The 115,343-nt window shown below is 61.4% G+C and carries 92 protein-coding genes (1 of these 92 running past the window's edge); 36 read left to right on the top strand and 56 right to left on the bottom strand.

The window, feature by feature from the left end; genetic code table 11:
- Together VJ464_28550 and VJ464_28545 are read right to left on the bottom strand one after the other, a co-directional pair.
- Window positions 1-791 carry the 5' portion of a PBP1A family penicillin-binding protein gene (locus tag VJ464_28550; protein HKQ09107.1) on the bottom strand. The gene continues 1,963 nt to the left of window position 1, outside the view, so 791 of the gene's 2,754 nt are visible here — the first part of the coding sequence; the start codon lies at window positions 789-791; its stop codon lies beyond the left edge, outside the window.
- Window positions 792-887: 96 nt separating this feature from the next.
- Entirely contained in the window at window positions 888-1,223 is a 336-nt protein-coding gene (locus tag VJ464_28545; protein HKQ09106.1) for a hypothetical protein, read from the bottom strand.
- Between the two features lie 300 nt (window positions 1,224-1,523).
- Here VJ464_28545 and glgX point away from each other — a divergent pair, with 300 nt between their 5' ends.
- Complete coding sequence (glgX, locus tag VJ464_28540; protein HKQ09105.1) at window positions 1,524-3,665, top strand: glycogen debranching protein GlgX; 2,142 nt, start codon at window positions 1,524-1,526, stop codon at window positions 3,663-3,665.
- Here the strand turns inward: glgX and VJ464_28535 are convergent.
- Window positions 3,655-4,263: a hypothetical protein gene (locus VJ464_28535; GenBank protein ID HKQ09104.1), complete on the bottom strand. Its 609-nt coding sequence runs from the start codon at window positions 4,261-4,263 to the stop codon at window positions 3,655-3,657. The genes glgX and VJ464_28535 overlap by 11 nt on opposite strands.
- A gap of 1,108 nt (window positions 4,264-5,371) precedes the next feature.
- On the opposite strand from VJ464_28535, the gene VJ464_28530 reads away from it, so the two are divergent.
- From VJ464_28530 to VJ464_28505, 6 genes are read left to right on the top strand one after another with little or no spacing between them, the layout of a single operon-like run.
- On the top strand, window positions 5,372-8,245 hold the full coding sequence (locus VJ464_28530) for an FtsK/SpoIIIE domain-containing protein (protein HKQ09103.1): 2,874 nt from the start codon (window positions 5,372-5,374) through the stop codon (window positions 8,243-8,245).
- The gene (locus tag VJ464_28525) at window positions 8,242-8,514 is read left to right on the top strand and encodes a hypothetical protein (GenBank protein HKQ09102.1); all 273 of its coding nucleotides are present in this window, start codon (window positions 8,242-8,244) and stop codon (window positions 8,512-8,514) included. The genes VJ464_28530 and VJ464_28525 overlap by 4 nt, the downstream gene beginning before the upstream one ends.
- Window positions 8,507-8,794, top strand: a complete 288-nt coding sequence (locus VJ464_28520) for a hypothetical protein (GenBank protein ID HKQ09101.1) — start codon at window positions 8,507-8,509, stop codon at window positions 8,792-8,794. The genes VJ464_28525 and VJ464_28520 overlap by 8 nt, the downstream gene beginning before the upstream one ends.
- Window positions 8,791-10,434, top strand: a complete 1,644-nt coding sequence (locus VJ464_28515) for a hypothetical protein (protein HKQ09100.1) — start codon at window positions 8,791-8,793, stop codon at window positions 10,432-10,434. Before VJ464_28520 ends, VJ464_28515 begins: the two co-directional genes overlap by 4 nt.
- Before the next feature lie 12 nt (window positions 10,435-10,446).
- On the top strand, window positions 10,447-10,842 hold the full coding sequence (locus VJ464_28510; GenBank protein ID HKQ09099.1) for a hypothetical protein: 396 nt from the start codon (window positions 10,447-10,449) through the stop codon (window positions 10,840-10,842).
- An 18-nt stretch (window positions 10,843-10,860) separates the two neighbouring features.
- The gene (locus VJ464_28505) at window positions 10,861-11,235 is read left to right on the top strand and encodes a hypothetical protein (GenBank protein ID HKQ09098.1); all 375 of its coding nucleotides are present in this window, start codon (window positions 10,861-10,863) and stop codon (window positions 11,233-11,235) included.
- 280 nt (window positions 11,236-11,515) lie between these two features.
- On the opposite strand, the gene VJ464_28500 is transcribed toward VJ464_28505, so the two are convergent.
- Complete coding sequence (locus VJ464_28500) at window positions 11,516-12,241, bottom strand: hypothetical protein (protein ID HKQ09097.1); 726 nt, start codon at window positions 12,239-12,241, stop codon at window positions 11,516-11,518.
- A gap of 313 nt (window positions 12,242-12,554) precedes the next feature.
- On the opposite strand from VJ464_28500, the gene VJ464_28495 reads away from it, so the two are divergent.
- Window positions 12,555-15,137, top strand: a complete 2,583-nt coding sequence (locus VJ464_28495) for a hypothetical protein (GenBank protein ID HKQ09096.1) — start codon at window positions 12,555-12,557, stop codon at window positions 15,135-15,137.
- 136 nt (window positions 15,138-15,273) lie between these two features.
- Here VJ464_28495 and VJ464_28490 read toward each other — a convergent pair whose 3' ends face one another.
- From VJ464_28490 to VJ464_28480, 3 genes are read right to left on the bottom strand one after another with little or no spacing between them, the layout of a single operon-like run.
- Window positions 15,274-16,044 (bottom strand): hypothetical protein, encoded by a 771-nt coding sequence (locus VJ464_28490; GenBank protein HKQ09095.1) that lies wholly within the window; start codon window positions 16,042-16,044, stop codon window positions 15,274-15,276.
- A gap of 44 nt (window positions 16,045-16,088) precedes the next feature.
- Window positions 16,089-17,039, bottom strand: coding sequence for a hypothetical protein (locus VJ464_28485; protein HKQ09094.1), 951 nt, complete (start codon window positions 17,037-17,039; stop codon window positions 16,089-16,091).
- 45 nt (window positions 17,040-17,084) lie between these two features.
- The gene (locus VJ464_28480) at window positions 17,085-17,804 is read right to left on the bottom strand and encodes a hypothetical protein (GenBank protein ID HKQ09093.1); all 720 of its coding nucleotides are present in this window, start codon (window positions 17,802-17,804) and stop codon (window positions 17,085-17,087) included.
- A 277-nt stretch (window positions 17,805-18,081) separates the two neighbouring features.
- Here VJ464_28480 and VJ464_28475 point away from each other — a divergent pair, with 277 nt between their 5' ends.
- Window positions 18,082-19,035: a UDP-glucuronic acid decarboxylase family protein gene (locus VJ464_28475; GenBank protein ID HKQ09092.1), complete on the top strand. Its 954-nt coding sequence runs from the start codon at window positions 18,082-18,084 to the stop codon at window positions 19,033-19,035.
- 168 nt (window positions 19,036-19,203) lie between these two features.
- A complete protein-coding gene (locus tag VJ464_28470; protein ID HKQ09091.1) occupies window positions 19,204-21,270 on the top strand; it encodes a S8 family serine peptidase in 2,067 nt (688 codons plus the stop codon).
- A gap of 127 nt (window positions 21,271-21,397) precedes the next feature.
- On the opposite strand, the gene VJ464_28465 is transcribed toward VJ464_28470, so the two are convergent.
- The 7 genes from VJ464_28465 to VJ464_28435 all read right to left on the bottom strand — a co-directional run bounded on the left by VJ464_28465 (window position 21,398) and on the right by VJ464_28435 (window position 30,732).
- Window positions 21,398-23,119, bottom strand: a complete 1,722-nt coding sequence (locus tag VJ464_28465) for a sulfatase-like hydrolase/transferase (protein HKQ09090.1) — start codon at window positions 23,117-23,119, stop codon at window positions 21,398-21,400.
- Between the two features lie 91 nt (window positions 23,120-23,210).
- Complete coding sequence (locus VJ464_28460; protein ID HKQ09089.1) at window positions 23,211-25,454, bottom strand: alkyl sulfatase dimerization domain-containing protein; 2,244 nt, start codon at window positions 25,452-25,454, stop codon at window positions 23,211-23,213.
- Window positions 25,455-25,840: 386 nt separating this feature from the next.
- Entirely contained in the window at window positions 25,841-27,052 is a 1,212-nt protein-coding gene (gene nagA / locus VJ464_28455) for an N-acetylglucosamine-6-phosphate deacetylase (GenBank protein ID HKQ09088.1), read from the bottom strand.
- A 59-nt stretch (window positions 27,053-27,111) separates the two neighbouring features.
- Complete coding sequence (murQ, locus tag VJ464_28450) at window positions 27,112-27,999, bottom strand: N-acetylmuramic acid 6-phosphate etherase (protein ID HKQ09087.1); 888 nt, start codon at window positions 27,997-27,999, stop codon at window positions 27,112-27,114.
- Between the two features lie 231 nt (window positions 28,000-28,230).
- Entirely contained in the window at window positions 28,231-28,773 is a 543-nt protein-coding gene (locus VJ464_28445) for a redoxin domain-containing protein (GenBank protein HKQ09086.1), read from the bottom strand.
- A gap of 143 nt (window positions 28,774-28,916) precedes the next feature.
- Window positions 28,917-29,582, bottom strand: coding sequence for a hypothetical protein (locus tag VJ464_28440; GenBank protein ID HKQ09085.1), 666 nt, complete (start codon window positions 29,580-29,582; stop codon window positions 28,917-28,919).
- Between the two features lie 118 nt (window positions 29,583-29,700).
- Entirely contained in the window at window positions 29,701-30,732 is a 1,032-nt protein-coding gene (locus VJ464_28435) for a ThiF family adenylyltransferase (GenBank protein ID HKQ09084.1), read from the bottom strand.
- A gap of 136 nt (window positions 30,733-30,868) precedes the next feature.
- On the opposite strand from VJ464_28435, the gene smpB reads away from it, so the two are divergent.
- The 4 genes from smpB to VJ464_28415 all read left to right on the top strand — a co-directional run bounded on the left by smpB (window position 30,869) and on the right by VJ464_28415 (window position 34,241).
- The gene (smpB, locus tag VJ464_28430; protein HKQ09083.1) at window positions 30,869-31,327 is read left to right on the top strand and encodes an SsrA-binding protein SmpB; all 459 of its coding nucleotides are present in this window, start codon (window positions 30,869-30,871) and stop codon (window positions 31,325-31,327) included.
- A gap of 107 nt (window positions 31,328-31,434) precedes the next feature.
- A complete protein-coding gene (locus VJ464_28425; GenBank protein HKQ09082.1) occupies window positions 31,435-32,940 on the top strand; it encodes a leucyl aminopeptidase in 1,506 nt (501 codons plus the stop codon).
- 443 nt (window positions 32,941-33,383) lie between these two features.
- Window positions 33,384-33,875, top strand: coding sequence for a DUF2231 domain-containing protein (locus tag VJ464_28420; protein HKQ09081.1), 492 nt, complete (start codon window positions 33,384-33,386; stop codon window positions 33,873-33,875).
- Between the two features lie 27 nt (window positions 33,876-33,902).
- Window positions 33,903-34,241 (top strand): cupin domain-containing protein, encoded by a 339-nt coding sequence (locus VJ464_28415; protein HKQ09080.1) that lies wholly within the window; start codon window positions 33,903-33,905, stop codon window positions 34,239-34,241.
- A gap of 102 nt (window positions 34,242-34,343) precedes the next feature.
- Here VJ464_28415 and VJ464_28410 read toward each other — a convergent pair whose 3' ends face one another.
- The 4 genes from VJ464_28410 to VJ464_28395 all read right to left on the bottom strand — a co-directional run bounded on the left by VJ464_28410 (window position 34,344) and on the right by VJ464_28395 (window position 40,093).
- Window positions 34,344-35,705, bottom strand: coding sequence for a cystathionine beta-synthase (locus tag VJ464_28410; GenBank protein HKQ09079.1), 1,362 nt, complete (start codon window positions 35,703-35,705; stop codon window positions 34,344-34,346).
- An 85-nt stretch (window positions 35,706-35,790) separates the two neighbouring features.
- Window positions 35,791-37,575 (bottom strand): murein biosynthesis integral membrane protein MurJ, encoded by a 1,785-nt coding sequence (gene murJ / locus VJ464_28405; GenBank protein HKQ09078.1) that lies wholly within the window; start codon window positions 37,573-37,575, stop codon window positions 35,791-35,793.
- A 146-nt stretch (window positions 37,576-37,721) separates the two neighbouring features.
- The gene (locus VJ464_28400) at window positions 37,722-39,104 is read right to left on the bottom strand and encodes a sigma-54 dependent transcriptional regulator (protein ID HKQ09077.1); all 1,383 of its coding nucleotides are present in this window, start codon (window positions 39,102-39,104) and stop codon (window positions 37,722-37,724) included.
- 110 nt (window positions 39,105-39,214) lie between these two features.
- Window positions 39,215-40,093, bottom strand: coding sequence for a hypothetical protein (locus VJ464_28395; GenBank protein HKQ09076.1), 879 nt, complete (start codon window positions 40,091-40,093; stop codon window positions 39,215-39,217).
- Between the two features lie 237 nt (window positions 40,094-40,330).
- On the opposite strand from VJ464_28395, the gene VJ464_28390 reads away from it, so the two are divergent.
- Window positions 40,331-41,314 carry a lysophospholipid acyltransferase family protein gene (locus tag VJ464_28390; protein ID HKQ09075.1) on the top strand — a complete coding sequence of 328 codons (984 nt, stop codon included), beginning with the start codon at window positions 40,331-40,333 and terminating at the stop codon, window positions 41,312-41,314.
- A gap of 20 nt (window positions 41,315-41,334) precedes the next feature.
- Here VJ464_28390 and VJ464_28385 read toward each other — a convergent pair whose 3' ends face one another.
- Window positions 41,335-41,688: a phosphomannose isomerase type II C-terminal cupin domain gene (locus VJ464_28385; protein ID HKQ09074.1), complete on the bottom strand. Its 354-nt coding sequence runs from the start codon at window positions 41,686-41,688 to the stop codon at window positions 41,335-41,337.
- A 723-nt stretch (window positions 41,689-42,411) separates the two neighbouring features.
- Here VJ464_28385 and VJ464_28380 point away from each other — a divergent pair.
- Together VJ464_28380 and deoC are read left to right on the top strand one after the other, a co-directional pair.
- Entirely contained in the window at window positions 42,412-43,290 is an 879-nt protein-coding gene (locus tag VJ464_28380) for a PHP domain-containing protein (protein HKQ09073.1), read from the top strand.
- Window positions 43,291-43,471: 181 nt separating this feature from the next.
- Complete coding sequence (deoC, locus tag VJ464_28375; protein HKQ09072.1) at window positions 43,472-44,185, top strand: deoxyribose-phosphate aldolase; 714 nt, start codon at window positions 43,472-43,474, stop codon at window positions 44,183-44,185.
- A 98-nt stretch (window positions 44,186-44,283) separates the two neighbouring features.
- Here the strand turns inward: deoC and VJ464_28370 are convergent, their stop codons facing one another.
- Entirely contained in the window at window positions 44,284-45,282 is a 999-nt protein-coding gene (locus tag VJ464_28370; GenBank protein HKQ09071.1) for a beta-ketoacyl-ACP synthase III, read from the bottom strand.
- Between the two features lie 369 nt (window positions 45,283-45,651).
- Here VJ464_28370 and VJ464_28365 point away from each other — a divergent pair, with 369 nt between their 5' ends.
- Window positions 45,652-46,323: a hypothetical protein gene (locus VJ464_28365; protein ID HKQ09070.1), complete on the top strand. Its 672-nt coding sequence runs from the start codon at window positions 45,652-45,654 to the stop codon at window positions 46,321-46,323.
- A 77-nt stretch (window positions 46,324-46,400) separates the two neighbouring features.
- Here the strand turns inward: VJ464_28365 and VJ464_28360 are convergent, their stop codons facing one another.
- Genes VJ464_28360 through VJ464_28340 form a run of 5 tightly spaced genes read right to left on the bottom strand, consistent with a single transcriptional unit; the run spans window position 46,401 to window position 51,446 of the window.
- Window positions 46,401-46,910: a GNAT family N-acetyltransferase gene (locus VJ464_28360; protein HKQ09069.1), complete on the bottom strand. Its 510-nt coding sequence runs from the start codon at window positions 46,908-46,910 to the stop codon at window positions 46,401-46,403.
- A gap of 2 nt (window positions 46,911-46,912) precedes the next feature.
- The gene (locus VJ464_28355) at window positions 46,913-47,317 is read right to left on the bottom strand and encodes a nuclear transport factor 2 family protein (GenBank protein ID HKQ09068.1); all 405 of its coding nucleotides are present in this window, start codon (window positions 47,315-47,317) and stop codon (window positions 46,913-46,915) included.
- Window positions 47,318-47,361: 44 nt separating this feature from the next.
- Window positions 47,362-47,778, bottom strand: coding sequence for an ester cyclase (locus VJ464_28350; protein HKQ09067.1), 417 nt, complete (start codon window positions 47,776-47,778; stop codon window positions 47,362-47,364).
- Window positions 47,779-47,818: 40 nt separating this feature from the next.
- Window positions 47,819-49,678, bottom strand: coding sequence for a CRTAC1 family protein (locus tag VJ464_28345; GenBank protein HKQ09066.1), 1,860 nt, complete (start codon window positions 49,676-49,678; stop codon window positions 47,819-47,821).
- A 10-nt stretch (window positions 49,679-49,688) separates the two neighbouring features.
- Window positions 49,689-51,446 carry a CRTAC1 family protein gene (locus VJ464_28340; GenBank protein HKQ09065.1) on the bottom strand — a complete coding sequence of 586 codons (1,758 nt, stop codon included), beginning with the start codon at window positions 51,444-51,446 and terminating at the stop codon, window positions 49,689-49,691.
- A 302-nt stretch (window positions 51,447-51,748) separates the two neighbouring features.
- Here VJ464_28340 and VJ464_28335 point away from each other — a divergent pair, with 302 nt between their 5' ends.
- From VJ464_28335 to VJ464_28325, 3 genes are read left to right on the top strand one after another with little or no spacing between them, the layout of a single operon-like run.
- A complete protein-coding gene (locus tag VJ464_28335; protein ID HKQ09064.1) occupies window positions 51,749-53,647 on the top strand; it encodes an alpha-amylase family glycosyl hydrolase in 1,899 nt (632 codons plus the stop codon).
- A gap of 34 nt (window positions 53,648-53,681) precedes the next feature.
- On the top strand, window positions 53,682-55,094 hold the full coding sequence (locus VJ464_28330; protein ID HKQ09063.1) for an MFS transporter: 1,413 nt from the start codon (window positions 53,682-53,684) through the stop codon (window positions 55,092-55,094).
- Window positions 55,095-55,133: 39 nt separating this feature from the next.
- Window positions 55,134-56,573, top strand: a complete 1,440-nt coding sequence (locus VJ464_28325) for an alpha-amylase family glycosyl hydrolase (protein ID HKQ09062.1) — start codon at window positions 55,134-55,136, stop codon at window positions 56,571-56,573.
- 4 nt (window positions 56,574-56,577) lie between these two features.
- On the opposite strand, the gene VJ464_28320 is transcribed toward VJ464_28325, so the two are convergent.
- The 3 genes from VJ464_28320 to VJ464_28310 all read right to left on the bottom strand — a co-directional run bounded on the left by VJ464_28320 (window position 56,578) and on the right by VJ464_28310 (window position 60,697).
- Window positions 56,578-57,945 carry a glucoamylase family protein gene (locus VJ464_28320; protein ID HKQ09061.1) on the bottom strand — a complete coding sequence of 456 codons (1,368 nt, stop codon included), beginning with the start codon at window positions 57,943-57,945 and terminating at the stop codon, window positions 56,578-56,580.
- A complete protein-coding gene (locus VJ464_28315; protein HKQ09060.1) occupies window positions 57,942-58,361 on the bottom strand; it encodes a secondary thiamine-phosphate synthase enzyme YjbQ in 420 nt (139 codons plus the stop codon). Before VJ464_28315 ends, VJ464_28320 begins: the two co-directional genes overlap by 4 nt.
- A gap of 113 nt (window positions 58,362-58,474) precedes the next feature.
- Window positions 58,475-60,697, bottom strand: coding sequence for a glycoside hydrolase family 3 N-terminal domain-containing protein (locus VJ464_28310; protein ID HKQ09059.1), 2,223 nt, complete (start codon window positions 60,695-60,697; stop codon window positions 58,475-58,477).
- A gap of 131 nt (window positions 60,698-60,828) precedes the next feature.
- On the opposite strand from VJ464_28310, the gene VJ464_28305 reads away from it, so the two are divergent.
- Window positions 60,829-62,298, top strand: coding sequence for a tetratricopeptide repeat protein (locus VJ464_28305; GenBank protein HKQ09058.1), 1,470 nt, complete (start codon window positions 60,829-60,831; stop codon window positions 62,296-62,298).
- Between the two features lie 158 nt (window positions 62,299-62,456).
- On the opposite strand, the gene VJ464_28300 is transcribed toward VJ464_28305, so the two are convergent.
- Both VJ464_28300 and VJ464_28295 read right to left on the bottom strand, forming a co-directional pair.
- On the bottom strand, window positions 62,457-65,870 hold the full coding sequence (locus VJ464_28300) for a TonB-dependent receptor (GenBank protein HKQ09057.1): 3,414 nt from the start codon (window positions 65,868-65,870) through the stop codon (window positions 62,457-62,459).
- Window positions 65,871-66,217: 347 nt separating this feature from the next.
- Window positions 66,218-66,775: a hypothetical protein gene (locus tag VJ464_28295; protein ID HKQ09056.1), complete on the bottom strand. Its 558-nt coding sequence runs from the start codon at window positions 66,773-66,775 to the stop codon at window positions 66,218-66,220.
- A gap of 173 nt (window positions 66,776-66,948) precedes the next feature.
- Between VJ464_28295 and VJ464_28290 the strand changes: the two genes are divergently transcribed.
- The 3 genes from VJ464_28290 to VJ464_28280 all read left to right on the top strand — a co-directional run bounded on the left by VJ464_28290 (window position 66,949) and on the right by VJ464_28280 (window position 70,814).
- On the top strand, window positions 66,949-68,061 hold the full coding sequence (locus VJ464_28290) for a LacI family DNA-binding transcriptional regulator (GenBank protein ID HKQ09055.1): 1,113 nt from the start codon (window positions 66,949-66,951) through the stop codon (window positions 68,059-68,061).
- Between the two features lie 37 nt (window positions 68,062-68,098).
- The gene (locus VJ464_28285; GenBank protein HKQ09054.1) at window positions 68,099-69,349 is read left to right on the top strand and encodes an MFS transporter; all 1,251 of its coding nucleotides are present in this window, start codon (window positions 68,099-68,101) and stop codon (window positions 69,347-69,349) included.
- A 187-nt stretch (window positions 69,350-69,536) separates the two neighbouring features.
- On the top strand, window positions 69,537-70,814 hold the full coding sequence (locus tag VJ464_28280) for a metallophosphoesterase (GenBank protein HKQ09053.1): 1,278 nt from the start codon (window positions 69,537-69,539) through the stop codon (window positions 70,812-70,814).
- Window positions 70,815-70,817: 3 nt separating this feature from the next.
- Here VJ464_28280 and VJ464_28275 read toward each other — a convergent pair whose 3' ends face one another.
- A complete protein-coding gene (locus VJ464_28275) occupies window positions 70,818-72,827 on the bottom strand; it encodes a tetratricopeptide repeat protein (GenBank protein HKQ09052.1) in 2,010 nt (669 codons plus the stop codon).
- A gap of 266 nt (window positions 72,828-73,093) precedes the next feature.
- On the opposite strand from VJ464_28275, the gene VJ464_28270 reads away from it, so the two are divergent.
- The 4 genes from VJ464_28270 (at window position 73,094) to rlmN (ending at window position 76,169) form a co-directional block, all read left to right on the top strand.
- A complete protein-coding gene (locus tag VJ464_28270) occupies window positions 73,094-73,759 on the top strand; it encodes a hypothetical protein (GenBank protein HKQ09051.1) in 666 nt (221 codons plus the stop codon).
- 30 nt (window positions 73,760-73,789) lie between these two features.
- On the top strand, window positions 73,790-74,257 hold the full coding sequence (locus tag VJ464_28265; protein ID HKQ09050.1) for a hypothetical protein: 468 nt from the start codon (window positions 73,790-73,792) through the stop codon (window positions 74,255-74,257).
- A 115-nt stretch (window positions 74,258-74,372) separates the two neighbouring features.
- Entirely contained in the window at window positions 74,373-74,900 is a 528-nt protein-coding gene (locus VJ464_28260; GenBank protein HKQ09049.1) for a nuclear transport factor 2 family protein, read from the top strand.
- 123 nt (window positions 74,901-75,023) lie between these two features.
- Entirely contained in the window at window positions 75,024-76,169 is a 1,146-nt protein-coding gene (gene rlmN / locus VJ464_28255) for a 23S rRNA (adenine(2503)-C(2))-methyltransferase RlmN (GenBank protein ID HKQ09048.1), read from the top strand.
- 27 nt (window positions 76,170-76,196) lie between these two features.
- Here rlmN and VJ464_28250 read toward each other — a convergent pair whose 3' ends face one another.
- The 3 genes from VJ464_28250 to VJ464_28240 all read right to left on the bottom strand — a co-directional run bounded on the left by VJ464_28250 (window position 76,197) and on the right by VJ464_28240 (window position 78,862).
- Window positions 76,197-76,625, bottom strand: a complete 429-nt coding sequence (locus tag VJ464_28250) for a type II toxin-antitoxin system VapC family toxin (protein ID HKQ09047.1) — start codon at window positions 76,623-76,625, stop codon at window positions 76,197-76,199.
- Window positions 76,622-76,822: a hypothetical protein gene (locus tag VJ464_28245; GenBank protein HKQ09046.1), complete on the bottom strand. Its 201-nt coding sequence runs from the start codon at window positions 76,820-76,822 to the stop codon at window positions 76,622-76,624. Before VJ464_28245 ends, VJ464_28250 begins: the two co-directional genes overlap by 4 nt.
- Before the next feature lie 117 nt (window positions 76,823-76,939).
- Window positions 76,940-78,862 (bottom strand): serine/threonine-protein kinase, encoded by a 1,923-nt coding sequence (locus VJ464_28240; protein ID HKQ09045.1) that lies wholly within the window; start codon window positions 78,860-78,862, stop codon window positions 76,940-76,942.
- Window positions 78,863-79,034: 172 nt separating this feature from the next.
- Here VJ464_28240 and VJ464_28235 point away from each other — a divergent pair, with 172 nt between their 5' ends.
- From VJ464_28235 to VJ464_28220, 4 genes are all read left to right on the top strand, one after another.
- A complete protein-coding gene (locus VJ464_28235) occupies window positions 79,035-79,526 on the top strand; it encodes a hypothetical protein (GenBank protein ID HKQ09044.1) in 492 nt (163 codons plus the stop codon).
- A 108-nt stretch (window positions 79,527-79,634) separates the two neighbouring features.
- The gene (locus tag VJ464_28230) at window positions 79,635-80,486 is read left to right on the top strand and encodes a hypothetical protein (GenBank protein HKQ09043.1); all 852 of its coding nucleotides are present in this window, start codon (window positions 79,635-79,637) and stop codon (window positions 80,484-80,486) included.
- 16 nt (window positions 80,487-80,502) lie between these two features.
- The gene (locus tag VJ464_28225) at window positions 80,503-81,945 is read left to right on the top strand and encodes a tetratricopeptide repeat protein (protein ID HKQ09042.1); all 1,443 of its coding nucleotides are present in this window, start codon (window positions 80,503-80,505) and stop codon (window positions 81,943-81,945) included.
- Window positions 81,946-82,082: 137 nt separating this feature from the next.
- Complete coding sequence (locus VJ464_28220; GenBank protein HKQ09041.1) at window positions 82,083-83,606, top strand: hypothetical protein; 1,524 nt, start codon at window positions 82,083-82,085, stop codon at window positions 83,604-83,606.
- Window positions 83,607-83,708: 102 nt separating this feature from the next.
- Here the strand turns inward: VJ464_28220 and VJ464_28215 are convergent, their stop codons facing one another.
- From VJ464_28215 to VJ464_28140, 16 genes are all read right to left on the bottom strand, one after another.
- Window positions 83,709-83,861 carry a lmo0937 family membrane protein gene (locus VJ464_28215; protein HKQ09040.1) on the bottom strand — a complete coding sequence of 51 codons (153 nt, stop codon included), beginning with the start codon at window positions 83,859-83,861 and terminating at the stop codon, window positions 83,709-83,711.
- Window positions 83,862-83,890: 29 nt separating this feature from the next.
- On the bottom strand, window positions 83,891-84,112 hold the full coding sequence (locus VJ464_28210; GenBank protein HKQ09039.1) for a hypothetical protein: 222 nt from the start codon (window positions 84,110-84,112) through the stop codon (window positions 83,891-83,893).
- A 209-nt stretch (window positions 84,113-84,321) separates the two neighbouring features.
- Complete coding sequence (locus tag VJ464_28205) at window positions 84,322-85,854, bottom strand: DUF362 domain-containing protein (protein ID HKQ09038.1); 1,533 nt, start codon at window positions 85,852-85,854, stop codon at window positions 84,322-84,324.
- Window positions 85,838-87,235, bottom strand: coding sequence for a phenylacetate--CoA ligase family protein (locus tag VJ464_28200; GenBank protein ID HKQ09037.1), 1,398 nt, complete (start codon window positions 87,233-87,235; stop codon window positions 85,838-85,840). The genes VJ464_28205 and VJ464_28200 overlap by 17 nt, the downstream gene beginning before the upstream one ends.
- Window positions 87,236-87,282: 47 nt before the next feature.
- On the bottom strand, window positions 87,283-88,470 hold the full coding sequence (locus VJ464_28195) for a glycosyltransferase (GenBank protein ID HKQ09036.1): 1,188 nt from the start codon (window positions 88,468-88,470) through the stop codon (window positions 87,283-87,285).
- Window positions 88,467-90,161, bottom strand: a complete 1,695-nt coding sequence (locus tag VJ464_28190; GenBank protein HKQ09035.1) for a glycosyltransferase family 4 protein — start codon at window positions 90,159-90,161, stop codon at window positions 88,467-88,469. Before VJ464_28190 ends, VJ464_28195 begins: the two co-directional genes overlap by 4 nt.
- Window positions 90,158-91,012 carry a class I SAM-dependent methyltransferase gene (locus VJ464_28185; GenBank protein ID HKQ09034.1) on the bottom strand — a complete coding sequence of 285 codons (855 nt, stop codon included), beginning with the start codon at window positions 91,010-91,012 and terminating at the stop codon, window positions 90,158-90,160. Before VJ464_28185 ends, VJ464_28190 begins: the two co-directional genes overlap by 4 nt.
- Before the next feature lie 2 nt (window positions 91,013-91,014).
- Window positions 91,015-92,322 carry a lipopolysaccharide biosynthesis protein gene (locus VJ464_28180; protein ID HKQ09033.1) on the bottom strand — a complete coding sequence of 436 codons (1,308 nt, stop codon included), beginning with the start codon at window positions 92,320-92,322 and terminating at the stop codon, window positions 91,015-91,017.
- Window positions 92,323-92,363: 41 nt separating this feature from the next.
- Window positions 92,364-94,412, bottom strand: a complete 2,049-nt coding sequence (gene asnB, locus VJ464_28175) for an asparagine synthase (glutamine-hydrolyzing) (protein HKQ09032.1) — start codon at window positions 94,410-94,412, stop codon at window positions 92,364-92,366.
- Window positions 94,413-94,498: 86 nt separating this feature from the next.
- On the bottom strand, window positions 94,499-96,595 hold the full coding sequence (locus tag VJ464_28170; GenBank protein HKQ09031.1) for an alginate lyase family protein: 2,097 nt from the start codon (window positions 96,593-96,595) through the stop codon (window positions 94,499-94,501).
- Between the two features lie 133 nt (window positions 96,596-96,728).
- A complete protein-coding gene (locus VJ464_28165) occupies window positions 96,729-97,778 on the bottom strand; it encodes a CpsD/CapB family tyrosine-protein kinase (GenBank protein HKQ09030.1) in 1,050 nt (349 codons plus the stop codon).
- Between the two features lie 19 nt (window positions 97,779-97,797).
- Complete coding sequence (locus VJ464_28160; GenBank protein HKQ09029.1) at window positions 97,798-99,381, bottom strand: Wzz/FepE/Etk N-terminal domain-containing protein; 1,584 nt, start codon at window positions 99,379-99,381, stop codon at window positions 97,798-97,800.
- A gap of 304 nt (window positions 99,382-99,685) precedes the next feature.
- A complete protein-coding gene (locus VJ464_28155) occupies window positions 99,686-100,342 on the bottom strand; it encodes a hypothetical protein (GenBank protein ID HKQ09028.1) in 657 nt (218 codons plus the stop codon).
- Between the two features lie 19 nt (window positions 100,343-100,361).
- Window positions 100,362-101,000 carry a DUF4252 domain-containing protein gene (locus VJ464_28150; GenBank protein HKQ09027.1) on the bottom strand — a complete coding sequence of 213 codons (639 nt, stop codon included), beginning with the start codon at window positions 100,998-101,000 and terminating at the stop codon, window positions 100,362-100,364.
- A gap of 34 nt (window positions 101,001-101,034) precedes the next feature.
- A complete protein-coding gene (locus tag VJ464_28145; protein HKQ09026.1) occupies window positions 101,035-101,601 on the bottom strand; it encodes a hypothetical protein in 567 nt (188 codons plus the stop codon).
- A gap of 30 nt (window positions 101,602-101,631) precedes the next feature.
- Window positions 101,632-102,186 (bottom strand): sigma-70 family RNA polymerase sigma factor, encoded by a 555-nt coding sequence (locus tag VJ464_28140; GenBank protein HKQ09025.1) that lies wholly within the window; start codon window positions 102,184-102,186, stop codon window positions 101,632-101,634.
- Between the two features lie 179 nt (window positions 102,187-102,365).
- Here VJ464_28140 and VJ464_28135 point away from each other — a divergent pair, with 179 nt between their 5' ends.
- Entirely contained in the window at window positions 102,366-102,575 is a 210-nt protein-coding gene (locus VJ464_28135; protein HKQ09024.1) for a hypothetical protein, read from the top strand.
- 13 nt (window positions 102,576-102,588) lie between these two features.
- On the opposite strand, the gene VJ464_28130 is transcribed toward VJ464_28135, so the two are convergent.
- The 6 genes from VJ464_28130 to VJ464_28105 form a co-directional block, all read right to left on the bottom strand.
- Window positions 102,589-104,049, bottom strand: a complete 1,461-nt coding sequence (locus VJ464_28130) for an O-antigen ligase family protein (GenBank protein HKQ09023.1) — start codon at window positions 104,047-104,049, stop codon at window positions 102,589-102,591.
- A gap of 89 nt (window positions 104,050-104,138) precedes the next feature.
- Window positions 104,139-105,242: a UDP-N-acetylglucosamine 2-epimerase (non-hydrolyzing) gene (wecB, locus tag VJ464_28125; protein HKQ09022.1), complete on the bottom strand. Its 1,104-nt coding sequence runs from the start codon at window positions 105,240-105,242 to the stop codon at window positions 104,139-104,141.
- 152 nt (window positions 105,243-105,394) lie between these two features.
- Window positions 105,395-105,826 (bottom strand): hypothetical protein, encoded by a 432-nt coding sequence (locus VJ464_28120; protein HKQ09021.1) that lies wholly within the window; start codon window positions 105,824-105,826, stop codon window positions 105,395-105,397.
- Window positions 105,827-105,979: 153 nt separating this feature from the next.
- Window positions 105,980-106,507, bottom strand: a complete 528-nt coding sequence (locus VJ464_28115; GenBank protein ID HKQ09020.1) for a DUF2911 domain-containing protein — start codon at window positions 106,505-106,507, stop codon at window positions 105,980-105,982.
- Between the two features lie 75 nt (window positions 106,508-106,582).
- A complete protein-coding gene (locus VJ464_28110; GenBank protein HKQ09019.1) occupies window positions 106,583-108,337 on the bottom strand; it encodes a carboxypeptidase-like regulatory domain-containing protein in 1,755 nt (584 codons plus the stop codon).
- 24 nt (window positions 108,338-108,361) lie between these two features.
- Complete coding sequence (locus VJ464_28105; protein HKQ09018.1) at window positions 108,362-110,056, bottom strand: carboxypeptidase-like regulatory domain-containing protein; 1,695 nt, start codon at window positions 110,054-110,056, stop codon at window positions 108,362-108,364.
- Window positions 110,057-110,477: 421 nt separating this feature from the next.
- On the opposite strand from VJ464_28105, the gene VJ464_28100 reads away from it, so the two are divergent.
- Window positions 110,478-111,548 (top strand): PilZ domain-containing protein, encoded by a 1,071-nt coding sequence (locus VJ464_28100; GenBank protein ID HKQ09017.1) that lies wholly within the window; start codon window positions 110,478-110,480, stop codon window positions 111,546-111,548.
- 605 nt (window positions 111,549-112,153) lie between these two features.
- Window positions 112,154-115,343, top strand: a 3,190-nt coding sequence (locus VJ464_28095; protein HKQ09016.1) for a hypothetical protein, incomplete at its 3' end; no start/stop codon positions are given.

Here is a 115,343-nt window from a genome sequence, read left to right as displayed (position 1 = left end):
AGCGTCGAGCCGCCCTGCACCATGCCGCCGTGATGCACATCGGCCCACAGCGCGCGGGCGATGCCGCGATAATCGACGCCGCTGTGTGTGAAGAAGCGGCGGTCTTCGATGGCGACGACGGCGTCGCGCAGAGATGCCGGGACGTCAGCAAACTGCACGGCGATCTGCTTGCGGCGGTCGCCATCGCGCAGATTGGCCAGCGGCTCGCCTTCGATGAAGGCGGATTTCAATCGCACGCCGCCTTGCGCATTCGTGAGCGCCACGATGCGGTTGTCTTTGCCAATCTCCGCGCGCATAGGCGTCACGCCCATCTCTTGCGCCGTTGCCGGGTCGGGGTGAATTTCAATGACGTTGCCGTTGATGCTGTAAGCGCGCGTGTCGCCGCTCAGGTTGCCCTGGGCGTTACGCTGATAGCCGGCGCCGTCGAGATAGCTTGCCAGTTCATCAAGCGACATGCGGTTGCCGACTGAAACTTTGAAAGGCGCGGTGAAGATGCCGACCGAATGATCGAAGAAACCGGCTTCGAGGCGGGCGTCGATCTCGCGTGAGAACTGCACCGTGTAATAAGCGGCGACGCCGATCAGTCCGAACAGGACAACGGCCAATGGCACCAGCACACGCGGTTGCGTCATCCACACGGCCAGTCGTTTAAATGGGCGGGGAATCAATCGCAGCGCCCATCGCCAGGCCGCCGACCACGCATCAGCATGACGCGAGGGCCGGCGCGGTTGACGCACCACCAGGGTGCGTAACTGATGACCGCTGCTTGACGTGACCCGTGCCTTGTCCACCTTCAGATTTCCTTTCTCTTCTCTCGCCGCGCGTTGAGCAAAGCGCAAGGTTGCAGACTAGAGCGTTAGCTTATCGCTCGCTTGCGCCGCACTGTCCTAATGCGTTCTGGCGACCTCTGAGCGCACGTTGGCATCGAGCCACGCATCAATGCGATCAAGCCATGCAATGTCGGTTTCTTCGTCAACCAGCGCCTGGCGCAACTGCGCCGCTTTGCCCGCCAGCGCCATCAGCACCTCCGTATTGACGGTCCCCTCCATTTCCTTGACCATTCGCGCCAGCATCACGATTGCATTGACGTAACCTTCATAGAAAGCCGGTGATTTCTCGGGCGGCAGATACATGCCGGTTGCTGCTTGAATGGCTTCCGGCAGTGTACTGAATTGGGCCGCGAGGCTGCGGATTGTGTCCTCAGATAGAGTTTCGATTGTCATAAAACGCCTCCCATCGCTCATATAGCCATCGGCGTTCCACAACCCAGGTCAGGCGAATGACAACGCGCATGGGAACGCGGGCATCTTGCCCGCAATCTCACGCATGCGCATGGGTAGCTGGCGAGAGGCGCGCGCTCCCAGGCTGTTCTTATCCCCTTGCTCTGTTGTAGAGTTAAAGGTGTGGGCGCTGGCGACTTCGGCCAGCGCGGCTTGACCTGATGCACTTTTCCATTTCGCGGCTAACCAATCTTGCCGAGCTGCTATAACCCAGCATTCACACGACGAGGACAACAATAGAAGATGAGAGTATGGCCGGGACAACCTTACCCGCTCGGCGCGACGTGGGATGGCGCGGGCGTCAACTTCGCGATCTTTTCCGAGAACGCCACTGCCGTTGAGCTTTGCCTCTTCGAGCAGCGCGATGCGGCGCGCGAAACGGCGCGCATTCGCTTGACCGATCACACAGATCAAGTCTGGCACGCCTACCTTCCCGAAGCGCGGCCGGGACAGCTTTATGGCTATCGCATACATGGGCCGTACGAGCCGCACGCCGGGCACCGCTTCAACCCGGCGAAGCTGCTCATCGACCCATATGCCAAGGCCATCGCCAGCACTGTCGCATGGAGCGACGCGGTCTTTGGCTACACCATCGGCCACACGGACGCCGACCTCGCCAAAGACGACCGCGACAGCGCCGGCGCGGTGCCCAAGTGCGTGGTCATCGATCCGGCTTTCAGTTGGGGCGATGATGCGCCGCCGCGCACGCCGTGGCATCAGACGTTGATCTACGAGCTGCACGTCAAAGGCTTCACCCGTCAACATCCCGAAGTGCCGCCCGAGATGCGCGGCACCTACGCGGCGATGGCGCACCCGGCGGTCATCGACTACCTGCGCAAGCTCGGCATCACGGCGGTCGAGCTGCTGCCGGTGCATCAATTCATCTCCGGCAAAGACCTGGCCGAGCGCGGCCTGACCAATTACTGGGGCTATAACTCGCTCGGCTTTCTCTCGCCCGACGTGCGCTACGCCTACAGCGGGCACCTGGGCCAGCAGGTCGCCGAGTTCAAGATGATGGTCAAGACGCTGCACCGCGAAGGCATCGAAGTCATCCTCGATGTCGTCTACAACCACACGGGCGAAGGCAATCACATGGGGCCGACGCTCTGCTTTCGCGGCATCGATAACCAGGCTTATTACCGCTTAGTGCCGAATGACAAGCGTTATTACATGGACTTCACAGGCTGCGGCAACACCCTGAACATGACCCACCCGCGCACCCTACAACTGATTATGGATAGCTTGCGCTACTGGGTGCTGGAGATGCATGTGGATGGCTTCCGCTTCGATCTGGCCTCGACGCTGGCGCGCGAGCTTTATGAAGTGGATCGCCTGGGCGCGTTCTTTGACATCGTCCACCAGGACCCTGTGCTGTCGCAGGTCAAGCTGATTGCCGAGCCGTGGGATTTGGGCGAAGGCGGCTATCAGGTGGGCAACTTCCCTGTGCTGTGGGCCGAATGGAATGGCATTTACAGAGACGCGGTGCGGGGTTATTGGCGCGGCGACGCCGGGCTGATAGATGATCTCGCTTATCGCCTGACCGGCAGCAGCGACCTGTACGAAGGCGGCGGGCGGCGGCCTTACGCCAGCATCAACTTCATCACCGCGCACGATGGCTTCACGTTGCGTGACCTGGTCAGCTACAACGACAAGCACAACGAGGCGAATGGCGAAGATAACCGCGACGGTCACGACCACAACCTCAGTTGGAACTGCGGCGTCGAAGGCCAGACCGATGACCCACAGATTCTCGCCTTGCGCGCCCGCCAGCAGCGCAACTTCCTGGCGACGCTGCTGCTGTCGCAGGGCGTGCCGATGTTGCAGGCGGGCGACGAGATCAACCGCACGCAACTCGGCAACAACAACGCTTACTGTCAGGATAACGAAATCTCCTGGCTCGATTGGAACCTCGGCGACGACAAGCACAAGCTGCTGGAATTCACCCGCCGCCTGATCCGCTTTCGCAGTCGTCACCCGGTCTTGCGGCGGCGAAAATTCTTCCAGGGTCGCCCCATTCGCGGCTCCGAGGTGAAGGACGTGGCCTGGTTCCGGCTGGACGGTGCCGAGATGACCGAAGCCGACTGGCGCAATGATTCGGCGCGCACCTTGACCGTACGGCTGGCCGGCGAGCAGATCGATGAAGTGGACGAGCGCGGCCGTCGCGTGCTGGATGAAACCTTGCTGATTCTCTTCAACGCGCACCATGAGCCCTTGCCCTTCACGCTGCCTGAGCAGAGCCGCAAGACCGAATGGGAATTATTGATTGATACGCGGGATTGGCAGGTCGGCGGCCGCCGCAAGCTGGTGCGCGGCGGCGCGCGCTACGAAGTCGAAGCGCGCTCGCTGGCAGTCTTCTGTTTGAAGGCGAGAGGGGCTAGGGGTTAGCGGTTAGCGGTCGAAGTGAGAGGCGCAGCGTTGCACGCCAGGCGCAGCTTGGCTGCGGTGCTTCGGAGAGCTGCACAACCAGATTGACCAGCAGCGCATTGGTCGGCGTCGAGAAGTTTCCCGCTTTCGAGACGCGCGGGCCATCGAGCAGCGCGGCTCCGATGGGATCAATCGTTGCCGGCGCGGCGTTGAAGCGAGCGCGCTCAACTGCCTCGTTCGCCGTTTGCGGGCCGCTCGCGCGCAGCGATTCGACGTGCGCCGCAAGGATCGGCGCGCAGCCCTCAGTGGTCGAAGCCGCCAACAGTTCATAAGCGACGTTGGTGCGTACTTCGATGGGAATCGAGATGCTGAGTGGTCCTGTTTGACCGGGCGCGCTCAAGGCGACGACGAGCTGCTCGCTGCCTTGCTCGTAGACGGTTGCTTGCACTGAAGCTGACGCGCTAGTAAGCGTCCTCGACGCCGGCCCGCCAACGGTCAGCCTGAGGGCGTGTGAGACGCTGCCGCTGACGCGCAATGCCGCGCTCTGCTGGGCGCTGCCATTGATCGACAACACCGCCAGCAGCGCACAAGCCAGGAATGCGAAACGAAGTCTTTTCATCGGCGATCTAGCCAGAATCGGTTAACACTATCAGGCGATCAGTCAGGATTGCCCATGTCCTTCGCTTGGTTGCAGGCCGTGGTTGAGCAAGCCCCGTTCCCGAAAGCAAACCGGCGTGGCGTCGCGCTGCTCGACGACAGCGTTTGCCAGGAACGCCCATCCTAGCACGAAAAAAACGCCGAACCTATTCCCCACTAAGGTAATTTTTGGGAGATGAAGGAGTGCTGGCCGAAACGCCTGCGCCATCGCTTGCGCGGCTTGCCGGTGACGTCATTGGGGCGAAGTGCCTCAGTCGGTGACATTACTTGTACTAAAGATCAGTATGCCATTTTAAAGCGAATTACACTACATTTACTTAAAGACCGCTCTAGAGTTGATGTGAGAAGGTCGGGTGGAAAAAGAGGCGGGGCGCCTCAAGCGATCTGCTGATGCAGGCTTTCGTACTCCATCGGTGAGCGATACGCGATCCCGGAGTGTCATCGCTGGCTATTGTACCACCCTTCGATGTACTCGAAGTTTCCCATTCTCGCTTCCTCTACAGTTCGCAACGTCTGCCGGTTCAGTTCCAACCAAACGTAAAGGGAGGTATATAGCGGCAAATAGTTCTGGTAGGTGACTAATTCCAGTTAAGCGCACGGGCACCTCAACTTGGCTGTACACATGTTATTTGGAGTCAAGAATTTTCCTGTACGCACTGCAAAAGATTACCTTATAGGATTGACAAACGTAGCAACTAAGAATACATTTAGCGCGTCTTACGAGCCTATCAGGTTGGAAGCGAGCCTAAAGGTCAGGTTAAATAAAGACTTCAAGCGATATATAGCACGAATGGGTATCCTTTGCTGATTTCTGGTTGGCACATTGAATCCGGTTTATCCTGATAACCGACAGCATCGAGCGAGTCCGGTTTACGATTCATTGCGAGGATTAATAAACCGTAGCAGCAGCAGTAAATTGGCATCCTTTGTTTGACCCAACTCCCAGGTATTCCAGAACGCCTGGGATTAATTCGTGATACCTACACATCATGCAGATTGATCAGCCCTAGATGCTGATGCCTGCGGTGGCGGTATAGCTGCCAAGAGAATTGAACACAGGGCGGAGAATTATGTTTCCACAATCAAAAATGCGAATAGCTGAAATAGAGGCTCACATTGAAGAGTTGAATCGCAAAGTGCGCGAGTCTCAATCCCAAGCCAAAGCGCTCCAGGATCATGGAAGGCAAAACGCGGCCCAACTGGATGGCTATTTCCAGTCGCTTCTCAAAGCAAATTCTGAGCGGTTTAAGAATTCGCTGGGGCACCGGCCCATCTCAAGTTCGGCAAACTGGGCTGAACCGAGGTGGGCTTCGTGGAATCCAGCAGCCGCCCAAATTGAAAACCTGATTCGCATTGGCGATCTTGTTGAACGGCGCGATGGCAGCGACCTGCGTTTGCCAGCCTACCTTCCCTTCATCGGACAACATAAAACCGTCATCGTGAGAAGCCGCGGACGCTCAGTTGAACAGGGGGCGATGTTGCTACAATCCCTGCTCATTCGCACCGCCTTGATGTTGCCTCATCAAGCACGCTATACCTTGCTGGATCCAGCCGGCAACGGGATTGCTTTCCCCATGCGCCGCTACTTGCCACAGGTTCGTGAGAATACGGGCGATGTGCGGCGTGATCTTGATCAAGTCATCGTTGATATACAGCGCATTATCGAGAGCTATCTTGATGCCTCAATCACGTCGTTTGAACTGGTGCCGCAAGAGATTCGCATCAATGAGCGGTTTCAATTTGTTTTCGCCGCCGATTTCCCGAATCAATATGATCGCCGGGCAATTGAAGCACTGCAAAGCATCGGCAATACCGGCCCCGCCGCCGGGACCTATCTGTTCATTCATTACAATCAGAATCACGAGCTTCCGCGCGATATGAGTATGAACGCATTCAAGAACGCGATTTATATTGACGCGGATGACGCCGCCGCACTCACCCCATTGAATTTAAGATTACAGGCTGATTCTGCGCCGTCGCCTGAATTGCAGAGCCAGCTTTTTCAAACGCTCAGTGCGGCAAAACCGCCCGAACGCCTGTTAGATTGGGACAGCATCGCAGGGTTGGAGGAAAGTCACTGGTGGCGAGAAACCAGCACCCGAATAATTGAAACCCCGATTGGCGCGCGCGGCGGCGGCGAGAAGCTGAAATTATGGTTTGGGGTCAATCACGATAATCAACCCTGCGCCCATGGAATGCTTGGCGCCATGACGGGTTCCGGCAAATCCAATTTATACCATGTCTTGATTTGTGGACTTGCCGTTCGCTATAGCCCTGAAGAATTGCGCTTCTATTTGATTGACGGCAAAGACGGCGTGGAGTTTCAACCGTACCGTCACCTGCCGCATGCGGAAGTGGTTTCACTGCGCTCGTCGCCGGAACTATCTCGCAGCGTCCTGGCTGAACTGATTGCTGAGAAAGAGTATCGCAACCGCATCTTCTCGCAAGTTGGGGCCCAGGATTTGATCAGCTACCGCGAAAAGGGCGAGCCCGAAGGTAAATTTCCGCGCATCCTACTACTGGTTGATGAATACCAGGAACTCTTCGAAGGCGACAAAGATGCAAACGCTTCCAGCTACCTGCTGCAACTCTCTCAGCAAGGCCGCAGCGCTGGCATTCATATGCTTTTAGCTTCCCAGCGTTTCGGCGCGGCAGGGATGCTAAACCAGACTGCCATTTTTGGCAATTTGCACCTGCTGATGGCCATGCAGATGAAGACGACCGACATCCAGGCGCTCACGGAATTTGGCCGCCGCGGCAAAGCTTTGATCGCCACCTGTGATCTACCTGGGAAAATCGTCGTCAATGACAGAGGCGGCGACGATAACGCTAACATTCCTGGTAAGGCGGCCTATCTAAGCTCAAGCCGCCGCGAGGAACTGCTCGCGGCGCTGAATGGCAAAGCCGGTGCGCTTCCAGATAGCAGCTTGCCGCGCCGCGTCGTCTTCAATGGACAAGCGCAACCAAGCCTGTCAGATAATCCCTATCTTTCGCGCTTACTGCGGCATGTGAGATGGCCGAGTGGCGAAGACTTACAGGCATTTGCCCGTGAGCCCATCGAGACCGGCGGACTGGGCGTGATTGACTGGTTCTATGCGGAGCAGCCACGGGCCGTGTGGCTCGGCCAACAGTTCAATGTGCGCGGGCAAGCGATGATGGTGTTCCGCCGGCGCGTCGGCGAAAACGCGATGATTGTCGGCGGCGCGAATGCCGCACGCTACGGGATGCTGGCAGCTATCCTTACCAGCCTTGCAGCGAACACTGATCCGAGCGGCACCCAATTCATCATCTTAGACCGCAGCATCCAGGGATCGCAGTGGAACGGCGTACTCCAGGCGGTTTGCAATTCGCTTCTGCTGCCCAGCGGCTACACGACGCAGTTCAGCCAAGAGGCCGCGAAAGCAGAGTTATTCCTGAATGACCTGAGCCATGAATTGAACCGCCGTCAAGGCTTGGGCGAACAGACCATGATGAGCGAGCCGTCGATATTCGTTACGATGACCGAACTGGACGGCATCGAAGCGATGCGGCGCAAGGCGGATGCCTATGGCGGTACGGTCGATTCGCCGCTCGCCGAGATATTGAGAAGGCTCTATGTTGAAGGGCCATCGCTCGGCATCCATTTGATTCTCAGCTTCTCCGGTGTCAGGCCCATGGCCAATGTCGTGGAAGAGCGCCGCGGACTGATCAACTTCCGCCACCGGGTCGCCCTACAGATGTCGGAGGATGACTCGCACGCATTGACCCGAAGCCGCAAAGCCTCACAATTGCAAATGGAAGGCCCGACGCCAGTCTGCGCCTTGTATCTGGATTTGGAGAACGATAAAAGCGTGCGATTCAAACCCTACAGTAGCGATGCCGCGATGGTGGCCCAGAACGAATCATTGATCGACCAGCTTCGCCTGATCGGCGAGGGGCTGGCAACACGGAGGAATCACCGATGAGTATGGACGATCAATTCATCCAGATGCAGAATTTTCATCGCGCGCTAGTCAGCTTCAATGAGCATTTACGCGGCACCGTGGCGGATCTGGAATCGCGGCATGAATATGTCTCGCCTTACTGGCAGGATGAAATGCGCAAGCACTACGATTCGATCTGGGGGCCGTTTGAAGCCACCATGAAGCGTTATATCCATTCAGAAGGGCCGAACTACGCTGAGTTTCTGACCGTCAAGCTGCAAACCCTAAGGAGGTACTTACAAGGTGGCTGACTCAAGAATATTACTTGCCGGCCTGGAAGAATACCGGCGGACGCTGGGACTGCACCTGTCTCAATTGCAGGCCGAATACGATTATCTGGATAACACTTGGCGTCAATTCAGCAGCGTTTATGAAGGCGATGCGGCGGATCAATTCCGCGCCGGTTGGATGCGCACGGCGCAACGCTTTCAGGAATATATTCGCCAGACCGGTATGATTGCCGGCATCCTCGATGAACGCATTGAGTATCTTCGGGAAACGAACCGCACGGAAGGTGGCTTAATCGGGTGAGTGTTTATAATCCTCGCATCGTCGCGCAGGCTCTTGCCGATCTGACTGAAGAGATGGCGCGTTGGACTATTGCGGCGCGGGATATGCTGGCGATAGCTTCCCATACCCAGCGCCATGCCAGAGAGCGTGTGGACCGCACGGTCCACCATGCCGCCATTGTGGTCGATCAGGCTGAGCAAGATGAGGAGCGCGTGCAGAAAGCGATTGCTGAGACGGCTGACTTGCTGGATAAATGCCTGGAGGGGAAAGCTTCCTCCAGTGAAACCCTGCAGGAAGCACAGAATGCCCTGCAATACGCTGATGCGACGCTACAAGAATGGGAAGAGGAACTGGCAAAAGCGCTCGCCTGGTTGCAGCGTGCCGAGGCGAGATTGGCCAGAGCGATTGCGGAATATGAGCATGCCCGCAGAGCTTATGCCGTCGCTCAATCGGCATACGAACGCGCCGTCGCGCGCTACAATGCGTGCGCAAACAATCGAGAACGCACCAATTGCGATAGCGAAGCCAGAGACGTGCGGGCTGCTGAGGTTGAATTGCGTCAGGCCGCCGCCTGGGTGGAGGCCGCCGAAGCTGAAGTCATGGCAGCCAGAGAAGAAGTTGAGATGGCCAAAGCGCGCGTCGCTTGTTGTCGCCGGGCGGTCGACTACGCCAGTCAGGCCGTCCGCCTTGCGCAGGAGGCCGAAGCCGAAGCCGTCCAGGCCGTGAATGCGGCTGAACGCGGGTTAGAGTTCGCACAGGCCGCTGAGAAGCTAGACGAGGCGGCAAAGGAAAGCGTCATCGCCGAGAAGGAAGTGGCAGAACACATGATGGCGACGACACGCGAAGCCGTTGTGTTGACCGATGAAGCTGCCGCGCATTTGATCTCCGCCGATAAAGCCGAAGAATCTTCACAACGGTACTCATGGAACGCCCGACAAGAGCTTCAACATCGCATGGAGCTTCTCCACGAATTGAACCGAGCAGATTTATATGCAGATAGTAGCAAGAATCAACTTGCGGTCAAAAAATCATTTTTAGTAGCAGGGACTGTTATTAAACAAGCAGAGGAAGCACTAGCTGAAAACTATGCGGGCGAGAGCAGCATGCTGGATAATGACAAAGCCTACGAATGGGATAAGGTTAAACATATCAGGAAAGGGGATGCCGGAGAGGGATTCACCCGAGTCCGTTTAGCAGATCTTTATGACTACGAACGAATCGAGTCTCAGCCCAAAGGATTAATAAAAGGTCAAAGCCGACCAGACTTCGCGGTCAAAAGCTTAACTGATCCTGATAAATATGAAGAGATTGTCGATTCAAAAGCTTGGCAATTGACCATTCCCGGACGTGAAACTGATAACGCTCCGCCAACACTGGAAGGCATAGACTCGTCTCGACTATTGAGCATCAACAAACTGAAGAGTGTGGTACAGCGATATACCTCCTCAGACAAATTAGAAACTGATGGACGCCTGGCTCTCTATTTTCCAGAGGAAGTTTTGCGTCTGGCGCCACAGATTCAAAAGGAGATTGAAAGTTGGTCTGGTACTGAACTCGCTCACGGCAAAAAAGTCGAAGTCCGCTCTCAAGGAATCTGGGATGATGAACTGAAGAAATACGCGGAGAAATTGCATGAGAAAAAACGCCTCAGTTCATCCTGAAGGAGCAATTGGATGGAAGAAGCACTCTGGTCGCTAGCTCAACAATCGCGCGTCTTGCAGGATTTGCGCAAAGACAATCGCAGTGTGTGGAATGATGAAGCCGCGCGCGAGATAAATAGCCGCTACTTGGACCCTCATGAGATAGATTCACAGCAAATGCTTGCGGCTCTGGGGCAACAACAAAATTCGCTTGACCTGATAGACGCCAAGCTGAAGGAGGCGCAAGCCGACGCGCAACAGGCCGACGCCTACGCCAGGGTGGTTATCGACAAGTTGAAATTCGTCGAGCAGGATATTACCAATGCCTTCAGCCACTACGATCTCTTCGTCAAGTACAACTCAGATGCGCGCTCAAAGTTTCCTCGCGTATATGAACTGATTCACCATGCCAATAATGCCTGTGGTTAATTTGAAAGGAGTGGGCGAATGAGTAATACAAACATCATCATCCCGGCTGATTTAACGCCTCTGATCAGTGAGCGGGAAAGGGTTTTGCAAGCCGCGGATCATTCGGCGAAGTATGTTGCTGAGCTAAACCAACTATCATCCCAGGTTGCCGATTGCCCGCCTGCCGCGCTGCAATCCACCTTTTCCCAAGCGCATACGCCGCCCGATCAACTGGCTTCCGTGTTGCCTTTGCTCAAGAATGAGCTCGATAATATAAATCGGCTGAGAGCCGATATAGCCGGTCGTCAGATGGAAATCGAGCAAATCAAAAAACGAGATAAAGTTATTGTAATGGTTGGCGTTGTGGCCGTTATTCTATTGGTCATTATTCTGATTGCCAAGCTCAGTTCCTGAGAAGTTGTATGAAGGGTAGCAACCGTTACCAACCATCCACCTAACCCCATATTGAAAAGGCACCCCTATATGGTAGGGGGCGTACCCCGGTTTGATGGACATTTTCTCACTTGCGGCTCAAGCGCGCTCTCAGGCCATCGGCAATCGAAATCCGCTATAGAGTTGATGTGAGCAGGTCGGGTGATTGGTAGGAAAAAGAGGCGGGGGCGGCCTCAGAGCAATCTATCCGACCGGGCTTCGCTGTCCGCCGCGCGCGGCGCTTAAGGACAGTCTCGCCTGATTACGGATTGGAGATCGTGAAGGTCACAGAGGTCGAAAAGCTGCCGGGCGTGAAGAACTGCGGCTTGACAGCAAAGACCGTGTTGACCACAAGCCCATTGGTGGTGCCCGTCGGCACTGCGGCTTTCATAACGCGCGGCCCCGTGAGCAGGGTCGTGGCGCTGCTGTAGTCGTTCAGCGAGAAGCCTGAGTTGTAAACGTAGCGACCGCTGGTGCCGCTGGTTGCGCCATTCGAGCCGGAGGTCGGGTTGCCACTGCCGCTGGCAATCGTGTCGGTGCCGGCCATCACGCCGCCGCCACTGTCACGCGCCGCCGAGGTGACGCCAAAGCCGATGTCGGCCAGCGTGACGGAATCCGCGTCCGGCGTGCCGCTGCCATAAGTCATTGCTGCCGCCGTCATCTTCAGCGTGTAAGCGACGTTGCTGCGGAGCCGCAGCGGCACCGTCGCCGACACGAAAGCGTTCGTGTTCGACGGGCTGACTTCGCCGAAGTCGAGCGTCAGCACCGAAGGATTATCCAACTGGTCGCCCTTCGCCTTGTTGTTCGTGACCGTTCCGCCAGTGCTGATCGAGGCGGCGCCGCCGGCGCGCACTTCGACATAGCCGGACGCTGTCCCTTGCAGTGTGATGCTGCCCGAGTTGCTCTGCCCGAATGCCGCGACCGAAAGGGCTACGAGCGCAAAGATGACCAGGGGCAGTCTGCGTAAAGATGTTGCTACACGATGCATTGAGTGTCTCCTTGTTATTGTCCCGACGCGCTTGCGCCGCGGACGTTGGCTGTTCTTCTATCCAGATACCTTGATGGATTGGCCGAGGGGCTAATTCACCGAACTTCTCTTGCATTATTCCTACAGTAGGGACAAGGTCAATAGTTTTCTATCTGCCCGGTAATTCATTTTTTTGTACCTCATCGCCAAAAAAAGTATTGAAGCAGACAGACGAACTACCTACAATGGGGAGGCTCCTGGAAACTTCCCGACAAAAAGCTTCTCTCGCTCCTGACTTTTGCTCCTCGATTTTTTCTCGTCCCTCAACGAGTCTATGCGAAACCTGGCACGCCTTTTATGGATTGCGGCATTTCTGCTAGCCGGCCTGTCGGCCCGCGCTATGGGGCAGCGCCTGCCCGATGGCACAGCCGCAGCGAATCCTAAGATCATCGTCGGCGAGCGCGTCTTGATCGGCCCGGCCAGCGCGCCCGAACGTCACGGCGATAGTCTCTTCCTGCCGGTCATCAGCATCGCGCGGGCGCTTGGTGATGAAGCCAGCGTCAGCCCGGCGGCGCGCACCGTCAGCGTCCGCAGGCAGAATGGCGTCGCCGCAGACTTCAGCGCCCAGACCCATCAAGTGCGCGAGAATGGCGCGGTCATCCTGCTCGTCTCTTCAGCGGCAGAGATCGTCTTTCCGCTGGATGGCGAACAGTTGATGCTGCCGCTTGAAGTCGCGGCGGCGCTGCTCGACGTTTCAATCATCGTTGAGGAGTCAGGCCAGACGGTTCGCATCCATCGCGGCGCGCCGCCAGATCAGACGGTGCGGCAGGGCGCGGCGCACGCCCCGTGGGAGATTTATCAATCCGACTACCTGGCCAACGCCAACATCTATTCAAACTCGTTCTATCAAAGTTTCAGCCTGCATTCGTCGGGACGCATCCGCGATGGCCGCTTCGATTTCTTGTCGGCTTTCGATGGTTCGAGCGGGCAATCGCCGCTGCTGTTTCGCCGCGCCACTTTCGCTTACGACCGCACCAACGGGCAGCGGCTGATTGCCGGCGATTTCGGAACCGGCAACGACCTTGAGTTCCTTTCGTCAATGGTGCGTGGCCTGTGGGTGCAGCGGCCGGTCGGCGACCTGCGCGTCAGCGCCTTCGGCGGGCGCACCTTCTCGGATTCATTGCTGCGGTCACTGCCTGTGCCGGGAATTGAACCGGGGCAAGCCGCTAAGGATACCGGCCTGCACTTTGACACCAGCGTCTTCGGCTCTTCCGTCAGCTTCAGCCCCGTGCCGGCGAGCGGCGCGGCGACCTCTCGAATGATTGCCGCCGGCGCGATGCACTTCAACGGCCCGCAAGCGAGCGGCGATCTGCTGACGGGCGGCATGCATTACAGCTCGCAGCGTAACCAGTTTCAGCTTGACGCTGGCCTGGGCCATTTCGCAGGGCTGGCCTTCTCAAGCGGGGCGGCAGAGGCTCGCCAGGTTGATGGGGCGGCGGCGTTGCTCGACGTTTATGATCTGTTCAACCTGCGCGACAACCTTTCGCTGCAAGGGCGGGTGACGCACATCGGCGCGGATTTCCTCAGCCCGCAAGCGAACGGCTTTCTGACGCCGGGGAATCTTTATTCGGGCGGCGTCAACTGGCGCCCGCAGCCCTGGCTCTCGACTTCGTTCAACGCCATGTCGAGAGAGCGCTTCGACGCCGACCATCAGACGACGCGCTCGATGACCGCGGGCCTCGGCATCTCGTCGCTCGGCTGGCTGCCGGCCATTGTATTCTCACATACACAGAGCCAGAACAGCCGGCAATCGGCGTCGAGCTACACCCTGCTCAACATCACCAAAGAGTTCTCGCGCTGGCGGCTTTTCGGCAGCTTCACCAACATCGTCAATCCCGCGCTGCTCTTTGACTTTGACCACAAGCCGGCGACGCCGGTTCTGCCGAGCACCAGCATCAACGTCGGCGCGATGCTGCGATTGACCGACAGCCAGTCTTTGCAGGTGAGCCAGGCGGTGGCGCGCGGCCACAGCTTCGGCGGCTCGGCGGATTATCTTAACTCGACTTTCCTGAAGAAGTGGCTGAATTTTGGCGCGGGCATGAGCTACAGCTTGAGCAACGGGCAAATGACATTTGCCGGGCGCGCGCTGGCGACGCTCTCGCTGCCGGGCCAGCACGTCCTGCAAATCAACTACGCGCGCACGACGAATGGCGCACAACTGATGTTGCAATTGCGCGGCATGCTCGGCTCGCACAAGCGCCAGGAGGCGGCCATGAGCGCGCCGCTGGCCGAGCTGAATTCTTTCGGCGCCTTTTCTGGCAGGGTCTATCAAGATTTGAATCTCAACGGCTCCTACGATCCTGGCCTGGATAAGCCGCAGGCCGATGTGCGCGTCCATGTGGATGGTAGCTTCTTTGCGACCACCGACCGCAATGGCGAGTTCCGCATCGATAACGTCAAGGTCGGCAGCCACACCGTCTACATGGAATTGCAATCCGTGCGCGCCGATCTAACCTTACTGACGGGCAGCGAACAGACAGCCGTGCTGGTCTCGGGGCGCGACGCGATTGTTGATTTCCGACTGGTGCAGACCGGCCGGCTGCAAGGCATGGTGTGGCTCGACTTGAACGGCAATGGCCAGCCGGACGCCGGCGAGCCGGGGCTCGCGGACGTGCGGGTCGTCAGCGGCAGCGGTCGCGACACGCTGACCGACGCGGCGGGCGAATTCGTCTTGAGCGACCTGCCGCCCGGCGAGCATGTGGTGTTGATCGACGAAAAGACGTTGCCCGAAATACAGCGCTCGGCTGCCGGCTCGTTGCGGGTGATAATCAAGCCCGGCGGCGAAACCCGCGGCACCCTCCTGCCGGTCACGCGCAAGACGCCCGACGTGACCGTCAAACGTTTCCCATCCGAATAAAGCAGGAAGCCGGAAGCAAGAGGCAGGTGTTGGTTGGTAATCGTTAAGTGTTGCTGATCGTCAAAACCGCTTGCCTGTCTTCTGAACCGCCACCTGCCTCTTGCTTCCTGCCTCCTACCGTCTGCTGCCTGTCCTTTCAGCAGCCACAGTTATTACAGGTCGAGGTGAGTTGCAACGTGATCGTCACGGTGAAATTGCCGGGAGTGAAGAATTGTGGAACGACAGCAAGAATCAGATCGATGGCATAGCCGTTGTCGCTGCGCGGCTTGAGCGCGCCATTCTTGCTCAACTGTGGGCCGGTTATCAGGGCGGTGCCGGCCCCCACCGTGCTCAGCGACGATGGGAAGACCGCCCGACCGTTCGCGCCGAACGAGTAAGCGCTTGAAGGATTGTTGTTATAAGCCGGCGTGATGATCGAATTGACGCCGCAGCTCGAAGATTTCCCGCCAAGCGAGCGCAGGTTCTGAACGCCAATGCCGATGTCAGAGAGTTGCAGGGAATTTGCGCTGCCGCCGCTGAGCCCGGAAACCGTTGCGTTGAGCGCATACGACCCCGAGGCGCGCATCGCGATTGGGACGACGACGACGACGACGCGGTTCGGGTTGGCCGGCGACAACTCGCCGAAGTTGACGGTGACTTGTAGGTCGCTGGTCAGGTCGTTGGCCCCTGTGACCGACCCGCCGAGGCTGCCGCTGATTGAAGGCGCGCCGGCGCTGCTCATATCAACAGACTCAGCGAATGCGCCGCCCCGGCAAGGCGCGGACGGAATGAAAAGCGCCAGAATGACCAGCGGAACGATCAGCCAACGCGGCCCGGGCTTTCGCCAGCCGCGCAAAAAGCGGTGACGAGATTTACCTGTCGAGTTGTTGTCGGCGGCTTGCGCCGCGTTCCCTTTCACTTTCCACATAAGTGAGCCCGCATCTGTTGTCGGCCTTGCCGTGGCCCGGAGGCCTAATTCTTATAGTTGTGGTCAGAGTCGCGCTTCTTGACTTCGGTGTCTGATGACGGCGCAGGGTGTTTTTCGGCGACGCGCGCTTTGACGCTCAGCTCTGTCTGTCCCTCGACCACCGCGCTGCCGTCCTTAAAGTCCACGCGGTAAACCACCGAATAACTGCCCGGCGGGATCAACTTCTCAATGTGCAGTGCGCGGCTGACGGTTGAAGCGCCGAGGATCGGCAAAGATTCAATCTCCGGCATCTCGGCGATGACCGCGCCGCGTGCGTCAACGACTTTGATCGAGTGCTGCGGACGGATGCGGCTGTTGCCGGTGTTCTTGATCGTCGGCACGACGGTGATGCCTTCGTCATCGGCCACCGCTTTGAGGTTTTCAAGCGACCCTTTGCGGGTGAGGTCGGGAACGATGATGTAGAACAACGCGGCCATGCGAAAGCGCAGGACGAGTTGCTTCTGATTCTGTTCGAGCTTCAGGTTGTCGGGGCGCGATTCGACGAACAGCGCCGCCAGGTGATCGCCCGGCGTGGCGTCTTTCGGCACCACGATGGTGATGCGCACGGGATGAATCTTGCCGGGCAGCGCCGTGACTTCGCCGGGGCTGTAGATCATCCATGGGGCCGCCGAATCGGGCCGCGTGCCGGCCTTGAAATAATCGACGTTGCCGTCGGGCAGGATCGTCCAGTCGCCGAGCGTCGCCATCAGGCGGCAGGGCTGTGCCTGCGCCGAAGACGAGTTGTAAATGATGTTGACGACGACCGTATGCTCGGTGCCGGGCCGCATCGGCAGCTCGAAGCGCGCCGGCGCGAGGCCGATGCCATCCTCGCCGGGCGGGTTGGGCGCGTTGGCGGGTGCCGCCGGCTGAAGGCTCGGCGCGCCTGCCTGGCTCTGACCAAAAGCGAGTGCCGGCATCATGACGAGCAGGATTAAAAGCATCAGGCAAGCTTTCACGGGTGTCCTCCTTCGCTATCGAATCCGATTTATTTCACGAGCCGCTTACGGGTTCGAGATCGTAAACGTCACCGACGTTGAAAAGCTGCCGGGCGTGAAGAACTGCGGCTTGATCGCGAACGTCGTATTGACGACCAGGCCATTGGTGTTGGCGGTCGGCACCATCGCATTCATGATGCGCGGGCCGCTCAGGATCGTCGTGCTGCTGGTGTAATCGCCCAGTGAATAGCCTGTATTGTAGACGTAGCGCCCCGATGTCGAATTGACCGCGCCCTTCGACCCGGAGGTGGGGTCGCCGCTGGCGGTTGCCGCGGTGGTGTCGGTGCCGGTCGCCACTCCGCCGCCGCTGTCACGGGCGGTCGAGAGGACGCCGAAGCCGATGTCGGCCAGCGTCACAGAGTTGGCGTCCGGCGTGCCGCTGCCATACGTCATCGTTGCGGCGCTCATCTTCAGCGTGTACGACACGTTGCTGCGGAGCCGCAGCGGCACCGCCGCCGTGACGAACGAGTTGGCGTTCGATGGCCCGACTTCGCCGAAGTCAATCGTCAGCGTCGTCGGGCTGTTGAGCCGGTCGCCTTTGATCTTGTTGTTGGTGATCGTGCCGCCGGTCGAGATGGTCGCGGCGCCGCCGGCGCGCACTTCGACGTAGCCCGATACGCTGCCTTGCAGCGTCGTCGAGCCGGCATCTGTCGTTTGCGCCAGGGCCGGCGCGGCGCACACGACGACAAACAGAGATAAGCCAAGAAGGTTCGCGATGCGTTTCATTTGTTTTCCCTTACGCTTTTCTGCCCAGGCAGAATCGCTTGACGCACTCTCTAACCGGAGTGCTGTCGTTCAGCATCTTTTGTCCTCGGGGGAAATCTTGTCGGGGTTAGCTGAGAGGCTATAACCATTATTCCCAAGATGAGGAATAGGTCAATAGTTTTTTGCGGAAAATGTGGCGCTCTGCAAACAAGCCGGCGCTTGCTTCCGGGCCGGTTTGATGTTACCAAACTAAGGAGATTGCGCCTCGGCGCAGGCTGCGGAAAGGAGCGGTGAAGGCTTGAGGATACTGATTACTGGCGGGGCGGGCTTCCTGGGCTCGCATCTGGTTGACCGGCTGCTGGGCGAAGGCCACGAGGTCATCGTCTTCGACAACCTGCTGACCGGCAGGGTTGATAACCTCGCGCATCACTTCGGTAACGATCATTTCACCTTCGTCAAGCAGAACGTCACCGAATACCTGCACGTCAGCGGCGCGCTCGACGCCGTCATGCATTTCGCCTCGCCGGCCAGCCCCGTAGATTATCTCGAGCTGCCGATTCAAACCTTGAAGGTCGGCAGCCTCGGCACGCACAAGGCGCTGGGGCTGGCCAAAGAGAAGCAGGCGCGATTCCTGCTGGCTTCGACTTCGGAAACCTATGGCGACCCGCAGGTGCATCCGCAGCCCGAAGATTACTGGGGCCACGTCAATCCCGTCGGGCCGCGCGGCGTCTATGACGAAGCCAAGCGCTTCGCCGAGGCCATGACGATGGCCTATCACCGCTACCACGGGCTGGACACGCGCATCGTCCGCATCTTTAACACCTATGGCCCGCGCATGCGCCCGAACGACGGGCGCGTCGTGTCAAACTTCATCGTCCAGGCGCTCAAGGGCGAACCGCTCACGGCTTACGGAGACGGGCAGCAAACGCGCTCGTTCTGTTACGTCAGCGACCTCGTAGACGGCATCGTCCGCCTGCTGATGAAGCCGGCGGAGCGGAGCGCCGAAGACGACATCCACTTTCCGGTGAACATCGGCAACCCCGGCGAGTTCACCGTCCTTGAGCTGGCCCAACAAGTCATCTCTCTGACCGGCAGCCAGAGTAAGATCGAGTACAAACCGCTGCCGGTTGATGACCCGAAGGTGCGGCAGCCGGATATCAGCCGGGCCGAGCGCCTGTTGAACTGGCGTCCGCTGGTGAGCCTCGATGACGGATTGCGCGAGACGATCAACTATTTCCGCACCGTCGTCTGACCGCTCGCCAGAAAGATTCAAGCTTTTTTCAAGCCGTCCTGTTTATCCTGCCAGCAGTGAAAGACACCAATCGCGGTGTTCGTATTTCGACCATCGCAGGGCCTCGCTCGTCACGCGCGCCCTGCCTGGCCGCTGTGCGGTTCGACGAAGCTGAATGGAGGATGGTTTATGAAACGGGCGACGATTTTCATGATGGTTTTTGTCATCGCCGCGGCCAGCCTGATGCTTGGCGCGAATGCGGCAACCGGCACACTGCCCGGACAGCTGCGGGCCAAGGTTGATCCCAAGCTGACGGCCTTCTTTAACACCCACTTGAACGCCAAGACGCCGGTAGTTATCACCTACGATCACAGGCCGACGGCGACCGACTTCGGCAAGCTTCAGAGCCTCGGCATCAGCAAAGGCTTTGCCTGCCAGCGGCTGCCGATGGTGATTGCCGATATGAATGTCGCGCAGCTCGCCGCCCTGCAAACCCAGGCGGGCGTTCGCTCGGTCTGGGCCAATCGCTTGATGAAGCCGATGACCAACGCCAGCCGCCCATTCATCGGCGTCAACGCGATGACGGCTGACCAGGAAATCAAAAGCCACAACGCCGCCAACCCGGGCTTACCCATCTCTGGGCACGGCATCGGCATCGGTTATGTGGATACCGGAATTGACGCGACCGGCGCCGACCTGCCGCTGGGCAGCAAAGTGGCGCAGAACGTCATTCAGCCGCTGGCGCAGGGCGTCGTCTCTGACGCGGGGCTGGTGCTAGGCGTCGGCATCTCGATTTCCGACCTGATTGCCGACACAGGCTTTGTGCCGCCGATCTATGTCGAAAACGTGCCCTTCTCTGATGTTGAATCCGGTCACGGCACGTTCGGATCGGGAGTTGCCGCCGGCCTGGGGAGCAACTCAGGCGGCTTCTATGGCGGCGTGGCGCGCGGCGCGCGTCTGGTCGGCGTCAATTCGGGCACCGACCTGGGATTGCCGCTGGTCGCCATCATCGGCGCTTATGATTACCTGCTGGTGCATCAGTGGGATTACAACATCCGCGTGATTAACAACTCGTGGGGCTCGTCGCTGGCCGAATCCGAGCTTGACCCGGCCAACCCCATCAACGTCGCCACGCGCACGGCACACGACCTCAACATCACCGTCGTCTTTGCCGCCGGCAATGCCGGCGCCGCCGCCGACGCGATCAATCCCTATTCAACGATGGCCTGGACGATTTCAGTCGCCGCCGGCGAGAAACAAGGGCTCGGAACGCCCGCCGACTTCAGCTCGCGCGGCGTCAACAATGGCGGCAACCCGGACGTTGCCGGCATGCCTGCCGACCCGAACGCGCCGCCCAACCTGCGCCCTGACATTACCGGCTCCGGCGTAGACATCAAGAGCGTGCGCTCGCACGGCGCCGGCCTGGTCAACACCATCGGCGCGGTGCCGATCTTCGTCGGCGCGAACGACCTGACGACCATCCCGCCGGCCTACCTGCCTTTTTACACGACCTCGCAGGGCACCAGCTTCTCCTGCCCGCAGGTGTCGGGCGTCGTCGCCTTGATGCTGGAAGCCAACCCGCTGCTGACGCCTGATGACGTGGTGACGATTTTACGGCAGACGGCAACCCCGATGCCTTACGAGCCGAGCGTCGTCGGCACAGGGTACGTAGACGCGCACAACGCCGTGCGCGCCGCGATGGGACTTGCCGCGGTCGCCCACCCGTCAGACCTCTTCCCGCACGGCGGCGGCCCGCAGATACTTGACCCGCAGGACGATGAATTCGGCACGGGCGCGCAGGACATTCTGTCGGCGCAATACACCTACGACGCCGCGAATCAGCAGATCGTCTACACCCTGACGCTGGCTGACCTTTCGACGACGACTTCCAACATGGCGTGGTTACAGGAGTCGGATTTCAAACTGCCGGGCAGCGCGACGACGACGACGCTCTACGTGTCGGCGTCCGTAGACGGCGTGAGCGCGCCGACTTTCTCTTACGGCACCATCGTCGTGCAGAATAGCGTTCGCACCCAGACCGATCTCGGCGCGGCGGATTCAGGCGAGATTCGCGGCAACCAGATCATCATTCGCCTATCGCTCGCCAAGGTGAATGCGGCGGTCGGCTTCAATGTCGTCGGCGCTACATCAACCGCGACGCAGAGCATCGCGCAGATTCTGATCGGCGCGGCGGGGACGGGATTGTTGTTCCCCGGAGACACTGCTGCCGGCTCCGACTTCGTGGTCGCACCGTAAGCCAGGTCGCATTAACCACAGAGACAGGGAGACAGGGAGACACGGAGAGTTTCCTCCGTGTCTCCCTGTCTCCCTGTCTCCCTGTCTCTGTGTCTCTGCGTCTCTGTGGTTGGTTTGCCTGAAATTGCTAATCCGAATTGATCGTGTCGTAGATGTAGACCGGCAGCGACTTCGGATAGAGTCGCTTGGCCTGGCGCTGCTCCTTGAGCAGCTTGCTCAGTCCTTCGGCGATCCGCTTGTCAGCGCCTGAGCGGTTCGATTTGCGCGCCAGGTTGTCTTGCTCAAGCGGGTCGGCGTTGTCGCTGACGTTGTACATCTCGAACTCGGGCGGCAGCGGCTTCTTCTTGGTAATCGTCTTGCCATCCACGGTGATTTGATTCTGCTGGAACGGCGACGACCAGAACTGCGGGTTGTCGAAGTAGCGCGAGTATTTCCACACCTGCTCGCCGTCCGGCCCGTCAATCGTCGTGATCACGGTTTCGACGTGATTCGGCTGCACCACCGAATGATAAGGCTTGCCGGTCACCGGGTTGGTCTGATTCTGCCCCTTGCTGATCTCGTCGTCGGTCATGAAGTAGAGCGGCGAGGTCGAGCGGTTCGGGTTCTGCTTGCCGGTGACGACCTTCGACAGATCGCGGCCCACCAGCGGCAGCGCTTCGTTGTGGCTCTTGCTCACCTCCTTCTGCGCCTTCGCGGCGTTAATCTCCGCCAGCCCCAGCAGCGTCGGGATCAGGTCAACGTGACTGGTCAGCATCTGTGCGTCGCGCGGCTCTGGGAACATCACCGGGTTCGAGATAAGCAGCGGCACGTGCGTGGCCTCTTCGTACGCCTGGTGCCACTTCTGGTGCATGCCGCCGTGCGCGCCGAGCAGTTCGCCGTGATCCGAGGTGAAGAGGACAATCGTGTTTTCATAGAACGACGACTCGCGCAGGCGCTTATAGACATTCCAGATGTGCCCGTCAGATTCCTTTTGCAGATAGTAGTAAAACTGGCGGTACTCTTCGACCGTCGGCTGCGGCATCAGCATCTTCGGGTAAACGTCAACGTAGCTCTTCTGAGCGCGCGGCTTGGTCTCCAGGGTTTCGCGCTCGGTCTGCGGTCGCGGGATGCTCGGCACGAAGCCTTCCGTGAGCGGGTAGCCGAAGTTCTTCCAGGCGATGCCGAACAGCACGATGTCATGCGGGTTGACGAACGAATTGACGATCAGCCACGGCTGTTGCTCGCCGGGCGATTTCCTCTGCTCGGCTTCGAGCGCGTCGAGCAGGTTGATGGTTTCGGCCATAAAGCCGGGGTCGCGGTTGGTGCCGGTGTTGGCCTTGGCCGAGCCGTGCGGTTCGGGACCGATCCAGCCATCAAAGCCATAATCATCGAGGCGGTTGGCGCGCAGGTAAAGATCGATGATGTTTTGAATCGGCTCGCCGTTCGGCGTGTAGCTTTCGAGCGGATCGTGTGTGCCGGGCAAGACGATGTCGGCGTGCGAGACATGCCACTTGCCTTTGTAAAACGTGCGGTAGCCGCCGGCGCGAAAGTAATCGCCCATCGTCGGTACGGTGTTCGGGTCGAGCCAGAAGACATCAGAGTCGAACGAGCTTTTGGCCGTGCCGGTCGTCTGCGTGACGCCGTGCAGTGACGGATACTGGCCGGTGAAGATCGTCGCCCGGCTCGGCGAGCAGGCGGTCGCGCCGGCATAGTGGTGATGAAATTCCATGCCCGTGCGGCGCAGCGCATCCTGCGCCTTGAACTCGGCCTTGCGCCAGGCGCGGGTTTCTTCCGTCTCGTAAACCGGCGGGTAGCGCTCTTCATCTACCATGAAGATGAGGAAGTTGGGGCGTTTGCCATTGATTCGCATGAGTCTCCTTTGTTCCAAGCGTTTCAACGCCTGGCTAAATTCAATGCGCCGCTATGCGGCGCGACATGGCTGCGCCGCCGGTAGCAATGGGCTACCTGACGGTCAGTGGTGGCAGTCCAACCGGCTTGGGGTCGAAATAGCCGAAGAAGGCTTCGGCGAATTTATCCAGGCTGGTTGTGCCGAGCGGCTTGATCAGCCCGGCGGCGACGGCTTCATTCAGCGCCTTGCGGAACTCGGCCTCGCCTCGCGCCTCGGCGCGCAGCAGCGCGTTGAGCGCGGCCTTGTTGAGCGAGATGGCGAGGCGGGCTTTTTCAACATCCTGCTGACTGAGCGGCGCGCCGCGCGGCGTCTCTTCGATGAACTCGGCAATGCCGCCGCGGATGTGCAGCACGTAGCCGAGCGGCCCGAAGCCCTGGTCGCCAGCGGCGGTCTCAGCCGGGAACCAGAAGCCGAGCGTCGTGTCTACGTTCTGCTTCGCGGTGCGCTCGGCGCGCAGCCGCATGGTCAGCGAATTCACCCACGCGCCGCCCGGCAGCGCCCCGACGACGCCCGGCGACACCAGGCCGCCAACGATCTTGTCCGGCAACGGCCAGCCCATCAGCTCGTGCGCAGAGGTGATGTACCAGTTGCGCCAGTTGGGATTGATCTCGGCTTCGGCGAGCTTCTTGAATGCCTGCGCTTTGATAAAGCGGGCGTCCTTAAGCTCTTTCTGCGTGGCCTGTTTATCGGGCGATTCGGCGATGTCTGCGCGCGGCACGAGGTCTGTGTAAGCGCGAATGACGTTCGTCGTCAGCTCGGCGGCCCACTCAAACTCTTTATGGTCGTAAGCTTCTTGCGCCGCCTGGTTGACGCGCGCCGCGCCGCCCATCATCTTGACGTAACGCTCGGCCAGCTCTTTGGGCGGCGTCGGGCGCAGGGCGACCGGGTCGGCTTGATACCAGCCGACCGAGCCGACATAAATCTCGCGCACCGCCTGCACCAGCGAGCCGTAGAAGGGCCGCAGGTAATCCTTCGGATCAACCACCTGCGCGCTGCCGCTGTTGAGGATCGGCTGCACGCCATCCAGGCCGCTCATCAACCGCTGATGCTCGCCCGACTTCAAGTACAGGTCTTCGACCAGCGGCGCCAGCTCGTCCATCGTATAGCCTTTGTTCATCCAGCGGATCGCCTGGTCGTGCGTGAACTGGACGGCATCGCGGAAGTTCATCAGCAATCGCTGAATGTTGTCGCGGCCACAGACCGGCGGCCCGTGGCTCGGCACCATGCACCACGAGTCGAGCTGCCGCAGCTTGTCGACGCTGCGAAACCAGTGCGCCGGGTTGCGGTAAGCGGTGCCGCGCAGGCTGTAGAGGTTCGGGAACGATGGCCCTTGGATGACTTCGGCAGACAGCAAGAGCCCCGGCCCGCCCCAGTCGTCGCCGCTCGGAGGCACGCGGCTGACGCGGTTGCGTTGGTCGGGAATAAAGCCTGCCAGCTCGTCGTTGGTCTCGCTCGGCACGTAGATTAATTTCATCTCGACGCCGGCGGCTTTGAGCGTCATCCAGTTGGTGAAGGTGCGCGACGGCATGCGATAGCTGCCGAGCACCTCTTCGACCTTCTTGTCGGCGTTGGGATCGTCGTTCAGTTTAAACCCGGCCTTCTCCTGCATGCCGATGCCGTCGTTGACGTGATTGAGTGGGATGAAGCTGCCGTACATGTAACTCGACCGCGCGTCAATGATCGTGCCGGTGACCAGCGCCGTCGTGCCGACGCCTTCGTTGATCTGCGCCTGGCCAATGACGGTGACGCAATCGGGTTTCTCCTGGTCGGCGTCATAAAAACTATCAGGCCCTGCCTTGTCGGGGTCGGCAGGCAGACACGGCGGTCGGTCGGCTTCTTTCAAGTAGCCCCATACGCCGAAGGTGTGATCGATGTGATTGTGCGTGTAGATGATCGCGCGGATCGGCAGCCGTCCCTTCGGCAAGATGTTCTGGCTGCGGAAATGTTCAATCGTCCGCCGTGTGACCTCGGGGTTGCCGAGCGTATCAACGATAATCAACTCGCGCTCACCGTCGCCGCGGCGCTTTGGCCCTTTAATGACAATGGTGTTGGCCAGGTCAAATCCGACGGCGCTATAGACTTCATAGCTCAAATCCGACGGCAGCTCTTTGAGCGGGTAATGATCCTGCTTGAGATCATAAATCTTTTTCGGTTTGAACCAGTTGCTATGGTTTTCGAGCAGAGGGTTGACCGGCACTTTGATCTCTGGCCTGTCCTTGTCCTGGGCTAGAGCCGGCGCGCACAACGCCAGCGACAGCGCGGCGAGGCTCAAAGCGAAAGCGCGTTTGCGTAACATAGACTCCCTCCCGAAAGTGTGCTGAAGGTTAAAGGTGATCGCCTGCCCGCCGACCGGCGGCAGATGAGCTAACGATGTGCCAATCCGTTCCGTAACCGAAGTTGCCAAGTTGACAGCGATTTCATACAATCTCGCCGCGCAGCGAAGAGTACGATAAACTCAGGTTACTTGTCTAGATGCGCGGCGAATAATTTTACACGAATTTGTGATGAACAAGTGATGGCGAGCAATTCGTCTTACGTTTTCGACGACGTGTGCGTAGAGCTGCTAAACCTGAAAGCTGACCCGAGAGTGGACAGTTTGCGTCCTGACGCTCGCTTCACGCGCCTGCTGCGCCGCCCCGGTTTTACGAAGTGAGCGGATGGAGCCGAAGGCCGGCTGACCCGCTAGCGATTATCGAAAGCGACCGTGCCGCTGACCAGCGCGGCTTGCACGTTGAAGTCGTCATCGAATGCGATCAAGTCGGCGCGGCTACCGGCTTCGAGCAATCCATAATTACCGCCGAGGCCGGCAGCGCGTGCGGGAACCGCTGACGCCATGCGCACCGCATCGGCGAGCGTCACCCCGGTTCGCGTGATGTTGCGCAGGGCTTCGCGCATCGTGATGACCGAGCCGGCAATCGTTCCCGCGCCCGGCCCTTCGACCAGCGCCGTCAATCCGTCCTTTACCGCAATCTCGGTGTCCCACACTTTAAAGGTGCCGTCGCCGAGCCCCGCCGGCTGAATCGCATCGCTGATCAGCGCCATACGCGATGGGGTCTTCGCTTTCGCCATCAAGCTCAACATCAAAGGGTGGACGTGATGAAAGTCGGCGATGCAATCGATGGTCACGTCGTCGCGCAGCAATCCCCATGCAATCGTGCCCGGCTTGCGATGGTGCAGCGGCGCAAGCGCGTTCGGGAAATGCGTGATGTGCCGCGCGCCCGCCGCCAGCGCCGCATCGAGGGTTTCCAGATCGGCGTCTGTGTGGCCGATGAACGGACGCACGCCCGCGGCGGACAGGACGCGTATTAGCTCAAGGCCGCCGCTGATCTCAGGCGCGAGCGTCATCAGGCGCGGGTAGGCTAAATTACTTTCACCACTGCCGGTGAATATTTGAATCGAGCGCGGGTCGCCGTCGTAGGTGCGAAAATGCGCCGTCTTCAGCGCCCCACAACGATTGCGACTGACGAACGGTCCTTCGAAGTGAATGCCCAGCAGTCGAGCGCCGCGCGCCTGGCCGCTTGCTTCGGCTTCGCGCTGCGCGGCGATGAACGATTCGATGGCAACCATCGCTTCTTGGTAACCGCGCTCGTCAGTCGGAACGAAGGTGGCGAAGTAGCCGGTCACGCCTTCCGCAAGCAAGAAATCGGACAGCGCCCGCAACTGCTCGCCGCCGGCCGCCTGCACGTCAACGCCCGCCGAGCCGTGAATGTGAATATCGATCAGGCCCGGCGCGAGATGCGCGCCGCGCAGGTCAATCGCTTCGGTGGCGCTGAAACCTGTCGGCGCGCGCTCGGCGGTAAAGACCTCGGCGATGCGGCCTTCGCGGATGACTACGCCGCCGGGTTGGATGCCGCCGTCGAGAATCAATCTGGCGTTGTGAAGAAGATGGCCCATCGCTGAATCAGGTCGCCCCTGTGGCGCAAGCTAACAGCTTGCGCCACAGGGGAAAATGGCTACAGGCTGTCAATCGCCCGCCGCACCGAATTGCCGTGCGCTCGCAACAACGATTCGGCTTCAGTGCGCGGCAGGTGTGTGGCCGCCATCACAAAGGCGAGGCGCAGGTCACGGCCCGCCTCTTCGAATAGCCGCGCCGCCGCCTCATTGCTCAGGCCGGTCTCTTCGGCAAGGATGCCGCAGGCGCGGCGCACGAGCTTGGCGTTGTTCGGTTGCAGGTTCGACATCAGGTTGCCGTAGACCAGCCCGAGGCGAATCATCGTCGCCGTTGACAGCATATTCAAGATCAGCTTTTGCGCCGTGCCGGATTTCATGCGCGATGAGCCGGCGATGACTTCGGGGCCGACGACCGGCGCGATACTAACGTCTGCCGCTGCCGCCATCGCCGATTCAGGATTGCTGGTGATGGCGATGGCCGCCGCGCCAAGCGCTTTCGCGTGTCTTAGCGCGCCGAGCGTATAAGGCGTATTGCCGCTGGCCGAGATGCCGACAACCGCGTCGCGCGGCGTCAAGCCGGCGGCGTCAAGGTCGCGCGCCGCCTGCGCGGGGTCATCTTCGGCGGCCTCGACTGCTTTGTATAACGCTTCGACGCCGCCGGCGATGATGCCGCGCACGAGGGCACTCGGCACGCCGTAAGTCGGCGGGCATTCCGAAGCGTCGAGCACGCCGAGCCGCCCGCTGGTGCCTGTGCCGATGTAAAACAGATGGCCGCCGTTGCTCAGTCGCTCGACGATGCGCTCGACGGCCTCGGCGACTTGCGGCAAGACCAGCGCCACGGCGTCAGCGACGGTGCGGTCTTCGTTGTTAATCAGGGTGACGATTTCAAGGGTCGGGCGGCGATCAATATCGCGGGTTCGCGGGTTCGCCTGTTCGGTGATGGGTTTCATGGTCGGCTTTCGGCGCGGGCCGGCGGCGAGTAGAATCAAGTGAGGATGAGGTTGAAAGCCGCGCTCAAACTTTGCTTCGCCCGCCTGCGCCAGTTGTTTGCGCTGCTCGCGGCCAGGCCGCCCGCCAGTTGAGCCCTGGGCGTAAGCCTTGAGCGCCGTGAGCGCGAATCAAATAGTTAAATCAATCACAGAAACGAAGACAGGCGGCGACGGGCCGCCGCCGCCCGTGCTTTAGAGCAACGATTTGATGTCGCTTTCAAAGACGTTTTCCGGCTGCACGCCGACGTATTGTTTGACGATGCGGCCATCGCGCCCGATGACGTAAGTGGTCGGGATGCCCTGGCCAGCCGGATAGTTCGCAAGCGCCGAGGGGTTGTTGACCAGCCAGATCGTATAGTTGATGTTGTTATCCTGCGCGAACTTTCCGACCATCTCGGCATTGCCTCCGCGGGTGATCGGATCGAGCGACACGCCGACGATTTCCAACCCCTGCGCCTTGTACTTCTCCTGAAGCTTGATGAAGCTGGGAATCTCCATGCGGCAGGGGCCGCACCATGTCGCCCACAGGTCGAGGACGACGACTTTGCCCTTCATCTGCTCAAGGCTCTGCGCAATGCTGTTGACGGCAACGGGCTGCACGACCAGCTTGGCGGTGCTGCTGCGCTTGCTGCTCTCCTCAGAGTTGCAGCCGGCGAGCGCCATCACTAGAGCGAGAATCAAGACCGCCGGCACAATACGACTTGTGCGTCCAATCGCCGGTTTCATCGCTGACATACTCTCTCCTCGTTAAATGATTTCCGTTTGATGAGCAGTGAGAGTCTACCACGAAGCGCCGGCAGGATGAAGGACTAAAGCGACGCGGGGACCAGGGCGACCGGGCGACGCGGTGACAGGGAAAGCGGCCTGAGAGGCGTCGCTCATCGCGAGCGTCTTGAACCAAGTTTGCCGTATCTGCGGTCGCCGTGTCCACGCGTCTCTGCGTCTCCAAGTCGCTCCTTGCCGCGTCGCGGTTGAGTGCCTGAGTGCCGGCGCTCCAGGATGATGCGGCAGACGACGAGCGCCAGCAGACGGTGAACGAAGCGCGCCTCCCATTTCATGACGGGCTTAACCTCGATGCGCGCCGTCGTCTGCATGCGGCGGCTCGCGTCAAAGTGAAAGACCATCAGCGTTGACGCATAGAATGGCTTGTTGATCGAGAAGGAATAGGCCGAGCGCAAGCGGCTGTCGCGGGCGCGCAGCAGGCGGAAGTTGTCGCCTTCGGCCATCTCGACGCGCAAGCCGGCGCGGTGCGGGTTGGCGCGCGAGCGTTCGACGAGAACTGATTCGCCGCCGTCTTCCGAAGTCAGCGCGATCTTTTTATCCAACGCCCCGACATCGATGTAGAAGCGCAATCCTTCGGCTTCATAGACGGCACGCCGCTGGCCGCGCCAGCGTAGCCGGGCGATGGTCCGGCCATTGACCGTGAACAGATGCCGGGCGCGGCTGTGACCTTCGCGCCGCACAAGGACCTCGGCCTCGCCAAGAAAGTCGCGCTCGTAGGCTTCACCGGCCTGGGCGCTGAGAATTTCTACGCTTGCTTGCATAGCGTTAGCAATGAGTGACAAGTGACAAGTGACAAGAAAAACCCCGACGGCGCAGCGGGCTGCCCGGATATGCGGTCACCTTCTCTTGTCACTTGTCACTTGTCACTTGTCACCCTCTTCAGGCTCCGATGTAGCGCGCGTACAGGCTGCGCGCGATGGCGGCGTCGTCGGTGCCGCGAATGATGCTGCGCGCGTCGCGGAAGACAGTGATGTCGTAATCGTCAACGCGAAAGCGCAACAGGAAATCGTTATACGCTACGTCACCGGCAGACTTGAGGCGCGCGGCGAGCTGTACGAAATCTACGGAGGTCGCGCCCGAGCGCCCGATCTGCACGGCGTTGCGACCACAGAGGGTCGTCGTCACCTGACGGCCCGCGCCTCTCAGAAACTCGAACTCGCGTTGGCCGCACGCCGGACAGGCATCGCGCTCGCCGTAGCCGTCGAGACGCAGCCGGTTGATCTGCAAATCCCAAACATCTATGCGAACCAGCGCGCCATGCAGTTGCTCGCGCTGGCCGGTCAACAGCTTCATGGCTTCAGCGCATTGGATCGCCGCAATCGTCGCGATGATCGGCAAGATGACGCCCGCCGTATCGCAGGTCGGCCCCGATCCGGGTGCGGGCATCGCTTCAAGCACGCAGCGCAAGCAAGGCGTTTCGCCCGGAAGAATGGTCATCGTCAAGCCGTACGAGCCGACCGCCGCGCCATATATCCACGGCGTCGCGGTCTTCACGCAGGCGTCGTTAATCAGGTACCGCGTCTCGAAGTTGTCCGTGCCATCAATGACCAGGTCAGCGCCGGCGATGATCTCTTCGATGTTCTCGAAATTCACATCGGCGACGATGGGCTCGACGCCAACATCTGAATTAACACGGCTGATGCGGCGCGCGGCGGCGACGGCTTTCGGCAAGCGCTCGCGGGCGTCGGCTTCCTCGAACATGATCTGCCGTTGCAGGTTCGATTCTTCAACGAAGTCGCGGTCAACGAGTGTCAGATGGCCTACGCCGGCGCGGCAGAGGGTCTCTGCCTGCATAGCGCCGAGCGCGCCGCAGCCAATGATGACGACGCGCGCGCCGGCGAGCCGCGCCTGGCCGGCTTCGCCGATGGGCGCAAACAACCGCTGCCGCGAATAACGATCATCGGTCTTCATAGCTTCACCGCAATTCTACACGAGCAAGCCGGCCGCCGGTAGTCAGCGGCCACTTGTGTTGCGCGGGATTTGCGCATCGGATATATTCTTAGCCGTACCGAGCGCATGCCGGAGCCGCCGGGCGCTTCGTAGTCATATGTCAACTGATAAAGTCGTCGCGACGAACCGCGAGGCCTACCATAATTATCACATCCTCGAAACGCATGAGTGCGGCATCGCGCTCACCGGCACAGAAGTGAAATCGATTCGCGAAGGCCGCTGCAATCTCAAAGACAGTTACGGGCAGATACGCGACGGCGAAGCCTGGCTCTTCAACGCGCACATCAGCCCTTACAGTCACGGCCACCGCGATAATCACGAGCCGAGGCGCACCCGCAAGCTCCTGCTGCACAAAGCCGAGATTCATCGGCTGGCCGGCAAGGCGCAGGAGAAGGGGCTGACCCTGGTGCCGACGAAGATGTATTTCAAGAACGGGCGCGTTAAAGTCGAGCTGGCGATTGCCAAAGGCAAGAAACTCTACGACAAGCGAGAAACCGAGCGCCGCCGCGAAGCCGACCGCGAAGCGCGTGCTATGTTGAAACAAAGGAACCGGTGATTTTGGATTTTGGATTTTAGATTTTGGATTCGCAGATCAAAGCATCAAACGATCCTGTCTGTCCCTTAATCTAAAATCTAAAATCTAAAATCCAAAATGGAGAACGGATGGAAGTCAAAGCGGATCATGCAAAATTTTACGAGATCGACGCCGACGCGCTGGTGGTGACGATCTACGAAGGTGAAACGGCGGCGGACGGCGCGCTCAAAGAGCTCGATGAGCGCACCGGCGGCATCATCAGCGAGATGCTCGGCTCCGACGAGATGCGCGGCAAGCAGGGCGACATGGTTTATGTTTACCGGCCCGGTAACATTCGCGCCCGGCGGCTGCTACTGGTCGGCGGCGGCAAGCGCGAAGAATACTCGCTCGACACGATACGCAAAATGGCCGGTTCGGCGGCGCGCTTTCTGCGCGGCAAAGGGGCGCGCTCGATGGCTATCTTGCGGCGCTCGCAGCTCGACCTCGGCAAGGCCGTGCAGGCCGCCACGGAAGGCGCGATCCTCGGGCTCTTCGAGCCGGATATGTACAAGACGCAGAATAAGGAAGAGCGCCGCATTGACGAATTGATCTTGCTGGCCGCCGCGCCGGGCAATGAAGCCGAGCTGGCCGCGGGCGTCGAGCGCGGGCGCGTCATCGCCGAAGCCGTCAACATGGCGCGTGAGCTGTCGAACGAGCCGAGCTCGGTGCTGACGCCGTCGGAGCTTGCCGAGCGCGCCAAAGAAGTGGCGACGCGCTTTGGTCTCGACATCGATGTGCTGGACGAATCGCGCATGAAAGAGCTGGGGATGGGCGCGCTACTGGGCGTGGCGCGCGGCTCGGACGAGCCGGCGAAGCTCATCGTCTTGCGCTACACGCCCGACGAGTCAGAGCCGATGGGCAACGACGCTGACGTCATCGCGGTCGTCGGCAAAGGCATCACCTTCGATTCGGGCGGCATCTCGATCAAACCCGCCGAAGGCATGGAGAAGATGAAGTACGACATGTCCGGGGCGGCGGCGACGCTGGCCGTCATGCGGGCGCTGGCGCAGCTGAAGCCGCGCGTCAATGTCATCGGCGTCATGCCGGCGACCGAGAACATGCCTTCGGGCCGCGCCTATAAGCCGGGCGATGTGCTGCGGGCGATGAGCGGCAAAACCATCGAAGTGATCAACACCGACGCCGAAGGCCGCCTGATTCTGGCCGACGCCATCAGCTACGCGCGCAAGCTCGGCGCGACGCGCATCATTGACATGGCGACGCTCACCGGCGCGGTAGCCATTGCTCTCGGCCCGATCAATGTAGCGGCGCTCACCAATGACCAGGCGTTCGTGGATGAATTGCGCGGCGCTGCCCGTGAAGCCGGCGAGCGCTTCTGGCAACTGCCGATGGACGACGATTACCGCGACATGATCAAGAGCGACATCGCCGACATCAAAAACTCGTCGGGCCGTTACGCCGGCACCATCACTGCCGCATGGTTTTTGCGCGAGTTCGCCGACGACACGCCGTGGGTGCATCTCGACATCGCCGGCACCGCCTGGGAGAACGAGCGCAAGGCGCACATGGCGAAAGGCCCGACGGGCGTCGCCATTCGCACACTGATCAATTACATCTGCAACCACGCCGCGAAATAAGGCAAAAGTAAAAAGGTAAAAGTAAAAAGTGCGGAGCCGGATCAACAGATAGGCAGACGTTAGCCATTCATTTCCTTGCCTTACTTTTGCCTTTTGCCTTTTTACTTTTTACTTTCTATGGCCCTCACACGCTCGCAGCAAATCGGCGCGCTCGCCTTGCTTGCGCTGCTGCTCATCTTGATTCTCATTCGCTCCTGCTAATCCGCAAGCGGCTGGCGCAGCGGTTGCAATAAAACACTGTGCGGTTCGATGTTTGGCAAATCGGTGGGCCTTAGCTGTTTGTGCAAGCGGCGAAGGTCCGCGCTAGTCTCCGCGCGCGTGGCCGCGTATGGCAACCGAACATTCAGCGGGTATAGTATTGAGTCAGTCCTGATAATCTCCCCTTGACCCGCCGAGCCACCCTACACAAAGACGAGCGGCCAGTCTTTAAGGAGGAAGTTGTTATGAAAACACCGGCACGAATATTTGGTCATCCGATCCACCCGATGATCATTCCATTCCCATTCGCGCTCTGGACATTTTCGCTGATTGCCGACTTGATCTATTACTTCGGCAATCACGATTACGTCTGGGTGAACGTGGCGTTCTACACGCTTGCGGGCGGCCTGGTCGGCGGCCTGCTGGCGGCGATACCAGGCATTGCCGACTATTTCTCGATCCGTGACCGCAAGGTTTCAAGCATTGCCGCATGGCATGCGCGCTTCAACGTCACCGCGCTGCTGTCGTTTGCCGCAAGCTTCTACCTGCGGACGGCGAGCGGCTCGCGCATGGTTAACGGCAGCCTGACGATACCTGTGCTGTTATCGGCCTTCGGCTTTCTATTGATCGGGGTGTCGGGCTGGCTTGGCGGCGAGCTGGTCTACAAACATCACGTCGGCGTTGAAATGCCAGGCGAGGCCGGCGACGACGCGCGTTATCCGCGCCGCGCCGCGTGAGCCAAACTTTCTTAGGAGGAAATCAGAATGGGTGATACCAGTGTGAAGAAGGTGCAATCGGCGCATTCGCCGAAGGGCGAGGAAGGGCAGAAATATCTGGTGTCGGGTAAGCAGGTTTCGATGCGGCTCTGGGAAAACGAGCCGCCGACCGACGATAAGCCCGAAGCCACGCGCGACTATGAAACCGTCGGCTATGTCATCCGAGGCCGCGCCGAGCTGTTGCTCGAAGGGCAGCGGATTCTGCTGGAGGCGGGCGATTCGTGGCTGGTGCCGAGGGGGGCGCGCCACACCTACAAGATACTTGAACCTTTCACCGCCATCGAAGCGACCGCGCCGCCGGCACAAGTTCACGGGCGCGACGAATAAAAGTGATGAGTAGGAAGTGATGAGTGATGAGTGAGAGGAGCCAGGCGTTCAGCGCGCCGTCCTCTTACTCATCACTTTCTACTCATCACTCATCACTTCTTTTCATGGTTGCGCGGCAAGCACATCGTGGCGTGTGATGATGCCGACGATGCGCCCGTACTCTTCGACGAGCAGCGCCGGCGAGGTCCGCAAGTGCTTCACCGCTGATTCCATCCCTAAGTCTTCCGTGACGACGGGGAAGCCTCTGTCCATCACGTCGGCGACTTTCGCCTGCATCAGCTCGCGGTTGCCGAGCAGCTTCGCCATCAGCTTGCCTTCGCGCAGACTGCCGACCGACCGGCCTTCGTCTAGCACCGGCAGTTGCGACAGCCCGTAGCTGTTCATCAACTGTATCGCATCGTTCACTGTATGGTCAGGGCTAACGGAAACCAGATGCGGCGTCGAGTCGTCTTCCTTGAGTTGCGCCACCAGCCCGACGGTGATCTTTTCGGGCGTCAGCAGCCGCTTCTCTTTCATCCACTCGTCGGAATGAAACTTTGACAGATAACGCTCGCCGGTGTCGGCGATGACGAAGACCACCACCTCATCGGGGCCGAGGTCGCGCGCCACCTGCAAGGCGACTATCGCATTCGTGCCGGTCGAGCCGCCACAGAAAATGCCTTCTTCGCGGCCCAGCCGCCGCGCCATCTGAAACGAATCCCGGTCGGTGACATTGATGATGCGGTCTATGTACTTCATGTGAACGTTCTCAGGAATGATCTCCTGGCCGATGCCTTCAACAAGATATGGCGTCGCCTGCATCAACTGGCCGGTCTCCTGATAGGTTTTGAAGACCGAGCCGTAAGGGTCGGCGCCGATCACCTGGATGCGCGAATTCTTCTCTTTCAAATAACGCCCGGTGCCGCTGATCGTGCCGCCGGTGCCGATGCCGCAAACGAAGTGGGTGATGCGCCCTTCGGTCTGCTCCCATAGCTCTGGCCCGGTCGAGTGATAATGCGCTTCGGGGTTCGCCGGGTTGCCGTATTGAAAAACGAAGATCGAGTTCGGCGTCTCGCGGGCGATGCGGCGCGCCGTGTTGACATAGTGATCGGGCGAATCGGGCTTGGCGGCGACCGGCACGACGACGACGTCCGCGCCCAGGGCTTTCAGGTAGCGCACTTTTTCGACCGAGCACTTGTCGGTCATCACGAAGACCGCCCGATAGCCGCGCACGGCACAGACCAGCGCCAGGCCAATGCCGGTGTTGCCGCTGGTCGCTTCAACGACCGTGCCGCCGGGCTTGAGCCGGCCCTCGCGCTCGGCGGCGTTGATCATCGAAACGCCGATGCGATCTTTGACCGAGCCGCCGGGATTGAGCGATTCCATCTTGGCCAGCACCGTCGCTCGAATGCCACGCGTCAGCTTGTTGAGCCTGACGAGCGGCGTCTGCCCGATCAGCCCAAGAATATCTTCTTTGTAGTCCATATGTCCTCAGTAATAGTCGGATGTCAGCGGTAGTAAGCGCGACGATTTTACAAAACGAAATTCTAACATTCGCCAAGGCTCACCGTCATGATTTCCGTCGCCGGAAACGGCGCAGCAGCGCGCTCGTGGCGGCCTGCAATTCTTCGACTCTGAGCAGCCATGCGCCGGCGTAAAAGATCAGCGCGCCGAGGGTAACCGAGACCATGACGTTAACCAGACGCGCCGCAAAACGGTCGCCGATCAGGCGGGCGATGCCGGCGCTCATCGCCCAGCAGGCTACGCCCATTGCTGCCGAGGCGATGACAATCTTCAGGATGGTAAGCAGCGTACGCCGGCCTTCGATGCCGTGAATGCGCCGCTGCATGATGAAGTACAATAGCGCGAAGTTCAGCAGCGCCACCGCCGAGGTCGAAAGCGCCAGGCCGCGCTCTTGAAAACGGCTCACCAGCATCCAGTTCATCACGTAGTTGGTGCCAATCGAGAGCAAGCTGACGACCATCGGCTTGCGCGCGTCGCCCAGCGCATAAAAGGCCGGCGCGAGAATCTTGATCGCCGAATAGCCTGCCAGTCCCAGCGCGTAAAACGCCAGCGCATTCGCCGTGTGCATCGTGTCGTCCGTAGTGAAGTGGCCGCGCTCGTAGATCAACGCGATGATCGGGCGGCCCAGCACGATCAGGCCGACCGCCGAAGGGATCGTTAGCAGAAACGCCAGGCGGATCGAGCTGGCCAGCGTATGCCGAAAGTCATCCAGGGCTTCGAGCGCCGCGTTGCGCGAGATGGCCGGCAGCGTCGCCGTCGCAATGGCCACGCCGAAGACGCCGATAGGGAATTGCATCAAGCGGAACGAGTAGCTCAGCCACGACACAGGCCCGCTGCCGGGAATGTTCGATGCGAAGTTGCTGTTGATCAGCACGTTCACCTGCACCGCTGCGCCGCCGATGATGGCCGGCCCCATCAAGCGAAAGATGCGCCGCACGCCTTCGTCGCGGAAGCTCAGCATCGGGCGGTAGCGAAAGCCTGCGCGATAGAGGCTCGGCCACTGCACAGCGTATTGCAGGAAGCCGCCGATCAACACGCCGTAGGCCATGCCGATGATGCTTTCGGTCGGCTTATCAACAATGCTGCGCAGCGGGTGCGCAAAAGTCGGGTCGGCCAGAAACGCGGCGACCGCAACGCCGCCGATGATCGAGCCGATGTTGAAGAACGACGACGCCAGCGCCGGGATGCCGAAACGATCTCGCGCGTTGAGCACGCCCATCGCTTGTGCCGCCAGCGCCACCAGCAAAATGAACGGCATCATAATGCGCGTCATGCGAACGGTCAGCTCGTACTTCGCGGGATTATCCTGAAAGCCCGGCGCGATGAAAGCCACAATCGGCCCGGCGAAGATGACGCCGAGAATGACGAGCAGCCCGAGGATCAGCACGAGCGCGGTGCTAACCAGATTCGACAGGCGAAAAGCCTCGCGCTCGTCGCGCTTCACCAGGTATTCGGAAAAGACCGGCACGAAGGCGCTCGACAGCGCGCCCTCTGCAAACAGGTCGCGCAGCAGATTGGGAATGCGGAAGGCGATGACATACGCGTCGTTGGCGAAACTCTTTGACGCGCCGAAGAAGTAGGCGAAGACCATCTCGCGCACCAGCCCCAACACACGGCTGGCCATCACGGCGAGGCTGACGATGCCTGCCGAACGGGCGACGCTCGCTTTGCGCGGCGCGCTGCTCGTCGCCTTCGTCGCGTTGACGGACGGGTGGCCGGCGGGCGTTTTGGCTTCGGCTTCAGCCAGCCCGTCTTCTTCCATCTGGCTTTCGTGCTCGATGAATTGATTGGCGGATTGCTCGTCTGCGTGCGAAGGTGGTCGCTTCTTCATTGGTATGATTCTACCCGCTCGCGAAAAATGAGTCCAAGATCATGCCCGCACAAAGCAAAAGCCTGCAACCGCGATTTGCTTAGTTGCAGGCTTTGAAGGTGTGGTTGTGCGGGGCACGCGCAAGCTAACCGCCTTGCGCTACGTCATTACTCCAGCTCAAGCTCCTTGATGCGCGTCAGCAGTGTTTTATAGCTGACGGCCAGGCGCTCGGCGGCGCGCGACTTGTTGAACTCGCATTCGCGCAGCGTCTGATCGATCTTGCGGCGCTCGACCAGCCGCTGTGCCCGCGTGCTGACTTCGGCGAGGCTGCCGCGTAGATCAAAGCCATCGAGCAGCGCCAGCTCTTCACGCGGCGAATAATCTGCCGGCGGCGCGATGTTCAAATCAAAAGGCGTGACCTCTATGCCGCGTGACAGAATGCAGGCGCGTTCGATGCAGTTCTCCAGCTCGCGCACGTTGCCCGGCCAGTCGTACTCTTCGAGCGCGCGGATAGCCGGCTCGGTCAATCTGAGCGGCGCGCGGCGCAGCTCGCGCCCATACTTGGTGGCAAAGAATTCGGCGATCTGGCGAACGTCGCTGCGGCGCTCGCGCAACGCGGGGATCTGCACGGGAAAGACGGCGAGACGAAAGTAGAGGTCTTCGCGGAACTGTTTGGCCGCGACTGCCCCCTTCAAATCGCGGTTGGTTGCCGCCACCACACGCACATCAACTTCGATGTCCGCCGAGCCGCCGAGCCTTGTGATCCGCCGCTCTTCAAGGACGCGCAATAGCTTTGCTTGCACGGCGGGCGCAATCTCGCTGATCTCATCCAGGAAGATGGTGCCGCGCGACGCCAGCTCGAACTTCCCGACGCGCCGCTGATCGGCGCCGGTGTAAGCGCCCTTCTCATGGCCGAACAGCTCGTTCTCGATCAAGGTGTCGGGAATCGCCGCGCAGTTGATGGCGACAAACGGCGCGTTGCGGCGTGGGCTGAGGTGGTGGATGGCGCGCGCGAAAAGCTCTTTGCCGGTGCCCGACTCGCCGAGCAGCAAGACGGTGGTCGGCGTCTGCGCCACCTGTTGAATCTCGCGCCCGACGCGCTGCATGGCCGGCGAATCGCCGATGATGCGCGGGAAGCCATAGCGGCGAGCGTACTCTTCGCGCAGCAGGACGTTCTCGGCGCGCATGCGCGCTTCTTCCAGCACGCGCTCGACCAGTGCCAGCAGGTGGCCGCTATCAACGGGCTTCTGCAAGAACTCGAACGCGCCCTCTTTCATCGCCAGCACGGCTTCGTCGACGGTGCCGTAGGCGGTGAGCAGAATGACCGCCGTGTTGGCGTCCGAAGCCTTGGCGGCGCGCAGCACTTCAAGGCCGTCGGCGCGCGGCATCTTCAAGTCGGTGATGACTAGCTTGTAACGCGCGTCCTGCAATCGGCGTCGTGCCTCGGCGCCATCGCGCGCTTCATCTGCCGAATATCCTGCGCTCTCAAGCGTCATGCGGAGCATCTGCCTGAGATTGTCTTTGTCTTCGACCAGTAATATGTCTGCCATGTTCGTTCGGAGCATAGGCCGCCGGCGCATTCGATGGTGAATCGAATCCACGAATCTTCTGCGAACGCCGGGGCGGCAATAGGGCTACTGGATGCTGGGGCAAACCACGTTTATCTGAAAGTGTCCGGCGACACGCCGGCACGCCGCGCCTCTTCAATCAACGCGCTACGTTTTTCCTCGGCGCGATTCTTTGCCGCCTGCGCCTCATCGAGGCTGCGCTGCGCCTCTTCCTTGTCTTTCTGAAGCTGCGCCAGGGTGAAGTTGTCACCGCCCTTCTTACCGGGGCCGGCGCTGCTGTTGTTCAGGATGCGCTGCTGAAGGTCGCGGACGCGGTCGGCATATAACTGGCTTTGGCGCTCGGCGGTCTCGACCTCTTCGTTAAGCGCGGCGAACTTGCTGCGATAGTATTCGGTGTTCGTCTTGCCGTCATTGGTCGTCGGCTTCGGCCCTTCGGCTTCGCTGTAGCCGCGCTCCTTGCCGTATTCGAGCAGGTCTTTGAGGTCAGCGTTGGCTTCGCTTGATTGCTTGCGCAGTTCGTTGACCTTCTGGCCCGCCGCTTCGAGGTCGGCGGCGATTTGATTGCGGTCTTTCGCGCCGCGGCCTGACACGCCCAGGTCATTGCGCAGGCTGGTGATGCGCAGCTCGGCCTCTTCCGCCGCGCGTGCGAGCGCCTTGGCCTTGTCGCGCGCCTGAGTGACACGCTCGCGCCAGGCGGCTTCGTCGCTGCTGGTGGCCCGCTTGTCGCCCTTCGCCGCATCCGGCTTGCCGGCTTCCGCCCCGGCCTCTGCTGCCTTGGCGTCTTTGACTTCGTCAGTCGTTGAAGCGGCCGCCTGGGTGATGTCTTCCGTCGTCATGCGCGGCACGCGCTTTTTTTGGGCGGGCTGCTGCGCGATGGCGCAGATGCCGAGCGCAAGGATCAGCGCTAACGCGAAAGCCAGTCGGCGATAAAGGACTGTCGCCTGTGACGCCAGCGCTTTGCGGCTTCTCATAATTGTCTCCGGGATTAAGCAACGTCATTCAATAGGGGCAACTGGCGAGAGAATACCCCAAGCGGGCGAGCCGTTCAAGAGTAATGAAGTGACAAGTGACGAGTGATAAATGACAACAGAAACCGCCCATGCCGAAGGTGGCTAGGAGGCTGCTATGACAACTTCTGGTCACTCGGGGCACCCGCTTGCGGGTCGCGTCACTTGTCACTCCTGAAGAGCGCGTGATAGTTTGGCTCAGTGGCGAGCAAGAAAAGAAATGCGCTGAGAGACTGGCTTGAATTCGCGCCCGCGTGGCTGTTGCTGAAAGCTTTGGGATGGCTGCCGCGGCAAACCGCCATTGGCGCGGGCAGGGTGCTTGCGCGCACCGCATACCGGTTTCACAGTCGCTTGCGCGCTGTTGGCGAACGAAACCTGCGGATGGCCATGCCTGAACTGGCCGCCGAGCAGCGGCGCGAGATTCTTAGTCGTGTCATCGCCAGCCTGGGCGGTTTGCTCGGCGAGTTTTCGCAATTCCCCAAGATCACGCGCGACAACATTGCCGAACGGGTCGTCTATGACGGCCTTGAGAACTATGAGCGCGCCGCCCGCAAGGGGCGCGGCGTGTTGTTGCTGACCGGGCATTTCGGGGCATGGGAACTGTGCGCCTTCGCGCAAGGCGTGTACGGCCACCCGCTCAGCTTTTTGGTTCGTCCGCTCGACAATCCTTTGTTGGATCGTTTGATCACGCGTTACCGCACGCAATCGGGCAATCGCCTGATCGATAAAAACGACGCGGTGCGCGCCGTATTAAAGCGGCTGCGCCAGGGCGAAGATGTCGGCCTGCTGGTTGACGTCAACACGGTCGGCGAGGAAGGCGTCTTCTGCGACTTCTTCGGCATCCCGGCCTGCTCGACCACAGGGCTAGCGGTCTTCGCGTTGCGCGCCGAAGCGCCCGTCGTCCCCGGCTTCCTAATCTGGGACGACCCCCTGCAAAAGCATGTCCTGCGCTTCGAGCCGGAAGTGCCCCTCATTCGCACCGGTGATTTCAAAGAAGAGGTGCGGCTCAACACCCAGGCTTACATGAAAGTGATCGAGCGTTTCGCGCGCCGCTACCCAGAGCAGTGGCTGTGGATTCACAAACGCTGGCAGACGCGCCCTGCCGGTACGCCTGATCTCTACGCGGAAAATGGCGCCGCGCCCGCCGACCGTTCATCCATCAAGGTAGAAGCCGAAGCCCGATAATCTCAGCCCGCCCGGCTTTGCTAGCCGCCAACTCGCTGGTAATCATCCTCGTAGCGGGTGATGTCGTCTTCTCCGAGATACGGGCCCGACTGGACTTCGATAAATACCAGCAGTTCGTCACCGGGATTGGCGATGCGGTGTTTGGTCTGCCTCGGAATGATGATGTGTTGATTGGGGCGCAGGGTGAGTTGTTGCTCGCCGACCGTGGCCAGCGCCGTGCCGTTAACGATGACCCAGTGCTCGCTGCGCTTTTCATGCGATTGCAGGCTGAGGCGCTGCCCGGGCTTCACTTCGATGCGTTTGACTTTATAGCCCTCGCCTTCGGCAAGTACCTCGAACATGCCCCAGGGGCGCTCATCTCTCTCCGGTGCCATCATGGCAAGCAGTTTACACGAAGCGGGGGCAGCGGTCACTTCGTAAGCCAGAGCCCTGTGGCAAGTGGCCGGGTAGGGAACAGGTTAAAAAAGAAAAAGGGGATGGTTTCCCATCCCCACGTTCTCACACAGAGAACCCCCGTTTTGCGTAGCGGCAGAGGCTATCTCTTCTTGGCGCCCTTCTTGGCTGCGGCCTTCTTGGCCCCACCTTTGGCTGCCTTCTTCGCTCCGCCCTTCTTTGCAGTTGCCATAAGTTTGCTTCTCCTTTCCTCTAAAGTTTTTACCTCATACACAAGATACTGTAGCTTGGCTACTCTTGTGTACTAGTGTTAATGATACACAAGATATTGTTGTATATATTGGCATCTGGATTTCTTGTCAACTTTTTTTTTTGCAACCGGGCGCAAAGAATCAACGAGATTTATTGCTGACCTTGAAAACGGCTCTGGAAGCCGCTTTTGTGCCCCTGCTTAATTCATCGCCGGCCCGTCGAGTTTTTTACTCCCGTGAATAAAAATGAAGCCGTTCTTGTCTTTTGCCGGTTTACGGTTGCGATGAAATAGGCTCTGAGAGCCGGTTTCAAGGCCAGCACCTCGAAAGCGGCTCTCAGAGCCTATTTGAGGGTGGTGTCACGAAACTTGCGTCAGGAGCCGATTCCGCGGCTTCGCAAGCTGAGAAGCGCGTGATTGACTTCGCTTGATGCCGGCAGATAATATCCTCACCATGTCAGAACCGATCATCGATCTGCACTCGCACACCGTACATTCAGACGGCAGCGCCACGCCCGATGAGTTGCTCGCCGAAGCGCAGGCCGCGGGCGCGGTGGCGATTGCTATCACCGATCACGACACGGTCGCCGGTCTCGGCGAAGGCCGCGCTGCCGCTGCCGCGCTCGGCATCGAATTCATTGACGGCATCGAGATCAGCGCTGAGTATTCGCCCGGCACTCTGCATGTGCTCGGTTATTTCATCAATCCCGAATCGCTGAGCTTGAACGCCGCGCTCGTCGAGCTGAGAGAAGCGCGCGAGCGCCGTAATCCGCAAATCGCCGAACGCTTGCAAGCGCTCGGCTATGCGATCACCTATGAAGAGGTAGAGCGCCTGGCCGGCAACGATGTCGTCGGCCGCCCCCACTTCGCGCGCCTGCTGGTCGAGCGAGGGTATGCCCTTAGCATTCAAGATGCCTTCGACCGCTTTCTTGGCAAAGGCGCAGAGGCTTATGTTGAAAAAGCGCGCCTCTCGCCGGCGGCGTCTATCGCTTTGATCCACGAAGCGGGGGGCGTCGCCGTGCTGGCGCACCCGTATCAGTTGAAGCTTGCGCCGAGCGACGCGACCGAGCAGTTCATTATTGAGCTGGCGACGCTCGGACTCGACGGCGTCGAGGCGATCTACAGCCGCCACAGCGAAGACGAGCGCCGTTTCTATGCGCAGATGGCACGACGTCACGGGCTACTGGTCACGGGCGGCAGCGATTATCATGGCACCTATAAGCCCGACATCCGTTTAGTGCGCGGCACAGGCGACCTGGCGGTGCCTTACGAATTGCTCGACGAGCTAAAGCATCGCGCTGTGGCCCGCCGTCAGGCGGCGAAAGGCAATTGATATGCAGGACGACGCGAATATCGAAGCCCTGGTGTCACAAATCACCGACGTGATCCTATCGCGGCTCGGCGCCGGCAGCGCCGCCGAGTGCGCCGTCTATCACGACGAATGTTTCGTCAAATGCCCCGACCGCATGCACTCGCTGATCGATAGCGGGGTGGAGCGCCTCGGGCTTTCCGGCCTGGAGAGCGAGGCGGCGCGCAGCGTTGCTCGCTACATTGACCACACACTGCTGCGGCCCGACGCGACGCGCGACGAGATCATCAAGCTCTGCGAAGAGGGCGCCCGCTATGGCTTCGCTTCCGTCTGCATCAATCCGATGTGGGTGCGCGAGGCCGCCTGCGCGCTGCGCGGCAGCGGCGTCAAGACATGCACAGTGATCGGCTTTCCGCTTGGCTCAAACACATTGGACGTGAAAGCTTACGAAGCGCGCCGCGCTTTATTTGATGGCGCCACAGAGCTCGACATGGTCATCAACCTCGGCGCGTTGAAGTCCGGCGACGACACGCTCGTGCTGCGTGACATCGCCAGCGTCGTCGACGTTGCGCACGAGTACGATTATGTCTGCAAAGTCATCCTCGAAACGGCGCTGCTCACCGATGAAGAGAAGGTGCGCGCCTGTATGCTGGCCAAGCAGGCGGGCGCCGATTTCGTGAAGACCTCGACGGGCTTCAGCAAAGGCGGCGCGACCGCTGCGGATGTCGCCCTGATGCGCCGGGTTGTCGGCGGCGGCATGGGCGTTAAAGCATCGGGCGGCGTGAAAGACTTGCAGCAGGCGCAGGAGATGATCCGCGCCGGCGCGACCCGCATCGGTGCGAGCGTCGGCGTCAAGATTGTTCAGGAAGCCGCCGGCGGCGCGGTGACGACGAACGGCCAGACCGCGAGCGGCTATTAATCCGAGCGCCATCTTTCGCCGGGTCATGAGCATGCGAAACGGCGCGGCTTCGGAATGATTCCGAAGCCGCGCCGTTCATCGTTAACCACCCGTTTCGATCAATAAGCCCAGCGCATCAGCACCGCGCCGACCGTGTAGCCCGCGCCGACCGCGGCATAGACCACCAGCTTGCCTTTCTGCAAGCGGCCATCGTCAATCGCATCGCCGGTCGCCAGTGGGATTGTCGCCGCCGTCGTATTGCCGAACTTGTGAATGTTCTTGACCACCTTTGATTCATCAAGCCCGAGCTTGTCGGCGGCGCTGCTAATGATCCGCATGTTTGCCTGGTGGGCGATGAACAGGTCAACGTCGTCGCCCGTCATGCCATTGCGCTCAAGCACGGTGCGGCTGATCTCGCCCATCTTGCGCACGGCGTATTTGAAAACCGGCTGGCCTTCCTGGTGGACGTAATGCATCTTCTTATCAACCGTTTCGTGCGACGCCGGGTTGAGGCTGCCGCCGGCGGGCATATAAAGGAACTGACCGCCCGACCCATCAATCTCGTGCGCGTAACTGAGGATGCCGACGCTTTCGTCCTCGCTCGGCTCTAGCAGCACGGCGCCGGCCCCGTCGCCGAACAGCACGCAGGTCGAGCGGTCTTCAAAGTTGATGATGCTCGACATCACGTCAGCGCCGATGACGACTACTTTGTCGTGCGCGCCGCTCTCGATGAACTGCGCGCCGACGGTCAGCGCGTAGAGGAAGCCTGAACAGGCGCCCGACAGGTCAAAGCCCCAGGCGCGTTTCGCGTGAATTTTATCTTGCACGCGGCAGGCGGTTGCCGGAAACAGCATATCCGGCGTCACGGTGGCGACGATGATCAACTCGATTTCGTTGGCTTCGATGCCGCGCCGCCTGAGCAGGTCGCCGACCGCCTGCGCCGCCAGCTCCGAAGTCGGCGTCCCCGGCTCGACCATATGACGTTCGATGATGCCCGTGCGCTCGACGATCCAGTCGTGGTTGGTGTCTACACGTTTTGCGAGATCGTAGTTGGTGACGACCTTCGGCGGCACATAACGGCCAAGCGCGGTGATCTTCGCCCTGCGTTTCGCATTCATGAGTTCGCACCCTCCAAATGAATCAATCCGATGAAACCTGATGGCCCTGCCGTCGGCCCCGTAAAAGTAAAATCAAATGTACCACCCGCCTGTTTCACGGCGCAAGCAACCACCTTTTGGATTTTGGATTTTGGATTAAGGGAACAAGTCTGGTTTCTCGGATGAGTCCCATCTCCGGCAATCCAAAATCTAAAATCCAAAATTGTCAGGTTGATTGTTTACGATCAGCAGTTGTGATATAGGATGAACTGCTAGTCGTAAATCGTGCTTTCAATGATCCGGCGCTCAAGGCAACCAGTTAATTTTCGAGGCGCGTTGCCCGAACGTCATCAGGCGGGACGCGCCTCGCCAATCTAAAGGAGAGCATCTATGTCAAAAGGCCCCTCGATAAGCACAGGCAAGCTGATCTTAATTCCGGCGGTGATTACGCTGGCCGTGACCTTGCTCAGGTTGGTCGGCGAGCTGCAACACTGGCCGCGCGCGTTGTTCAATCCCGATCCCGGCGGCCCCGGCGCGCTGATCGGCATTAGCTGGCTGCCGCTCGTCTTCGGCATCTACTTCGCGATCAAGCTGATTCAGGCCGGCGAAGGCCCGGCGAGCCCTTTGCGCGCTTTTCTTCATGTGCTGGTCGGCGCGGCGGTCGGCATCGGCGGCGCCATGCTCTGGTCAAGTCTCAACCCGAGCTTCTACAGCCGGTTGTTGGCAGCTTGCGTCATGTTCCTCATCGCGGCAGCGATTGCCTATCCGGGCTGGCCGGCGCTGTGCAAGACTTTGTTTGCTTACGCGCTCGCGGCGCGCATCCCCGTCGCCATCCTGATGTACTTTGCGATGCGCGGCAACTGGGGCACACATTACGACGCGGTGCCGCCCGAATCCCCCGCGGAGTTGCAGCAGTTCGGGCCGAAGTTCCTCTGGCTGGCGTTGCTGCCACAACTTACGGTGTGGATCGGCATGGCGGTGCTGAGTGGCTCGTTGACTGGCAGCATCACGGCCTTGGTCAAGCGGCGCAAACCCGCCGAGCAGGCTGCTGTCAGCGCTTAATGAAAGAGGCCGCCGGCTCGATTGACCGGCGGCCTTTGTGTTTTAAGCCCACTCGCGAAGGATGGCTTCAGGGCGCGTCAAAGACTCAGCTCGTAGCGCTGCTCGGTGATGCGGCCGCCCCACAGCTCGTGCGTCTCTTCCTGCGTCAACCGAAATCCTGTTGCGATGTAGAGACGTGCCGCGTCCTTGAGCGTATCGACTGTCCAGAGAAAAACCGACGCGTAACCGTTCTCTCGGCAAAAGCCGATGGCGTCTTCTACGAGCATCCTGCCGAGCCCGTAACCGCGCAGCTCAGGATGCAGCAACAGCCAGCGCAACTGTGCCACCGCGGCAGACGCTTCGACGATAGCGATAGAGCCGGCGACCTGCCCGGCTCTATCAACGATCCAGATTCGCTCGCGCGGCTTTGGCGAGCGGGCAAACTCGGCAAGCGGCCCGGCCACATAGGCTTCAAACGTGTAATCCCAACCCTGCTCTGTGGCGTAGAGCGTGCCATGCAAATAGGTCAGGTAGCCGATGTCGCCCGGCTGCAATTCGTGCCGGATTCTGACACCCGGCGGCAGGCTCTCCTTGCCCCTTCCACTCATGGCTATCGCTGAAACCAGGTCGCGAAAACGTGCTGCGTGTCGAGATACTCTCTGACGCCGCTGATCTTGCCGTCACGCATCGTTATCGCGAAGTGGTATTCCTGATTGTAAACTCGCCCATTGCGCAGCTCGCCGTTGGATTCCACTTCCAGGGCCACCCGGTCGTCTTCGGCGGTCAGACTCTTGACCGTCATCTTCAACCCGTTCGGCAACTGGCCGATCATGTTGTCGAAGAGGCGAGCCATCTGCTCTTTGCTGTGGTCGCCTGCCGCCGCTAACTGTTCGGCTTTGCCGGCAATCCACCAGGTGGCGTCGTCGGTCATCATGTCGAGAGCGCCGCTAATGTCGCCCGCGCTTAAACGGTCAAAGAATGTGCGCGCTACCTGCTTGTTTTGCTCAATGCTCATGGTCGCCTCTTCGGTTTGCGTATCGGTTAAGCTATCAGCAGCCGTTACTTGGCCGCGCCTGGCATCAGCCCGATCTGCCGCGCTTGCGACGCCGAATCCCTCGCGCCCCAGCGCCGGTGAATCTTGCCGTCCTGTAAGATGAACCACTCCATCGCCACCAGCTCATACGGCTTGCCCGTGGGCTCACTGCCGCGGAACGGCCCGACGAACTTGCCGCGCTCGGTGTAGCGCACCGCCACGGCGTCGCCCTCGGCGACCATTGCGTCAACGGTCATCTCGATGGCAAAGGCTTCATGCAGTTCTTTCCAGATCGGCATGACCTCATCGAGCTTGCCCCATCCCAGCACGCCCTGGACGACGGCGTCCGCGGTGAACAACTGCCTGAGCGCGTCGAGGTCGCCGCGGTTGAATGCTTCGACGTACTGAAGCACGACCCGCTTGTTCGCTTCACTCGCATTCATTGCTTTCATCCCCCATCGGCATGATGTGTAAATTGACAGACTATTTGCTCACCACGCCTTTACCTTCGACGACGGTGAAGACGCGGTCGCAACCCGGCAGGGTCACGGTTTCGGCCGCGCCGCCGGGCCACTTGATCTCTAGCTTATCGATCTTCGTCGCCGCGCCCAATCCGAAATGCAATCGCTGATCGTTCTGCGAAGCGTAGCCCGCGCCGCTGATCACATCCTGCCGCTGCCGCAGTTTGCCGGTCGTCACATAGGCAACCGCGCCGGTCGCATCTCGCGGACTCTTCTTTGCCGGATCGCCAACCAGCTTCAACGTCACCCAGTGGCCCGCGGTCTTCGCCACATTGCGCAGCACGGTCGGCGGCGCGTCTATGTTATTGAATACGGCATCCATCAAACCATCGCCGTCGAGGTCGCCTATGGCCAGCCCGCGCGCAGGTATCGCGACAGCCAGGCCGCTTGCCGGCGCCGCCGCGACGCGCTCGAACTTGCCGGACTTCAGGTTGCGAAACAGCAATGGCTGCTCGGCGTAGCTCGTGCCCCACTGGTAATTGTCGACGCCGGGGTAGACGTGGCCGTTGGCGATGAGCACGTCTTTCCAGCCATCGTTATCGTAATCGATGAAGCTCGCGCCCCAGCCGAGAAACGGCAGCGTCAGGTCGCCCTGCCCGGCCTGAAACGACACGTCGCTGAAATAGCCCTCGCCATCATTGTGCAGCACCGTGTTGTAATCGTCCGAGAAGTTGGTGATGTAGAAATCGAGCAGCCCATCATTATCATAATCGCCAATGCCCAGCCCCATGCCGGCCTGCTCGCGCCCGTTCTCGCTCAAGGCAACGCCCGACGGGTAACCGGTCTCTTCGAACTTGCCATCGCCTTTGTTGATGTAGAGCAGCTTCGGCGTCGAGTCGTTGACGACAATCAGGTCGAGCAGCGCGTCTTCGTTAATATGCGCGAAGGCCGACGAGAAGCCATAGAAGCGCTCCGGGTCATTGACGCCGGCACGCAGGCTGACGTCTTCAAAGCGGCCATCGGCTTTCTGGTGATAGAGCGTATCGGGCTCGCCTTTCAAGCCGCGCGGCCCGCACATCACCGGCACGCCGCGGAACTGGCAGAAGGTCTTTGCCACACCGCTCGGTTTGCCGACTTCGTCGGGACTCGGCGGCAGATTGTCGATGTCGAATTCGAGATAGCCGGGAACGAACAGGTCAAGCCGGCCATCGCCATCGTAATCGCCAAAGCTCGCGCCGGTGCTCCAGCCTTTGCGCGCCACGCCGAGCTTCTCGGCAACGTCGGTAAAGGTGCCGTTGCCGTTATTGTGATAGAGGCGCGAGACGCCGAAGTTGCCGACATACATATCCGGCCAGCCATCGTTGTCGTAATCGCCGACCGCCACGCCCATCCCCCATCGCTCGTTGGCAACGCCGGCCTTGTCCGTCACGTCTTCAAACTTCCAGTTGCCGAGATTGTGGTAGAGCGCGGCGCGCGGGGCCGGCGCTTTGCCGCGCAGCGCCTCGAAGGTCGAGCCGTTGAGCAAGTAAATGTCCGGCAAGCCGTCATTGTCGTAATCGAAGATGGCCACGCCGCCCGATACCGCATCGATAATGTAGTTCTTCTCGGCGCTTCCGGAGCGATGCTTGAAGCGAGCGAGCGCCGTCTTCGCCGTCACGTCTTCAAAAACGACGGGCGCTTTGGCGTCCGTGATGCCGACGGTGCGGCGCGTCGCGTAGGTGCGGGCTTCGCCTGTGGTGACGCCGCCCATGCCGCCCGCTTGCTTCTCCTGTTTTTGCGGCGTCTGCGCGACAAATGCCTGTGGCAGAGCCACCGTCAAGGCGAGCCCCAGGATGGCCAAGGCGCGGACACGGCAAGCGCGCGGGCGATTTCGTTGATGCATTAAAACCCTTTCACTTCTCATTGATCCTGAGATAGCGGTCAACCGCCGGATTGTCAATCGTCTGCACCTGCCGGCTCGGCCAGCGAATCTCAACCGAGCGCACCCCCATCGCCGCGCCCAACCCGACAATGATGCGCGGGTCATTGCTTGAAAGATAACTGCCGGCGGTCGAGACATCGAAGAGGCGCTTGCGATTCGCCATGTCGGTGACAATGACGCGCGCGCCGATTGCGGAGCGGTTCGATTTCGTGCCGACCAGTTCGAGCCCGAGCCAGTGGTTCTTCGTACCCCGGTTGCGTAGCACCGCCGGCGCGTCGTTCAGCACGCCGACGACGATGTCGGGCTGGCCGTCGTTGTTCAGGTCACCGACCGCCGCGCCGCGCGCTGCCAGCGCCGTATTAAACACTGCGCCCGCCGATGGCGAAACCGTAACGAATTGCTTGCCGGTGTTTCGCAGCAGCAGCAGCGGCTGTTTGTATTTCAGATAAGAGTTCGTCCTTTCAATCGTGTCAACGACGTGGCCCTGCGCGACGAAGAGATCGCGCCAGCCATCATTATCTATATCAACGAAGCGCGTCCCCCAGCCGGAATACAACTGCGTCGCCTGGCCGACGCCGCTCAGGTTAGTGTCATAGCTGAACGTGCGGTCGCCGAGGTTGTGATAAATGGCATAGGTCTGATTCGACAGCGCCGTGATGAAGATGTCGACAAAGCCGTCTTCGTCATAATCCGCCGCATCAACGCCCATGCCGGCGAACGTCTTGCCGTCTTCGTCATAGCCGATGCCTGCCGCGAGCGCGATGTCCGTAAACGTCCCGTCGCCGCGATTATGATAAAGCGACTGGCGCACGCTGTCGTTAGCGACGATGATGTCGGGCCAGCCATCATTATCTATGTCGGCGATGGCGACGCCGAGCGCCTTGCCCGCCGGGTCAGCAATCTTCGCCGCTCGGCTCACCTCTTCAAAGCTGCCGTCGGGCTTCTGGTGAAACAGCAGGTTAGTCGTGCCTTTGAAATTGTCCGGGTGGCAGTAGGCGCGCAGTTCCGGTCGCGCGTCACCGCAGACCAGCGCGCCGCGCTCGAAGTCCCAATCCAGGTAGCGCGCGACGAACAGGTCGAGCCTGCCGTCGCGGTCATAATCCACCCACGCGGCGCTCGTGCTCCAGCCGCTGCCGGCCGTGCCCGTCTTCTTGGTTACGTCCGTGAACGTGCCGTCGTGGTTGTTGTGATAGAGCCTGTTCGCGCCATAGGCCGTGACATAGAGATCAACCCAGCCGTCATTATCATAGTCGGCGGCGGCGGCGCCCATCGTGTAGCCTTCGCCGCGCAGGCCGGCGCGCTCGGTCATATCTTCAAACGTGCCGTCGGCTTTCTGATGGTAGAGCCGGTCCCAGTATTTCGGGTCGCGCTTATCGGGGCTGCCGCCTCTGGGCATCGGTTCCGCGAGCCGCGCGCCGTTGGTGAAAAAGATGTCGAGGCGGCCATCGTTGTCGTAATCGAGCAGAGCGATGCCCGCGCCCATTGACTCCGGCAGATACTTGATCGCGGTCGGCGAGCCGGCCTGTTTAAAGGTAATGTTCGCCGCGCCGCTGATGTTGTCGAAAGTGACCGGCGAAGCGGCGGCCGGCGCGGCGGCCTTCGGCGGCTTGACCTCGCCCGCCGCGTAAGAGCGGCCCGCCGCCGGCTGTTGCGATTGCTGCGCCGGGACAGCGACGGCGCAAGACACCATCAGTGCGCCGATCAAAATGGTCGTGAGCCATTGCTTCATAACGGTTAAGGGAAACCCTATTGTCCCTGCTCGCGGCGCGAAAACGCAAGCAGGCCGCTAGCCTTGCGCAGGGCCTATTCATTCTCGAATAACCATTGAGGGATGAACCGCCAAGACGCCAAGACCGCCAAGAAAAGCTCTGTGTTCTCTTGGCGGCCTTGGCGTCTTGGCGGTTTAAGTCCGGAGAATGAATAGACCCTATCGCCCGCGCGGCAGTCGCGTTGATCGTCATCCTCTGATAAGATTGGCGCGAACTCAGCATCGCTTTTCATCACAGACCGAGTTAGTTTCGCCTGACGAATATGAAACCTGGGAAGCGGTTTATTGAATCTGCCTGTCTGATCGCGGCGCTGCTCTTGATGGGCTCGGCGGCGCTGGCGCAGGGCCCGCCTGAAGTATTAAAGGTCGAGCCGCCCGGCTGGTGGCCGCGCCATTCGATCAACCCTGTGCGCGTGATGATTCGCGGGCGCAACCTTGCGGGCGCGACCGTCACGGCGCAGGGCGCGGGCCTGCGCGTCATCGGACCCATCAAAGTCAACGAGCGCGGCACCTACCTGTTCGTTGATGTCAGCATCGCGCCGACCGCTCAACCGGGGGCGCGGCGTCTGCGGATCACGACGCCGACAGGAAGCAGCGACGCGCCGTTTGAGCTGCTCGTGCCGCTCGCCAGGCAGGGGCGCTTTCAAGGGCTGACGGCAGACGATGTGCTGTACCTGATCATGCCCGACCGCTTCAGCAACGGCGATCCGTCGAACGACGACCCGCCGAAATCGAAAGGCTTGTTTGATCGTGGCAAAGGCCGCTCTTATCACGGCGGCGACCTGCGCGGCCTCATCAACCGCCTGCCTTACTTGAAAGAGCTTGGCGTCACCGCGCTCTGGCTCAACCCGTGGTACGACAACACCGACCGGCCCGACGAAAAAGAGGTCTATGACGGGCAGACGACGACCGGTTACCACGGCTATGGCGCTATTGATTTCTACGGCGTTGACGAGCATCTCGGCGACCTGGCGACATTAAAAGAGCTGGTGGATAAAGCCCACGCCCTCGGCATCAAGGTCGTTCAGGATCAAGTCGCCAATCACACGGGCCCTTATCACCCGTGGGTCAAAGACACGCCGACGCCGACCTGGTACAACGGCACCGAAGACCGTCACATCGACGAGACCTGGCAGACCTGGGCGCTCAAAGACCCGCACGCCACGCCGAACGTCACGCGAGCCGTGCTCGATGGCTGGTTCATCAACATCCTGCCCGACCTGAACCAGAATGACCCGGAGGCGCGCCGCTACCTGATTCAGAATACGCTCTGGTGGGCGGGCGTCAGCGGCCTGGATGCGATTCGCCAGGACACGCTGCCGTATGTGCCGCGCGATTTCTGGCGCGACTGGATGGCGGCCATCAAGCGCGAGTATCCGCGCATGAACGTCATCGGCGAAACCTTTGACGGCGACCCGGCGCAGGTGGCTTTCTTTCAAGGCGGCCGCAAGCAATGGGACGGCGTAGATTCGGGCATCGATACCGAATTCGACTTCCCCGTGTTCTATGCGATTCGCGATGTCTTCATCCGCAATCAAGCGATGATAAAACTTGCCGAAGTGCTGGCACACGATCACCTTTATGCGAACGCCGATCTGCTGGTGCCGTTTCTCGGCCTGCATGACGTGGCGCGCTTTATGGGTGAGAAGGGCGCGACACGCGAAGGCTTGATGTTGGCGCAGACCTACTTGATGACGACGCGCGGCATCCCGCTGATCTACTACGGCGACGAAGTGGCGCTGGCGGGCGGCAATGATCCGGACAATCGCCGCGACTTTCCCGGCGGCTGGCCGGGCGACCATCACAACGCTTTCACCAATGAAGGCCGCACAAAAGACGAGCGCCAGGTCTTCGACCACCTGCGCCGCCTCATCGCCTTGCGCCGCGAGCTTGCGCCCTTGCGGCACGGCAAGCTGCTGACGCTCGGCGTAGACGACAGCTCGTATGCGTTTGCGCGCGTGACCACGACCGAAGCGGTGATCGTCGTCATCAACAACGGTAAACAGGAAAAGACCGTCGAGCTCGACACGACGCCAATTAAAGTGCGACCCGGCGTCTCTATGGTTGACCGCCTGGATGCGGCGCGCGAGATTCGCTTGCAGGGAACGATGCTGCGCGTCGTGTTGCCGGCGCGCTCGGCAAGCGTGATTACGATGAAGTGAAAAGCAGCGGCGCGCGAAAGGAGCCACACTGGGTATGAACAAACCGCGACTGAGCTTCTGGCAAATCTGGAACATGAGCTTCGGCTTTCTCGGCATACAGTTCGGCTGGGCCTTGCAGCTCGGCAATATGAGCGCCATCTACGAACGGCTCGGCGCTAAGCCCGAAGACATCCCGATTCTCTGGCTGGCCGCGCCGCTCACGGGGCTGATCGTGCAGCCGATCATCGGCTCGATGAGCGACCGCACATGGAACCGGATGGGCCGCCGCCGCCCCTACTTTTTGGCCGGCGCGATTCTGGCGAGCGTCGCGCTGTTCATCATGCCGACTTCATCGTCGCTGTGGATGGCCGCCGGGCTGCTCTGGATTTTGGACGCCAGCATCAACATCAGCATGGAGCCGTTTCGCGCTTTCGTCGCCGACAAGCTGAACACGGCGCAGCGCACCGCCGGCTTCGTCATGCAGAGCTTCTTCATCGGCCTGGGCGCGACCTTTGCCGGCTGGCTGCCGCTGCTGTTTGCGAAGTATGGCGTCACCGCTTCGACGGCGAGCGGCATTCCGCTGACGGTGAAGTATGCCTTTCAGCTCGGGGCGGTCGCCTTTCTCATCGCCGTCATCTACACCGTCGTCACCTCGAAAGAGTACCCGCCCGAAGACCTCGAAGCGTTCGAGCGCCACAAGCATGAAAAGAAGGGCATCGCCGCCGGCTTCAACGAAATCATGGAAGCCATCCGCGACATGCCGCAGACCATGAAGCAGCTCGCCGTCGTGCAGCTCTTCACATGGCTGGGGCTGTTCTGCATGTGGCTGTTCTATGTGCCGGCAGTGGCGCGGCGCGTCTTCGGCGCGACCGACCCGAAATCCGACCTCTACACGCAGGGCGTTGAGTGGGGCAACTTCACCTTCTCGTTTTATTCGATCACCTGTTTCGCCATCGCCTTCGCGTTGCCGTGGCTGGCCAGCAAACTGAGCCGCAAGCTGACGCACGCACTTTGTTTGATCTGCGGCAGCGCCGGCCTGCTGTCGGTCTTCGTCATTCAGAACAAATACCTGTTGATCGGCTCGATGATCGGCGTCGGCATCGCCTGGGCTTCGATCCTCTCCATGCCGTACGCGATCCTGTCGGGCGCGCTGCCGGCTGCGCGCATGGGCGTCTACATGGGCGTCTTCAACTTCTTCATCGTCCTGCCCGAGATTTTTCAGGCGCTCACGTTTGGCTGGATCATCCGTCACGTCTTCGGCGAAGGCAATCCGAATAGCCCGCTCTATATGGTCTTCGTCGGCGGTTGCAGCCTGTTGCTGGCCGCCTTGCTGGTGACTCGCGTGAAAGACGTTGCCGATCACGCCGTGCCGGAATCGTTGATCATTGAAGCCGACGCCCACGAGCCATTGAGCGTGCCGGAATCCGCGCAGCCGGTGCCGAGTCCGGGGCTGGTGGATGAGAAGTAACCCGCGCCGCCCGGCTGGTTGACCGCAAACGGAGGCTCCATGCGCAAACCGCTCCGCTCATTCGCCTGTTCGTTCACCGCCGCCATTCTGCTGTTGATCGCTTCGACGCCCGCGGCGCTGGCGCAACGTGACGTAGCGCGCGAAGCGGCCCGCACGTCGCGCGACTGGGTGCGTGATGGCGTCATCTACGAAATCTTCCCGCGCAACTTTTCGTCTCAAGGCAACTTCAATGGCGTCACCGCGCAGCTCGACCGCTTGAAAGAACTGGGCGTGACCATCCTCTGGCTGATGCCCATTCACATCACCGGCGAGGAGAAAAAGAAGGGCAGCATCGGCAGCCCCTACGCGGTGCGCGATTACTATTCGATCAATCCCGCCTATGGCACCAGAGACGATCTCAAGCGGCTGGTCGCTGAAAGCCACCGGCGCGGCTTGAAGGTCATCATCGATATTGTCGCCAATCATACGTCGTGGGATTCGGTGATGATGAAGACGCCGGAGTTTTACCGCCGCGACCAGTCGGGCAAGATTCTCTCGCCCTATGATTGGACGGACGTGGCGGCGTTGAACTACGAGAATGCGAAGCTGCGACAGTATATGACCGAGATGCTGGCCTATTGGCTGCGCGAATTCGACCTCGACGGCTTCCGCTGCGATGTCGCCGGCGAAGTGCCTACGGATTTCTGGGAACAGGCGCGCCGCGAACTGGAGAAGATCAAGCCCGACCTGATGCTGCTGGCCGAATCGTCGAAGCCCGACTTGCTGGTCAAGGCTTTCGACCTCGATTACGGCTGGCCGCTGCACACGGCGCTAACCGAAGTCTTGATGGGCAACCGCCCGGCATCCTTGCTGCGCGAAGTGTGGATGAGCGAGCGCGCCCGCTATCCGCGCGGCGCGCTGCATATGACGATAGCCGACGACCACGACGAGCGCCGCGCCATTGCGCGTTTCGGCGAGCGCGGGGCGCTGGCGGCTGGGGCGCTGATCTTCACGCTCGACGGCGTGCCGCTGATCTACAACGGCATGGAAGCCGGCGACACGACAGAGTCAACCGCGCCCGCCTTGTTTGAACGGCTGCCGATCTTCTGGGCGATTGCCGAGCGCCGGCCCGAGTTCCCGCGCTTTTATAAACAGATCACCGCCCTGCGCGCCGCGCATCCGGCTTTGCGCGACGGCGCGCTTGAATGGCTGCGCAACTCGGACGAAGCCCGCGTCGTCAGTTTCGCGCGCCGCGCCGGCAATGAAGAGCTGATCGTGACGATTAACATGTCGGGCCGTCCGTTCAGTGGCTTTGTCGAAGCGGCGAATGGCGCGGCCTTTGCCGACATCACGCCCGAAACCGGCGCGCCGCTGCTGCCCGGCCAATCCGAGCCGGAGCGCACGGCCACGACGCGCGCGGCGGCGTTGCCCGCGTTGACGCTCGACGCCTGGGGCTTCCGCATCTTTCGCCGGACTATTTCAGTAAGGGACAGGGAATGAATAATCACTTGTAGGGTTGGAGTCCGACTATCTTCATCGCGCGTTCTACCTCAGGGTTGCGCATGAACCAGCGCCAGACATTGCGGCTGCGCAGGTTCTCGGCGCTCAGCAAGGTGATCCCCACATCGATGCCGATGACGTCCGGGTTCACCCAACCGTTGTTCGGGTTGAAGGCGTCTGTGAAGCCATAGCGGCCATAGATGCGCTCGCCAAACTTGTCTTTCATCGTCCGCAGCGCCGGCAAGCTGATCTCCGGCGTGAACATCAGTGATCCGGCAGCCGCGCACGGCACCACCGTGCCGTCAATGGCCGGGTCGCGCGGCGGGCCGCCCCACGCCACATAACCTTTGGCGCTATCGCTCGCCGTGATGCCCCAGATGACGCCCGAATAGCCGGGAAACTCTTTCGCCAGTTTCATGCAGAACAAACGATGCGCCCGCGTCGCCGTCACCGAGTTTTCAAAGTAATCTATGCCCGACGGCGTGCGGTCGCGCCGCCCGCGATAATCAACCCAGGCGTGCGAGTATTGATGGATGAACAGCGGCGCGGCGCTCGCCGCATAACGGTAGCCTTCGAAGGTGATCCAATCGCGCCGCCAGGCGTACCACGCGTCTTTGCTGATCGGGTGCGTCACTGATCCGATGGCGAGCAGATAAAGCATGGTCTCTTCGCTGTAATCCGTCCATCGGCTGTTAAGGAATCCGCTTTCCGGCTTCCACCCATGACTGAGCAGCAAGGGGTGACCCGCGAGCATCCAGCGGAAATCAACGCGCTCATAGATCGCCGTCGCCAGCCGCTTGATCTCGGCATCCTTCTGATAATAGCCGCGCGCCGTCAGCGCGCCGCCGAGCAACAGGGCGGTGTCTATCGAAGAGATTTCGCTTTGCCATCGGCGTTCGCCACTGCCTACGTCCATCCAGTGATAGAACCAGCCGTGCTCGTGGGTGGCGCGCTCGGCAAAGAAGCGCAAGGTCGCCGCCACGCGCTGGCGCGCTTGTGCCGGATCGATCCAGCGCCGCTCGGCGGCGATGCAGAGCGCCGTCAGGCCGAAGCCGGTCGAAGCGATGCTGGCAATCGTGCGGTGGTTTTCGTCCGAGGGCGAGCCGTCGGTCTTCGAGCGATCCAGCACCAGCCCTGTCTGTGGATTGGATTGCTCCCAGAAATAGAGGAAGGCGCGGCGCGACAGGTCTTCCAGAAACGCTTCGTCCTGCGCCGCTAATCTGCCCGAAGCAATCGGGCGCTTAACCTGCGAAGTGGCGCTGGCGACCATCAGCGTGATGATGAATAAACCAACAACCGGGCGGCCTGCGAAGCTTAGGGCGCGCTTCAATGCTATTGTGAGATGAGTGATGAGAATCGAATGGCCGTTCATTCGCCGATGATCTTGACCAGCACGCGCTTGCGCCGCCCGCCGTCGAATTCGCCGTAAAAGATCTGCTCCCACGGACCGAAGTCAAGCCGGCCTTCAGTGATGGCGACGACGACTTCGCGGCCCATCACCTGCCGCTTGAGGTGCGCGTCGCCGTTGTCTTCGCCCGTCAGGTTGTGCCGATAGCGGCCCAACGGCTCGTGCGGCGCCAGTTCTTCGAGCCAGCGGTCGTAATCTTCGTGCAGCCCCGATTCGTCATCGTTGATGAAGACCGAGGCGGTGATGTGCATGGCATTGACCAGCGCCAACCCTTCCTTGATGCCGCTGTCGCGCAGGCACTGTTCGACCTGCGGCGTCAGATTGATGAAGGCGCGTCGCGTGGGCACATTGAACCAGAGTTCTTTGCGATAGCTCTTCATACCCGCCATTATCGCCAAAGATCGGCGGCGAATCCACACGCGGAAGGGGAATTAAACACGGAGACACGGAGACACGGAGACACGGAGATTTCTCCGTGTCTCTGTAGTTATCTTTATTCGACGACTTCAAAGCTCGATTCAAGGCCGCTCGCCGAATCCGCGCCGACCCAGATTTTGAAGGCGCCCGGCTCGACGACGAATTTCATGTCACGGTTATAAAACCCAAGGTGCGCCGGCGTCAGCGTGAACTCGACGCGCCGCCGCTCGCCCGGTTTCAGAGTGATGCGCTCGAACCCTTTCAACTCTTTCACAGGCCGCGTGCGGCTTCCGGCCACGTCGCGGATGTAAAGCTGCGCGACTTCGTCACCAACGCGCTTGCCGATGTTTTCGACTTCGACGCTCACCTTCAGGCTGCCATCGGCTCGGATGCGCGGCGCGCTCAGTTGCAGGTTCGAGAAGCGAAACTGCGTGTAGCTCAAGCCATAGCCGAATGGGTAGAGCGGCGTCCACGGCACATCGATGTACTTCGACGTGTAGGGATTGTTCGGGTCGGGCGGGCGGCCCGTGCTCATATGGTTGTAGTAAAGCGGCACCTGTCCGACAGCGCGCGGGAAGGTTACGGGCAGCTTGCCGCCGGGATTCACGTCGCCGAACAAGACATCGGCAATCGCGTTGCCCGCCTGCGAGCCGGCGAACCATGTTTCAACAATCGCCGGCACATTGTCGGCCAGCCAGTTGATCGACATCGGGCGGCCATTCATCAGCACGACGACGACAGGCTTGCCGGTCGCTTGAATCGCTCGGGCCAGGTCGAGCTGGCGGCCCGGCAGATCAAGTGACGAGCGCGAGCGCGCTTCGCCGCTCATGTCGGCGCTTTCGCCAATGGCCAGCACCACGGCGTCGGATTCATTGGCGACGCGCACGGCCTCGCTGATGCCGTCGCTGCTGTCGCCGGTGAAGTCGCAGCCTCTGGCATAAACGACTTTGGTTTGCGGCGTGACTTTGGCGCGAATGCCTTCGATCAAGGTCACGGCGTCTTCGGCGCGACCGTCGCCCGACCACGAGCCGATCATATCGCGCTGGCTGTCGGCGAGCGGGCCGATGACGGCGAGCTGCCGCGCCGCTTTGTTGAGCGGCAAGACTTCGCGCTCATTCTTCAACAGCACCATTGAGCGCGCTGCGACCTCACGCGCCGCGGCGCGGTTCTCTGCGCTGAAGATCACCGAAGCCTCGCGCCCCTCGTCGGCATAAGGATGCTCGAACAGGCCGAGCCGGAATTTGACGCGCAGGATGCGCCGCACCGCTTCGTCAATCGTCCGCATCGAGACTTTGCCTTCTTTAAGCAGCGCGGCGACGTGCTTGTTGTAGAGGCGGCTGACCATCTCCATATCAACGCCGGCGTTCAACCCCTGTTGCGCGGCGTCGGCTTCGGTGGCGGCGATGCCATGATTCATCAGCTCGCGCACCGACTCGTAATCGCTGACGACGAAGCCATCGAACTTCCACTCGTCGCGCAAAACGCGGGTGAGCGTGAACGGGTTGGCCGAAGTCGGCACGCCGTTCAGATCGTTGAAGGCGCTCATGAAGGTGCCGACGCCCGCATCAACCGCGGCCTTGAACGGCGGAAAGTAGACTTCGCGCAGCGTCCATTCCGAAACGTCTGTGGTATTGTAATCGCGGCCACTTTCCGCCGCGCCGTAGGCGACCCAGTGCTTGGCGCAGGCGACGACCTTCGCCGGGTCGCTGTAATCCTTTCCTTGAAAGCCGAGCACGCGGGCGCGCGCCATCACCGCGCCGAGGTAAGGGTCTTCGCCGGCGCCTTCGCTGATGCGGCCCCAGCGCGCATCGCGGGCGACATCAACCATCGGCGCGAACGTCCAACGCACGCCCGCCGCCGCCGACTCTGCCGCCGCGACGGAAGCGCCGCGCTCGACTGAGGCCGGGTCCCAGCTCGCGACTTCGCCGAGCGAGATGGGAAAGATGGTGCGGTAGCCGTGAATCACATCGAAGCCAAAGAGCAGCGGAATCTTCAGCCGCGATTGCTCGACCGCAACGCGCTGCAATTCGTTGACGCGCTTTGCGCCGCGCACATTGAGCGTCGAGCCGAGCCGCCCCTGGCGCACCATCTCCAGGTGCTCCGGGCGGTATTTGCCGTCGGCCTCGCCGTCGAGAATTTGCAACTGGCCGAGCTTCTCTTCGAGGGTCATCTGTGCCAGCAGCTTGCTGATGCGCTCTTCGATGTGGTCGGGCGGCGCGGCCAGCGAAGGCAGGGAAGGGCTGATCGAGACAATCAATAACAGAGCCGCTGCGAGGCTCTTCGATTTCGCGAACTTCATTGGCGACTCCTCCGAAGGATTGCAGAAGATAAGAGATTGAGCGAATCGTCCACGCGATATGAAAGCCTGTCGGGCTTTCTCGGCAAACCACCCGCCGCTTATACTAGGCGAAGCGACTGAGGCAACGGCGGATGAAGAGACTCGATTCACCAACGCACCAACCCGCAAGGCGCGGCCATACGCTGTACGCTGTCGTGCGCCTTGCCGGGCTCGGCGTTTGTGTCGTCTTCATTTCAATAGGTGCTGCCGCGATGCCGCATCAGCCGGCGACCGCGCCGCAAGCTGAAACGGCGGCGTTGCTGCGCCAGGCGGTCGGCCTATTGCAAGCGGGCCGCCTCGACGAAGCCGAGCCGCTGGTGCGCCGCGCGCTCAGCGCCGCGCCGCAAAATCCCGACGCCCATAACTTGCTCGGCGCCATTCTCGATCAGCGCGGACGCCCGGCGGAAGCCGAGCGCGAATACCGCGAAGCCCTGCGGCTCAACCCTCACTCGATCACCGCGCAAGCCAATCTCGGCGTTCTCTACGCCCGCAGCCATCGCAATGAGCAAGCCATTCAAGCCTTTGAAAGCGTGTTGCGCGCCGCGCCCGATCACCCGCAGGCGACGGCGAATTTGGGCGTGCTCTATGCGGCGCGCGGCGACAACGAGCGCGCCTTGCCGCTGCTCGAACGCGCCAACGCGCAACGGCCCGACCAGTACGAAATCGTCATTAATCTCGGCGTCGTTTATTACCGCTTGCAGCGCCTCGATGAAGCCGCGCGCCTCTTGCGGTCAGCCGCTTTGCTTGCGCCCAATGCCGCCGAGCCGCTTTACTACCTCGGTCTGACGGCGGCGGCGCGCGGCACGACTGACGCGGCCATTGCGCTCTGGCAACAGGCATTAGAGAAGCGCGCGGACTTTGCCGACGCCAGCTTCATGATTGGCGAAGGCTTGCGACAGACGCGCGGCGCGGCGGCGGCAAAAGCCTACTACGAACGGGCGCTCAACGCCGACGCGACGAAGTTCGCCTACTACGCGCGATTGGGCGGCGTTGACTTGCTCCTCGATCAAGGCGAAGCGGCGCTCGACCTATTCGAGCGCGCCGCCCGGCGCTTCCCCGACATCGCCGAAGCGCATTACTTCCTCGGCGTCGCGGCGCGTCGCCAGGGCCTGTTTGATAAAGCCGAAGCGGCGCTGCGCCGGTCGCTGGCGCTCAAGCCGGATAATGCCGACGCGCTGGCGCAACTCGGCTACATCGTCGGCCAGCAGGATCGTCTGAGTGAAGCCGAGCCATTGCTGCGCCGCGCCATCGCGCTCGGCAGCCGTCACATCTATGCGCACTATAATCTCGGTCGCTACCTGGTGAAGCTGCGCCGATACGGCGAAGCCGAACAGGTGCTCGAACGCGCCGCGACGATGAGCCGTGACTGTCCCGAAGTTCACTATCAACTCTTTCTCATCTACGCGCGGCTCAAGCGCCAGGACGACGCCGCGCGCGAGCAAGCCATTTTCAAAGAGCTGCAAGCCGAAGGCTTGACCCGCCAAAAAGATCAAACGTGCGAGCCGGACAACCGCAACCTGCCATCAGCTTTTGAAGGCAAACCCGCCACCGGCAATCAATGATCGAGCCTGGGAGCGCGGGCGTCTCGCCCGCCAGTCTTTCGCATTCGAGAAGTTGCGGGCAAGCTGCCCGCGCTCCCAGGTCTCAATGCCATTCTAAAAAAATGGGCGTGACCGGACGGGCTTGCGGCCCATTCGCTCACGCCCCGTGAGGTTACCAGCTAGAAGCTGAAGCGCGCTTGCAGTTCGATGACGCGACCCGCCAGCGCCGAGGTTGCGCGACCGAAGCTCACATTCTTGACATCAGTGCTGGGACTGAAGAACCCGAACGACGAGAGGTTCAGGATGTTGAAAGCGTTGAAGAAATTCGCTCGCAGCTCAAGCGCCGCGTTTTCGCCGAGCGCGTGGAAGCTCGGCAAGCCCGTGCGCTTGACCAGGCTCAGGTCAATGTTGCGATAGCGCGGCCCGCGAAAGACGTTGCGCCCGATTCCTGGCGGGCGGTTGCCGGGGTCTGTGGTGTCAAAAAAGCGCTGGCCGCCGCCGGGGAAGTTGCCACCCAAATCCATAAACGTCTGATTGTCTGTGCGGTCCAACGCGCCGCCGAAATACTGTGCAGGGCGCGACGGACAGAGCACCGCCCCGCCCGGCGTGCTGATGCAATTGCCGATCAGCGGCGTCCATGGGAAACCTGTGTGCGCCGTCAGGATGCCATTGATCTGCCAGCCGCCGAGCACCTTGCCAACCCAGTCTTTGCGGGTGCGGAAGATCGGCAAGTCCCACAGCCCTGTCATCACGAAATGGTGCCGCACGTCGTAATCCGACGGGCCGCGCTCCTGGCGCAGGTCTTGCGGATATGTCTGATTGGTTACAAATCCCGGCCCTTCGTACGACAGCGTGTCAATGCTCTTGCTCCAGCGATACATCGCATCAATCTGGAAGCCCTGCGTGAACTGCTTGGTGACGCGCAGATTCATGCCGTTGTAATTGGCATTGACGTCCGGCGTCGGGAAGTAGACGGCGAAGAACGAAGGGTTGTTCGGGTAGAGGTAGTTCTGATTGACCAGCCGCAACAGCTTATGCGACGAGCTGCCTTGATAACCCGCGCTGCCGACGACGTGCCACGGCAGATCGTACTGCACCTCTAGCGAGTAGGTGTAGACGTAAGGGTTCGGCACTTCGGGTGGCGCGCCGTAGATTTCGACGGGAGGGCCGTTGGGCGCGCCGGTCGCCGGGTTGAGGCCCTGCGCCAGCGCCGGGTTGACCGGGTAGCTGAAGGGCGAGTTGGTGGCGCCGAGGGCGTAGAGAATCTGTCCGTTGGCGAATGGCGGCGCCCATTCTTCGCCGCCCGCCGCGCCCGCGCCGCCGCAGCAGATGTTGTAGCGCGCAAAGAACGGCGGGTTGCCGCGCGAGTTCAGAAACGGCGCTGACGGATGGCGGTTGAAGCTGACGCCGAAGCCGCCGCGCCAGACCATCTTGTTCTCAAAGCGCGTTGGCGACCACGCGAAGCCGAGGCGCGGCGCGAAGTTGTTGCGGTCGGGCTTCCATAGCTCGTCAACCACGACGACTTTGGAATCGGCCAGCCCATTGGCGCCGAATTGCAGATTGCTCAGCGAGCCGTTCTTCTCGCGCAGCGGCGTGAAGTATTCGTAGCGCAGGCCGAGGTTGAGAGTGAGGTTGGGCCGGAACTTGAAGTCATCCTGAAAAAAGCCCGCGTAATCTTTGGTGCGGAAGTAGCGCTGCGCGTCGGCAGGCAGTCCCGTGACCGGGTCGGCGTTGATGGCTTCAAAGATCGGCGTATCGTTCGCCAGATTCCACAGGCCGGAGAAGGAATAGATCGGACGCGCGCCGCCCGCCAGGTTGTTGTTGCTCTGCTCCCAGCGGATGTCGAGGCCATACTTCATCGCGTGGCGACCGACGATGTTGCTGAGGGTGTCGCGGAAGTTGAAGGTGTTTTCGGCGAAGACGCCCGGCGTCGCTTCGCCGCGCGGCGCGCCAAAGCGTATGCGGTCGAACGGCAAGCCTTCGACTTCGATGCGCGGGATGCCGAAGTTGGCATCCGGGTTATCCTGAATCTCGTTATAGCCGAAGCGCGCGAAGTTGAAGCGCGCCTCGTTGAGCATGGTGGGCTTCAGCGTGTGAATCCAGGTCATCGTGATGGCCGGATTGGTGCGATTGGAATTGATGTCGCCAATAGGCCGGCTGCGGCCCGCCGGGTCGCTGGTCAAGCCCTTGAAGTGCGTGATGTAGGTGCTGAAGGCGAATGTATCGCTGGCCCCGAGATTATAGTCGGAGCGGAAGTTGTACTGATCGCCATGCACCTGGCCGGGAGCAGCGAGCAACGCAAAGAGGATGTCGGGAATGTTGTCGAGGCCGCCGCCCGTCGGCATGCTGAATGGCACATAGTGGCCGACCGTGCCGAACGGCGAGCCGATGTCGAGGCCGCCGGGAAGCACGCGGCAGGCGCGGTCAGGCACCGCCGTGCAATCACGCGGAATGATCGCGACAATGCGCGGCTCTAGCCCCGGCGTCTTGAAGACCTGCGCGGTGATGCTGTTCGGGCTGCGGCTGATGACGAGCTGGCGATACTCCGGCGTTTCGATGAAGCTCTGGAAGTAATTCGTCGTGTTGTTGCGCAACCCTTCGTAGCTGAAAAAGAAGAAGAGCTTGTCTTTGATGACCGGGCCGCCGACGCTGCCGCCGAACTGGCGGAAGAGGTCGTTGACGCGCACGCGCGGCGCGTTGTCGGGACCGTTCCACTTGTTAAAAGCGTTCAGCTTCGGCGAGTCATACTTGAAGAAGGCGCTGCCGTGCAGCTCGTTGGTGCCGTTCTGCGAAACGACTTTGATCTGCGCGCCGCTGTTGCGCCCTTCTTCGGCAGAGTAGGTGCTCGAAGAGACCTGAATCTCTTTGACCGATTCCTGATTCGGAGTGATGACCGCCGCGCCGCCCCAGGTCTGGCTGTTGACGCTGACGCCATCGATCATGAAGTTGTTGGCCGACAGGCGCTGGCCGTTGGCTGAAATAGGCACCTGATTTTCGGTTTGAAAGATCGAGTTGTTCGAGCCGCCCGGCCCGGTCGTGTTCGGCAAGCCGACGGAGCCGCCGGTGCCGCCGCGCGCGCCGTCGCCAAAGACGCCCGGCGTCAGGCGGATCAGCTCGTACGGGTCGCGCCCGACCTGCGGGATGCGCAGAATCTCCTGGCGCGTGATGCCGCGTGTGACGTCGGCGTTCTCTGTTTGCAAGGGCGCGACTTCGGCGCCCGCCGTCACGGTCACCGACTCGGTGACCTGACCGGCTTCGAGTTTCAGGTCAACGCCGCGCGGCTCTTCAGCACTGACGGTGACGTTTTCGATGACCGCCTTCTTGAAACCGGCGAGCTCTGCCGTCACCGTGTAGCGGCCCGGCGGCAGCCCCGTGACGCGATAGAAGCCGTCGTCGGTGGTCGTCGTGGCTTGGGCTTTGTTGGTCTCCAGGTTGGTGACGGTGACGGTGGCGCCGCTCACGACTGCGCCGGAATTGTCGGTCACTGTGCCTTGAATGCTGGCTTTGAATTGCGCGCTCGCCGTCAGGCTGATCAACAACAGCAGCAGGCTGCTTGCGGCGAGGCGACGAAGAGAGCGGAATCTGCAACGCATGGCGAAATCCTCCGATGGCAGAAATGGCAATTGGTCGTCGGCTTGGAAGGCAGCCGCGACCCCGGGCACCGTCCAGGCAATGCGGTTCGGGCCGACCTGTGCGCACGGCTCAAGGCCGTTGATGGCAGGTGATTTCGGCGATCTGGGCGCCGGTCTCAGTCACGGTGGTCGGCTTCGTTCGTCTGTGTTTTCAAATTACTAAATCGATTTAGTAAAGCGCCACCAGCGTAGCACCGGCGTCTTTTGTCGTCAAGCAGATTCTGTGCGAAGGCGGCCCCGGTCGGCGCGAAGCAGGAGAGCGAGAATGCCTGCTCGCTCATGCCGCAAAGAAGAGCCGCCCCGCTTGCTTACCAACAGCTCACGTCGGGGCCGTAGTCGATGATGTAGTCGCTGAGGTCCAGCGGATAGGACACATATCCGGAGGGGAGAATGAACTCATACCCGGTAAGCCCCTTGCGCTGGTCCATGAAGTAGACGTTGTAGTAGTCCGGCGGGATGTAGTCGTAGTACGACCACAACCACATCACCTGCACCTTCAAGTGGGAGCCGGGCGAGGTGGAGATGTTGAGGACCACGTGCTTGTTGTCGATGGCGTAGCTTCCCATGTCCGTTCCGCCGCTGAGGCAGTACACGTAAGGGACATCGCTCCCGCACGTCCTCCCGCTGTCGAACTGTGTCTGCGGGCACGTAGAGGCGTCGCCGCGGATCTGGACCCAGTTGGCGTTCGGCATGGTGAACGTTGCGCCGCAGGGCCCGGTCCACCCACAGCAGACCGACTGGTTGACTCGACAGCCCGCCTCTGCCCTCTGCAACACGGGGTTGCTTGTGCCGCCAGGCATGACCGAGGCGACCATGAGGGCCGCGCACGCGATGACGGCGGCCAGGATTTTTCTAATGCTCATCATCGGCTATTCCTCCTGTTCATTAGGTATGGCGGCGCCTAACCGCTTGCCGGAGCATTATATTGCAGACGCGCGCCGCCCGCCAGATGGTTGTTGCTCTGCTCCCAGCGGATGTCGAGGCCATACTTCTCAGGCTATGCTTGCGTTGCTCATGCGGTTGTGCGAAACTGCGGGCTATGCCGCGGAAGCGCCGCCCCGACGCCGGCAAAACACACGCACCGCCCGACAAACGTCCCGTCAGCTTGAAAGAGCTGGCGGCGCACCTTGGCCTGTCGCCAAGCACGCTGTCGCTGGTCTTGAACGAACGGCCCGCGGCTAGCGCGATTCCGCAAGCGACCAGAGATCGCATCTTTGCGGCGGCGCGGGGCTTGAATTACCGGCCGCACTTCATGGCGCGCAGCCTGCGCATGCAGCGCAGCCACACGCTCGGCGTGCTGGTGCCGGAGATCAGCGGCGGCTACACCGCCGAAGTGATGAGCGGCATCGAAGAGCATCTGCTCAAGGCCGGCTATTTCACCATCATCGCCTGCCACCGCCATAAGCCGGAGTTACTCGACGGCTACCCGAAGCTCTTCGTTGACCGTTGCGTCGAGGGCATGATCGCCGTCGATACGCCGTGCCGCGCCGAGATGCCGCTGCCGGTGGCGTCTGTCTCTGGCCACGACGATGTCAGGGGCGTCACCAACATCGTGCTGAATCACGCGACGGCGGCGCGGCTGGCCTTGCGCCACCTGTATGATCTCGGCCACCGGCGCATCGCCGTCATTAAAGGCCAGACCTTCAGCAGCGACACACAGGTGCGCTGGGGTTCGATCCGCGCCGCCGCCCGCGCGCTTGGCATCACGATTCCCGCGAGCCTGGTCGCGCAGCTCGAAAGCGATTCGCCGTCGCCCGGAGTCGGCTACGTGGCGGTGCAGAAGCTGCTGCGGTCGAGCGAGCCGTTCACGGCGCTCTTCGCCTTTAACGACGTATCGGCCATCGGCGCCATTCATGCGTTGCAGGAGGCGGGCCGCCGCGTCCCCGAAGAGGTTTCGGTCGTCGGCTTTGACGATGTCGACAACGCGGCGTTTTATAACCCGGCGCTGACGACGATCCGCCAGCCGCTCAGAGAGATGGGCAGGCTGGCGGCAGAGACTCTGCTGGCGCGCATCAACCAGGGCGCGGGCGCGGCGTTCCCTGAGCTGGTCATGGTCGAGCCAGAGTTGATCGTTCGACAATCCACGACGCGGGCGGCGCATGTGATCGCCGTGCGCCCGCGCGCCCGCAAACGACTCGGCGCCGGCATGTAATCAGCACAACATTTCGCTGCCGCCTTCGTCCACCCAGATGCCACGCGCTCATCCAACTTTTCCGACCACTGTCAGCCGGCAAGTTTCGCTGGTCGCTTACATCGGCTTCGCGCTGACCGGCATCGTCACGACCATGCTCGGGCCGCTGCTGCCGGCGTTGAAAGTGCGCTGGGGGCTGACAGACGCGCAAGCCGGTTACCTCTTCGCGGCGCAGTTCGCGGCTTCTGTGATTAGCACGATGCTGCTGCCGGCGATCATTGCGCGGCTTGGGTTCTTGCAGACGATAGCGGTCAGTTACCTGTTGATGGCGGCGGGTGTCGCCGGCGTCGGCGCAAGCTCCTGGGCGTTCGGGCTGCCGGCGGTGAGCGTTTACGGATTCGCGCTGGGGCTGGCAATGCCCGCGACCAACCTGTTGATCTCTGAAACTCGTGGTGCGCGGCGCGCGGCGGCGCTCAACATTTTGAACTTCGTCTGGTGCATCGGCGCGGTCGCCTGCCCCTTGCTGTTGATGGTCGCGGCGCGCGACAACCGCACGGCTGTGCCGATGCTCACGCTGGGCGTGATTCTCGCGGCCACCGGCGCGTGGCTCTGGCAGAGCCGCGCGCAGAGCGCGTCGCGCCATGCCGGCGCAGGCATCCATGTTGACCGGCGAGCCAATCAAGCGTTTGCCAAAGACGCGCAAGCGCCCGCCGCACGGCGTGTCTGGCGCAGCGGCTTTGCTTACGTTCTGGCGGCTTTCGTCTTTTTATATGTCGGCGCGGAAAACAGCATCAGCGGCTGGATTGGCGCTTACACCAAGCGCACGAATGCCGAGATGGCGGCGCTCTATTCTCTGCCGCAGGCGGTCTTCTGGGCGGCCTTGATGACCGGGCGGTTGCTGGCGCCGGTATGGCTGCGCCGCTTGAGCGAAGAGCGGCTGGTGTTGCTTACGGCGGTGGTTTCGCTGCTCGGCATCCTGCTGTTGCGCGGGACGACGGCAACGGTCGGCTTGCTCGGCGGCGCCGGTCTGGCGGGCCTGGGGTTTGCGGCTATCTACCCGACGACGATTGCCGTGTTTCTGAAAACCTTCGGCGAGCGGGCGGCGGCGAGCGCCGCGCCGATCTTTGCGACGGGCGGCCTGGGCGGCGCGGTCATCCCGTCGCTGGTCGGCACGGTGTCTGATCGCTATGCCAGCCTGCGCGCCGGCCTGCTCGTGCCGCTGGTTGTCAATGTCATGCTCGTCGCTTTGCAGATCGCCATCATCGCCGTGCTCATGCGTCGCCCGCGTTCGGCATCCCACATGAGTTAGGCTATGATGTAGCGCAAGGCGGTTAGATTGCGCAGCGACTCGCGCAATCTAACCGCCTTGCGCTACAGGGTAAACCTAATTGCAATCCGCATCTAAGCCTGCGAGTCAACGAATCGCCTTGCCGGGCGTAGCCCAGACGGTATCATGAAGAGGGCGGCGGTGGCCGCCGACACGCGAGCGAGAAACCATGACAGAATTCCTGCTGCTAGTCAGCGCGACATCTTCCATCTTCATTGTGCGGGTGATCGCGGCGTTAATCTTTGTCGCCGTGCAGTGGGTGGTGCTGCGCGCTTTCCTGCGCATCCTGCGCTCGATGGGCTTTACCGAGCGCCGCGAGAAGCTGGCCGTGGCCACGGCGCTGGCGCTGTTCGCCTTCATCAACGCGCCGCTCCTGTGGTTCATCGCCGAGACCTTCATCAGCCCGCGCTCGTTCCTGCTCTACGAGCCGGCAGCGGGCTACGAAAGGATTGTGCGGCCCTTCTCGTACCTGTTCTTCATCTGGATGATCGGCTCGTTCTTCTTTGTCGCCGCGGCGCCGCTGGCCATGTCAGCGTATGCCGCCGTGCAGTTCTTTCGGCGCAAGCGCGGCGCTGAGCTTGATAGCCCCGCGCCGGCAATCGATCTATCGCGCCGCCGCTTCCTGCAAGTGATGCTGCTGGCCGCCGCCTCCATGCCGTTTGCGCTGTCGGCGTATGGCGCGGTGGCCGCGCGCTCGCGCAAAGTCGTCGAGCGCGTCGTCGTTCGCATCCCCGGCCTGCCGCCGCCGCTCGACGGGTTCACCATCGTGCAGATGAGCGACATTCACGCCGGCTTTTTCATGAAAGAGTCGGCGATGCGCGAGTACGTCGAGATCGCCAACTCACTTGAGCCCGACATTGTGGCGCTGACCGGCGATTTCGTCGCCACCGACCAGAGTCAAGTCGAGCCGTTCATGCGGGCGATGGCGGCGCTCAGGACTCGGCGCGGCGTTTACGGTTGTCTCGGCAATCACGATATGTTTACCGGCTCTGAAGAAGAGCTGGAGCGCCGCTTTCGCGCCGCCGGCTTCAAGCTGCTGCGCAGCGCCAATGAATTGCTCGACGTGAACGGCGCGACGCTCAACATCATCGGCGTAGACTTTATCAGTGGCCGCGCCCGTGACCTCATGCTCGACCAGGCGTTGCGCGGCATCCGCCTCGACGGCACGACCTTGCTCTTGCTGCACGCGCCGTACAGCTTTCCACAGGCGGCGACGAAAGGCATTCACCTTACCTTATCCGGCCACACGCACGGCGGCCAGATTGCGCTGACGCTCGGCGACATGATCCTGACGCCGGCGCGGCTCTCGACCGTCTTTCTTGCGGGGCTTTATAAGATCGGCGACTCGCAGCTCTACGTCAATCGCGGGCTGGGGACCACAGGGCCGCCCATCCGCATCGGCGCGCCGCCGGAAATCACTCACCTGACGCTGAAGGCCGTTGAGTAGTGTTCATTGCTTGATGCCGGCACGGCGCATCAAGTCATCATAGCGCGGGTCCTTGCGTAGCGGGTCGAATAGCGGGTCGGTCGGCAGGCCGCGAATCCCTACACGTTTTTCCAGACATACCTCTAGCCATTTGAACGCCGCGTCATACTCACCCATCCCGCAGTAGAGGGCGACGTAGCTTGACGGGGCGACGTAAACTTGCCGCGCCTCCAGGGCTTTCAATTGCTGCTCGAAACGCCGCGCCTCGTCGAGTTGATGATTGATGCCATAGGCGTAGCCCATCATCGCAATCAGGCCGGGCGTGTCGGGCGCTACCGCCAGTCCGCGCTTGAATTCGGCCAATGCCTCTTCGCGCCGGCCCTGCAAGAGGTAACAGCCGCCGAGGTAAATGCGCGCGGAGATGAAGTTCGGGTCCAGGTCGAGGGTTTTTTGCAGGACGGCGATGGCCTCGTCGTAACGCCGCGCGCGAAAGAGGATGACGCCGCACTGGCTACTGGTCGCCGGCGAAAGGTAATCGAGTTCGAGGGCGCGCCTGATTTCGCGTATGGCCTCGTCGAAGCGGGCCTCGTTCGACAGCAACACGGCATACCAGTGATGCGTGTTGGCATAGTTGGGCTTCAAGTCGAGCGCCAGCTTGAACTCTTTTTCGGCCCCGGCCCAGTCCCAATCATAGTCGGTCAGGATTTTGCCGAGCGTCGCATGCGCTTCGGCGAGGTCGGGGTCAATCTGCAAGGCGCGCTCGGCGGCCTGGCGGCCGAGCGGCAACACTTCGACCGCCGGCGCCAGCGTGTAACTGCCGAGCGTCACGTAAGCATCGGCCAGGCCGACGTAGGCGAGCGCGTAGTTCGGGTCTTTCTTGATGGCTTGCTGGAATGAGTCGATGCTCTTGCGCGTGCCCTCGCCGCTGCGCTTATTCCAATAATAACGGCCGACCAGATAAAGCTGATAGGCCTCCGGGTCGGTCGTGTAGTTTCTGGCTAAACCGTCGTGCTCGTCGCCAGAGAGGCTGCCCATCATATCAGCGGCGACGCGCTGCGCGATGGCGTCCTGGACGGCGAAGATGTCCGTCGCCGGCTCGTCGAATTGGCGGGTCCACAGCGGCTTGCCGTCGGCGATGCGCACCAGCCGGGCCGAGACGCGGATCTTGCCATTGGCTTTCTGGATGTTGCCTTCGAGCACGGCCTCGACTTCCAATTCGCGGCCGGCCGCCACCGCGTCCTGGTCGAGCGCCGTGTAGCGGCGCACACTGCTGATCGGGCGCACGGTGATCTGCTTGAGACTGTCCAGGCGCGTGATCAACGTGTCGGCAATGCCCATCTCCAAAATGTCGTCGTGGGTCTCGGCGACCAGCGGCTTGAACGGCAAGACGGCGACCGAGCGGATGGGCCGCGCTGGTCCTGGCCGCAGCCAGATAAGGCCGGCCGCAGCGACGAGTCCGACGACTATGAACAAGCCGAGTGCCGTACGCCAGCGCAGGCTGACGTGATGGCGCGTGATCAGCAAATCGGGCGGCGGCAGGGCGTGCCGCACAGCGGGCGAGGCGTCGGCGGTCGCCGGCGGGGGTTGCGGCAGCACGGCAGCGATGGGTTCACGGGGTTCATCCGGGCTGGGCAATGCGTTGGCCGGGCTGCTCGTCTCTTCGGCGGTGGCGGGTGATTCTTCGGCGGTGCCGCGCGCCTCCTGCCGCACCTCGGCGACGAACTGGTAACCGCGCCCCGGCGCGGTGACGATGAAGCGGTTGTCGCCGGCCTTCTGGCCGAGCAGTTTGCGCAGGGCCGAGATGTTGTGCGCCAGGTTGGTCTCTTCGACGATGGTGTCAGGCCAGACGGCCTGCATCAGCTCGTCTTTGCTCAACACACGCCCACGCTGGCGCACCAGCGCGAGCAACGTCTCGAAGACTTTTGGCGTCAGCGGGATCGCCTGCCCCTGCTTTGAGAGCAAGCGCCGTATCGGATCAAGCTCGAACTCTTCAAACCGATAAATGACTTTATCGCTGCCATTTAAGGCTTGCATTCAGACGCTCCCATAAAATCCCAGAAAAATTAAAGTCCGCTTACAAGACCTCGGAGCCCGCCGTCGAGTATGTTGCATCCACGCCGGGGACGCGACGCGGGACCGGCCAAGGTGGGGTCGCCGCGCGCGGCTCATTCTAGCGCAAAGGCGCAGATGAGAACAGCGGATTCGGCGCGGTAATGAATCAGCAAGGGATAGGAAGAACAAGATGAAGCGGTTCCCAAGAACGCAACCTAATGACAACTCGCATGAAAGGAAGAGTCGAAATGGACACGATCAAAAAGAAGCGATTTAACGCAATTGCTTTTACTCTGGTTATCGTCGCCGCCCTCCTGGTCGGCGTCACCCCCACGCACAGCGCCCCGCCGTCCGACAAGGACGTGAGGGTTATCAATACCACGGCAGAGCCCGTGCCGACCGTCGCTCAGGGCACGACGACCATTGCCGGCACGGTGCAGGCCAAGCAGAGCGGCGCCTGGAGCGTCGGCATCAGTGGCGTGCCTTCGGTCAAGGTCGACAGCGACCCGGCCAATCCCATCTACGTCACCAACGTCGAAGGCGCGAAGCCGCAGCCGTTCCAGCAGGAAGTCGAGGTCACGGTGGACCCGGGGTTGGGCGCACAGAGCGGCGCTATCAACGTCCCCCTGGGCAAGTTGCTGGTGATCGAACAGGTCTCGGCCTCGGCCTTCCCGCCCGCCGGGCAGAAGATACTTTTCTCGCTGCTTACCCACGTCGCCCCGGACAACACGCTGCGCAAGCACCTGCTGCACACCAGCGGTGACACGTTCGGCGGGGGCAGCTACTTCGAGGCGAGCCAGACGGTCCGCGTCTACGCCGACACGCCCAGCGCTCTGGTTCACGTAGACCGCGACGTAACGACCGGCAGCGTGCTGGCCAGGTTCGTCGTCTCGGGCTATCTCATCGACAAGTAACCGCCGCCAGTTGTGACGGCCGGAGGTCTTATGAGCAATATGATCGCAGACACCCTGGAGCAGCCTTCCGCCGCGTCCCGCCCGCTGTGGCCGAACATCGGCATCCGGGCGGCGGCGGTTACCGAAATCGGCCTGGACGAGCTAAGCGTAGGCGACCTGCTTCTGATACAGACTGCGAACAGCGTCTACAGTTTTACCCTGACCGACGCCGGGTCGCATAGCGGCCTGCTGATGGGCGGGCGGTTGGGCGAGGCGAGTGCCACCGCCTGGCTGGTCGGCGCGCAGGAAGACAACGGCGATGATGGCGCAATCGGAGCGAGCTATCTCGCCGACGGCTTGCGCGCCGTCTTTCTCGTCGCCGCAGGCGGCAATTCGCGGCGGCTGGTGACTTCGGCGATCAAACGCCTCACACATCTTAAAGTGCCTGCCGGCAGGCCAGCCGGCCCGCTCGAAGACGCGCGCCAGTTTTCCGCCGAGCGCGACAAGCTGAGACCTTGACGCCGACCGAGACGCGGCAAAGAAGGCCGTGGTCTTGCCAATTCTGTGGCGATGCGGAGAGTCGTTCCGCCCGCTGTAATCGATCACCCACTATCTGAAAACGGAGAAAGAGACCATGTTGCATTTGAAAAAAATCTATTTGAGCCACCTCCGCGCGCTCAGCGCGCTTGCGTTAATGATTGCCTTAATCGCGGCGACCAGCACGGCCTTTGCGCCTCAGGTGAAAGCCGCTGGCACGCTCTCGCCCAACAGCAGTTTAACGCCGGAACAGATCGAGGCAGCGGTCGAGGAATACTTTGACGCCGTCAGCGCCCACGACGTGCAGCGCTACGTCAACACCTTCGCTTCCGATGGCGTGCTCGAAGACCCTGTCGGCACGCCGCCAGTGCAGGGGACGGCGGCCCTCACGGGCTTCATCACCAACATCATCGCCCCGTTCAGCGACATCAAGCACCGGATACAGGATGTCGTCGTCTGCGGCAACGAGGCGGCGGTCAACTGGAAACTGGATTTGAAGACGACGACCAACAAGCACATCACCATTGATGGCATGGGCATCTTCCGCTTCAACCAGGATGGGAAGCTTGAGTCGGTCAGAGAATTTTGGGACCTGGCTGCCTTCCTGGCCGACTTGCAGGGGTAAGAAGTGGACCCTTGCTTGCCGATCATCTCGACTGAAGCGGGCGCGGCTCTACTGAGGTTATGTAGAGCCGCGCCGGCGACCGACTGGCGGAGTCGGTTCAAGTCGTGAAAAAATGATTATGGCATGTTGAAGGTATTGTCGAATCCACAGGTCGAACTGCTCGGCATGAATGAGGCCGAGCTTTCGACGTTGATGGCCGAGCTTGGCGAAAAGCCGTTCCGCGCCCGTCAGCTCTTTGATGCCATCTATCGCCGGCGGCTGACGAGCTTTGCGGCGATGACCGACTTGCCTGTGCGTTTGCGAGAACAACTGGCCGCGCACGCAGAGGTCACGCGCACGCGCATCAAGAACATCTTCACGTCGTCAGACGGCACGCGACGTTTCCTGCTTGAGCTGGGTGACGGGCGCGAAGTCGAAGCGGTCTTTATGCCCGAAGCGCGCCGCGACACGATCTGCATTTCCAGTCAGGTTGGCTGCCCGCTCGCCTGCGACTTTTGCATGACCGGCGTGCTCGGTCTGAAGCGCAATATGACGGCCGGCGAGATCGTTTCGCAGATCATCGTCGCGTTGAACGAAGTCTACGGCGAGGGCGCGCTGCCGGCGAAAGAAACGGGAATCACCAAAGTGGGTCGGGACATTGCGGGCCGCGAGAAAATCCGCGAGTCGCGTGACGAGCGCCACCCGCTGAACGTCGTGATGATGGGCATGGGCGAGCCGCTGTTGAACTATGATGCGGCGATGCGCGCTGTGCGGTTGTTTGCAGACGAAAAGGGATTGGCCATCCCGCCGCGCCGCGTGACCCTGTCAACCGCAGGCATCGTGCCGCGCATTGACGAGCTGGCAAAAGAAACGCTGCGCCCGCGCCTGGCGATCTCGCTGACGGCGGCCAACGACGAACTGCGCGACCGCCTCTTCCCGATCAATCGCAAGTACCCGCTCGCCGAATTGATGGCGGCGTGTCGCCGCTTCCCGCTGACCGAGCGCGAGCGTCTGACTTTCGAGTATGTGATGCTCGATCAGGTGAACGATAGCGACCGCGACGCCCGCGCGCTGGTGCGTTTGCTGAACGGCATCCGCGCCAAGGTGAACTTGATTCCGCATAATCCCGCGCCCGAATTGCCCTATCGCGCCACGCCGCTATCGCGCATCATGGCCTTTCAAAAGATTCTCACCGACGCCGGCGTGCTGTCGTTCATTCGCCGCCCGCGCGGCCAGGACATCGCCGCGGCCTGCGGCCAGCTCGCCGCCCGCCACGAAGCCACTGCCTGAACAGTGCAATCGCTTCCTGACCCTGCTTCACTGTGTCCAATCTTCAACTTTGAGATTCGGCACTTGTTGATAATCTTTCAGATTGCTTGAAAGCAAGAGGGCGCCATGCGCCAGACTGATGGCCGCAATCTTTAAGTCCATCGAGCCGGTCCGTAGCCGTGAATGTCTAAGCCTGTCGAAGACGACAGCCGCTTCTTCGGTGTAATCGAGCAGTGGAATGGCGGCAAAGAAGGCTAGCATTGCATGAAGGCGCAGGTAGGCAGAGACTTCCTGTTGAGCAGTTTTCGCACGGGCAATCACCTTAAGCCAACCACGCATTTGTTCTTCGACGCTGATCATGGTCGTAAAAACCTCGGCTGCGGCATGTCGCTGTAGCCGTGTGCGAAGGCGAGCATAAGCAGGTTGAGTTTGACGTTGGATAAGCGTCAGATGGTCGGTGTCTAAAACGATAATCATCGTTTTTGTCGCGACAGGGCCTTGCGGTAACGGTTGCCGGATTCAACAATCTCATCAAACACCGGATCGTCTTTGAAAGTGCCGGCCAGGCGCTCCCACCACGGCTGCGGCTTTTTTTTCGATCTCCTCACGGCAGACTTTAGCTGACGTACTTCGCGTTCGAGCGCATCGATTCGGTCTTCGAGATTCGCCGCCATCGTTCATTCCTCTTATTTTTCATCGTAGGTAACCCGTTTGTAGTAGTCAAGCTGATTCGCCGCCCGCCACGAAGCCACTGCCTAAACGGCCACCGCGCCATTCGTGCGCGGTCGGTTTCATTGTTTTAGCGAGATCGGCGCGGTCGCCGTCTCATGGCCGACCTGGCCGACTTGCAGCTCGACGCCGGTCAGGTTATCTGGAATGGCAAAGACCACCGTGGCTTCGGCGTCACTTTGCCGCTCGACGAGCAGGTTCGGCGCTTTGACCGGCGCAAACGGCACGCCGTCGATCAAGACGCGAAACGCATCCTCGCCCAGCGCCACGCTATATTCGCCGTTGTTGGTGTAGCGAATCTTGAATTCAAGGGCCAGCTGGTCACTCGCATAACGATCAAGCTGCGCGGATAAGATTTTGTAAGTCGCATCACCGGCGCGCATCTCATCGCCGCCGGCCAGCGTCAGCGGGAAGCGGGCGTTTTGATAGACGCTCGGCGCGGGCTTGCTGTCGGCGTCGTTGCCGCGCGCCTTCAAGTCGAGCGGAATGACACTGGTTTCGCGACCCGCCTGCCCGACCTGCAACTCTGCATGGCTGAGGCTTTCGGGGATGACGAACTCGACCTGGGCGTCCATTGCGGCATAAGGCGAAACAACCAGGTTGGGCGCTTTCGTCGGCGCCATCGCCGCGCCATCCGCCAGCAGGCGGAAGCTGTCGTCCCAGTAGTTGATCGAGCCTTCGGCCTCGTGCAGCAGCCGCACCTTCAGACGCAGCACCAGCTTGTCGGTTGAATAACGCTCTAGCCGGGCGCTGAGAATTTTATAAAGGTCATCTTTAACCCGCGCCTCGCCGCCGGCGGCGAGCGTCACGGGATAGCCTGTCGTAGCTGGCTTGCTGACACCGGCCCGCGTCCTTCGAGATTCACGGCGCGCTACCCATCGCCATGCGAATAGTGCGGCTAGAATGAGCAGCAGCAGCAGACCGCCAACCAGCCACCATGCGGCGCGGTTGGGCGCTGGCCGTGCAGGCAGCGGTTGAGCCGTAGACCAGGCCGCCGGCCTGTCAGGCTGCGGCTCGAAACGTCCGGCAGAAGTCTGACGAGTTGCAAAATCCGGCGCCGTGGCGGGCGGGGCGACCGCGTTCGTCGTCGGCGCGTTGAGCGGATCGGTGATGGGCGCGGCGGCGTGCGCGCTCTGCGACTCGGCACAGGCCCGCAATGCGGCGCGCATGGCCGCGGCGCTCGCAAAGCGCCGGCGCGCTTCAATCGCCATCGCTTGCATCAAGAGGTCGCCGACCGCCGCCGGCACTTCGCGGTTGATCGTATGCGCCGCGGGCAGCGGGTCCGGCAAGCCATTCAGCACGTCCGTCGCCCGCGCTACGGCGCTCGGCGGTATCGTGCCGGTCATCAAGTGATAGAGCGTCGCGCCGAGCGAATAAAGATCGCTGCGCGCATCGGTGCCGGTGCCGTTCACCTGTTCGAGCGGCGCATATTGCGGCGTGTAACCGTAAACACTCTTCATGCTCGCCATCTGCGAGAGAGCGCCTTTCGCAAGCCCGAAGTCGAGCAGGATGATCTCGCCGCGCGGCGTGAGCTTTAAATTTTGCGGCTTGATGTCGCGGTGGATGATCGGCTGCGGCTGGTTGTGCAGGTAATCGAGCGCGTCGAGCAGAAGGTTGGCCCAGCGCGCCACGGTGTCGAACGAGAAAGGCTTGCCGGTGCGCGTCAGCAAAGCGCCGAGGTCATCGCCGTCAATATATTCCATCACCAGGAACTGGCCTTCGGGGTCGCTGAAATAATCGCTCACTTTCGGCAGCGCCGGGTGGCGCAGGTTGGCCAGCAGTTGCGCTTCATGCTCGAACGCGTCGGTATATTGCGTTTGATTGAAGAGCGTCTGCTTGAGCGCGACACGCGAGCGCAAGCGCTGGTCGAAGGCTTCGTAGACCGCTCCCATGCCGCCTTCGCCGATGGGGCGCACGACGCGGTAGCGATTGCCGATCAATGAATCGGGCGCAAGCATGAGGGTGAAGGTAGCCGTTCGAGTCATGCTTTGCAAGCAGGCAGGCACACCTGTTCGCCGGCCGCGCGGCCAGGACATTGCCGCGGCCTGCGGCCAACCCGCCGCCCGCCACGAAGCCACCGCCTGAATGACGCCGGGCAGATTCCATCCTACGGGCCGGGCAACTGCCGGAAGAGATGGCCGCCGGCTTGAGGGGATAATGATTGAACTGCCAACGGCGGATTTGTTACCATCAGCAGCGATGCATCCTGTCTATCCTGCCAAGTCGTTGCGCGATGCTTATAACGCGGTTGATCCGACCCAGCCGCTTGCCGCCGACGATGCCCGTTACGTGGACTGCATTGACGTTCGTGGCAACGAAGATGTGGTGGGGAAGATGTTCAGAAGCATCTCCTATTCTGAAACGTACTCACACCAACTCTTCACCGGCCATCGCGGCTGCGGCAAATCAACTGAGCTGCTGCGGCTGAAGGCCCGGCTGGAGGGTGCGGATTTTCACGTCATCTACTTTGCGGTTGACGATGACCTTGACCCGAACGACCTGATCTACACGGACCTGCTGTTATCCATCGCCCGGCGCGCGGAAGCTAATTTTCGCGACGCCCGGATTGATCTCTCCGGGGCGCTTAAGACCGTAGAGGCATGGTTTGCCGAAGTCGTCTTTAAGCAAAACGAATGGCAGCAAATTTAGCAACAGCTAGAAGCCGAAGCTTCCATCGGCATTGGGCTGCCGAAAGCCATACCGTTCGTTGCGCGGTTGTTCGCCAAGTTTACCGGCCAGATCAAAACAGGCGACGAAGTGAAAACCGAAATCCGGCAAAAGCTTGACCGGCAGATTTCGCAACTGATCGAGCAGATTAATACGCTACTGCTGAAAGCGCGGGCGGAAGTCCAGAAGCGCGGCAAGAAGGGGATTGTTATCATCGTTGATAATCTTGACCGCGTGACATTGAAAGAGGTCAGTCCCGGAATCACCTCGCACGATGCCCTCTTTATCGAGCACGGTAAACAGCTATGCGAGTTGCGTTGTCATGTGGTCTATACCGTGCCCATTTCAATGATCTATTCGTCCCGGGCCACCATGTTGCGCAACAGCTTTCCTGACCAACAGCGCATATTGCCGATGATTAAAGTGCACGAGCGGCGGGCGCGTGGCGGTGACGATTCGCGACAGGGTCTTGAGCGATTGCGCGGCATCCTTAGCCATCGAATAGACCTTGACCAGCTGGCCGAGTCGGAAGCCATCACTTACCTCTGCCGCGCCTGTGGCGGCCACCCGCGCGATTTGATGACATTGGTTCGCCAGGGCATCGAAGACGCGGAGGAAACCGATGCGCAGCCAATCAATATGAATCGTGTGCGAAAGGCGGAGGCAAGCCTCGTGTCGGCGTTTGGTCGGATGGTTCCCGAAAGTCACTTTGAAAAACTGGCCCGCGTTCACCTGACTAATAAAGTCCAGAATGATGAAGATCATCAACTGATGTTATTCAATCAGAGCGTTCTGGAATATGCCGCTGACGATGACCCGGAAGCGGCGGATGCCGAACCCTGGCATGACGTCCATCCGGCGGTGCAGAAGCTGAGCCGCTTTAAGAAGGCATTACAAAAGGCATTAGAAGATGACCGTGCCCAATCTCCCATCAGAAGTTGATACGGCAGCCGAGCCTATGGCCATAGTCGTGCGCCGGCTGGTGCGCGCGATTGATTATGCCGAAGGCTTCTGGCTCGGCTTCGTGCGCTGCAACCTGATTGGACAACGCCGCAAAGCCGCCGCGGCATGCCGTGATCTGCTCGCCCCGCTCGGCATTCGTTTGGTTGAGATTGATTTGACCGAGCCGATTAGTGAACTCCTCCCCATCCTGAAGGCGCACATCGCCAAAGCACAAGGCGCGACGAATGCGGCGAGTGAGGGGCCACCGACCTCCCTGGCAGCCGCGGAAGCAGCCCGACCGGCGAAACTCGCCTTGTTTGTTTATGGCCTGGAGCATTCCATTCCCTCATCAGAAGCTTACCCGCCGATCCTGTCGCACCTGAACTTGAACCGTGAACTGTTTCGGCAGGAGATTCTTTATCCTCTGGTTATCTGGCTGCCAGAGTATGCCCTGGCGGCGCTTGCCCGCCGCGCGCCGGATTTCTGGGCTTGGCGCAGCGGCCTTTATGAATTCGCGCCTGATGCCGAGCTTGCCGCGCACACGCTCGCGCCGGTTCGCAATGAAGCTTTTTACGTATCAGCTAGCCTTTCCGAGCAAGCCAAACGCGAGCGGTTGGCCATGTTGAAAGGGCTGCTTGCAGATTACCGCGAATTGGGTGATGGCCCGCACGAACGCCGCACGCAGACTGAAATCTTGAACCAACTGGGGTGGGTGCATAGGGCGCTTGGTGAGTTAAGCGAAGCAAGGCAGGCGTATCAAGACTCCCTGGCCATTGCGCGTGACGATAATGATCTCGGCATGATCGCTGTCCTGGTTCACAATCTCGCGATGCTTGCACTGGATCAAGGTAATTATGAAGAGGCGCGGCGGCTGTACGATCAGAGCCTGGAAATCAAGAAGCGGCTCGGCAACCAGAGCGGCATTGCCATAACGCTACACGAATTGGGAAGGCTGGCACAGCGTCAAGGCGACTACGAAGAGGCGCGGCGGCTGTATGGCGAGAGTTTAGAAATAGCGAAGCGGCTCGGCGACCAGAGCGGCATTGCCATAACGCAGCATCAGTTGGCAATGCTGGCGGAGGATCAAGGCGAGTACGAAGAAGCGCGACGGTTGTACAGCGAGAGTCTGGAAATAGAGAAGCGACTCGGCAATCAGAATGGCATTGCCATATCGCTGCATCAGTTGGGAAGCCTGGCGCAGGATGAAGGCGACTACGAAGAGGCGCGGCGGCTGTATGATGAGAGCCTTACTATGAAGCGCAAGCTAGGCAATATTGAAGGTGAGGCAATTAGCTTTCATGCACTGGCATTATTAGATGAAGATGAGGGTAAATACGCAGAAGCCCTCGAATACGCAAAGCAAGCGCAAGCCATATTCGAGCGGCTCAAAAGTCCATACACCGAATCTATCAACGAAATGCTACGGCGGCTTCAACAAAAGCTCTCGGCAGGCTCATAAATATTTTTCTTTGGTGGCAGCCGTTCGACTAGAACAAGCCTCGCCGTCTTTCCATCCCGTTTCATCAAGTCCAAATCATCTTTAATCGAAGACACTCACGGCTTGACCCCGTACCCTCTGCCTGATAAAACGCGCCGGTGATGCACCGCCCCGCCATCGAAGACTTGAGCCGCATTCGCTACGAGCTTGAACGATTCCTGCTCGATGGCGCATTCGAGTTGCGCGAAGACGATAAACGCCTTGCGAGTATTGAACCTGCCTGCGCCGCCGCCGAGATTGCTTACGGTAAGCTCGTTCTGTCGTGCTGGGGCGAAGGCTGGTCGCGCTCATGGCGTGTCGTGCGCGCGACCGTTTCGCCGCGCGCCCTGCGCCTGGAATGCGCAAAGCAGATGGGCCGTGTCCTCTGTACGCTTGAGCTGCGGCGCGGCCCTGTCGAAGCGGGCGCGGAACCGTCGCGCCGCGAGTTTCCGATGAAGCTCGCCGCGATGATTGAAGCGAATTTCGCCGCGCTCAAGGTAGAGCGCACTGTCTTGCGGCGCGACGACCGGCGTCACTTCACAGGCGTTCACACACGGCTCTTGCTGAAAGAGCAGGGCAGGCCGGTTGCCGCCGTCGGCGTCTGTTCACAAGAATCGCAGCGCGACGTAGACGCGACGCTCGGCGCCGGGCTGGTCTGGCTCGACGCCTTGCGGCAGCGCGGCGCGGCGGTCAATCGCCTATTGCTCTTTGTGCCGAGCGGGCGCAGCGATACCGTGGCGGCGCGGCTCACGGCGCTTCAGGTCAAAGGCGCGAGCGTGACGCTCTGCGAAGTGGACGAGATGCAATCCGTCATACAAACCATTGCGCCGTTCGATCAGGGCGACCTCGGCGACCGTTTGAGCCGCGCCGCTCGTCGCGCCGAGTGGCCGCACGAGCGCCAGTTGCCGCTCGACGTGAAGATGCTGGTTGATGCCATTCAGCGGCGCGCGCCTGAACGGATTCGCGTCGAGCGGCGCGGCGCGTGGGTCTCGCTGACGATTCGCGGGCTGGAATTCGCCCGCGTTTCGCTGCGGCGCAAGCTGGTCGAATTTGGCGTCGGGGCGGTGAAAGAAAAGCTCTCGCCGGCCAATCAATCACGGCTCGATCAGTTGATTGCCGAAATCGTTGCTGTGCGCCGCGCGGATTCCGCCGACCCGCAGGCGCTCTTGTTCCGCGAGCAGGCCGAACGCTGGCTCGAATCCATATTGCAACGCGACATCACCGCAATCGATGCGTCGCTCGACCGCCGCTATGCTTACGCGCAAGTGCCGGCTTATCGTGGCGAGCAGCGTTCATTCATCGATATATTAGCGGCGACGCGTGAGGGGCGGCTGGTGGTGATTGAATTGAAAGTTGCGGAAGACGCCGAGTTCCCGTTTCAGGGCCTGGATTACTGGCTGCGTATCGATTGGCACAGGCGTCGCGGCGACTTCGCGCGGCGCGGGTACTTCAAGCAGTTAATGCTTGCTGACCGCTCGCCGTTGCTCTATCTGGTCGCGCCGGTCTTTCGCTTTCATGCGACGACAAAGCTCATGGCCAGTAGCATCGCGCGAGCAGTGCCGGTAACACGTATCGGCATCAATGATGATTGGCGCAGCAGCGTGCGTGTGCTGCTATCTGAACGAATGAATGAAGAGGAGTAATGAGTGATGAGTAGAAAGTGATGAGCGAAGAGAACCGCGGCGTTTCGTCCGCCTTCTTCTCACTCATCACTCATTACTCATCACTCTCTTGTCACTCTCTTGCTAAACGACTGTGCGGCGGCCGCTCACCAGATTGATGATCAGCATAATGACCGCCAGCACCAGCAGCAGGTGAATGAACCCGCCCATTGCGTAGCCGCTCACCAGACCGAGCAGCCAGAGAACCAACAGAATTACGAAAATTGTCCAGAGCATACTCTCCTCCTTAATGATCGATGTACCGGTTAGGCAGCGGCTTCTTCAGGCCATTCGACCGCACCGGCTGGCTCCTCCCGACGATTCAGGTGAATAACGACCCCGTGGCTCGCCTGCTCGTTTACGGTTACGGCGCTGGTCTTAAGACTGTAGTGAATCATCAACATCGTTGCTTTAATCACTACCCCGCCAATCGCCACGGCAATCGCCGTCATCAAAAGCCCAATCCCCATTGCCATCATGATCGTCATTTCCAACCTCCGGCTTTTCATTGTGCAACCGCCATGCCAAGCGCTTGCGCCGACAAGTGCGACCGCTTTGCGCCACGATCACGGCCACTTTCCATCGGACAAGGCGGCAAACACCTTGGCGTTGAATTCATTTGATACGAAGGCATCAGAGAGTCCGCGTATTGCTTGAGGACAAAGCGCTGATCTGCGGCTCAGAATGAGGTGGGAACTTACTGACTGATTGCTCCAAGCGGTGAAGGCGTCGTGGCCGGCGCTTCGTCGGCGATCTCGTATAGCTCGGCCGCGCCGCGCCAGCCAGCCGGGGCGCGGAACTGAAAGACGGGTTCCGCCTGGTCCAACAGTCCTTCCCAGCGCGCGACGTTCGAACGGATACGGCAATGGCTGATGTCAGCGCCTGGCAGCCACTCACGCATTTGCTGCGCGGCGTTGGCGTACAAACGCAGGCGCGCCGGGTCGAAGCCCATCAACCGCGTCGCTACCCAGTCCACGGCCAGCGGGTTGAACCCCGCCAGCACCACGCCCGACGGATAAGGCTCAGGGTGCAGGGGGCCTTCGCCCTGCCCGCCGATCAGTCCGTCAACAACGGAAAAGTACGCCCGCGTCGGATGAGCTTGCAGGCCGCCGCTCGCGTCGGCAAAGCGCAGGATGCGATTCAGGTCGAGCACCATCCGCCACGCCGTGTCGTTGCCGCGCCAGTTGCCGTACGTGAAAGCCTGCGCCTTCGGCTTGCCGCTGAGGCGATGATAAAGCTTGCGAAAGGCGCGCCAGGCGAGAAACATCTGCTTGCCGAAACGACGGTCTGCGCCCAGCAACCCGTCCATCAAGCGACGCTCGGCGCGGTCGTCCCAGGCCGGCGAATTGAATTCGTCGCCGCCATCCGCTGGCGCGCCGATGCGGTAATGCGCCAGGTGGTTCTTGTCCGTGTTGATGCCGACCATGTTCTTGAGGTTCAGCGTCGTGCCGACTTTGCGATGCACTTTGAGCTTCGGGACGGAGATGACCACATCGCTGGCGAGCACTGCCGAGGCGATGACGTATTCGTGGCGGCGATCTTGATGCGCGTTGATCGTCTGCTGCCGGGCATAGTCGGCCCCGTACAGGCGGCTCGTGTCAATCGCCTCCATGTAGCTTTCATCACCGAGTTGCACATGGACGGGACGGCTGGCCGGGTCGTTTACGGGGATGCGTTCCCAGATGATGCCGTGTTTATAGACGGTGCGCTCCTGCCGAAAGTCGATCAGTTGAAAGCGGATGCCGCGCCGCTGGCAGACTGGTTGCAGGTATTCGGCGAGCGCGTCCATGCCGGTTTGCGCGCAGAGCGCCGCGAAGTCGGCGTTCATCTGCGGCGCGTCGCCGATGATGATCTCGCCGCCGTCGCCAAGAGCGATCATCACGTAATCGACGATGGCGCGTAGAATCGCCGGGTGCGTCACCACCGCTTCGAGCGGCCCGCCGCCGGCGTTGAAGTGAAGAACGAAATTCGGCTTGATGAGCACACGCTGGCCCGGCTTGATTAACTGGCCGAGCGGGTTCCACGACGGCTGGCCATAACTCTCAGCGTCGAGGCCGAGTCGCCACAGCGCTTCGCGCACCATGCCGTAAGCGCTGTTGGATGGATCAAGCCGCGCCGCGTGCGGCGGCCTTTCGGGGTAATCGGCAGGCGGGTCGAAGGGCGGATCAGCCGGGTAGCGGGCCGCGCCGGAGATAATCGTTACGTCGAGTTGATTAAAGAGATGATCCAAAGCGGGCCTCGTTGAGCGCCGGGCGCGGCACCGGCAATTCTTGAATGAGGAAGCGGAACTTGCCGCTCGCGGCCAGCGGGATGGCGTCTGTGAATTTCAGCTCGACCTCCATCGTGTCGCCCATCTTTTCGGCGAGCGCCGCGAGAATGCGGCGGCTGTCACGCTCGCCGTAGCCGTCGCGGCGGCGGATGCGCAATTCGACCTTGCCGCGCTCGCGCTGATAAAACTGCGCCTGCTGTACGCGATCAAACTCATCCGTGTGGATATTGAGCGCCGTCAGCGAAATCAGGTTGTCGAGCCTGCCGATCAACATATCCTGGGCGCGCCCGCGCGTCGCTTCGAGCAGCCCGTAAGGCCGACCACATTCGCACGACGGCGGGCCGACGATCACCCAATCGTCGGTGCGGTAGCGGATCAACGGCATGGCGTAGTTGTCAATCGTCGTGCCGACGAGCTCGCCCATCTCGCCCTGGCGCTCGGCTGCCGTGCCGTCTTCCTTGAGCACCTCGGCGACGCCGTATTCGGGGAAGATATGATAATGATGACTGACTTCGCATTCGCCGGCGAGGATCAAATCTTCCGTGTGGCCGTACCACGAAAACAGCCGCGCGCCGTAAAACGATTCGATAAACTCGCGCTGGCCGGGGTAGAGATTCTCTGACGATGCGAGGATGACGCTGAAGCGCGGCGGCGGCTCGCCGAGATGCTCTAGCTGGCGCGCGAAATCGATCACCGCCGACGGGTACGAATGCAGATAAGACAAGCGCTCGGCGCGCATGACACGGGCGTACTCGGCGACGTTGTCGGGCGTCATGTGAAAGTTCGAGAAGACGAAGGCGCGCTCGCTCGCCTCGTAGCGCCAGTGGCGGCGATTGCGCACAGACCAGCCGCGCAGCATGGCGCGCCGCTCGCCCTCGCGAAAGCCGACGCGCTGCCACTGCTTCTGCATGAAAGCGCGCTCGCGGCCGCCGGCGTCGCGCAGGTTGTAAACGCCGAGCGGCGTTCCGGTCGAGCCGCCGGTCGTGAAGTAAAGCCGGCGCCGCGGGCTGATATTGTCGGCGAGAAGGTCATTCAAGTTGGCGCGCACCGTCTCTTTATCGAGCAAAGGCAGCACGCGCAAGTCTGCGATCTCGCGGAGGCGTTCAGGGTCGAAGCCGACGGCGCTGAACAATCTTTTGTAGTAAGGAACGTGCCGCGCCGCGTGCTTGAGCAGCGCCCGCAACCGTGTCAGTTGATAACCGTTGAGCTGGTCGCGGCTCCAACGCTCTGACTGGTCGAGCAACTTCAGCGTCGGGGCGAACCGCGGCCCGTAACAGAGGGTTGCCGGGAGCCTGTAGTAGACTGGCCTGAGAATCTTTTTCGCCGCTTCTTTGAGCTTCATGCCATTGCCGTGTCGTCATTCAACCGTAGGTCACACGCCGGTTGCTGTCAAGCAAGCAACAATCGCTCGATCTCGCGGCTGACCTCTTCGGCGCGCGCGTCCCAGGTCGCTGCTTTGACTGACTGTTGCCGCGCCGCACGCTGCGCTTCGTCGTCACACAGGAGCGCGTCTTCGACCCTGGCAATGAAATCGGCATCGCCGCGAGCGATGCGCAACACGTCACCCATGCGCTCGTATTCGTAGAGCGGGGTCATGACGACAGGCTTGCCGGTAGCCAGGTACTCGCGCACCTTGATGGCGCTGCCATAGCTGACGAACTCGTTGTCGGTCACCCACGGCAACACACAGACATCGAAGCCGGCGGCGTAACGCGGCATCTCCGCATAAGGCTTCGAGCCGAGATAATGAACGTTCGGCAGCGATTCGATGTCGAGCCGCGCCGCTTTCAAGCCCATCAAGACCCAGTGCCAGTCAGGGCGGCGCTCGCTCACATAGCGGATCAACCGCTGGTCGAGCAGCCAGGTCTCAATCGCCCCGAAATAGCCGAGCCGCGGATGCGGAATATTCATTACATCCGCGGGCTCTTCCCATGACTGCCGCGTCGCCGATGCGAAGTGGTCAAAGTCTACGGCCTGTTCCAGCAGCCGGGCTTTGGCTTTGATCTCCGGGCGGGCGGCGGTTTCTTCTTCGATCAGCTTGCGGCCCGAATAGTAGATCAGGTCGGCGCGTTCGAGCAGCTCATCATGCATGGCGGCGATGACATGGCCGCCGGTAGCATGATCCATCTGGTTAGCGGCGTACTTGTCGGAGACTTGATAGATCAACGCGCGCTCGCCGAGATGGCCGACGATGTCGCGAGCCGTAGGTATAGCGACCCACAATACAGGATGGCGAAAGCCGAAAGCCGCCATCAGCGACTTAATCTCGGCGCGCAACAAAGCGCGATTGACGGCGCGACCCGTGGGGCTCGAATAAAACGGCAGCACCGGCGGGCTGACGACGATGATGCCTTCTTCGGTACGCCGCACGGCGCGGGCATAGCTCTTCAGCTTGCGGCGTATTTTCCCGAAGAAATCAGGGCTTTTCGCCGACGGCAGGCCCATCGAAATCGAATTGACGAACATCACGCGGTTGCCGGCCCGCGCCAGCCGCCGCATGATGTGATTCTTCGAATGCGGGTGATGATACCACCAGTCTTCGCCCGCAAAGCAGATGATCGATTGATTGCGAATCACAGTTTTTCGATCTCAGTATCGAAGACGCGCGCCGCGTTATGCCGCCAGGTGTAGTGTTCAATTACCGTCTGGCGCGCCGCCGCGCCGAGCCGCCGACGCAAGGCTTCATCCTTTGCCAGCCGCTCGATGGCTTGCGCCAACGTCGCCGCATCACCCGGCTCGACCAGCAGGCCATTGACGCCGTCAACGATCACGTCGGCGATCTGCCCCAGCCGGCTCGCGACGACGGGACGCGCCATCGCCATGTACTCGAACAGCTTTGTCGGCGAGCCAAAGAACTCGCTGCCGTCCGCCGCGGCGACGTGCGGCGAAACGAGAATGTCGCAAGCGTCCAGATAAGCCGCGACCCGCTGGTGAGCAACGCGGCCCGTGAAGGTCGCGCGGCCTGGCTTGCCGGCAGTTTCGATGATGCTTTCGGTCGCGGTGCGCTCGTCGCCGTCGCCGATGAATAAGAAGTGGCAGCGCGAATCGTTGATGCGTGTGGCGGCGCGGGCCAGCACCGGCGCGCCGTGCCAGGGGCCAAAAGTGCCTGTGAAGCCGACGACGACCTTGCCTTGAATGCCAAGCTCGTCACGCACCACGCCGCCGCCGCCAGGATGAAAGCTTTCAACATCCACGCCATTCGGGTTGACGACGATGCGCGCCGCATCAACTCCCGCGGCGAACAGGCCGCGGCGCTGCACATCGCTGACCACAAAGATAAAATCGGCGGCTCGCAGGTTCAATCGCTCGAAGCGCGTCAACAAGCCGACCATGCCGACAGGGTCCCAGTGGCGCGCGACCCAGACTTCCGAGCCGTTGAACTCCAGCATGAGCGGCAGGCCGGTCGCAAGCGACAGCGCCACGCCTGTCCAGTTGAAGCGGCTGTAGCGTTGGTAGATGAAATCCACGTCGCCTTGCCTGTCACCGGTCACGCGCAGCGCCCGGAGTGTGAATCTGAGATTGTTCCATAGCTCGAACAGCGCCCGCGTCGCGCTAATCAGGGTGGACGGCTCGATGACCTCAACATCCGCTTCGCCCGCAAAGCCGATATCGCCGCTGGCGATGAACCGCAAGCGATGGCCGAGCATAAGCGCGCCGCGCCCGAAGCCTGCGATGTGGCTTGCCATGCCGCCCGCCGCCGCCATGCCGCGTACCGCCGGCACCAGGGTCGCCCGAACGTAGAGCATGGTTTTTGCGGCGTGCTTTGCATCGCGCCTGCGCGGACGCGAAGCGCGCACGACGGGGCGAAAAACCAGCGCGACGCCGAGCAGCAAAGTCAGCAACCATGACAGGGGCACGAGGATGACATAGCCCGCGAGCAGCTCAAGAACTAGCCGCGCGCTTTCAACGGTCAACACGCCGACGCGTGTGCGGCGAATCTCGCGGCCATTCGTATCGGCAAAGACGATGCGCCGCGCGCCGCACAACGCCGCAAACCACATCATCGAGTGGCGGGCGCTCTGCACGCGCAAGTCCGAGGCGAAGAAAGCAAAGGTGTGGGGATGGAAAGCGCGAATGCGAGCCAGCGCCTCGCGGCGGCTCTGCCATTTCAGCTCGGCCTTGTCGAGCAAGTGAAACGCCGCGCCATGCCGGTGCCGAGCGGCCCAATCGAGCGCCGCGCCTTTATCGCCGGAAAGGTCGAGCAAGAGATTCTCGCGCGTGCCGGCGCTCGGTTTCGCTGATGGCGCGGGAGACGTCTCGTCGCTCACTTGGTAGCCGTGATGAGGAGGTTCCAGCCGAAGTGACGGGCCAGCCATTGAAAGACGCTTTCGGGGAGCGCGCGGCCCAGGCGGCCGAGCTCGTGGCGAGTGAGTTGATTGACCCTGACCCGGCAATCGCTGAAGCCCTGAAACAGGCGGCGCGCCTCGCCTCGCGTGTAGGCTTTGACGAGCGGGCGACCCGCGGTTTCGCTGTGCTCGACGTAGCGGCTCATGATCTCGGCAGGTCGCGCTTGCAATAACTCGCCGCCGCAGACGCCGCGCTTGAGCATCAACCCGCCCCAGTAATAAAGCGAGGTGCGGTGATAGAGCATCACCACGGCCCGCCCGCCGCGCCTTAGCACGCGATGGACTTCATTGATCGCGCCCTCGGTGTCCGGCGTGTGATGCAGGACGCCGAACGAATAGACCACGTCAAAGCTCTCATCGGGGAATGCCAGGCTCTCGGCGTCGCCGATGGCAAACGTCGCCGCGCAGTCGTAGACCGCAAAGCGCCGGCGAGCAATCTCGATGCTGCGCGGTGTCAGATCAACGCCGGTGACTTGTGCGCCGCCGCGCGCGAATTGCAACAGGTCGGTGCCGGTGCCGCAGCCGACTTCGAGCAGTCGTTTGCCGCGATACGCGTCGAAGCCGAGCGCCGCCTTCATCCACGGCGCGTAGTCCTGATAACGGTAGGCTTCAATGGCGTCGAAATACTCGCGGGTGCCGAACGGATAATCGCTCGCCACATGCGCGCCGCAAGGGTTTGCGCCCCACTGCTCGCGGGTTCGCTGCTTCCACTCCGAGAGCGCGGCGGGTTGCGCGCCGGGTGCCGAGTGAGATTGATTTTCGAGCTGTTCCATACTCAGGACTTTTGAGCGAGTGTGCGCTTGAACTTTTGATAGTAGTAAAGGTGCAGCATGTAGTCCAGCGCCATGGCGGCGGCGGCAGTCCAGGCCGCGCCGCTGATTCCATAGCGTGGCACCGCGATGCTTAAACCGAGCAGGCTGCTGATGGCAACCGCGGCGGCGATGTTGCGCACTTCAGCGCCGCGCCCGTGCGATGACAGAAAGATGTTGTACGGCTGGAAAAGTCCGACGAACAGATTCGCCAGAGCGAATGGCACCAGCAGCCCGACGCCCGCGCTGTATTTGGGAAATAAAAAATTGACCACCATCGGCCCGATGATAATTAACCCAAGCGCGGCGCTCACGAGCATCGCCGCGTTCCAGCGCGTCAGGCGACCGGGGACGCGCGTCAGTTGCGCGAAAGCGCGAAAGCGCGTCAACGCCACCGAGCGACCGAGCATGTTGATCGGGTTGGCGAACTTTTGCACGATGGCATAAACACCCAGCGGCGCGGCGTCGGCCAGAAAATAGGCGATCACCAACTGGTCAGCGCGCGACGAAATCATGCCGGTGATGCGCGCGAAATAGAGGTTGACGCCGTACTCGCGTGCCTGCCTCAAGGTCATGCGCAGATAAGGCGACACGCCTTTGAACGATGGGCGCAGCCGCGCAATCGTCCATATGGTCGCCACGGCGATGCCCGCGAGATAGGCTCCCAGAGCCAGTCCCGCGGTCAGCTGGTGAGCCGCCACCAGCGCAACAAGCGCCAGCAGATAAGCGCCCGACATCACTAATTGAAAGACCGCAAGCAGGCGGATGCGATTCAGCCCCTGACATCCCAGCTCGATGAAATACTGGAACGGCTGAAAGAAGGCGAGCGCCGCCGTGCCGAGCAACAGCCAGTGAACGTCTTTCTTGAATATCGCGTCAATCGGCAGGCTGGCGGCAGCAATGAAGGCTGAGAAGGCGAGGCCGGCCACCGCCGCCAGAATGACCAGCGCGCCGAGCGCCCGCCGCTGGCTGTGGCCGTCGTGTTCGAGCGCCAGCACGCGCGCTCCCGCCGAAAAGAAACCAAACTCAAAGAAGACGCCGCCGACTATGATGATGGCCAGACAGAAGGCGAAGCGGCCCATCTCTGCCGGCTCCATCCAGCGCGCCAGGATCAGGCTGATGAGCAGCCCGGCGGCGAGCGCGCCGCTCTGCGCCGTGAACAGCATCCCGGCCTGGCGGACGGTCTCGCCGAACAGCGATGCGGGGACGCGGCGACGCGGCGACGCGGCTTGGCTCTCGTCACCTAAATCAGCGGCGGTGGTTTCGGGTGTCATGCCGGTTATTCCCATGTCCCTTCAATCAGGCTGCGGCTTGCTCAGGCATGAGGCGACAGCGCCGACAGCGACGGTGATTCTCGCCGCGTCGCCGCGTCGCCGCGTCCCCGCGCCGCTCCGCCATCTATCCATTGCTCGTACCAGAGGCTGAGGTTCAGCAGGCTCCACAGGAAGAATGAATAATTGACCCGCCCGCTGCGATGCTCGGCAAGCAAGCGGGCGATGAAGTCATAATCGAATAAGCCGCGCTCGCGGAGCGACGAATTGAGCAGCGTGTGTTCGACGAAGCTGCCCATGCGGTCGAGCATCCACTGGTTGATCGGTGCGCCGAAGCCTTGCTTGCGGCGCTGGAGGACACGGTCGGGGATGACGCCTTTGAGCGCCCGCTTGAGAATGTACTTGGTCTCGCCGTTGCGAAGCTTCAGATGGCGCGGCAAGCTCATGGCAAACTCGACCAGCTCGTGATCGAGAAACGGCACGCGGGCTTCGACCGAAGTCGCCATCGTCATTTTGTCTACGCGCATCAACAGCAGTTCCGGCAGCCGCAGCTTTAGATCGAGATAGATCATGCGCTCAAGCTGATCGGCCTGCGGATTCGCCGCGAGCAAGCGCTCAAGGTCGGCCCGCACCACTGGGTAAGAAGACGGCGCGTCGCCGTTGAACGATTCGTGCGCCGCCAGTTGTTGCATGGCGGCAGGCGTGAACAGTTGATGCTTATAAACTTCGTCAAAGATGAAAGCGCCGCTCCAGAACAGCGGCTCGCCCGCCGCCATGCGGCGCAGCAGATCGGGGACCATCTTGTGCCAGCGCGACGGCAGGCCCGCCGCCATGCGGCGCAACACGGTTTGTCCAAGACCTGATGCCGGCTGCCGCAGAAATCGCGGCAGCCGCGCCAGATGCCGCCACGCCCGGTCATAAAGCCGCAGATAGCGTTTGTAATCTTGATAACCACAGAACAGCTCGTCAGCGCCTTCGCCGACTTGCACGACCGTCGTGCCGCTACGGCGCGCCAGTTTGGCGACGTAGTAGAGCGGCACGCAGACCGGATCGGCGATGGGCTCGTCCTGGTGATAAATCAGGTCGGGCAGGAAATCGATCAGCTCCTGCTGCGTGATCATGACTTCGTGATGGTCCGTGGCGTACTCGCGGGCGACGGCGCGCGCTTCATCGATCTCGCTGTCCTCAGGCTGATCGCGGAAGCCGACCGTGTAGGTGCTGACCGGGCGGCTCATCAAGCGCGCCATCAGCGCGACGTTCGCCGTCGAATCAACGCCGCCCGACAGGAAGACGCCGAAGGGCACATCGCTCATCATGCGCTTTTCAACCGCGTCGTTGAGCAGGCCGAGCAAGCGGGCGCTCACGGCTTCTTCATCGGCAATCAGCGAGGCTTCAGCCCGCGGCACAATGGCGTCCCAGTAGCGCGTGACCTCCACCTCGCCGCGCGCGTCGCAGGTCAGCATACAGCCGGCGGGCAGCTTGCGAATGCCTGCGAACAGCGTCAGCGGCGCCGGCGTCGTCAGAAAGGTGAGGTAATGGTAAAGCGCCTCTTCATCAAGGTCGCGAGTCACCGCCGGGTGTTCGAGAATCGCCTTGATCTCCGAAGCAAAGATCAAGCGCCCGCCGGCCCGTGTGTAATAGAGCGGCTTGACGCCGACGCGGTCACGCGCCAGCAGCAAGCGTTGCGCGTTCGCGTCCCAGATGGCGATGGCGAAATCGCCTTCAAGGGCATGGACGAAGTCGAGGCCGCGCGCTTCGTACAGGTGCAGAATCGTTTCAGTGTCTGTGCGCGAGCGAAACGTGTGACCTTGCGCGACGAGCCGCGGGCGCAACCGCTCGTGATTGTAGACTTCGCCGTTATAGGCGATCCAGACGCGCCCGTCCTCGTTCGCCATGGGGATGTGGCCGGCGGGCGACAGGTCAATGATAGACAGGCGGCGATTGCCGAGGCCGACTCTGCGGTCGTCGCTGAGATAGATGCCGGCGTCGTCCGGGCCGCGATGCACCATCGTGTCACGCATGCGCTCGACGAGCGCCGCCGTGACATCAGGCCGCGCCGCTCCATATTCATATATTCCGCAGAGTCCACACATCGTTAAGTCAGAAGCTGGAAGTCAGAAGTCAGAAGTCAGAATAAGAGAGGCGCGACAATTGTACTGACTGCCGCCGATCCCCTCTTTCATTCTGACTTCTGACTCCTGACTTCTGACTCCTCGATTTCAGCAACCTTTCCTTCCTCGCCGAGCAGGTAAGGCACGAGCAGGAAGACGTTCTCGAAAGGAACGTTGGCGTACAAACGATAAATCATACCAGACGCGCGCAGGCGCGTCGCGTAGGCCGGCGACACCCAGCGATCCGTGCGCTTGATCTCGAATACCTGGCGGCTCAAAGGGATGATGGCCAGCGCCGCGCGCGGGCCGCGCACCGTAACGCGCTGGTCGTCGCTGACCGTTGCTTCGAGGCCGGCGTCGAAGTTGAAAAAGAATTCGAACTGGTGCGCGCCCTCGCCGCTGAAGCGGTCTTTGACCGTCCAGTAGCCTTCGCCTTTGTTGAATGTGATTACCCGCCGGTGAATGATCGGCTCGGCCAGCCGCGCATAGGCGTGATGCTCGGCGTCGAGCAGGTCGCGCGCCGCATCGCTCTGCCATTGATTGACGCGCGGGCGCACGTTCTCGATAAAAGCAAACAGCGCCTCTTCATTGAAACGACTGATCTCTTCGTTGTCTACGCGCACCGTGTTGTGATAAGCGGTCGAGCGAAAATGGTTGCGCCAGCGCGCGCTCGCCGTGTAGACGAAACTGCCGGGGTCGCGCAGGAAAGTCGTGCCGTGGGCATACAGCTCAAATGACAACGCGTCCGAGTGGGCGTGCGAGCCGCGCCCGCGCGCGCCGTGGTCGCCGCAATCGATCACCGCATACAGATCATCGGCGCGCTGCACATAAATCTGTGCGTCGTTGAACGCTTCAGAGATCGGAGCGTCCTCGCTTACCGTCAGGCTGTCGAAGGCTTCCAGTCCCGGCTTGCCGAACCACCACAGCGCCTCTTCGTCAATGCGGTTCGACAGCTTGAAGGATTCTTTTTCGAGCAGCACGGCGGCCAGCCCGATCAAGTAAGTGTGATCCGCCGGCTGCCGCTCTGTGAAGCGCAGCATGCGGCCATCGTCTGCATCGCCGATCATCGGCGCGCTGCCGTCGGGCTTCAGGGTGGCGCGCACGAAATCAATCATCGCCTCGAAGCGCCCCCAGGCCCGGCCCGGCAACTCCATGCCGCCTGCCGTGCTGAGCGAAAAAAAGAGCGCGTAGATTTCCGTCACCAGCCGATGATAAGCGGTGCTGCCTTCATAGCTGACGCCGTCGGCATGCACCTGCCGGAAAAGCTCTCTCAGCAGGCGCGGCGCGCTGAAGCCGACCCAGGCGCTCGACTCCGTCAGATCGGGCATGGTCATGCCGATGCTGAACAGGCCGATCAGGTCCGCCAGATAATGATTGCTCGGCGTGCGGTGCGAGTATTCGAGGTTGGCGCGGATGAAGCGGCCATGCGCGAGCATCAGCTTGAGCATCAGGGCAATGGCGTCGTCGCTGATTTGCGGAGAGGCGAGAAACAGCTCGAAGGCGGCAATCAGGTTGACGGCGCGCAGCGCCACTTCCATGGCCACCGTCCAGTTGACGCCATAGCGCGGTGGGTTGGCTCCAACCCAAGAGGCCAGTTGCAGCAGGAATTCGCTGGCGTAACGCTCATCGCCGGTGAGCGCGTAGGCGCGACCGAGCGCGACGAACTGGTGCAGGCGATTCAGCTCCCAGACCTGGCGCACGTCCGCGCCGCTGCCCAGCCGCAAAGGCACCCGCGTGTAATGCGCCAGCGGCCAGCGCAGGCCGGCGCGCGGGTCGCGGTGCCAATCAATCTGCGCGCCGAACTCAACCGGCTGACTGAAAACCTGGATGCGGTGCCGACAAATCTCGTCGGCTTCGCGGCGCGCGGCTTCGCTCGCTTCAGGGTAAAACTGTTGAATCAGCTCGACGGTCTGCGGCAGGTCGCCGAAGGCCGGCAGCAGCCGCGGCGCGCGGCGCTCGCGAAGGCGCGCCGCGACTTCAGTGAGCGCCGCGCCGCCGAGCGCGCGCTCAAGCTCGCGGTCGGTGATGAAGGTCGCATCGCGCTTATCCCCGGCGCGGCGCAGGGCGCGATAAGCGGCGCGGCGGCAGCGCAGCCAGGATTCGCCGGCGACCTCCTGCATCGTCATGCCACGCAGCCGTGTGCGGATGTTGGTCAAGCGGTTCAAAGCGGGTATGTCGCTCTCGCGTTCTTCCAGTCTTGCGCCATGAGGTTTTCATGTTAACACAGAGGTTCCGCAGACACAGAGGCACAGAGAAACCTGCGCCTCTGTGCCTTCATGATTGAGTTGATGTGGCGGGCTATTTCAGGCGATTCAGCACGACGCCGAGCAGGTCTTCGGGGGTGAACGGCGCAATGGCGCGCGCCATCTCGGCGCTGGTCAGCGCGCCCGACTGCACGACCATCAAAGTCGTGTCGGTGAACTTTGCCAGCAACGTCGCGTCGCCCATCTCCAGCAGCGGCGACGAATCAAAGAGAATGAAGTCGTGATCGGCGTCAAACAGTTGCAGCATCTTCCAGAAGCCCGGCGCGGCCAGCAGCTCGACCGGGTTATCAACGCGCTGGCGGCAGGGCAACAGGTTGAAGCCGAACGGCTGCACGCGCAGCGTCGCGGCACCCGCCGGAAGCTGACTGCGGAAGGCTTCGACCATGCCGATGTCTGCCGCGAGCCCGAGCCGCGCGAGCGCCGCGGGCCGCATCAGGTCGCAGTCTACGACCAGCACGCGCTGGCGGGCGCGGGCGAGCGCGCAGGCCAGATTCAAAGTGACCGTCGTGCGCCCTTCGCCGTGATTGGCCGAAGCGACCAGAACGCGCTTGAAGCCGCGCTCGGCGGCACGCGAGATCAAGGTCAGCGCCAGCTTGTTGAACTGCTCGCTGCTGCCGCGGTCGTTGCCCAGGAGTACCGACAGGTGCGGATCGATGCGGCCTAAATCGACCGTCATTTCGCGCGCCGGCTGGGCAATCGAGCGCCGCGTCAGCGCCGAAGCGGATGCCTGGCGCGGGCCTTGATCGAAGACCGAGCCGTCGCCGAGCGAATAGCGCAGAAAGCTGAAACGTGAAGGCTGCCCGCCGCGCGCCAGCCTGCGGTCTCTGTCGCGCTCGCTGCCGCGATTGAAGCCGCGGTCAAAGTTGCCTTCGGCTTCAATGGCGAAGCCGGGCGCAATCTCTGCTTCAGTGTCGAGCTCGAAGCCCGCGTCGTCGCCCAGAGTGGCGCGCTCAATGCCGTGCGGGTTGCGGATCGCCCGCTCGTCTTCGACGTCAATCGCTTCGATGTCGTCGGTGTCGTCGTCCAGGCCGCGCACCGCGTCTTCGCTCTCTGCCCTCAACAATGCTTCGTAAACTTTTCCCATCGCCTCTACCTTTTGCTCCTTACTTGCTGCCGAGTATGTTGAAGATGTGCGTGAAATTCAATACAAAAGCGAGGGCAGGGACCATGGCCGCGCCGACCAGCAGGAAGCGCAGGCGGCGCACGAACTGTTGTCGCGCGGCGCGGCGGCGCTCGTCGGCGGTGTAGCTTTCGGCAAGCTGGGCGACGACCGGCACGCCGAGAAAGTATTTAATGTCGCGCTCGTCGTTGATGCGCGTCAGGCGCGGCAGCTCGACGATCACGGCGGCAATCAAAGCGGCTCCCAGAGCCATTGCCAGGGCGAATAGCATGAGCTTGCTGCGCATCGGCGCGGCGGGCTGCTGCGGCAGGTTCGGCTCGTCAACGATCTGGAAGAAGGGCGTGGCCGGGCCGGCGGGCGACGGTTGAAAAACGCTCAGGGCTTCCTGGCGCTTGAGCAATTGCGTATAGCGTTCCTTCAAGCCATCGGCGGTGAAATCGCCGGGGGCGCTATAGCTGCCGCCGACCGAGGGCGCAGACGATACGACCGGCGCGGCGACCGCCGGCACGCCGCCGACGCTTGCGGCGACCTGCTGCTTGCGATTGATCTCGCGCTCGACGACCTCCAGGTCGGTCTCCATGCGCGCCAGCTCGATCTGCATCTGGCGAAGCTGTTGCGCTTCGGGCGAAGCCTGGGTGGCGCGGGCGCCTTCGCCGTTGGCGCGCGCTTCCTGGATGCGCTGCTCGACTTCGGCGAGTTGTTCGCGAGCCGCGGCAAGCTTCGGATACTTGTCGGTGTATTGCTCCTGGTACTGCTTGATCTGCGCTTGCAGGTCGGCCTTGCGCTTGAGCAGTGTCCCCATCGAATTGGCGGTGCGGTCATCGGCAGGCACGGCGCTGCGGACAATCTCTTGCTGCTGCACGACGGCCTTCTTCTGATTGGCGATCTGCTGCTGCAAGGCGTACTGGCGGTCGCGCAGTTGTTCGAGGGAAGAAGCAATGGCGTTGCGCTCGGAGCGCGCGCGCTCGGCGTAGCCGGCGGCGCGGCTGGCCGCCGAAGCCGATGCCGCATGGGCGGCGCGGCTGTTGTGATTCTGCGCCAGTTGCGCTTCGATGTCGGCAATCTCAGCCCGCAGCCCGCGCGCCTCTTCGGTGGCCTGATGCTCAAGCGTGGCGTTCGCCTGGTTGAAGATGCCGAGCAGGTCGGTGACGACTTGCTGCGCGATTTTCGGGTTCGGGTCGCGGAAGGCGAGCGTGAACGATTCCGGGAAGCCTGTCGAGTCGCTGCGGTACTTGGTTTCGAGCTTGATGGTGTTGGCCAGATCGGCGGTGGCGCGATCCATGTTGCTGACCGGCGCGAAAAGCTGGTAGCGGTTAATCAAGCCTTCGAGATTGGCGCGGCTGGTGATCTGTTCGGTGACCGCGGCAATCTGCGCGCTGTTGGCCTGGCGATCATAAATCTGCCCGGAGACCACGATGCGGGTGCGCGATTCGTACAGGTGCGGCACGTTTATGACGACGATAAAAGCCGCCATCAGGACGATGATCGTGACGAAGGCGATCAGCATCGCCCGCCGCCGCAGGATGTCGAACAGGTCGGTTAAGGTGCGCGGTCTGAAGCTTCCCATCCTTGCCTCTCGCTAGCAACAAAGTCGGAGCGTTGACGGCAGGCGTGGCCCGCGCATGCGCTCACCTCTAGGGATATTGGCAATTTGACCGGATTTCCATAGATTCGGATTTGCGGCGGGAGGATTGCAAATGGCCCAGGCAGGGAAGCCGGCCACAAAATCGCGAAGGCGCGAAGGCGCACAAAGGGCCTGGTGACTCTTTGTGCGCCTTCGCGCCTTCGTGGCGGGGATTAGAGCGATTTGCAATCGGGTGTAGCGCAAGCTAACAGCTTGCGCTACATGGCAAACCCAATCGAAAACGGCTCTAATGCATGCCGATCAAGCAGAGCCGCGTCATGTCGCCTGGAACAAGCGAGAGGATCGATGCGCTGTTCGCGTCGGGATCCGAGGCGACCCTCGGGCCGGCAGTCGAGTCGGCATTCGTGTGGGCCGACGGCTGCCGCTGGCTGTTGTCGTCCTTGAGCGAGATGCCCATGATCTGTGGGTTATTCATAAACTCGGCGAGACGGGCCGGGCTGAACTTCGTCTGCACGACGACGGCATCCTGCTTCTGCACGGTGACGACCAGCAGCTTGATGTCTTCCTTCTCCGGCGTCGTGAAAACGTAAGTCCACTGGCGCTCGCGCGGCGCGCTGTAAGTCATAAGCGGCGTCCATTCGGGCGTGATCTTGTCACGCAAGTAGGCATGGAATTCTTTGCTCTCAGGCGACGGGCCGCCCGTGTAGTCGAGGTCGCGCAGCAGGGTCACCTTGAAGTTCTTAACCCCCGCCGGCTTGATCAGCTTCACGGCAAAGCGCGCCAGCATCATCATGCCGAAGAAGCCTTGTTGCTTGGCGCGGTAATTGGTTTTGATATGCTTGACGACCTGGCTGTAGCTCTTGTCGTCGGCCAGGGCGACGCCGGCCAGTAACGCCAGCGCCAGCCCTGCGGCAGCGATTCGATGGGGCAGTCGTTTCATCATGGCGTTTGCTCCGCTGCCGCTACTGCGGCTTCTTGGGTTCGTCCTGGGGCTTCTTCTGCTCGTCGCGCGGCTTGTCCTTGTGGTTGTCCTGCACGGTGACGCCGGGCATCTGCTCAAGCCCGAACTTCGGGATGCCGAAGTTGCCTTCGAGGTCGCGCAGCTTGGCCAGGTCAATGGCGCCGATGACGTTGACCACGGTGAGGGCGCGCGGCTCGGCGGCCAGCACCCCCAGGCCCTTGATGATGCTGCCTTCGTACATCATCACCACGTCATAGTTGCCTTCGCGTTTGCTGCGCACGTTGGCGATATGCTCCCAGCCGGGGCCGTTGAACTGCGAGCGAATATAGTCAACGTCGGCTGCCGTATAAGCGCCATCTTTGTCGAACTCGAAGCGCTTGACGTAAACGCCTTTCAAGCCGGTCAGGATGTCGATGATCTTCGCCTCGTTGACCGAGCGCTTCGGGTTGAGCGCCGACTTGGCGAGGTTAATCAGCGATTCGCCGACGTCTATGGAGATGATCTTATCGGCCATGTCGTTGAAGCGGTCGAGCTGGCTCATCTGGATGCGCGCGTCCTGCGCGCCGGCGCTCGCCGCCAGGGCCGCCAGCAGCAGGCCAGCGAGCATGATTTTCCTGAAGGATGTAGTTAGCAGTTTCATAACGTCCTCTCGTGAGATGAATAGTGAACCCCCATCAGCGATTCTGCACCGGCTCTGGTTTCTCGGTGGGCGGCTGGTCATCCGAGATGACGCGCTGCACCTCGTTGAGCGTTTCGCTGGTGATTTGCAGCGCGAACAGAACTTTCTCTTTTGCGGCTTCAGCTTCGGCGCTCGGCGCGTGTTTAGCGACGACCGCCGGGTGATGATGAATCGGTATGCGGCTAGCGGCGCGCGGCGGCGCGCTCGGCGCAGCCACTACATTTGTGGCCGTTGAATTTGTGGCGATCTGTGAGCCAACCCCAGGCGAGCTTGATCCGGGCTTGTCTACGGCGGCGGCCGACGCTGCGCCCAGTCCGGTGTCCGTCGTGCGCGGCGCGCGCCACACGATGACGCCGACGGCGACCAACAGCACGGCCATCGCGCCGACGGCGGCAAAGCGCCAGGCAGGCAGGGCGAACAGGCCCGCGAGGCGTTGCCATAGGCTCGGCGGCGCAAGCATTACGGGCGCTTCGTCGAGACGTGCCAGCACGCGCGCCGCAAAATCCGGCGATGGCTCGCGGCGCTGAAAAGCGACTTTCAATTCTTCATCAAGACGGCTCATGGTTCGACTTCTCCAATTTTCGGGCGCGGCTTAGGTCCTCGCCTCGCCGACCGAGCGGCTCAGCTTGTCGCGCAGCAGCGCCAGCGAGCGCCGCAAGTGACTCTTCACCGTGTTGACCGGCATGTCCAGCACTTCAGCGATCTCTGCCGGTTGCAAATCTTCCTGATAGCGCAGCACCACGACCATACGCGCCTTGTCGGGCAGCGTCTCGACCAGCCGCCGCAAGGTTTCCGACAACATGAAATCCTCTTCCACGTGTGGCGCCGCCGGCTCCGGCACATCGTCGAGGCTCACCTGCGGGCGCACTTTCTGGCGGCGCGTCTGGTCAATCGAGCGGTGCGCCGTGACCTTGCGCAGCCAGAACGTGAGGTGGGCCGACGACTGTATGGCAGAGAGGTTCTGGTGGAGGTTCAGGAACACTTCTTGAGCCAACTCCTCTGCCAGCCACCGGTCACGTAGAAAGTGATAGGCAAGGCTGAAAACCATGCCTTGATGCTGGCGCACAATCTCCGCGAAGGCCAACTGATCGCCCGCCGCCGAGCGTGCCAGCGCCTGTTCGATACGGGCTTCCGTCGCCTCTTCCAATGTTGTCGTCCCTTCCCACCCCACCATGCCTTAGTACGCACGCCCGGCGGCTGTCGAGTGCAGAAATTATAACAGCCGGCGTCATTTGTCCGCGGTTAGCGTTGAACTTTCACTCTGTCGCCAATCGTATAGCTGACGGGAAGGGAAATATGAGCCATATCATTCTAAGACCAGGTGAGATGAGAAATCCGGGCATCGCCGCGGTGTTGAGCTTCTTCATTCCCGGCGTCGGGCAGATTTATAACGGCAAGATTTTACGCGGCATCTTCTGGCTGATTATCACGCCGGGCATCTGGTTGGGCACCGGCGGCTGGTTCGGCTGGGTCTGCCACCTGGTTTCGGCTTACACGGCGTACAGCTACGCCAAGCGCCATCCCTATACGATTTAACCCGGCCGGCTGCTCAAGCGGCGCTCACTTCATGTGAATCAGCCGTGAATGAGGGGTTGGATAGCAGGCCCATCAAGAAGAAGAAATAGAGATTGACGTCCGAATAATAGCCGCTCGCCAGCGTCAAACCGGGAAGCCAATAAGCGACAAACAGAGCGATGAATGCCGCCGCCGCGGCGCGCGCGCCCCCACTCTGCGCCCGCCGCAGCGCCCGCCAGCCGATCAGAAACAGATAGGCATTGGCGATGACATACAACAGAAACGCGACCACGCCCATCTCTGCCGCGACCCACAGCAAATTCGAGTGCGGACTGTCAGCCGCCGTCGTGTCGAGCAAGGCCTCGGCCTCGGTGTCGCTATAGAAATATCGTTGATCGAAGGCCCACTGGTAATTCGCCAGTCCGACGCCGCCGACAGGATTGTCGAGCGTGATACCTACCGCTGATTCCCACGTCGCCAGCCTGCCGATGACGTTACGCGGATTCGTCAGGCGCTTGCCCGCCGCAAACCATCCGAGCGCCGCGCTGCCAAGCCCGGCCAGCAGCAAGAACGCCATCACAGACACCGCGAAAGACAGACGCGGCGACGCGGCGACGCGGCGACGCGGGGAAACAAAGGTCGGCAATCCATCTCTTTGTCTTTCCATCGCCGCGTCGCCGCGTCGCCGCGTCGCCGCGTCACTCCTCAGAGTGGCAAATCGGACGATCAACCAGCAGGCCAACAGCGCCAGGGCCGCCGAGCGGAACGTGGGCAATAGCACGGCTACCGCCGCCGCGATCAGCGCGCCAGTGGTGAAGAGGCGCGCCACTTTGTCGAGCTTCGAGCGGAAGAGGTGCGGCGCGGCCTGAAGCAGCACGAAGACCAACAGGCAGATGATGGCGTAAGACGAATCGGCGGCGAATGGCCCGTTGACACGCCGCTCGCCTTCACGCACGAGTTCCGAGCCTTTGTACTGAAAAAGATTCGCGCCTCTGAGCAATTCGTAAGCGCCGGTGGCGAACAGGCACCACGCCAGCGCCGCGGCGGCCAGCCAAAGCATGTGGTGGCGGCCACGCGCGTCGAAGTGATAGCGAGCGAGATGAAAGATCACCAGCGGCAGGCCGAAGGTATCAATCGCCAGCTTCAGCCCGTAGGGGAAATCATTCGACAGAAACGCCGCGTTGACCAAAGCGATCAGCGCGACCATCGCCCATGCGATTTCAAACTTCGTCGCCGTGAAAGCGAAGCGCGGCCTCTGTTCAGCTTGCCCGCGTCGGTTCGTCAGTGCTTTGACGATCAGCAGCCCGACCGCAATGACGATCACCGCGCGGTTGAAGGTGACGAGCGATTTATCAACCGGGAAGCGCAGGTAAAACGATGCGATGGGCGAGGCGACAAACCAGAAGATAAGCAGCCCTTCAAGCGACGCGGAGACGCCGTGACGCGGGGAGGCGGCGGCGGAGTCATCGTTGTGGATGGGTTGCTTAATCGTCATGGTTGCGGTGCGCGATCTTGACCGGGCCGCAAGTGATTCGCTTTTGCTCATCAATCGCCGCGTCGCCGCGTCGCCGCGCCGCTTTCCCGTCAGGCGCGGCTTGCGGCTTCGATGGCGTCAACGATGCGGGCCGCCGCATGGCCGTCCCATCGCTCTGGCACGCGCCCGCGCGGCGGCGGGTTGTCGAGCGCCGCAAAGGCTTCGCGCCGGATGACCTGCGGATCGTTGCCGACCAGCCGGTTGGTGCCTTCGCTAATGGTCACCGGGCGCTCGGTGTTATGCCGCAGGGTCAGGCAGGGGATACCGAGCGCCGTCGTCTCTTCTTGTATGCCGCCGCTGTCGGTCAGCACCACCCGGCTGTTGCTGTAGAGCTGCAAGAAATCGAGGTAGCCGAGCGGCTCGGTGAGCGTCAGCCCCGGTAAGCGGCGGGCGCGCTCTAAGAGGCCAAAGGCTTGAAGTCGTGACAACGTGCGCGGGTGCGCCGGGAAGATGATCGGCAGCCGCTCTTGAATCGCTTCGAGGGCGTCGAGAATGCCGGAGAGTATTGCCGGGTCGTCTACGTTCGCGGGGCGGTGCAGAGTCATGGCCGCGAAGGCGCCGCGCTGGACCTTGAAATGGTCTAGCACCGTCGATTGCTTCGCTCGTTCGAGACTGCGAAACAGCGTGTCAATCATCACATTGCCGACAAAGCAAATCTTTTCAGGGGCGATGCCTTCGCGCCGCAAGTTGTCGTCGGCGTCGCGCGAAGGCGTCAGCAACAGGTCGGCGAGCGCATCCGTGACCAGGCGGTTGATTTCTTCGGGCATGCCTCGGTCGCGGCTGCGCAAACCGGCTTCGACGTGCGCCACGCGCACCGCCATCTTGGAGGCGACGAGCGTCGTCGCCATCGTCGAATTCACATCACCGACGACGACGATCCAGTCGGGCCGTTCGGCGATCAAGACTTGCTCGAAAGCCAGCATGATGCGCGCCGTCTGCTCGGCGTGCGAGGCGGAGCCGACTTCGAGATTCATATCAGGGCGCGGGATGTCGAGGTCGGCAAAGAATGAGTCGCTCATCGCCGCGTCGTAGTGCTGGCCTGTATGCACCAGCAGCGGCTTGAGGCGCGGGGCGCGGCGGCGCATCTCGTCGATCACCGGGGCGATCTTCATGAAGTTCGGGCGCGCGCCAACGACATTGATGATTTTCAGCATGGCTTAAAGTTAAGCCATAAAGTAGCGCATTCCCGCCAGCCTGCGCCAGATGTGAATGACAAGAAGTGATGAGTGATGAGTGAAAAGTAGATGGGTAAGACGTATGCGCCGTACCTTCTCCTTACTCATCACTCATCAACTTCCAATGGGCGTTAATACCGCCGCCGGTGCTTGAGCAGGTAATAGGCCGCGCCGCCGCCACCGCCCAGCAGGGCACCGACGCCCGCGCCGCGCTTGCCGCCGAATACCGCCCCAAGGCCCGCGCCAATCGCCGCCGGCGCGGCAATCGTCAAAATCATATTGCGCGTCGAGTGACCGCGCCGCACGGCGTAATAGCGCGTGCCGGCAACGCCGCTGTAACGGTACGGCGTGCGGTAAGCCGCCGTCCGGTAGTGCCGGCGGCTGTAGTAGCCCGTGCGGTAATAACTGGCCGGGTAATAGCCCGTTCGGTAATACGAGTTACCATAATAAGCCGAGCGATAGGCCACCGCTCGGCGGTGCCTGTGGCAGGCGAAGGTGTCGGGCGCGACCGCCAGCGACAGCAACGCGACAAGAATGGTCATGACCGTAAATCGCTTGAGCATGTCTGTCCTCCGGTATGGAATGAACGCTGGTTCGTACCGATTTACGGGCAACTCGGATGCCAGCCGCCACCGCGCCGCAACCCTAAAAAACGAAGAAGGCTGCCCGGTGAGCAGCCTTCTCCTGTGTTTGAATATGTGACAGCGGTTGCGCGATTATTTTACATCGAACGTGCCGACCAGCAGAGCCGTGCCCCAGTGAACACGGATGCCGGCCTTGCCTTTCATGTCAACCAGGCTGATGTTCAGCATCTCGGCGGAATCAGCAACCTTTTCAGACTTCAACGGCAGCTCGGCAACATAGCCTTCCTTCATCGCCGGCTCGCCCCAGATGCCGGTCTTCGGGTGGAAGGCGAGAACCCAGGCATTGTCACCGGTCTTCTTCGCCCAGAGGCTGTACTTGCCCGCCGGGAGCGTCTTGCCGGCGACGTTGAGATCGCCGGTCGTGGTCAGTTCCGTCGCTTGATTCTTGCCCAGTCTCCAGACCATGCCGACGGGTGCAACGGTGAAAATATCCTTGCCTTTAAGGCTCGGCCCATTGATGCTCGGGCTGCCATAGTTGACTGAAATCGTCTTCCCCTTGATGGTGACTTCCGAGGTCTCACGCGCGCCATTCATCTGCGCGCAGGCCGGCAGCACGGCGCAGAGAACGAACAGACAGAGGATGAGTTTGTGGAACTTCATGTGGACTCCTTCAATAGATAAAATTGGGCCTACAGAAAATCAGTTTAGCCGTCCGCCACGGTTGCGGCAAGCGGCTTACCGCGGATTGCTCTCGGCCTTCTTCTTCGCCGCCGGCTGATACGTGAGCGCGTAATCGGTGAGCCGCTGGCAGGGCCGCAATTCGAGCGTGACGTTGGCCGTTTCGGCGCGCTGGCGCAACCGCTTGCGCGCCTCCGCGTCCCAGGCGACCGGGCGCGGATGGTCGGCGCTTGCGTCATCCTCGGTGGCGCGCCGCGCAATGACGAAGTAGCGGCCCGGCGCCAGGTTCTTCAACTCAAAGTTGTCGCCCCGCAGTTCCGCTTCATAGTAGCGCAGCAGGTCGTCAACGGCTTCCTTTTCAGCCGGCACCAGGTGCAGGCGCAGGGACTCGGGCAGGCGTGCGCCTTCTGTAGCCGGGATTACACGACCGCGCAACGCCGCCGCGCCTTCGGCGACCGTCACGGCGAGGTCGCTCAGGCGCTCGCCGGCTTTGACCGTCAGCGGCGCGCGGGCGGCGTCAACCGGCGGCTGATTCTTCGCCAGCGCGGGAAGTGTAATCGAGCGCACAAAGTAATCATCGCCGAGCATCATCGGCAGGACGCGGTACTGGCCGGCTTCGAGGTTGGCGAAGGCGAATGCGCCTTTGTCTGAAGGCGCCTCCTGGCGGGCGATGGGCGACGGCGGGTTAAACTCGGCGGCTTTCTTTTCCGCGCGCGCTTCGAGCAGCATCTCGTCCGGCATGAGGCGTTTGATCTCGCACTTGCTCTGGCCTTCGACGTTGCGCAGCGGCTCGACGGCCAGCGTCCCGACGATTGCGCCATAAGCCGCCAGCGTAATATCGGTGCCGGTGACGTCTGCGCCTCTGACCTTGACGTAGGCGCGCCCCGTGCCTCTGAACGGCGTATTAGAAGTGTTGGTCGTCGCCGTGACTAAATAATCACCGTCGGCGACGCCGTAGAAGGCATAGCCGTCGCCACTGCTGCCCGGAAAGTTTCCGCCGGCGAAGCTCTGCGCTTCCATCGCGCGGCTCGCGACGTTGTACAGTTCCAGCGCAATGCCCGCATTGGCGGCATCCGTGGGCACGCCCGCTATCTTGCCGCTGATGGCATGGCCGCGCTCGCCGCGGTAGTGAATGGCTATGCCGCTGACCTCTTCGCCCGCCTGCACGGTGACGGTTTGGGCCGTGTCGCGCGTCGATGATGGGTAATAAGTCGGCATGTCGTTCTCATAGACGTTCGGCTCGTTGATAAAGGGATGCTTGCCCGAGGCGAAGACGACATAGGTGCCTGATAATAAGCCGTAGATGCGATAGACGCCGCGATCATCCGCCCTGGCAACCCCCGATGGGCGGATGAGCGTGACTGCGTGGCCGTCTTTGTCACGGACGCGAATGGCCTGGACGCTGCAATCGGTCATCGGCTCGTTGGTGTGTGTCATGACCGTGCCGGTGATGACGCCACCTTTCTTCATGGTGAAGTCGGCGGTGTCGCCGGCGCGATACGTCCGCCGCGGCGTTTCCTCCTCGGCTGTCACGTAGCCCGGCGCGACCGGAAAGACGTTATAGACGCCGCGCGCCAGGTCGGTGATGCGGAAGCGGCCCTGCTCGTCTGTGCTGGTGTTGCGCGACTCACGCCGCTGAGAGGACGCGCCGGTTACGTAAACGACAGCGTGCGGGATGGGCTGGCTCGCCGTGTCTGTGAGCCGCCCGCTGATCGTGCCGGCGCGCTTATCCGACTTTGTCGCCGCGGTCTGCGCGCCGGCGCTCGCGCCGAGCATCAACAGGGTCAGGCCAATCGCGAAAGCGTTTTTCATCTGCGACCTCCGGTGAAAAGCGGCTCACTGGTTATTACCCGTGGGGCGTTCGAGGACGATGGTCACCTGGGCTTCATTATCGTTTGTGACGCTGACGGTTTTGTTGACGGGCTTCGAGCGGCTGCCGGCAGTGAGGGTGTACTCGCCGGGCAGCAAATCCTCAACCACGAAGTGCCCGCGCGCATCGACCTGCGCGAAAGCATTTTGCGGCGGGCTGTCGCCGACGCGTCGCACGGTGACGAAGGCACGGAAGCCTGCGGGGAGCGGGCCGTCTGCGAATTTCACTTCGCCGCGAATCACGCCCGTCCCAAAGCCGACGACCAGCCGCAGGCCGGTCAGGTTTTCGCCGGCGTCAAGGTCGAAGCCCGCGGTCAGGTCAGCGCCCTCGCGCTCGACGCGCAGCAGTCTGAAGTTGCGGCCCAGAAAACTTGAGAGGTAGACGCGGCCTCTGCCCGCCGCCAGCCCGCCGATGCGGAAGCTGCCATCGGCGTTGATCTGCGGGCGGTTGAAGCGCGGCGTGGTGATCGGCCCCTCCATAGCAACGTTCAAGTTCAGCTCGCGGAAATGCGTCGCCGCTTCCTGCTCGCTCAGGCCCTCAATGACGACCGTGCCGCTGACGCTGGCGCCGGCACGCAGCTTGATCTCGACGTCGCTCACGTCGCTGTCGGTGATCTCAAAAGGTGCCGGATCGAAGGTGTAGTTGTCGGCGCTTTGCGCCTTCGCCGGTGACGGCGGCCCGTTCGCGTATGCTGGGCTGGTTTCGTTGAGCAGAACTACAAATGCCACGTACTTGCCCGGCACCACGCCTTCGATTCGGCATTGGCCATCGGCATTCGATTCCGGGCCGATGGCGGAGATGCCCATGAATCTGCCGTTCTGGTCCTGAGTGCCATAGCCGCAACGCGCGCCGGCCACCGGCTTGCCGCTGTCGGCGACGACGCGCACGAGCGCCGTGTAAGATTTTTCGGTGTGGCCCAGGGCCAAGTCGATGCCGGTGGCCTCGCCGCCTTCTGTAACTTCCACCTCACCGGCTTTGGCCTCGTCGCGGACGCTGGGGTAAAAGGTTTGCGGGTAATAGCTGTTCCCACGGCTCATGCTGGCGCTGCCATCGCGGCCCGCAGGTATACCGGCGCTGACCAGATAGCGGCCCGGCGGCAGGCCGTAGATGCGGTAGATGCCGCGGTCATCCGTCTGCATGACGGTGTAATTGCGGTTGTAGGGCTCGTGCCGGGCGTCCCGCGGGTTGATGCGGTAGAGGTGGATGTATTCCTGGATGAGCGGGCGGCCCGTCTCTTCCGTGACGCGACCGGTGATGACGCCGCCGCGCCGCAAGGCGAGGTGGATGTCTTCGACCGTCTCGCCATCGGCCAGCGTGATCGCGCTGCCTCCGGGATAGTCATTGCCTTCCGCTTCATTATAAAAAACGGGCGCGACCGCCCTGACATAGAACCGGCCCGCCGGCACATGGGTGATTTGAAAGTGACCGTCGGCGTCCGTCGTGCTGCTGCCAACGATGCGTCCTCGCGGCATGCGCTGCGGGTCGGGCATCACGGCGACGGGAATATTGGCGGCGGGCTTGCCGGCGATGGTGACGCGACCGCTGATCGTGCCGGCGGCATTCACTTCTTTTGACTGCGGCGAAACGGATTGCGATGGCGCAGAGACAGGGGCGCTCAGCGTTAAGGCCATCAGCAGCAGGACGCGGGCCAGAGCGTGCATAGCGGGCCTCCGGTTTTTGAAGTTCAGTGGCGCGAGCGACTCCACACGGACAATCAAACGTCGCTCATTTCCCGTAGTTCGTAACCTTGATGATCTCTGGCCGCATATTTTACACCCGGCGGGCGGCGGAGGCAAAGCCCCCGCGGGCGCGGCGTCGCCGTGGTTAGAAATGTGATTTTACACAGGCGGCGGTGGGTTTTTGCGAACATAACACCATTGACAAATTTTCGGCGATCTACATAATGAGCTTGATCAGCGCTTGCGCGCTCGGTTGCCCCCGCACCATTCGTCGCTTGCTTCATCAAAAGGAGCCTGCTTGAGCCGGACTACTTCCTCCGCGGATTGGGCAACTGCTGGGTTCAACGAGCCATTACCGCTTAGCGTCAGAGGAAACTCTTTCTTCCTCGACCTGGATCGTTTGTTGGCGCGCATCGAAACGGCGACAACCTATTACCAGGCCCTGGGCGTCGGGCGCGACGTGTCGCGCGAACAACTCGACCGCGCCCTGGCTGAGACCCTGGCTATCCTTTATCCGCCATATCAGATTAGCGCCTCGCTGCCTGCCGAAATGCTGACTCGCATCGAGCGGGCGTTCAATAAAATTGCGCAAGGGTTTGCGGCGCTCGCCAGCTTCGCGCGCCGCCGCGATTATGATGCGGCGCTCTCTTCGGCTGCGTCGCCCGGGGCAACAACGACCGCAACACCAGCGCCCGCCGCATCCGCAACATCAGCGCCCGCCGCGAGCCGGCCATCGCCGCCGCCGCAGTCCTTCCACATCCAGCAGCATGCCGCGCCGCGCGCCGCTTACGTCGAATCGGGCAAAATCAGCTCGACCGATAATCGCCGCCGCACCGACCGTCTCAAGCTCGCCCTGCCGGTGCGCATCGTCGGGGTTGATCAGGGGGCCGTCGGCAAGTGGAGCGAGATGGCCGAAACGCTCGACGTCAGCCGCACAGGATTGCGCCTGCGGCTCAATCGGCTCGTGCGCTATGGCATGGTGCTGTACCTATCATTACCGCTGCCGGCAAAGCTGCGCTCGCACGGCTTCATGGATACAAGCTACAGTGTCTACGCGCTGGTGCGACGCATCGAGCCGATGAAGAAGGGCATGCGCGTCATCGGCCTTGAATTCATTGGCGAGCATCCGCCGCCGGGTTACCTGGAAAAGCCCTGGGCGACCTTTCGCACGCGCCACTGGGCCGGCAATGACCGCCGTCGCGCCCGGCGCGTCGCCCGCGCCGAGCCGATTTGCCTCGACTACATCAGCACCGAATGGCCTACCCCAATCCGCGAAGAGGCGATGACCGAAAACGTCAGCCGCACGGGGTTGCGCATCCTCGTGCGCAAGGCGCCGCCGGAGTTTGATCTGCTGCGCGTCAGCTGCGCGGCACGCCACTTCGAGGGCCTGGCGATTCTACGTAACCGTTTTATCGGCGATGACGGACAGGAACGGCTCTGCCTGCAATTCCTGGATAAAGAATGGCCGCTATAAATCTCCTCGGCGACCGCCTGATTCTCCGTTCGGGCTTGCATGGCGGCGGCGAAGATGATAAACAGAAGGGCTCGACTTTATTATTTCCGCATATGGTCGGGATGGTGATTGCAGGAGGCCCGGCGACCACGCTTTGAAATGTGGAGGGCGCTGCCAGTGCCCTTGAGACACAAGAATTTAACCGGCTACTATGGATAAACAGTACCGAGTGGCTACTGAATGAACAACCACCTGGGAACTTGGTATCCGCGCTGATGACGCGATTGCCTCTCTGGCTGCTGGCCATAAAAGGTCACAAGCTGCGAAAAATCTTGTATATCGGGCAAGCGTTCTGAAATTCAAGCGGGCGGCTGAGATGCTCAATTCGGGGAATGCGAATTGCTCAACAGGAGCCAGCCTCCTCATGCATTTTGGCTGTATGTCTGGGTTGAAGCCGAAATTAAGGCGTAATTGAAATATCAGCGTGCGCAGGGTTGCTTCAGAACTCTGTCGCTCGGATTGTGAATCCGAAGGATGAGACGTTTGACAGACCGCATCCAGCGATTGCTGGAGAAAGTAATGGTAAAGGAATCAGTTTTCCCAATAACTTTGGAGAGGGATAGAAGATGAACATAAAGAGAGTCATGTTGATGATCGGGCTGGCTGTTGTTGTCGCCGCCCTGGCAGTGCCGCTCGTGGGCCTCAAAGCCCGCGCCGCGGGCGCTGCGGCGAACGCACGAGCGCCATTGGCCGCTCCGGCGCGCGCCACAGCGGCACCTGGCGAGGCGGCGGTTCAGCCGAATGTTGTCGAGGCCACTAATTCCTCTCAGGAATCGGTGGGCGGCAAGATTTCAGCTGAGACACTTAAGGCTCTGGGCATTCGCCGCTCAAAATCGGCGGATGCCTCTGCGAAAATCGCCCAGTTACTGGCGAAGAAAACCCAGAGCGGCAACCATGGCGGCGGTGAGTTCACCCCGCAGTCGGGCCAGCCGCTGGTGCTCAATGCCAACTCGGCGCTCTCGGCCGCGCTGATCACGACGATTGGCGGGCGTGATAATCAGTTCTCGGAAGTCGCGCTGATCGCCGACTGGGATGGCCGCGAAGATTGCGCTGCCGACCGCGAAGCGAAAGTCGATGACTTCTCATTTGTCGAATCCGACATCGACACGACGCTGACGCGCGCCGCCATCTCCGAGCATACCGTCGCTAACGGTTTCGCGGAGAACGTGTTCTATTACGGCGACTCGCTCGGCAACCTCTGGGTCGGCACCGACAACAACGATGACAACGCCACGGTCGAGGCCGGCGGCTTGCGCCAGATCAATATCCCGGCGCTGGTCAACGCGGGCGCGTCCGGCGGTTTTGCTATCACGCCCGGGTCACTTGGCTGCACCGACGACCAGGTGACGGTCACCGGCATCGCCGTGCAGCCGGTTGCCGACCTCGGCGATTTCGGCCTCTGCGGCACAATCGGTGAAGTCGTCTACGTGTCGGTCCTTGACACGGAAGGCTGCTCCTCGAACTCCGCCAATCAGCCGATTCGCACCCGCATCTTCGCCTTCGCCTTCACCGACGTGGTGGGCGGAGTGGCGCCGGCGGGTGTGCGCCAGATTTTGGCCAGCAAGTTCTCGAACATCGCCGGCGTCGCCGTTGATGACGACGGCTCGCTGTACTACCAGTTGGTGGACTTGATTCAGTTCACCGGCGGCGCCATCTTCAAGGCGACCGAAGTTTCGCGCACCGTTGCCGGTTGCCCCAGCCCGCGCGTCAATCGCGTCATTGCTGGCCCGATTACCGATCCGCCGACCCTCAATAGCTGGGTAGGCTCAACCGCCAGTCCGGCTAATCTCTCCGGCGGCGCGCGCAACACCAACTATGGGCGCGGCTCGTCAGGCACCTACGGCAACGTCGTCAGCCTGGCCACCGGTGCTTGCAACGTCCTTTATGCGGCCGTCGCCCGCTCCTTCGTGCCCGGCGCGGTCAGCTTCGAACAGTTGACCGAGGGCCTCTTCCCGGCGCCTTCGGCCTTCACCAGCGGCACGCCTTCCATGGTCATCAGCTTCGCCGACTGCTCCGGCGCTTTTGACCTCTGCTCGGGCCGCGCCACAGGTGGAGCGACCGCGAATGTCGGCGGCACGATTCCGGCAGCCGACGGCTTTGCTGATCCGGCGGTGGCGGGCCAGACCGCTTCGGCCGGCGTCAACGTCTTCCGCATCTTCGTCGAAGGCAACGGCCCCGACCTCAGGCCGCCGGCCGGCGGCACGGCGGTCGTGCCGGGCACGCTCGGCAGCGTCCTGCAAGTGGATATGCAGATTGACTACACGCTGCATAGCGGACTGGCAGTCAGCGAAGAAGGCACAGTGTTCGTCATCAGCGGCGGCACGCCGGCAGGCATTGGCAAGAATCCTTCGCCGATGCTGGGTGAAGTGCTGTGCTTTGAGGATATGTGCCCGATGGATCGGCGCGCGGATTTCGTTGATCTGCGCGGCGACACGCTGCCGAACCCGCCGGCCTCAGGCGGCAACGTCGGCGACGGGGACAGTGATCGCTTCGATCACATTTTCTATCAAGCGCCGCTTGATCAAATCACCCTCACTCCGGGTGGATTGGCCGGGTTGGCGCGCGGCTTCCTGCGCTACACCAACCGTCTTGCAGCGGCTCCGCTTGGCGCGGGCATCACGCTCGGCGTGACCCAGCGGGTGCTGGGAGATGACAGCTCGACGCAGGCCGCGATCATCTTCGAGGCCCTTGATCCTGGACATCAGGTGGCGGGCGGCGACGATCAGAACACGCCGAACCGCGGCGATGATGATGATGGAGCCGGGAGTCCGACGCTGACCGGCGCGAATGCCGGCGGCTTCGAGTTCCTCTTCAACGGCTTCGTCGGGACGACGCCGAATTGCGTGTGGAACGGGTTCTTCCTGAACTCGAACGGCAACATCACCTTCGGCAATGGCGATTCGGACAACACACCGTCCGTGGTGGAATTCCGTGCTGGATTGCCGAGAATCGCTCCGGCGTGGGCCGATCTCAATCCGAATGCGCGAGCCGTCGATCTAACGTCATTCCCGGTGCAGGCGCTTGGCTTTGCTAACATCAACGCCTTCCGCGTCCGCTGGATCAACGTGCCAGAGTTTGGCTCTGAAAGCTGCACGGGCACGACCGTTTCACCGGGCAATGCCAGCAACACCTTCTCGGTGACCCTCTATGACGACGGCACCGGCCCTGACGAGAACGCCTGTCAGGCTTTGGACCCCGCCAACCCCAGAGGCTTTAACGGCCCCTGTGCGCCGAGCACGGCTGGCGCCTTCGACCTGCAAGAAGGCCCGACCGACCTGCGCTTCACCCGCGAGCCGAACACCGGCGTCCTCGTCGGCTGTCCGCCGCGTCGCGAAGGCAGCGGCAACTTCATCTTTGAATATTGCCGTATGGATCTGCTCGGCACACCTGATCGCCCGGTGATCGCCGGTTACTCGGTCGGCCACCTCAACCCGCTCAACCCGCCGGGGCTGTGCGAAACCAACCTCTCGGAGGCCGCGCGTGCCGCCGAGACCACCTTCGGCGTCCTGCCCGGCGCGCAGACGGCAGCCATCAGCTGCAACTGCTTGATCGGCGAAGGCACCGAACCCAGCATCTTCGAGCTCTTTAACGAAGGCGCTGACGCAGGCATCGGTGCCGGCGGCGAGATCACATTCGCGACGCCGGACTTCGATCTGCGCTTCGAAGGCAACGATGCGGCGGCTTGCACGTCCACGCGTCAGCGTGACCTCAACCGCGGCAAGGTGGCCTTCTACGGCGTCGGCTGCGCGCCGCCGG

The sequence above is a fragment of the Blastocatellia bacterium genome (assembly GCA_035275065.1).
In the GTDB taxonomy this organism is placed as follows: Bacteria; Acidobacteriota; Blastocatellia; order UBA7656; family UBA7656; genus DATENM01.
The sequence above is the reverse complement of the archived record's forward strand: the minus strand, read 5'-3'. Positions and strand labels throughout refer to the sequence as shown.

Bases quoted from the DNA above. Each gene is read 5' to 3' on its own strand.
- VJ464_28490 (HKQ09095.1), bottom strand. From the start codon at position 16,044: ATGTGGAAAGTGAAAGGGAACGCGGCGCAAGCCGCCGACAACAACTCG.
- nagA (HKQ09088.1), bottom strand. From the start codon at position 27,052: ATGGGCCATCTTCTTCACAACGCCAGATTGATTCTCGACGGCGGCATC.
- VJ464_28385 (HKQ09074.1), bottom strand. From the start codon at position 41,688: ATGGCACCGGAGAGAGATGAGCGCCCCTGGGGCATGTTCGAGGTACTT.
- VJ464_28115 (HKQ09020.1), bottom strand. From the start codon at position 106,507: ATGAAGTTCCACAAACTCATCCTCTGTCTGTTCGTTCTCTGCGCCGTG.
- VJ464_28410 (HKQ09079.1), bottom strand. From the start codon at position 35,705: ATGGACTACAAAGAAGATATTCTTGGGCTGATCGGGCAGACGCCGCTC.
- VJ464_28350 (HKQ09067.1), bottom strand. From the start codon at position 47,778: ATGAATGCGAGTGAAGCGAACAAGCGGGTCGTGCTTCAGTACGTCGAA.
- VJ464_28305 (HKQ09058.1), top strand. From the start codon at position 60,829: ATGAAGAGACTCGATTCACCAACGCACCAACCCGCAAGGCGCGGCCAT.
- VJ464_28525 (HKQ09102.1), top strand. From the start codon at position 8,242: ATGAGTATGGACGATCAATTCATCCAGATGCAGAATTTTCATCGCGCG.
- asnB (HKQ09032.1), bottom strand. From the start codon at position 94,412: ATGTGTGGACTCTGCGGAATATATGAATATGGAGCGGCGCGGCCTGAT.
- VJ464_28480 (HKQ09093.1), bottom strand. From the start codon at position 17,804: ATGAAACGCATCGCGAACCTTCTTGGCTTATCTCTGTTTGTCGTCGTG.
- VJ464_28440 (HKQ09085.1), bottom strand. From the start codon at position 29,582: ATGCAAGCAAGCGTAGAAATTCTCAGCGCCCAGGCCGGTGAAGCCTAC.
- smpB (HKQ09083.1), top strand. From the start codon at position 30,869: ATGTCAACTGATAAAGTCGTCGCGACGAACCGCGAGGCCTACCATAAT.
- VJ464_28160 (HKQ09029.1), bottom strand. From the start codon at position 99,381: ATGGGAAGCTTCAGACCGCGCACCTTAACCGACCTGTTCGACATCCTG.
- VJ464_28120 (HKQ09021.1), bottom strand. From the start codon at position 105,826: ATGCTCAAGCGATTTACGGTCATGACCATTCTTGTCGCGTTGCTGTCG.
- VJ464_28105 (HKQ09018.1), bottom strand. From the start codon at position 110,056: ATGCACGCTCTGGCCCGCGTCCTGCTGCTGATGGCCTTAACGCTGAGC.
- VJ464_28295 (HKQ09056.1), bottom strand. From the start codon at position 66,775: ATGATGAGCATTAGAAAAATCCTGGCCGCCGTCATCGCGTGCGCGGCC.
- VJ464_28340 (HKQ09065.1), bottom strand. From the start codon at position 51,446: ATGAAGCAATGGCTCACGACCATTTTGATCGGCGCACTGATGGTGTCT.
- VJ464_28235 (HKQ09044.1), top strand. From the start codon at position 79,035: ATGATTGAACTGCCAACGGCGGATTTGTTACCATCAGCAGCGATGCAT.
- VJ464_28325 (HKQ09062.1), top strand. From the start codon at position 55,134: ATGCGCAAACCGCTCCGCTCATTCGCCTGTTCGTTCACCGCCGCCATT.
- VJ464_28545 (HKQ09106.1), bottom strand. From the start codon at position 1,223: ATGACAATCGAAACTCTATCTGAGGACACAATCCGCAGCCTCGCGGCC.
- VJ464_28145 (HKQ09026.1), bottom strand. From the start codon at position 101,601: ATGAGCCGTCTTGATGAAGAATTGAAAGTCGCTTTTCAGCGCCGCGAG.
- rlmN (HKQ09048.1), top strand. From the start codon at position 75,024: ATGTTGAAGGTATTGTCGAATCCACAGGTCGAACTGCTCGGCATGAAT.
- VJ464_28435 (HKQ09084.1), bottom strand. From the start codon at position 30,732: ATGAAGACCGATGATCGTTATTCGCGGCAGCGGTTGTTTGCGCCCATC.
- VJ464_28300 (HKQ09057.1), bottom strand. From the start codon at position 65,870: ATGCGTTGCAGATTCCGCTCTCTTCGTCGCCTCGCCGCAAGCAGCCTG.
- VJ464_28260 (HKQ09049.1), top strand. From the start codon at position 74,373: ATGTTGCATTTGAAAAAAATCTATTTGAGCCACCTCCGCGCGCTCAGC.
- VJ464_28400 (HKQ09077.1), bottom strand. From the start codon at position 39,104: ATGGCAGACATATTACTGGTCGAAGACAAAGACAATCTCAGGCAGATG.
- VJ464_28460 (HKQ09089.1), bottom strand. From the start codon at position 25,454: ATGTTACGCAAACGCGCTTTCGCTTTGAGCCTCGCCGCGCTGTCGCTG.
- glgX (HKQ09105.1), top strand. From the start codon at position 1,524: ATGAGAGTATGGCCGGGACAACCTTACCCGCTCGGCGCGACGTGGGAT.
- VJ464_28360 (HKQ09069.1), bottom strand. From the start codon at position 46,910: ATGAGTGGAAGGGGCAAGGAGAGCCTGCCGCCGGGTGTCAGAATCCGG.
- VJ464_28470 (HKQ09091.1), top strand. From the start codon at position 19,204: ATGAAACGGGCGACGATTTTCATGATGGTTTTTGTCATCGCCGCGGCC.
- murQ (HKQ09087.1), bottom strand. From the start codon at position 27,999: ATGAAACCCATCACCGAACAGGCGAACCCGCGAACCCGCGATATTGAT.
- VJ464_28425 (HKQ09082.1), top strand. From the start codon at position 31,435: ATGGAAGTCAAAGCGGATCATGCAAAATTTTACGAGATCGACGCCGAC.
- VJ464_28165 (HKQ09030.1), bottom strand. From the start codon at position 97,778: ATGGGAAAAGTTTACGAAGCATTGTTGAGGGCAGAGAGCGAAGACGCG.
- VJ464_28240 (HKQ09045.1), bottom strand. From the start codon at position 78,862: ATGACTCGAACGGCTACCTTCACCCTCATGCTTGCGCCCGATTCATTG.
- VJ464_28415 (HKQ09080.1), top strand. From the start codon at position 33,903: ATGGGTGATACCAGTGTGAAGAAGGTGCAATCGGCGCATTCGCCGAAG.
- VJ464_28250 (HKQ09047.1), bottom strand. From the start codon at position 76,625: ATGATTATCGTTTTAGACACCGACCATCTGACGCTTATCCAACGTCAA.
- VJ464_28445 (HKQ09086.1), bottom strand. From the start codon at position 28,773: ATGTCAGCGATGAAACCGGCGATTGGACGCACAAGTCGTATTGTGCCG.
- VJ464_28335 (HKQ09064.1), top strand. From the start codon at position 51,749: ATGAAACCTGGGAAGCGGTTTATTGAATCTGCCTGTCTGATCGCGGCG.
- VJ464_28155 (HKQ09028.1), bottom strand. From the start codon at position 100,342: ATGATGAAACGACTGCCCCATCGAATCGCTGCCGCAGGGCTGGCGCTG.
- VJ464_28225 (HKQ09042.1), top strand. From the start codon at position 80,503: ATGGCCATAGTCGTGCGCCGGCTGGTGCGCGCGATTGATTATGCCGAA.
- VJ464_28500 (HKQ09097.1), bottom strand. From the start codon at position 12,241: ATGCATCGTGTAGCAACATCTTTACGCAGACTGCCCCTGGTCATCTTT.
- VJ464_28130 (HKQ09023.1), bottom strand. From the start codon at position 104,049: ATGACGATTAAGCAACCCATCCACAACGATGACTCCGCCGCCGCCTCC.
- VJ464_28275 (HKQ09052.1), bottom strand. From the start codon at position 72,827: ATGCAAGCCTTAAATGGCAGCGATAAAGTCATTTATCGGTTTGAAGAG.
- VJ464_28320 (HKQ09061.1), bottom strand. From the start codon at position 57,945: ATGAACGGCCATTCGATTCTCATCACTCATCTCACAATAGCATTGAAG.
- VJ464_28270 (HKQ09051.1), top strand. From the start codon at position 73,094: ATGGACACGATCAAAAAGAAGCGATTTAACGCAATTGCTTTTACTCTG.
- VJ464_28495 (HKQ09096.1), top strand. From the start codon at position 12,555: ATGCGAAACCTGGCACGCCTTTTATGGATTGCGGCATTTCTGCTAGCC.
- VJ464_28370 (HKQ09071.1), bottom strand. From the start codon at position 45,282: ATGAATGCGAAACGCAGGGCGAAGATCACCGCGCTTGGCCGTTATGTG.
- VJ464_28180 (HKQ09033.1), bottom strand. From the start codon at position 92,322: ATGACACCCGAAACCACCGCCGCTGATTTAGGTGACGAGAGCCAAGCC.
- VJ464_28365 (HKQ09070.1), top strand. From the start codon at position 45,652: ATGTCAAAAGGCCCCTCGATAAGCACAGGCAAGCTGATCTTAATTCCG.
- VJ464_28135 (HKQ09024.1), top strand. From the start codon at position 102,366: ATGAGAAATCCGGGCATCGCCGCGGTGTTGAGCTTCTTCATTCCCGGC.
- VJ464_28280 (HKQ09053.1), top strand. From the start codon at position 69,537: ATGACAGAATTCCTGCTGCTAGTCAGCGCGACATCTTCCATCTTCATT.
- VJ464_28290 (HKQ09055.1), top strand. From the start codon at position 66,949: ATGCCGCGGAAGCGCCGCCCCGACGCCGGCAAAACACACGCACCGCCC.
- VJ464_28530 (HKQ09103.1), top strand. From the start codon at position 5,372: ATGTTTCCACAATCAAAAATGCGAATAGCTGAAATAGAGGCTCACATT.
- murJ (HKQ09078.1), bottom strand. From the start codon at position 37,575: ATGAAGAAGCGACCACCTTCGCACGCAGACGAGCAATCCGCCAATCAA.
- VJ464_28505 (HKQ09098.1), top strand. From the start codon at position 10,861: ATGAGTAATACAAACATCATCATCCCGGCTGATTTAACGCCTCTGATC.
- VJ464_28535 (HKQ09104.1), bottom strand. From the start codon at position 4,263: ATGAAAAGACTTCGTTTCGCATTCCTGGCTTGTGCGCTGCTGGCGGTG.
- VJ464_28315 (HKQ09060.1), bottom strand. From the start codon at position 58,361: ATGAAGAGCTATCGCAAAGAACTCTGGTTCAATGTGCCCACGCGACGC.
- VJ464_28215 (HKQ09040.1), bottom strand. From the start codon at position 83,861: ATGCTCTGGACAATTTTCGTAATTCTGTTGGTTCTCTGGCTGCTCGGT.
- wecB (HKQ09022.1), bottom strand. From the start codon at position 105,242: ATGCTGAAAATCATCAATGTCGTTGGCGCGCGCCCGAACTTCATGAAG.
- VJ464_28355 (HKQ09068.1), bottom strand. From the start codon at position 47,317: ATGAGCATTGAGCAAAACAAGCAGGTAGCGCGCACATTCTTTGACCGT.
- VJ464_28420 (HKQ09081.1), top strand. From the start codon at position 33,384: ATGAAAACACCGGCACGAATATTTGGTCATCCGATCCACCCGATGATC.
- VJ464_28510 (HKQ09099.1), top strand. From the start codon at position 10,447: ATGGAAGAAGCACTCTGGTCGCTAGCTCAACAATCGCGCGTCTTGCAG.
- VJ464_28380 (HKQ09073.1), top strand. From the start codon at position 42,412: ATGTCAGAACCGATCATCGATCTGCACTCGCACACCGTACATTCAGAC.
- VJ464_28185 (HKQ09034.1), bottom strand. From the start codon at position 91,012: ATGGAACAGCTCGAAAATCAATCTCACTCGGCACCCGGCGCGCAACCC.
- VJ464_28330 (HKQ09063.1), top strand. From the start codon at position 53,682: ATGAACAAACCGCGACTGAGCTTCTGGCAAATCTGGAACATGAGCTTC.
- VJ464_28465 (HKQ09090.1), bottom strand. From the start codon at position 23,119: ATGCGAATCAATGGCAAACGCCCCAACTTCCTCATCTTCATGGTAGAT.
- VJ464_28285 (HKQ09054.1), top strand. From the start codon at position 68,099: ATGCCACGCGCTCATCCAACTTTTCCGACCACTGTCAGCCGGCAAGTT.
- VJ464_28395 (HKQ09076.1), bottom strand. From the start codon at position 40,093: ATGAGAAGCCGCAAAGCGCTGGCGTCACAGGCGACAGTCCTTTATCGC.
- VJ464_28310 (HKQ09059.1), bottom strand. From the start codon at position 60,697: ATGAAGTTCGCGAAATCGAAGAGCCTCGCAGCGGCTCTGTTATTGATT.
- VJ464_28265 (HKQ09050.1), top strand. From the start codon at position 73,790: ATGAGCAATATGATCGCAGACACCCTGGAGCAGCCTTCCGCCGCGTCC.
- VJ464_28150 (HKQ09027.1), bottom strand. From the start codon at position 101,000: ATGAAACTGCTAACTACATCCTTCAGGAAAATCATGCTCGCTGGCCTG.
- VJ464_28200 (HKQ09037.1), bottom strand. From the start codon at position 87,235: ATGAAGCTCAAAGAAGCGGCGAAAAAGATTCTCAGGCCAGTCTACTAC.
- VJ464_28110 (HKQ09019.1), bottom strand. From the start codon at position 108,337: ATGAAAAACGCTTTCGCGATTGGCCTGACCCTGTTGATGCTCGGCGCG.
- VJ464_28210 (HKQ09039.1), bottom strand. From the start codon at position 84,112: ATGACGATCATGATGGCAATGGGGATTGGGCTTTTGATGACGGCGATT.
- VJ464_28245 (HKQ09046.1), bottom strand. From the start codon at position 76,822: ATGGCGGCGAATCTCGAAGACCGAATCGATGCGCTCGAACGCGAAGTA.
- VJ464_28345 (HKQ09066.1), bottom strand. From the start codon at position 49,678: ATGCATCAACGAAATCGCCCGCGCGCTTGCCGTGTCCGCGCCTTGGCC.